The sequence below is a fragment of the Xanthomonas sp. 3075 genome (assembly GCF_014197275.1).
GTDB classification, from domain to species: domain Bacteria; phylum Pseudomonadota; class Gammaproteobacteria; order Xanthomonadales; family Xanthomonadaceae; genus Xanthomonas; species Xanthomonas campestris_B.
On sequence record NZ_JACIFI010000010.1, the window covers coordinates 1 to 113,769 of the forward strand.

106 protein-coding genes, 1 tRNA gene, 1 other RNA gene and 2 pseudogenes (1 of these 110 only partly in view) are annotated in these 113,769 nt (G+C 64.6%); 51 read left to right on the top strand and 59 right to left on the bottom strand.

From position 1 onward, the window contains the following. Positions 1–353: 353 nt before the first annotated feature. From GGR62_RS10855 to GGR62_RS21200, 4 genes are all read right to left on the bottom strand, one after another. Positions 354–1,115 (bottom strand): ABC transporter permease, encoded by a 762-nt coding sequence (locus tag GGR62_RS10855; protein ID WP_184407917.1) that lies wholly within the window; start codon positions 1,113–1,115, stop codon positions 354–356. Continuing rightward, a complete protein-coding gene (locus GGR62_RS10860) occupies positions 1,112–2,056 on the bottom strand; it encodes an ABC transporter ATP-binding protein (protein WP_184407918.1) in 945 nt (314 codons plus the stop codon). Before GGR62_RS10860 ends, GGR62_RS10855 begins: the two co-directional genes overlap by 4 nt. A 412-nt stretch (positions 2,057–2,468) precedes the next feature. Further along, the gene (locus GGR62_RS10865) at positions 2,469–4,106 is read right to left on the bottom strand and encodes a Na+/H+ antiporter (protein ID WP_184407919.1); all 1,638 of its coding nucleotides are present in this window, start codon (positions 4,104–4,106) and stop codon (positions 2,469–2,471) included. Positions 4,107–4,865: 759 nt separating this feature from the next. Further along, positions 4,866–5,507 carry a hypothetical protein gene (locus tag GGR62_RS21200; protein WP_260305829.1) on the bottom strand — a complete coding sequence of 214 codons (642 nt, stop codon included), beginning with the start codon at positions 5,505–5,507 and terminating at the stop codon, positions 4,866–4,868. Positions 5,508–6,084: 577 nt separating this feature from the next. Here GGR62_RS21200 and GGR62_RS10875 point away from each other — a divergent pair. Then, positions 6,085–6,642 (top strand): fasciclin domain-containing protein, encoded by a 558-nt coding sequence (locus GGR62_RS10875; protein ID WP_184407920.1) that lies wholly within the window; start codon positions 6,085–6,087, stop codon positions 6,640–6,642. A gap of 797 nt (positions 6,643–7,439) precedes the next feature. Here GGR62_RS10875 and GGR62_RS10880 read toward each other — a convergent pair. The 4 genes from GGR62_RS10880 to GGR62_RS10895 all read right to left on the bottom strand — a co-directional run bounded on the left by GGR62_RS10880 (position 7,440) and on the right by GGR62_RS10895 (position 11,889). Next, positions 7,440–8,879: a UdgX family uracil-DNA binding protein gene (locus GGR62_RS10880; RefSeq protein WP_184407921.1), complete on the bottom strand. Its 1,440-nt coding sequence runs from the start codon at positions 8,877–8,879 to the stop codon at positions 7,440–7,442. 177 nt (positions 8,880–9,056) lie between these two features. Further along, positions 9,057–10,301 carry a putative DNA modification/repair radical SAM protein gene (locus GGR62_RS10885; protein ID WP_184407922.1) on the bottom strand — a complete coding sequence of 415 codons (1,245 nt, stop codon included), beginning with the start codon at positions 10,299–10,301 and terminating at the stop codon, positions 9,057–9,059. Between the two features lie 326 nt (positions 10,302–10,627). Next, positions 10,628–11,446, bottom strand: a complete 819-nt coding sequence (locus tag GGR62_RS10890) for a class III extradiol ring-cleavage dioxygenase (RefSeq protein WP_184407923.1) — start codon at positions 11,444–11,446, stop codon at positions 10,628–10,630. A 77-nt stretch (positions 11,447–11,523) separates the two neighbouring features. Beyond that, a complete protein-coding gene (locus tag GGR62_RS10895) occupies positions 11,524–11,889 on the bottom strand; it encodes a DoxX family protein (RefSeq protein ID WP_184407924.1) in 366 nt (121 codons plus the stop codon). A gap of 106 nt (positions 11,890–11,995) precedes the next feature. Between GGR62_RS10895 and GGR62_RS10900 the strand changes: the two genes are divergently transcribed. The 13 genes from GGR62_RS10900 to GGR62_RS10960 all read left to right on the top strand — a co-directional run bounded on the left by GGR62_RS10900 (position 11,996) and on the right by GGR62_RS10960 (position 26,414). Next, a complete protein-coding gene (locus tag GGR62_RS10900) occupies positions 11,996–12,892 on the top strand; it encodes a LysR family transcriptional regulator (protein ID WP_184407925.1) in 897 nt (298 codons plus the stop codon). A 249-nt stretch (positions 12,893–13,141) separates the two neighbouring features. Beyond that, positions 13,142–14,137, top strand: a complete 996-nt coding sequence (locus tag GGR62_RS10905; protein WP_184407926.1) for an aldo/keto reductase — start codon at positions 13,142–13,144, stop codon at positions 14,135–14,137. A gap of 103 nt (positions 14,138–14,240) precedes the next feature. Next, positions 14,241–14,936: a glycosyltransferase gene (locus GGR62_RS10910; RefSeq protein WP_184407927.1), complete on the top strand. Its 696-nt coding sequence runs from the start codon at positions 14,241–14,243 to the stop codon at positions 14,934–14,936. A 147-nt stretch (positions 14,937–15,083) separates the two neighbouring features. Then, positions 15,084–17,159 (top strand): M13 family metallopeptidase, encoded by a 2,076-nt coding sequence (locus tag GGR62_RS10915; RefSeq protein WP_184408055.1) that lies wholly within the window; start codon positions 15,084–15,086, stop codon positions 17,157–17,159. A gap of 173 nt (positions 17,160–17,332) precedes the next feature. Next, a complete protein-coding gene (locus tag GGR62_RS10920) occupies positions 17,333–19,186 on the top strand; it encodes a DUF6077 domain-containing protein (protein ID WP_184407928.1) in 1,854 nt (617 codons plus the stop codon). Continuing rightward, on the top strand, positions 19,183–19,878 hold the full coding sequence (locus GGR62_RS10925; RefSeq protein WP_184407929.1) for a WbqC family protein: 696 nt from the start codon (positions 19,183–19,185) through the stop codon (positions 19,876–19,878). Before GGR62_RS10920 ends, GGR62_RS10925 begins: the two co-directional genes overlap by 4 nt. Beyond that, entirely contained in the window at positions 19,875–20,804 is a 930-nt protein-coding gene (locus GGR62_RS10930; protein WP_184407930.1) for a glycosyltransferase family 2 protein, read from the top strand. The genes GGR62_RS10925 and GGR62_RS10930 overlap by 4 nt, the downstream gene beginning before the upstream one ends. Beyond that, entirely contained in the window at positions 20,785–21,417 is a 633-nt protein-coding gene (locus GGR62_RS10935) for a class I SAM-dependent methyltransferase (RefSeq protein ID WP_184407931.1), read from the top strand. Before GGR62_RS10930 ends, GGR62_RS10935 begins: the two co-directional genes overlap by 20 nt. Beyond that, a complete protein-coding gene (locus GGR62_RS10940) occupies positions 21,414–22,082 on the top strand; it encodes an acetyltransferase (RefSeq protein ID WP_184407932.1) in 669 nt (222 codons plus the stop codon). Before GGR62_RS10935 ends, GGR62_RS10940 begins: the two co-directional genes overlap by 4 nt. A 70-nt stretch (positions 22,083–22,152) precedes the next feature. Continuing rightward, on the top strand, positions 22,153–22,527 hold the full coding sequence (locus tag GGR62_RS10945) for an EamA family transporter (RefSeq protein WP_184407933.1): 375 nt from the start codon (positions 22,153–22,155) through the stop codon (positions 22,525–22,527). Positions 22,528–22,531: 4 nt separating this feature from the next. After that, positions 22,532–24,169, top strand: coding sequence for a hypothetical protein (locus GGR62_RS10950; RefSeq protein WP_184407934.1), 1,638 nt, complete (start codon positions 22,532–22,534; stop codon positions 24,167–24,169). A 58-nt stretch (positions 24,170–24,227) separates the two neighbouring features. After that, on the top strand, positions 24,228–25,364 hold the full coding sequence (rffA, locus tag GGR62_RS10955; protein ID WP_184407935.1) for a dTDP-4-amino-4,6-dideoxygalactose transaminase: 1,137 nt from the start codon (positions 24,228–24,230) through the stop codon (positions 25,362–25,364). 102 nt (positions 25,365–25,466) lie between these two features. After that, positions 25,467–26,414, top strand: coding sequence for a hypothetical protein (locus GGR62_RS10960; RefSeq protein WP_184407936.1), 948 nt, complete (start codon positions 25,467–25,469; stop codon positions 26,412–26,414). 27 nt (positions 26,415–26,441) lie between these two features. On the opposite strand, the gene GGR62_RS10965 is transcribed toward GGR62_RS10960, so the two are convergent. After that, positions 26,442–27,395 (bottom strand): oxygenase MpaB family protein, encoded by a 954-nt coding sequence (locus tag GGR62_RS10965; RefSeq protein ID WP_184407937.1) that lies wholly within the window; start codon positions 27,393–27,395, stop codon positions 26,442–26,444. A 279-nt stretch (positions 27,396–27,674) separates the two neighbouring features. On the opposite strand from GGR62_RS10965, the gene GGR62_RS10970 reads away from it, so the two are divergent. Next, complete coding sequence (locus GGR62_RS10970) at positions 27,675–28,385, top strand: hypothetical protein (RefSeq protein WP_184408056.1); 711 nt, start codon at positions 27,675–27,677, stop codon at positions 28,383–28,385. 515 nt (positions 28,386–28,900) lie between these two features. On the opposite strand, the gene GGR62_RS10975 is transcribed toward GGR62_RS10970, so the two are convergent. Both GGR62_RS10975 and GGR62_RS10980 read right to left on the bottom strand, forming a co-directional pair. Further along, entirely contained in the window at positions 28,901–30,496 is a 1,596-nt protein-coding gene (locus GGR62_RS10975) for an APC family permease (RefSeq protein WP_184407938.1), read from the bottom strand. Positions 30,497–30,977: 481 nt separating this feature from the next. Further along, positions 30,978–31,349: a hypothetical protein gene (locus GGR62_RS10980; protein WP_184407939.1), complete on the bottom strand. Its 372-nt coding sequence runs from the start codon at positions 31,347–31,349 to the stop codon at positions 30,978–30,980. A gap of 98 nt (positions 31,350–31,447) precedes the next feature. On the opposite strand from GGR62_RS10980, the gene GGR62_RS10985 reads away from it, so the two are divergent. Beyond that, positions 31,448–31,523, top strand: a non-coding RNA gene (locus GGR62_RS10985) — sX9 sRNA. 4 nt (positions 31,524–31,527) lie between these two features. Here GGR62_RS10985 and GGR62_RS10990 read toward each other — a convergent pair. Both GGR62_RS10990 and GGR62_RS10995 read right to left on the bottom strand, forming a co-directional pair. Then, complete coding sequence (locus GGR62_RS10990) at positions 31,528–32,304, bottom strand: LytTR family DNA-binding domain-containing protein (RefSeq protein ID WP_184407940.1); 777 nt, start codon at positions 32,302–32,304, stop codon at positions 31,528–31,530. Beyond that, entirely contained in the window at positions 32,301–33,596 is a 1,296-nt protein-coding gene (locus tag GGR62_RS10995; protein WP_184407941.1) for a histidine kinase, read from the bottom strand. The genes GGR62_RS10990 and GGR62_RS10995 overlap by 4 nt, the downstream gene beginning before the upstream one ends. A gap of 303 nt (positions 33,597–33,899) precedes the next feature. Between GGR62_RS10995 and GGR62_RS11000 the strand changes: the two genes are divergently transcribed. Beyond that, a complete protein-coding gene (locus GGR62_RS11000) occupies positions 33,900–35,114 on the top strand; it encodes an FAD-dependent oxidoreductase (protein WP_184407942.1) in 1,215 nt (404 codons plus the stop codon). A gap of 24 nt (positions 35,115–35,138) precedes the next feature. Here GGR62_RS11000 and GGR62_RS11005 read toward each other — a convergent pair whose 3' ends face one another. Further along, complete coding sequence (locus GGR62_RS11005) at positions 35,139–35,333, bottom strand: hypothetical protein (RefSeq protein ID WP_184407943.1); 195 nt, start codon at positions 35,331–35,333, stop codon at positions 35,139–35,141. A 499-nt stretch (positions 35,334–35,832) separates the two neighbouring features. Between GGR62_RS11005 and GGR62_RS11010 the strand changes: the two genes are divergently transcribed. The 4 genes and pseudogenes from GGR62_RS11010 (at position 35,833) to GGR62_RS11025 (ending at position 37,656) form a co-directional block, all read left to right on the top strand. Continuing rightward, positions 35,833–36,339: a ferritin-like domain-containing protein gene (locus GGR62_RS11010; RefSeq protein WP_184407944.1), complete on the top strand. Its 507-nt coding sequence runs from the start codon at positions 35,833–35,835 to the stop codon at positions 36,337–36,339. A 159-nt stretch (positions 36,340–36,498) separates the two neighbouring features. Next, positions 36,499–36,888: pseudogene (locus GGR62_RS11015) on the top strand (manganese catalase family protein); the annotation flags it as partial. Positions 36,889–36,984: 96 nt separating this feature from the next. Then, positions 36,985–37,194: a hypothetical protein gene (locus tag GGR62_RS11020; RefSeq protein WP_184407945.1), complete on the top strand. Its 210-nt coding sequence runs from the start codon at positions 36,985–36,987 to the stop codon at positions 37,192–37,194. A gap of 87 nt (positions 37,195–37,281) precedes the next feature. After that, on the top strand, positions 37,282–37,656 hold the full coding sequence (locus GGR62_RS11025) for a response regulator (protein ID WP_184407946.1): 375 nt from the start codon (positions 37,282–37,284) through the stop codon (positions 37,654–37,656). Here the strand turns inward: GGR62_RS11025 and GGR62_RS11030 are convergent. The 3 genes from GGR62_RS11030 to GGR62_RS11040 form a co-directional block, all read right to left on the bottom strand. Continuing rightward, positions 37,653–37,898: a hypothetical protein gene (locus GGR62_RS11030; RefSeq protein ID WP_184407947.1), complete on the bottom strand. Its 246-nt coding sequence runs from the start codon at positions 37,896–37,898 to the stop codon at positions 37,653–37,655. The two genes, GGR62_RS11025 and GGR62_RS11030, sit on opposite strands and share 4 nt — an antisense overlap. Further along, positions 37,895–39,178 carry a sigma-54 dependent transcriptional regulator gene (locus tag GGR62_RS11035; protein ID WP_184407948.1) on the bottom strand — a complete coding sequence of 428 codons (1,284 nt, stop codon included), beginning with the start codon at positions 39,176–39,178 and terminating at the stop codon, positions 37,895–37,897. Before GGR62_RS11035 ends, GGR62_RS11030 begins: the two co-directional genes overlap by 4 nt. 553 nt (positions 39,179–39,731) lie before the next feature. Beyond that, positions 39,732–39,917 carry a hypothetical protein gene (locus tag GGR62_RS11040; protein ID WP_184407949.1) on the bottom strand — a complete coding sequence of 62 codons (186 nt, stop codon included), beginning with the start codon at positions 39,915–39,917 and terminating at the stop codon, positions 39,732–39,734. A gap of 851 nt (positions 39,918–40,768) precedes the next feature. Between GGR62_RS11040 and GGR62_RS11045 the strand changes: the two genes are divergently transcribed. Next, a complete protein-coding gene (locus tag GGR62_RS11045; RefSeq protein ID WP_184407950.1) occupies positions 40,769–41,635 on the top strand; it encodes an SDR family oxidoreductase in 867 nt (288 codons plus the stop codon). Positions 41,636–42,092: 457 nt separating this feature from the next. Here the strand turns inward: GGR62_RS11045 and GGR62_RS11050 are convergent, their stop codons facing one another. Next, positions 42,093–42,737 (bottom strand): DUF4142 domain-containing protein, encoded by a 645-nt coding sequence (locus GGR62_RS11050; protein ID WP_184407951.1) that lies wholly within the window; start codon positions 42,735–42,737, stop codon positions 42,093–42,095. A gap of 259 nt (positions 42,738–42,996) precedes the next feature. Here GGR62_RS11050 and GGR62_RS11055 point away from each other — a divergent pair, with 259 nt between their 5' ends. Next, positions 42,997–44,160, top strand: coding sequence for a zinc-dependent alcohol dehydrogenase (locus GGR62_RS11055; protein ID WP_184407952.1), 1,164 nt, complete (start codon positions 42,997–42,999; stop codon positions 44,158–44,160). Positions 44,161–44,202: 42 nt separating this feature from the next. Here the strand turns inward: GGR62_RS11055 and GGR62_RS11060 are convergent, their stop codons facing one another. After that, a complete protein-coding gene (locus GGR62_RS11060) occupies positions 44,203–44,370 on the bottom strand; it encodes a hypothetical protein (protein ID WP_184407953.1) in 168 nt (55 codons plus the stop codon). A gap of 381 nt (positions 44,371–44,751) precedes the next feature. On the opposite strand from GGR62_RS11060, the gene GGR62_RS11065 reads away from it, so the two are divergent. Together GGR62_RS11065 and GGR62_RS11070 are read left to right on the top strand one after the other, a co-directional pair. Continuing rightward, complete coding sequence (locus GGR62_RS11065) at positions 44,752–45,192, top strand: YkgJ family cysteine cluster protein (protein WP_184408057.1); 441 nt, start codon at positions 44,752–44,754, stop codon at positions 45,190–45,192. Between the two features lie 10 nt (positions 45,193–45,202). Beyond that, positions 45,203–45,418, top strand: coding sequence for a hypothetical protein (locus GGR62_RS11070; RefSeq protein ID WP_184407954.1), 216 nt, complete (start codon positions 45,203–45,205; stop codon positions 45,416–45,418). 283 nt (positions 45,419–45,701) lie between these two features. Here the strand turns inward: GGR62_RS11070 and GGR62_RS11075 are convergent, their stop codons facing one another. After that, positions 45,702–45,914 (bottom strand): hypothetical protein, encoded by a 213-nt coding sequence (locus tag GGR62_RS11075; RefSeq protein WP_184407955.1) that lies wholly within the window; start codon positions 45,912–45,914, stop codon positions 45,702–45,704. Between the two features lie 349 nt (positions 45,915–46,263). On the opposite strand from GGR62_RS11075, the gene GGR62_RS11080 reads away from it, so the two are divergent. The 4 genes from GGR62_RS11080 to GGR62_RS11095 are packed head-to-tail and all read left to right on the top strand — an operon-like array spanning position 46,264 to position 51,005. Further along, on the top strand, positions 46,264–47,001 hold the full coding sequence (locus GGR62_RS11080; protein ID WP_184407956.1) for a DUF3348 domain-containing protein: 738 nt from the start codon (positions 46,264–46,266) through the stop codon (positions 46,999–47,001). 10 nt (positions 47,002–47,011) lie between these two features. Beyond that, positions 47,012–49,684: a DUF802 domain-containing protein gene (locus GGR62_RS11085; protein ID WP_184407957.1), complete on the top strand. Its 2,673-nt coding sequence runs from the start codon at positions 47,012–47,014 to the stop codon at positions 49,682–49,684. Continuing rightward, positions 49,681–50,355, top strand: coding sequence for an OmpA family protein (locus GGR62_RS11090; protein WP_184407958.1), 675 nt, complete (start codon positions 49,681–49,683; stop codon positions 50,353–50,355). The genes GGR62_RS11085 and GGR62_RS11090 overlap by 4 nt, the downstream gene beginning before the upstream one ends. After that, positions 50,352–51,005 (top strand): DUF2894 domain-containing protein, encoded by a 654-nt coding sequence (locus GGR62_RS11095; RefSeq protein ID WP_184407959.1) that lies wholly within the window; start codon positions 50,352–50,354, stop codon positions 51,003–51,005. The genes GGR62_RS11090 and GGR62_RS11095 overlap by 4 nt, the downstream gene beginning before the upstream one ends. A 26-nt stretch (positions 51,006–51,031) precedes the next feature. On the opposite strand, the gene GGR62_RS11100 is transcribed toward GGR62_RS11095, so the two are convergent. From GGR62_RS11100 to GGR62_RS11115, 4 genes are all read right to left on the bottom strand, one after another. Next, positions 51,032–53,179, bottom strand: a complete 2,148-nt coding sequence (locus tag GGR62_RS11100; protein WP_184407960.1) for a TonB-dependent siderophore receptor — start codon at positions 53,177–53,179, stop codon at positions 51,032–51,034. A gap of 81 nt (positions 53,180–53,260) precedes the next feature. Further along, the gene (locus GGR62_RS11105; protein ID WP_184407961.1) at positions 53,261–54,529 is read right to left on the bottom strand and encodes a DUF3526 domain-containing protein; all 1,269 of its coding nucleotides are present in this window, start codon (positions 54,527–54,529) and stop codon (positions 53,261–53,263) included. Continuing rightward, positions 54,529–55,965 (bottom strand): DUF3526 domain-containing protein, encoded by a 1,437-nt coding sequence (locus GGR62_RS11110; RefSeq protein ID WP_184407962.1) that lies wholly within the window; start codon positions 55,963–55,965, stop codon positions 54,529–54,531. Before GGR62_RS11110 ends, GGR62_RS11105 begins: the two co-directional genes overlap by 1 nt. 10 nt (positions 55,966–55,975) lie before the next feature. Further along, a complete protein-coding gene (locus GGR62_RS11115; RefSeq protein ID WP_184407963.1) occupies positions 55,976–56,713 on the bottom strand; it encodes an ATP-binding cassette domain-containing protein in 738 nt (245 codons plus the stop codon). Between the two features lie 681 nt (positions 56,714–57,394). Here GGR62_RS11115 and GGR62_RS11120 point away from each other — a divergent pair. After that, positions 57,395–59,131 (top strand): M14 family metallopeptidase, encoded by a 1,737-nt coding sequence (locus GGR62_RS11120; RefSeq protein ID WP_260305858.1) that lies wholly within the window; start codon positions 57,395–57,397, stop codon positions 59,129–59,131. A 38-nt stretch (positions 59,132–59,169) separates the two neighbouring features. Here GGR62_RS11120 and GGR62_RS11125 read toward each other — a convergent pair whose 3' ends face one another. After that, entirely contained in the window at positions 59,170–60,096 is a 927-nt protein-coding gene (locus tag GGR62_RS11125; protein WP_184407965.1) for a LysR family transcriptional regulator, read from the bottom strand. A 125-nt stretch (positions 60,097–60,221) separates the two neighbouring features. Between GGR62_RS11125 and GGR62_RS11130 the strand changes: the two genes are divergently transcribed. Both GGR62_RS11130 and GGR62_RS11135 read left to right on the top strand, forming a co-directional pair. Continuing rightward, positions 60,222–60,626 (top strand): Rid family hydrolase, encoded by a 405-nt coding sequence (locus GGR62_RS11130; RefSeq protein ID WP_184407966.1) that lies wholly within the window; start codon positions 60,222–60,224, stop codon positions 60,624–60,626. A 711-nt stretch (positions 60,627–61,337) separates the two neighbouring features. After that, positions 61,338–62,075, top strand: a complete 738-nt coding sequence (locus GGR62_RS11135; protein ID WP_184407967.1) for a DNA/RNA non-specific endonuclease — start codon at positions 61,338–61,340, stop codon at positions 62,073–62,075. Between the two features lie 100 nt (positions 62,076–62,175). Here GGR62_RS11135 and GGR62_RS11140 read toward each other — a convergent pair. The 3 genes and pseudogenes from GGR62_RS11140 to GGR62_RS11150 all read right to left on the bottom strand — a co-directional run bounded on the left by GGR62_RS11140 (position 62,176) and on the right by GGR62_RS11150 (position 63,213). After that, positions 62,176–62,506, bottom strand: a pseudogene (locus GGR62_RS11140) (hypothetical protein). A 51-nt stretch (positions 62,507–62,557) separates the two neighbouring features. After that, positions 62,558–62,788, bottom strand: coding sequence for a DUF1653 domain-containing protein (locus GGR62_RS11145; RefSeq protein WP_184407968.1), 231 nt, complete (start codon positions 62,786–62,788; stop codon positions 62,558–62,560). Positions 62,789–63,030: 242 nt separating this feature from the next. Beyond that, positions 63,031–63,213: a hypothetical protein gene (locus tag GGR62_RS11150; protein WP_184407969.1), complete on the bottom strand. Its 183-nt coding sequence runs from the start codon at positions 63,211–63,213 to the stop codon at positions 63,031–63,033. Between the two features lie 189 nt (positions 63,214–63,402). Between GGR62_RS11150 and GGR62_RS11155 the strand changes: the two genes are divergently transcribed. Then, positions 63,403–63,645: a hypothetical protein gene (locus tag GGR62_RS11155; protein WP_184408063.1), complete on the top strand. Its 243-nt coding sequence runs from the start codon at positions 63,403–63,405 to the stop codon at positions 63,643–63,645. Between the two features lie 110 nt (positions 63,646–63,755). Here the strand turns inward: GGR62_RS11155 and GGR62_RS11160 are convergent, their stop codons facing one another. The 11 genes from GGR62_RS11160 to dtd all read right to left on the bottom strand — a co-directional run bounded on the left by GGR62_RS11160 (position 63,756) and on the right by dtd (position 71,629). Beyond that, complete coding sequence (locus GGR62_RS11160; protein ID WP_184407970.1) at positions 63,756–65,555, bottom strand: chloride channel protein; 1,800 nt, start codon at positions 65,553–65,555, stop codon at positions 63,756–63,758. A gap of 187 nt (positions 65,556–65,742) precedes the next feature. Next, positions 65,743–65,898: a hypothetical protein gene (locus GGR62_RS11165; RefSeq protein ID WP_184407971.1), complete on the bottom strand. Its 156-nt coding sequence runs from the start codon at positions 65,896–65,898 to the stop codon at positions 65,743–65,745. A 212-nt stretch (positions 65,899–66,110) separates the two neighbouring features. Further along, entirely contained in the window at positions 66,111–66,710 is a 600-nt protein-coding gene (locus GGR62_RS11170; RefSeq protein WP_184407972.1) for a hypothetical protein, read from the bottom strand. Then, entirely contained in the window at positions 66,711–66,935 is a 225-nt protein-coding gene (locus GGR62_RS11175; RefSeq protein ID WP_184408064.1) for a hypothetical protein, read from the bottom strand. A 59-nt stretch (positions 66,936–66,994) separates the two neighbouring features. After that, positions 66,995–67,363 carry a hypothetical protein gene (locus GGR62_RS11180; protein WP_184407973.1) on the bottom strand — a complete coding sequence of 123 codons (369 nt, stop codon included), beginning with the start codon at positions 67,361–67,363 and terminating at the stop codon, positions 66,995–66,997. 260 nt (positions 67,364–67,623) lie between these two features. Then, positions 67,624–68,106: an Arm DNA-binding domain-containing protein gene (locus tag GGR62_RS11185; RefSeq protein WP_221229154.1), complete on the bottom strand. Its 483-nt coding sequence runs from the start codon at positions 68,104–68,106 to the stop codon at positions 67,624–67,626. Next, positions 68,015–68,251: an Arm DNA-binding domain-containing protein gene (locus GGR62_RS21440; RefSeq protein WP_221229143.1), complete on the bottom strand. Its 237-nt coding sequence runs from the start codon at positions 68,249–68,251 to the stop codon at positions 68,015–68,017. The genes GGR62_RS11185 and GGR62_RS21440 overlap by 92 nt, the downstream gene beginning before the upstream one ends. Before the next feature lie 177 nt (positions 68,252–68,428). Beyond that, positions 68,429–68,504 (bottom strand) — tRNA-Ile (locus GGR62_RS11190). 203 nt (positions 68,505–68,707) lie between these two features. Further along, positions 68,708–69,022, bottom strand: coding sequence for a DUF6566 family protein (locus GGR62_RS11195; protein ID WP_184408058.1), 315 nt, complete (start codon positions 69,020–69,022; stop codon positions 68,708–68,710). 184 nt (positions 69,023–69,206) lie between these two features. Further along, positions 69,207–71,081, bottom strand: coding sequence for an RNA polymerase sigma factor RpoD (gene rpoD / locus GGR62_RS11200; RefSeq protein ID WP_184407974.1), 1,875 nt, complete (start codon positions 71,079–71,081; stop codon positions 69,207–69,209). A 107-nt stretch (positions 71,082–71,188) separates the two neighbouring features. Beyond that, a complete protein-coding gene (gene dtd, locus GGR62_RS11205) occupies positions 71,189–71,629 on the bottom strand; it encodes a D-aminoacyl-tRNA deacylase (protein WP_184407975.1) in 441 nt (146 codons plus the stop codon). On the opposite strand from dtd, the gene GGR62_RS11210 reads away from it, so the two are divergent. Then, the gene (locus tag GGR62_RS11210) at positions 71,628–72,644 is read left to right on the top strand and encodes a lauroyl acyltransferase (protein ID WP_184407976.1); all 1,017 of its coding nucleotides are present in this window, start codon (positions 71,628–71,630) and stop codon (positions 72,642–72,644) included. The two genes, dtd and GGR62_RS11210, sit on opposite strands and share 2 nt — an antisense overlap. A 158-nt stretch (positions 72,645–72,802) precedes the next feature. On the opposite strand, the gene GGR62_RS11215 is transcribed toward GGR62_RS11210, so the two are convergent. Next, entirely contained in the window at positions 72,803–73,324 is a 522-nt protein-coding gene (locus GGR62_RS11215; protein ID WP_184407977.1) for a GNAT family N-acetyltransferase, read from the bottom strand. 245 nt (positions 73,325–73,569) lie between these two features. Here GGR62_RS11215 and ribA point away from each other — a divergent pair, with 245 nt between their 5' ends. From ribA to GGR62_RS11230, 3 genes are all read left to right on the top strand, one after another. Beyond that, positions 73,570–74,703 (top strand): GTP cyclohydrolase II RibA, encoded by a 1,134-nt coding sequence (gene ribA, locus GGR62_RS11220; RefSeq protein ID WP_184407978.1) that lies wholly within the window; start codon positions 73,570–73,572, stop codon positions 74,701–74,703. A gap of 150 nt (positions 74,704–74,853) precedes the next feature. Continuing rightward, positions 74,854–75,453, top strand: a complete 600-nt coding sequence (locus GGR62_RS11225) for a PH domain-containing protein (protein ID WP_184407979.1) — start codon at positions 74,854–74,856, stop codon at positions 75,451–75,453. Continuing rightward, positions 75,450–76,955, top strand: a complete 1,506-nt coding sequence (locus GGR62_RS11230) for a PH domain-containing protein (RefSeq protein ID WP_184407980.1) — start codon at positions 75,450–75,452, stop codon at positions 76,953–76,955. Before GGR62_RS11225 ends, GGR62_RS11230 begins: the two co-directional genes overlap by 4 nt. Before the next feature lie 64 nt (positions 76,956–77,019). Here the strand turns inward: GGR62_RS11230 and GGR62_RS11235 are convergent, their stop codons facing one another. Next, complete coding sequence (locus tag GGR62_RS11235; protein ID WP_184407981.1) at positions 77,020–78,078, bottom strand: CDP-glycerol glycerophosphotransferase family protein; 1,059 nt, start codon at positions 78,076–78,078, stop codon at positions 77,020–77,022. Here GGR62_RS11235 and GGR62_RS11240 point away from each other — a divergent pair, their 5' ends adjacent. After that, complete coding sequence (locus tag GGR62_RS11240; RefSeq protein ID WP_184407982.1) at positions 78,079–78,903, top strand: glycosyltransferase family 2 protein; 825 nt, start codon at positions 78,079–78,081, stop codon at positions 78,901–78,903. On the opposite strand, the gene GGR62_RS11245 is transcribed toward GGR62_RS11240, so the two are convergent. From GGR62_RS11245 to def, 5 genes are all read right to left on the bottom strand, one after another. Next, positions 78,888–80,159, bottom strand: coding sequence for an O-antigen ligase (locus GGR62_RS11245; RefSeq protein ID WP_184407983.1), 1,272 nt, complete (start codon positions 80,157–80,159; stop codon positions 78,888–78,890). The two genes, GGR62_RS11240 and GGR62_RS11245, sit on opposite strands and share 16 nt — an antisense overlap. 166 nt (positions 80,160–80,325) lie before the next feature. Beyond that, on the bottom strand, positions 80,326–82,047 hold the full coding sequence (locus tag GGR62_RS11250; RefSeq protein ID WP_184407984.1) for a glycosyltransferase family 39 protein: 1,722 nt from the start codon (positions 82,045–82,047) through the stop codon (positions 80,326–80,328). A gap of 48 nt (positions 82,048–82,095) precedes the next feature. Further along, a complete protein-coding gene (gene rsmB, locus GGR62_RS11255; protein WP_184407985.1) occupies positions 82,096–83,406 on the bottom strand; it encodes a 16S rRNA (cytosine(967)-C(5))-methyltransferase RsmB in 1,311 nt (436 codons plus the stop codon). Next, positions 83,406–84,329 carry a methionyl-tRNA formyltransferase gene (gene fmt, locus GGR62_RS11260; protein WP_184407986.1) on the bottom strand — a complete coding sequence of 308 codons (924 nt, stop codon included), beginning with the start codon at positions 84,327–84,329 and terminating at the stop codon, positions 83,406–83,408. The genes rsmB and fmt overlap by 1 nt, the downstream gene beginning before the upstream one ends. A 406-nt stretch (positions 84,330–84,735) precedes the next feature. After that, entirely contained in the window at positions 84,736–85,248 is a 513-nt protein-coding gene (gene def, locus GGR62_RS11265) for a peptide deformylase (RefSeq protein WP_184407987.1), read from the bottom strand. 131 nt (positions 85,249–85,379) lie between these two features. Between def and GGR62_RS11270 the strand changes: the two genes are divergently transcribed. From GGR62_RS11270 to GGR62_RS11310, 9 genes are all read left to right on the top strand, one after another. Beyond that, entirely contained in the window at positions 85,380–86,516 is a 1,137-nt protein-coding gene (locus GGR62_RS11270; protein WP_184407988.1) for a LysM peptidoglycan-binding domain-containing protein, read from the top strand. A gap of 74 nt (positions 86,517–86,590) precedes the next feature. Continuing rightward, positions 86,591–87,727, top strand: coding sequence for a DNA-processing protein DprA (gene dprA, locus GGR62_RS11275; protein WP_184407989.1), 1,137 nt, complete (start codon positions 86,591–86,593; stop codon positions 87,725–87,727). Positions 87,728–87,769: 42 nt separating this feature from the next. Then, a complete protein-coding gene (locus tag GGR62_RS11280) occupies positions 87,770–88,243 on the top strand; it encodes a DUF494 family protein (RefSeq protein ID WP_003484452.1) in 474 nt (157 codons plus the stop codon). Positions 88,244–88,284: 41 nt separating this feature from the next. Further along, complete coding sequence (locus GGR62_RS11285) at positions 88,285–89,019, top strand: pilin (RefSeq protein ID WP_184407990.1); 735 nt, start codon at positions 88,285–88,287, stop codon at positions 89,017–89,019. A 41-nt stretch (positions 89,020–89,060) separates the two neighbouring features. Next, positions 89,061–90,260 carry an RDD family protein gene (locus GGR62_RS11290; RefSeq protein ID WP_184407991.1) on the top strand — a complete coding sequence of 400 codons (1,200 nt, stop codon included), beginning with the start codon at positions 89,061–89,063 and terminating at the stop codon, positions 90,258–90,260. Positions 90,261–90,444: 184 nt separating this feature from the next. Further along, the gene (locus tag GGR62_RS11295; protein WP_184407992.1) at positions 90,445–92,925 is read left to right on the top strand and encodes a DNA topoisomerase I; all 2,481 of its coding nucleotides are present in this window, start codon (positions 90,445–90,447) and stop codon (positions 92,923–92,925) included. Between the two features lie 6 nt (positions 92,926–92,931). Next, a complete protein-coding gene (locus GGR62_RS11300) occupies positions 92,932–93,495 on the top strand; it encodes a Sua5/YciO/YrdC/YwlC family protein (RefSeq protein ID WP_184407993.1) in 564 nt (187 codons plus the stop codon). A gap of 89 nt (positions 93,496–93,584) precedes the next feature. After that, entirely contained in the window at positions 93,585–94,316 is a 732-nt protein-coding gene (locus GGR62_RS11305; protein WP_184407994.1) for a DUF4124 domain-containing protein, read from the top strand. Then, a complete protein-coding gene (locus GGR62_RS11310) occupies positions 94,313–94,969 on the top strand; it encodes a DUF4124 domain-containing protein (RefSeq protein ID WP_184407995.1) in 657 nt (218 codons plus the stop codon). The genes GGR62_RS11305 and GGR62_RS11310 overlap by 4 nt, the downstream gene beginning before the upstream one ends. A 401-nt stretch (positions 94,970–95,370) precedes the next feature. Here GGR62_RS11310 and GGR62_RS11315 read toward each other — a convergent pair whose 3' ends face one another. Next, positions 95,371–96,147, bottom strand: a complete 777-nt coding sequence (locus GGR62_RS11315) for an SDR family oxidoreductase (RefSeq protein WP_184407996.1) — start codon at positions 96,145–96,147, stop codon at positions 95,371–95,373. A gap of 105 nt (positions 96,148–96,252) precedes the next feature. Here GGR62_RS11315 and GGR62_RS11320 point away from each other — a divergent pair, with 105 nt between their 5' ends. Continuing rightward, positions 96,253–96,468: a hypothetical protein gene (locus GGR62_RS11320; RefSeq protein ID WP_184407997.1), complete on the top strand. Its 216-nt coding sequence runs from the start codon at positions 96,253–96,255 to the stop codon at positions 96,466–96,468. 756 nt (positions 96,469–97,224) lie between these two features. On the opposite strand, the gene sppA is transcribed toward GGR62_RS11320, so the two are convergent. From sppA to GGR62_RS11340, 4 genes are all read right to left on the bottom strand, one after another. Next, positions 97,225–99,126: a signal peptide peptidase SppA gene (gene sppA, locus GGR62_RS11325; protein ID WP_184407998.1), complete on the bottom strand. Its 1,902-nt coding sequence runs from the start codon at positions 99,124–99,126 to the stop codon at positions 97,225–97,227. Positions 99,127–99,211: 85 nt separating this feature from the next. Beyond that, positions 99,212–100,588: an MATE family efflux transporter gene (locus GGR62_RS11330; protein ID WP_184407999.1), complete on the bottom strand. Its 1,377-nt coding sequence runs from the start codon at positions 100,586–100,588 to the stop codon at positions 99,212–99,214. Positions 100,589–100,982: 394 nt separating this feature from the next. After that, entirely contained in the window at positions 100,983–101,570 is a 588-nt protein-coding gene (locus GGR62_RS11335) for a DUF3106 domain-containing protein (protein ID WP_184408059.1), read from the bottom strand. 4 nt (positions 101,571–101,574) lie between these two features. Further along, positions 101,575–102,612: a hypothetical protein gene (locus GGR62_RS11340; RefSeq protein ID WP_184408000.1), complete on the bottom strand. Its 1,038-nt coding sequence runs from the start codon at positions 102,610–102,612 to the stop codon at positions 101,575–101,577. Positions 102,613–103,081: 469 nt separating this feature from the next. On the opposite strand from GGR62_RS11340, the gene GGR62_RS11345 reads away from it, so the two are divergent. After that, complete coding sequence (locus GGR62_RS11345; protein ID WP_184408001.1) at positions 103,082–105,304, top strand: primosomal protein N'; 2,223 nt, start codon at positions 103,082–103,084, stop codon at positions 105,302–105,304. Positions 105,305–105,615: 311 nt separating this feature from the next. On the opposite strand, the gene GGR62_RS11350 is transcribed toward GGR62_RS11345, so the two are convergent. From GGR62_RS11350 to GGR62_RS11360, 3 genes are read right to left on the bottom strand one after another with little or no spacing between them, the layout of a single operon-like run. Then, positions 105,616–106,278 (bottom strand): glutathione S-transferase, encoded by a 663-nt coding sequence (locus GGR62_RS11350; protein WP_276568292.1) that lies wholly within the window; start codon positions 106,276–106,278, stop codon positions 105,616–105,618. Next, on the bottom strand, positions 106,275–107,105 hold the full coding sequence (locus tag GGR62_RS11355) for an NYN domain-containing protein (RefSeq protein WP_184408003.1): 831 nt from the start codon (positions 107,103–107,105) through the stop codon (positions 106,275–106,277). The genes GGR62_RS11350 and GGR62_RS11355 overlap by 4 nt, the downstream gene beginning before the upstream one ends. After that, positions 107,102–107,608, bottom strand: a complete 507-nt coding sequence (locus GGR62_RS11360; protein ID WP_184408004.1) for a hypothetical protein — start codon at positions 107,606–107,608, stop codon at positions 107,102–107,104. Before GGR62_RS11360 ends, GGR62_RS11355 begins: the two co-directional genes overlap by 4 nt. Positions 107,609–107,726: 118 nt before the next feature. Here GGR62_RS11360 and GGR62_RS11365 point away from each other — a divergent pair, with 118 nt between their 5' ends. Together GGR62_RS11365 and GGR62_RS11370 are read left to right on the top strand one after the other, a co-directional pair. Next, positions 107,727–109,019 (top strand): NAD(P)/FAD-dependent oxidoreductase, encoded by a 1,293-nt coding sequence (locus GGR62_RS11365; protein ID WP_184408005.1) that lies wholly within the window; start codon positions 107,727–107,729, stop codon positions 109,017–109,019. Positions 109,020–109,071: 52 nt separating this feature from the next. Then, positions 109,072–109,686: a trimeric intracellular cation channel family protein gene (locus GGR62_RS11370; RefSeq protein WP_184408006.1), complete on the top strand. Its 615-nt coding sequence runs from the start codon at positions 109,072–109,074 to the stop codon at positions 109,684–109,686. A gap of 146 nt (positions 109,687–109,832) precedes the next feature. On the opposite strand, the gene rpoH is transcribed toward GGR62_RS11370, so the two are convergent. The 5 genes from rpoH to ftsE form a co-directional block, all read right to left on the bottom strand. Beyond that, positions 109,833–110,708, bottom strand: coding sequence for an RNA polymerase sigma factor RpoH (gene rpoH / locus GGR62_RS11375; RefSeq protein WP_010370120.1), 876 nt, complete (start codon positions 110,706–110,708; stop codon positions 109,833–109,835). 198 nt (positions 110,709–110,906) lie between these two features. Then, the gene (gene ung / locus GGR62_RS11380; RefSeq protein WP_184408007.1) at positions 110,907–111,632 is read right to left on the bottom strand and encodes a uracil-DNA glycosylase; all 726 of its coding nucleotides are present in this window, start codon (positions 111,630–111,632) and stop codon (positions 110,907–110,909) included. After that, positions 111,629–112,471 carry a response regulator gene (locus tag GGR62_RS11385; protein WP_184408008.1) on the bottom strand — a complete coding sequence of 281 codons (843 nt, stop codon included), beginning with the start codon at positions 112,469–112,471 and terminating at the stop codon, positions 111,629–111,631. Before GGR62_RS11385 ends, ung begins: the two co-directional genes overlap by 4 nt. Before the next feature lie 8 nt (positions 112,472–112,479). Further along, complete coding sequence (ftsX, locus tag GGR62_RS11390; RefSeq protein ID WP_184408009.1) at positions 112,480–113,430, bottom strand: permease-like cell division protein FtsX; 951 nt, start codon at positions 113,428–113,430, stop codon at positions 112,480–112,482. After that, a protein-coding gene (gene ftsE / locus GGR62_RS11395) for a cell division ATP-binding protein FtsE (protein ID WP_184408010.1) crosses the window boundary here: on the bottom strand, positions 113,427–113,769 show its final stretch. Its footprint extends 344 nt past the window's final position; 343 of the gene's 687 nt are visible here — the last part of the coding sequence; its start codon lies beyond the right edge, outside the window — the gene reads right to left on this strand; its stop codon occupies positions 113,427–113,429. Before ftsE ends, ftsX begins: the two co-directional genes overlap by 4 nt.

Below are 113,769 nucleotides of genomic sequence, written 5' to 3' on the forward strand. Positions count from 1 at the left end.
TCGACACCTAAACTGCCAGAATCCGAACAGATAAGGCTCTTACGCGGCATCCATGCCGCGTAAGGTCCCGCGACGGTGGGCGGGCAAGGACCAGTGAAGATGATCGGTGTGTGTGGTTTTTAACAAAGCAACCGACTCACTTCGGTGCGGTGTCCTCGCCGCTTGCGGGACCGTGTGGCGGCATGGATGCCGCCACCGAGCCCCCAGGGATGGGTTTACGGCGTGTCCCGCGAGCGGCGAGGGCACCGCGCACTCGACCCGCTCAGCGTTTGATTTGGGCTTCCGACGCGTTTGACCTGAACTTCCGACGGCATCCACCAGGATGCGGCGGACAACACCACTGCATTCCCCACTCACGCCTTGAGCCGGTAACCGCTGCGGAAGATCGCCGCCACCACGCCCAGGCACACGATCAGGAATAGGAAGGTCATGCCGGTGCTCACCGCGATGTGCACGTCGGCCTTGCCGTAGAAGCTCCAGCGGAATCCACTGATCAGGTACACCACCGGATTGAACAGGGTGACCTTCTGCCATAGCGGCGGCAGCATGTTGATCGAATAGAAACTGCCGCCCAGGAAGGTCAGCGGCGTCACCACCATCAGCGGGATCACCTGCAGTTTTTCGAAGCCGTCGGCCCAGATGCCGATGATGAAGCCGAACAGGCTGAAGGTCAGCGCGGTGAGCACCAGAAAGCCCAGCATCCACACAGGATGCGCGATCTCGTAAGACACGAACAGCCGCGCGGTGAGCAGGATCAACAGCCCCAGCAGCACCGACTTGGTCGCCGCCGCGCCCACATAGCCGATCACGATCTCCCACCACGCCACCGGCGCGGACAACACTTCGTAGATGGTGCCGGCCCAGCGCGGCATGTAGATGCCGAACGAGGCGTTGGAGATGCTCTCGTTGAGCAAGGACAACATCACCAGGCCCGGAATGATGAAGGCGCCGTAGCTGATGCCGTCGATGTCGCCCATGCGCGAGCCGATCGCCGCGCCGAACACCACGAAATACAGCGATGTCGACAACACCGGCGAGGCGATCGACTGGGTCAGCGTGCGGAAGGCGCGCGCCATTTCGAAGCGGTAGATCGCCGCGATCGCATGCCGGTTCATGCGCGCACCTCAACGTTGCGGGCGCCATGCACCAGGTTGACGAAGATCTCCTCCAGCGAACTCTCGCTGGAATGCAGGTCCTTGAAGTCGATGCCCTGCTCGTTGAGCCGGCGCAGCAGCGCACCGATGCCGGTCTGCTCGGCCTGGGTGTCGAAGGTGTAGATCAGGCTGTTGCCGTCGGCCGACAGTTCCAGCGGCAGATCGGCCAGTGCGCCCGGGACCGACTGCAGCGGCGCCTGCAGGCTGAGCGTGAGCTGCTTCTTGCCGAGCTTGCGCATCAGCGTGTGCTTGTCTTCCACCAGCACCAGCTCGCCGCGATTGATCACCCCGACCCGGTCGGCCATGTCTTCGGCTTCCTCGATGTAGTGGGTGGTCAGGATGATGGTGGTGCCCTGCTCGCGCAGCCGCCGCACCATCTGCCACATGTCGTGGCGCAGCTCCACGTCCACGCCCGCAGTGGGTTCGTCCAGGAACAGGATGCGCGGCTCGTGCGCCAGCGCCTTGGCGATCAGCACGCGCCGCTTCATGCCGCCGGACAGCGTGGAAATCTTGTTGTGGCGTTTGTCCCACAGCGAGAGCTCGCGCAGCACCGTCTCCAGGTACGCCGCATTGGCCGGCTTGCCGAACAGGCCGCGACTGAAGCGCACGGTGGCCCACACGGTTTCGAACGCGTCGGTGGCCAGCTCCTGCGGCACCAGGCCGATGCTGGCGCGCGCGGCGCGGTAGTCGCGCACGATGTCGTGGCCGTCGGCCAGCACCGTGCCGGTGCTCGGATTGATCAGCCCGCAGATGATGCTGATCAGCGTGGTCTTGCCGGCGCCGTTGGGACCGAGCAGCGCGAAGATTTCGCCGCGCCGGATCTCAAGATCCACCTGCTTGAGCGCCTGAAAACCGCCAGCGTAGGTCTTGCTCAATCCCTGGATGGAAACGATTGGAGTCATGTCTTCTGCACTGGAACGATCAGCGGCACAGGGTAGGCCGTACGCCGTCCAGATGGGAGAGCTGCTGATGGGATAGTGTCTCCCGACACGCGACCTTGAGCGGCCAACAGCGCTGCTGCGCAGACCGCAGGCGGTCACGACCGATCCCCGTCCAATGCCAGTCATGGCACGCAGCCGCTACGTTTCGTCAGCCGCCCCGGATGTGGCATCAGCGAGCTGGGCCGTGCAGGCCCACCGCATCGCATGCCCGCCTATTCCTGCATTGACCTACATTGAAGCGCGCTTGGCGCGATGAAGGTTGACCGATAGCGCCTCATCGCGCGCCTCCCCAAACCCGGCAGCCGCTGGCGCTCTTGCGATTCCCGATTCCCGATTCCCGATTTCCGATTTCCGATTCCCCATTGCCACGCGCTCAAGCGCGCTTGCGCGACTCGATCAGATCCAGATTGCGCACCAGCCGGCGCGACAGGTCGTCGGAAATCTCGCGCCGCCGCGCCAGCTTGAACAACTCGTTGCGCTCGGCCACCAATGCCGCATGACGGAACTGGCGCAGCGCCTGCTCGTAGGCGCCGGCCTCTTCCGGGTCGGTCTCGGCCATGTCCACCGCACCGAGCTTGCGCTGATAGCGCTGGCTGACCTGGTTGGCGGCGGCGTTGTAGCGCTCGGCATGCGTGCTGTCGTGCACCAGCCGCTGACGCAGTTTTTCCACCGCCTCCAGCGCCGCCTGGGAGGCGGCTTTCACCGCCAGGTCTTCCTTGAGCTGCTCGTCTTCTTCTTCCGGCAACTCCAGGCCGCGCAGCAGCCGCGGCAGCGCCACACTGGCCACCAGCAACGACACCAGGATCACCGAGGCGGCCAGGAAGATCGCCAGCTGGCGGGCAGGAAATGGCGAGCCGTCTTCCAGCATCAACGGCAGCGTGAGCACGCCGGCCAGCGTGATCGCACCGCGCACACCGGCCAGCGACACCGCCACCACGATCCGCCACGGCGGGCTGACATGCGCCTCGCCGCGCCGCTGCGCCTTGAAGATGTTCCAGCGCAGCGACAGGAACACCCACACGAACCGCAGCGCCATCAGGCTGGCGCTGATGGTGGCCACGTACACCGCCAGCCACCACGGATTGAGGTGCCCGGCTTCCTGCACGCTGCGCACCGCGCCGTCCAGGATGCCCGGCAACTGCTCGCCCAGCAGTACGAAGATGATGCCGTTGAAGGTGAACTGCACCGTGTCCCACACCGCCGAGCGCTGCAGCCGCATATTGCCCGGCGCGTTGCCGGCCATTTCCACGTAGCTCATGGTGACGCCGGCGGCCACCGCGGCCAGGATGCCCGAGGCATGGAAGGCTTCGGCCAGCAGATAGGCCGCGAACGGGGTCAGCAGATTCACCAGGATCGCCGAACCGGGTTCTTCGCCGAAATGGCGCCAGATCCAGGCCTGGATACGACTCAACCCGAACGTGGTCGCCACCCCCAGCGCCAGCCCGGCCAGCGCCACCCACAGGAAGGTCAGCGAGGCGCTGGCGATCGAGAAGGTGCCGGTCAGCACCGCCGCCACCGCGAACTGGAAACACACCAGGCCGGAGGCATCGTTGAGCAGCGATTCGCCTTCCAGGATGTGCATCAGCCGCCTGGGAATCGGCACCTTGGAGGCAATCGAGGACACCGCCACCGGATCGGTCGGCGAGATGATCGCCGCCAGCGCGAAAGCCACCGCCAACGGCATCGCCGGGATCAACCAATGGATCAGCAGGCCTGCACCGACCACGGTGAACACAACCAGGCCCAGCGCCAGTTCCAGGATCGCCGCCTTGTCGCGGAACAGGCCTTGTTTGGGAATGCGCCAGCCATCCAGAAACAGCAGCGGCGGCAGGAATAGCAGGAAGAACAGTTCCGGTTCCAGCTCATGCCCCGCATCGAACACACCGGAAACCACCGCGCCAAGCGCAATCTGGACCAACGGCAACGGCAGCGAAAACGGCAGGATGCGGATCAGATAACCGCTGGCCGCGACCGCCAGCAACATGGCGAGGACGACATCGATCGAATGCATGGAAAACCCGGAAGAAGAAACGGTGCGCGCGGCATCGCATCGTGCGATGCACAACAACGTGCCAACAGGAACATACCGGTTTGCACCGGGCGAGGAAACCTCCGCCCCTTCTTGCCTGCGCGTGACACGCAACGGCAGCGTTACCACCAAAACGTGCGGACGCAATGCCCGGCGCTGGCGTGGATCGCGCCGGTCCCGACGGATACGCCAGCGCATGGGCAGGCCGGCGCGATGGTGCAGTAGCGCTCCAGCGAGGCGGCGGGCCTGCAGGTAGAGCGGGATCGGAATCCCGGCATTGCGACGCTACGAGTGCGCGCGCAGTACGCCCTACGACGACAGGCCGCCGTTCAGCGACGCCCTATTGGCCGACACCGAAACCTGCGCGCTGACTCCGTCCGATCGCGGTCCGATTGCATGGACCAGAAGACGCTGCGCAGCGCGGCGCCGCTGGCTTGTCGACGACAGCTACGGCCAAGCATGTGTCACCGGCGACATGCAGGCGGAGCATCAGCGGATCGGAGCCTGCACGCGCACTGTCATAGCGGCGATGAAAGCGCAGCCGCGTCGTCAGTGAAGCGGTACGCCGCCTGACCGGGCCAGGTTGATGAGCAACCAGGCAATGCCGTCGATCTATCGCAGGATTGCCGGCGCGTCGCGCGGCCGCAGGTGCCGCAGCCCACCCCGCCGGCAAGCACATCGCCCGCCCTGACGACCCCGCATTCCGGCGCACGGCGCCTGCCAATTCGCGCCTCGATGCGCTCACGTGCGATGCACGTGCTGTTTCGCATGCGGGGTGGACGTGCGCGTGGCCTCGACCGGAACGATGAATGTCGCAGCATGCAGTTGCAACCTGGAATCGTAGTGACTTACCGTCACCCTGAGCGTCCTGGGCTTTTTCTTGAATGCGTACGGCCACTGCGCACCCGCCATTGCCTGCCCGACCTTTCGACCATCGGCGTCTTGAACGAGCTGGAGATGCACCGGGTAATTGCCGACACCACCATTGTCCGCATCGTTGGCATCGACCACATCGAGATGGGCTTTCGAGAACGCCAGCGTTGACGGACCACCGCCCTTGACACTGGCGCTGTCATCGAACCCGATGTTCTTGTAGCTGTAACTCAGCAACAGCACCTGCGTGGGAACCCAGGATCCGCCGCCTTGAGGATGGATTCTGACCTTGGCAGGCCGCGCAGCATCGATGCTGAACTCCCACTCGCCCGGCACGATCCACTTCTGCCCGGGGCGATAGAGGCCGCGTGCGGTGGCGCCAGCAGTCGATGACGTTGCGGGCGCTGGTGCGACAGCGGCTGCTTGCCCGGCGCCGAACAAGGCCAGCGCGCCTGCAAGCAGCCATGCGCCTCTCACGATCGTGTTGAACTGCGCGCGCTCCGGCTTCATTTCTTCGCACCCTCTGTCGGTTGATCGGTTGAAGCCAGGCGACTCTCTGATGATCGATCGCTTACCTTGTGAACTGGATCTGTTCGATGCGTCTCGGCAATCGCGATGCCTTCTGTCGACACGAGAGTACACGGCTGAAACCCTGCAACCGCACTGGAAAAATGCGCCTTCTGCGCGTGGTTATTGCGGCTTCACGCAGAAGGGCGCTCATCGGCAGTACATGCACCTGCGGCATGGACAGTCATGCCCAAACGTGACCGCTGATCCGAGGCGTGTCACCCACTTCCGTCGGTGGGGAACAACAGCGCACGGTCATGCGCAGCCGTCAGATCGCCGTAACTCGATAAACCATGGTGGCCGCCTTGGATGTGTCCGCACCCCATCTCCGGCCGCCAACGCAGCAAGCACAACCGCAGCGCATCGCCCCAGCAACGGTCCACAAGCAACCGCTACAGCGACGGCGCGCATCGCACGCAGCGATGTAAAGAACACGTGATGCATCCGCGCGGCATCTCCCCGCGTATCCAGGGTCACGATTGCCATCCAGGCGATCGCTAAACCAAAGGATCGATGCCCCATGAAGACCTCACTCCAGTCGCTTGCCGTTGCTACCGCCATTGCCCTGACCAGCGCAATGACTCCCGTGTACGCCGCATCCAACCCGACCGTGGGCGGTGCGCCGATGCTGGCAACCAAGGACATCGTCGACAACGCGGTCAACTCCAAGGACCACACCACCCTGGTCGCCGCCGTCAAAGCCGCCGGTCTGGTCGACACGTTGAAAGGCCCGGGTCCGTTCACCGTCTTCGCGCCGACCAACGCCGCCTTTGCCGCACTACCGGCCGGCACCGTGGACACGCTGTTGAAGCCGGAATCCAAGCCGATGCTGACCAAGGTGCTGACCTACCACGTAGTGCCGGGCAAGGTGGACGCTGCTTCGCTGATCGCCAAGATCAAGGCAGGCGGCGGCAGCGCCACGCTGACCACCGTGCAGGGCGAACCGTTGACCGCCAAGCTCAACGGCAAGAAGGTCACCATCACCGACGCCAAGGGCAATACGGCCAACGTCACCATTGCCGATGTCATGCAGAGCAATGGCGTGATCCATGTGGTCGACAAGGTGTTGATGCCGTAACGGCCCGCGACTGATCGCACCCGGCTATTGGCGTGCGCATCACGCCCATCGACGAAGCCAAGATTGGTTCCGTCGATGGGTGTCGCGATAGGTAAGAAGCACACGGCCTATGCAGCGGCGCCCGCAGGCGACGCCGTGCGAGCGCTGCAACGCCATCGCCTCTAAGAGCATCTAACAAAACCTAGCGAGCGCCTGTCAGTGAGTGCAGTGGTTTTGTCGGTCGTATCTTGGTGGATGCAGTCAGAAGCCCAGATCAAACGCTGAGTGGGTCGAATGTGCGGTGCCCTCACCGCTCGCGGGCCACGCCGTGAATCCGTCCGTGGAGGCTCGGTGGCGGCATCCATGCCGCCACACGGTCCCGCAAGCGGCGAGGACACCGCACCAGAGACTCCGCTGGTTGCTTTATTTAAACCCATGCATGCCGACCATCTCGACTGGTCCTTGCCCGCCCAGCGTCGCGGGACCTTACGCGGCATGGATGCCGCGTAAGCGCTTACAAGGACGTACTTGCAGCGTGTCCCGCGACGCTGGGCGGGCAAGGGCACTGCAACCAGGCAGCAGATAGCCGGCCTGCAGTAGGCTGACACGAAGTCATTTTGTTAGCCGCTCCAAATGCACATCGAGATGCGCTTCGATGCGCAGTTGGTTTGTTGAAAGCAATTCGCGTATGCCTGGAACCATTCCCGGCATCGCTCCCCAACCGCGAAGCGGCGGTGACGGAGCCATTGGCTCGCCAGTGGCTCCCCTTGGTGTCTTATTCTCCGACACCGTGCGCGTGCAGGTTGTGCGCGCATTTTTTATGCCCTGGGCACCGCACGCATCGCCACTGGCGCATCCAGCAGTTGCCGTAAATCGTTGACGAATCCACGGTAGCCCTCTTCGCGCGCCGCGTCCGATCCTTGCCGCAACACCCAGGACGGATGCACCGTGGTCAGTACCGGTGTTCCATCGTCCAGGCGTTGCCACTGGCCACGTTGCTGCATCAACCGGAAACCACTGCCCAGCAGCGCCTGTGCCGCCGTCGCGCCCAGGCATACGATCTGCGCGGGGCGCAGCTGTGCACGCTCGGCGTGCAACCAACCGCTGCACGCCTGCACATGCGTCCGTTCGGGATTGCGATGCAGCCGCCGCTTGCCACGCTGCTCGAAGCGGAAATGCTTGACCGCATTGGTCACATAGACGGTTTCGCGGTCGATGCCGATCTCGCCCAGCGCCATGTTGAACAGGCGCCCGGCCGGCCCGACAAACGGTCGTCCGCTCAGATCCTCTTCATCGCCGGGCTGCTCGCCGATCACCATCACCGCTGCATCGCTCGGCCCCTCACCGAACACGGTCTGCGTTGCCGGTTGCCACAACGCGCAGCGCCGGCAATCGCGCGCGGCCATGCGCAACTGCGCCAGGCTTTGCGTGGACACTTCCGGAGTCGGCGCCGGTGCTACCGGCACGCGCCGCCGCACCGGCTCGGGCGCACGTTCGGCCATCGCGCGCACGCGCACGCCAGCGTCGCGGATCAGCTCCGGCAACAAGCTCGCTTCGGGCAGGTTCTTCCAGTATTTCTGCGGCATTTCCTGCCGCATCATGGTCGGGTTGAGCCGCGCCGGATTGAAGATATGCGCGTAATACGTCCGCCACAACGTCTCCTGCGCATCGTCGGCCGGCACCTGCGTGCGCACCGCGCCTTCGCCGAACGTCAACGCCTGCCCATCCCAACGTACGCTGCGATACGGCGTGAGAATCGCCCAGCGCATGCCTGCGAAACGGCGCGCGAAAAACGGCGCGACCCGATCCACGATCCAATGTTCGGGCTCGAACCACGCAACGAAGTCTTCCTCTTCGCCGGGCAGGCGCCGAAAGCGCACGAACGCCTTCATCTTGTGCGTATCGCGCTGCACCGCTTTCTGCCACTGCGCCACCCGGTGCACATCGACATCGGTCGCCCGCTCCAGCAACGCCCGCTCACCGGACGCCACCCGCCACAACAACCGATACAGCACCGCGTACCGCTGCGGATCGCGATGACACAGCACTGCGCCCGCCATCTGCAGAAACTCCGCCGACACCCGTGGCGCACCAACCACTGCCGGCAACTCCGACAGCGCCTGCCCCATCAACAACCCGCCCTGCACGCCCCCATTCCATGCAATGGAATCAGGCTCCACCTGCGCGCACCACCCCGCCCGCGCCGACGCGCGCCACGCATCAAGACTCCAACCCGGCGCAACGTCAGCGCTGAACATCGCGATGGGCGGGGTTGGGGATTGGCAAAAGCGTCGTGTTGCTGCGCAAGCACTGGCGTTGGGTGGCACCTTTTCGCGTGATGCCGCCCTCATCCGCCCTTCGGGCACCTTCTCCCGCAACATGGGAGAAGGCAGCGGAAGCGGCGGTGCACCAGATGCTAGCGGGTAGCTGCGGTTTCAATCGAACAGACTCGCCTGCCGTGGCGCTGGCGCCAACTGCGCGCGTAACCGCACCGGATCATCCAGTCGCTGGCGCGGATGATGATCCAGCACACTCACGAACGGCAGCAACTTCTTCATCGGCACCCGCAAGCGTGCCAGGTCTCCCACCCGCAACCGTGCATGCCTGCGCGACAGCAACAAGCGCTCCACATTGCGCGTGCCCAGGCCCGGCACCCGCAGCAACATCTCGCGTGGCGCCACGTTCAAATCCACCGGAAACCGCTCCGGGTTGCGCAACGCCCAGGCCAGCTTCGGGTCTACATCGAGATCGAGCATGCCACTGGAGTGCGCCGGCGCAATGTCTTCCACGCTGAACTCGTAAAAGCGCAGCAACCAGTCGGCCTGATACAGCCGGTGCTCGCGCTGCAACGGCGGGGCCTGCAGCGGCAACTTGGAGGAGGCATCCGGGATCGGACTGAAGGCCGAGTAATACACCCGGCGCATCCGGTAATTGCCGTAGAGATTGTGGCTGGTGTGCAGAATGCTGCGGTCGTTGGCGTCGTCGGCACCGACGATCATCTGCGTGCTCTGACCGGCCGGCGCGAAGCGGGGCGGCTTGGCCCGGCGCACCTTCTCGGCCTTGCGCTCCAGCTGGTTTTCCTCGATGCGCCAACGCAGCTCGCCCATCGCCGCGCGGATGCCGCCAACGCTTTTTTCAGGTGCCAGCAGCGTCAGGCCCTGCTCGGTCGGCAGTTCCACATTGATGCTCAGACGGTCGGCATAACGGCCGGCCGCCGCCAGCAACTCCGGGGTTGCATCGGGAATGGTCTTGAGATGGATGTAGCCGGCGAAGTGATGCACCTCGCGCAGCTGCCGCGCCACTTCCACCAGCTGCTCCATCGTGTAATCGGAGTTGCGGATGATGCCGCTGGAGAGGAACAGGCCCTCGATGTAATTGCGCTTGTAGAAGTCCAGCGTCAGCGTGACCACTTCTTCCGGGGTAAAGCGCGCGCGGCGCACATTGCTGGACACCCGATTGACGCAATACGCGCAGTCGAACACGCAGAAGTTGGTGAGCAGGATCTTCAGCAGCGACACACAGCGGCCGTCCGGCGTGTACGAGTGGCAGATGCCCATGCCCTCGGTGCTGCCGATGCCGCCGGTACCGAGCGAATTGCGCTTGTTCGCGCCGCTGGAAGCGCAGGAGGCATCGTATTTGGCCGCGTCGGCCAGCACTGCGAGCTTGTCGAGGATTTTCACGGCAGTAGCATGAGACGGGCGCGTCTCACGCTGTGAGACTGGGCCGTACCGCATCGTGAATGCTTCAGAGCGCGGCGACGGGGTCGCGCAGAGGTCGCCAGCGGCCGCGTCAGGGGGCAAGCACCGTCCCCGCGCATGCCGCAGCCCCGGGCGGGGTTGCCTCACGCCTCACGCCTTACGCCGCGAGCCGCCCCGTTCTCCCGTTCTCCCGCTCTCCCGCTCTCCCGCTCGATCCGCTCGATCCGCGCGATCCGCGCGATCCGCGCGATCCGCACGGGAGCACGGGAGCACGGGAGCGCGGAGGATGCACCGGACCACATTGGGCGCTACGCCACAGCATGCCCCGCAACCAGGCCGCCGCCATCGAAGCGGTAGATGTCCATCGCCAGCAACCCCATGTCGATACCCGCATCGATGCGCTGCGCGCCGAGCCGGTCGCCGCCGGCCGCACCCATCGCCACATACAGCGGCAACAGGTGTTCGTCGGTGGGATGCGCGCGTTCGGCATACGGTGCCTGGCGGCGATAATCCAGCAGCGCGGGGATGTCGTCTTCGACCAGCTTGCGCTCGGTCCACTCGATGAAGGGCCGCACATACGGCGCCTCGCGTTCGACGCTGTAGCCGTGGCGAAGATCGTGCAGGTTGTGGGTGATGCTGCCCGAGCCGATCACCAGCACACCCTCGTCGCGCAGCGGAGAAAGCGCGCGCCCCACCGCAAACTGGTGGGCGGGGCCGAGTTCGGGCTGGATCGACACCGACACCACCGGGATGTCCGCAGCCGGATACAGCAAGCGTAGTGGCACCCACACGCCGTGGTCGAAGCCGCGCTGCGGGTCCAGCTGCGGATGCAGGCCGGCCTGTTCCAGGCGAGCCGCGATCCGCTGCGCCAGCACCGGCTCGCCCGGCGCGGGGTAGTCAAACGCGTACAGCGGTGCAGGAAAACCGCCAAAGTCGTGAATGGTCGCCGGCCGGGCAGCGCTACTGACCAACGGGCGACGGCCCAGCCAATGCGCGGAGGCGATCACGATCGCCCGCGGGCGCGGCAAGGCCTGGCCCAGTTCTGCCAGGCGCTCGCCAACCTGCCCTGGCTGCAGCGCAGTCATCGGCGATCCGTGCGAGATATAGAGGGAAGGCAGGCGGGGCATCGGCAACTCCTCGAACAGGGCGACAGGCCGCTTCAACGCGCCGGCTTCAATGCCAACGCACCATCGCCGAGCAGCGATTACACGATCAGCAGCACCGCCCACAATGCCGGGTATTCCCAGCCGCCGCCCGGATTGGAGAAGCCGAAGCCGTTGCCGCCATGCACACTGACGATGGTGCCCAGCAGCAACGGCACGCCCAGCAGGGCGACCCAACGCGCGTAGACGCCGAGCACCAAGGACAGGCCGAGCCCGAGTTCCAGCGCGATGGTGAGGTAGGCGAGCGGGCCCGGCAGGCCGAGCGACTGGAAATAGGCCACGGTGCCGGCCGGCGTGAACACCAGCAGCTTGGTCAGGCCATGCGCCAGAAACAACGCACCCAGACTGACGCGCAACAAGGCAGCGCCGTAGGCAACGGTATGCGGAGAGGCCGATACGGTGGACATGCGACGCGCTCCAGTGAGAGTCCACACAGCCTATTGCTTACAAATTCATGATAAATAGTTTTAATTCGGATAATTTATTGCAATCGAAGCAACAATGGGACGGTCCATGGATACCCTGGATGCGATGCGTGTGTTCACCGCCGTGGCCGAACGCAGCGGCTTCAGCGCCGCCGCCGACGCCCTGGACCGCTCCACCGCCAGCGTGACCCGCCAGGTCGCCGCGCTCGAACAACGGTTGGGCACCCGCCTGCTCAACCGCACGACACGACGGGTGAGCCTGACCAGCGCCGGCACCGCCTACTACCAGCGCTGCCTGCAGCTGCTGGCGGATCTGGACGATCTGGAGGCCACAGTGGGCGCGCAGGCGTTGGAGCCGGCCGGCGTATTGCGCGTCAATGCACCGTTGAGCTATGCAATCGAGCGCCTGGCGGCGTTGCTGCCCGGTTTCCGCGCACGTTACCCGCAGGTGGAACTGGATCTGTCGCTGTCCGACCGGCTGGTCGACATGGTCGAAGAAGGCTTCGACGTGGTCATCCGCATCACCCGTCAGCCGGCGCCGACGCTGATTGCGCGGCGCCTGGGAACGGTGCGCGTCGTGCCCTGTGCGGCACCGGCCTATCTGGCCCGCGCGGGTACGCCCATGCACCCCTCGGAGCTGGCCGACCACGAATGCCTGCTCTACCACTACGCACCCAGCGGCAACGAGATGCGCTTTCACGGGCCGGAAGGCGCGGTCGAGGTGCGTATCCGCGGCGGGCTGCACGCCAACAACGGGCATGTCCTCAATGTGGCCGCGCTAGCTGGCCTGGGCATCGTGATACAGGCCGATTTTCTGGCCGACGACCATCTCGCCGCCGGTCGCCTGGTTCGCATTCTTCCCGAGTACGCCTTGGCCGACGTCGGCATCTTTGCGGTCTATACCAGCCGCAGCCATCTCGCGCCGAAGGTGCGCAGCTTCATCGATTACCTGGTCGAATGCATGGCGGACCCGGCAACCGCTTGATGCCCTGGGCACCAAGTGGCTACGCCGTTGGGCGCGATCTTTCCGCGCACGGACTGACCGAGGCGACCCAGACAGCCGGGGACGGGCATCGCCAGCTCGTCGTGCATGACGGCAGCGGCGGCGCGCTGCACACCGATTGCCGCGCGCGCGTCGCACACCAGCCCGCAACGCCTCACCGATCGCGGCACATCGCCCTAACACGCCCAACCGCATCCTTCCCCGGCCCTCTCCCACATGGAGCTTTCCACCATGCAAACCCGCACGCTTGGCCGGTCCGGCCCCACCGTCTCTGCACTCGGCCTCGGCTGCATGGGCATGAGCGCGTTCTATGGCGATCGCAGCGACGAGGCTGCGTCGATCGCGGTGATCCACCGCGCGCTCGACCACGGCATCAGCCTGCTCGACACCGCCGACATGTACGGCCCGCATACCAATGAAGTGCTGGTCGGCAAGGCGATCGCCTCACGTCGGCACGAAGTGTTTCTGGCCACCAAATTCGGCATCAAGCTCGATCCCAACGACCCGTCGGTGCGCGGCATCGATGGCAGCCCGGCCTATGTGCAGTCCGCCTGCGAAGCCAGCCTGCGCCGCCTGGGCGTCGAACACATCGACCTGTACTACCAGCACCGCGTGGACCCCAACGTGCCGATCGAAGACACGGTCGGCGCGATGGCGCGCCTGGTCGAACAGGGCAAGGTGCGTTTCCTCGGCTTGTCGGAAGCTGCCGCAGCCACCATTGCCCGCGCGCATGCGGTGCATCCGATCACCGCCGTGCAGACCGAATACTCGCTGTGGTCGCGCGAGCCGGAAGACAACGGCGTGTTCACCACGGTGCGCGAGCTCGGTATCGGCTTCGTTCCGTATTCGCCGCTGGGGCGTGGGTTTCTCACCGGCGCGTTCTCCTCGCCGGAAGACTTCGATGCCGACGATTACCGTCGCCATTCGCCGCGTTTCCAGGGCGACAACTTCACCCGCAACCTGCACCTGGTGGAGCAGGTGAAGGCGATCGCCGCCGACAAGGGCATCACGCCCGGACAGTTGGCGTTGGCCTGGGTGCTGGCGCAGGGCCAGGACCTGATCCCGATCCCGGGCACCAAGCGTCTGGCCTATCTGGAAGAAAACATCGGTGCGCTCGATGTGGCGCTGATGCCGGACGAGCTGGCGCGTATCGATGCGATCTTCCCGCCGCTGGCCGCCGCCGGCACCCGCTATCCCGAGGCGATGATGGGCGCGGTCAACCGCTGACCCATGCCGTGCGGCCGCCTGCAGTGGGCGCCGCACGCTCACACCAGCGCACCGGCGCGGCTCGCACACTGATCCGTATCACCTACAGACTTCAAACGACCGCATGCTGTCCTTTGTGATTCCCGCCCATGACGAGGCCGCGCTGATCGGCGACACCCTGCGGTGCCTGCATGCCTGCGCGCAGGCCATGCAGCTGGAGTACGAGGTCATCGTGGTGGCCGACGGCTGCGGAGACGACACCGCCGCCCTTGCGCGCGCGGCCGATGCGCAGGTGCTCGAGGTGCAACTGCGGCATATCGCCGCCGCCCGCAATGCCGGTGCGCAACTGGCGCAAGGCGATCGGCTGCTGTTTCTGGATGCCGACACCTTGGTCAACCCGCAGGTGGTCGGCGCAGCGCTTGCCGCGCTGGATGCCGGCGCGGTGGGTGGTGGCGCGCAGGTGCACCTGCAGGGCGACCGCACATGGTCCGAACGCACCGCCCAAGCCATCTTCGGTTGGTTCTTCCGGGTCAGCGGGATCGCGCCCGGGTGCTTTCTGTTCTGCACGCGCGCTGCATTCGTCAGCGCAGGCGGCTTCGACGCACGCTACTACGCCGGTGAGGACGTCGCCTTGAGCCGCGCCCTGGCGCGCTGCGGGCGGTTCGTCATCCTGCGCCAGACCGTGCACACCTCTGACCGCAAGCTGCGCAGTTTTTCCAAGCGCGAACACCTGGGCTTGCTGCTGCGGTTTCTGTGGCACGGCCGGCGCATGCTGCAGACGCGCGACGCACTCGGCTTCTGGTACCAGCGCCGGCGCTGAACCGGGCGTGTCCGCAATGCCGCTGTCGCGTTATCGCCGCTGTTTGGCCCGGGACGCGACGACGGTGGCAACTTACACTGGAACGTCTGTATCAGTTTCGAGTTGCGCCGCATGGCTCCTTTGTCCCGTCCTGTCCTGATCGCTGCCATCTCTGCCGCCCTGCTCACCAGTGCGGCATGTCATCGCGATGACCTCGCGCAGGCGCCGTCGGCCAGCACGCAGGCCAAGCCGGCGCCCAGCACCCCCAAGCTCGGCGATTTCGGCTTCGACCTCGCCGGCATGGACCGCAGCGTGACGCCAGGCGACGACTTCTTCGGCTATGCCAGCGGCAACTGGGTCAAGACCACCCGGATTCCGGACGACCGCTCCAGCTTCACCAGCTTCGTCAGCATCGCCATCGAGACCGAACGGCATAGCCGCGACATCATCGAAGGCGCCGCCGCCAACGACCGCGTCACCGGTGAAGACAAGCAGATCGGCGACTACTACGCCGCCTACATGGACGAAGCCGGCATCGAGGTCAAAGGGGTGCGCCCGGTGCAGCCGGCGCTGGAGGCGATTGCGCAGCTGGACGACAAGCAGGCATTGGCACGCACCCTGGGCGGCCAGTTGCGCACCGACGTGGATCTGCTCAACTCCACCAATTTCTATACCGACCGGCTGTTCGGGGTGTGGATCACGCAGGATCTGCATCACCCCGACCGCTACGTGCCGTATCTGGTGCAAGGCGGTCTTGGCATGCCCGACCGCAGCTTCTATCTGGACGACGGGCGCATGGCACAGCTGCGCGAGGCCTACCGTGCGCACATCGTCAAACTGCTGGAACTGGCCGGCATCGGCGACGCGCCGGCCAAGGCCGAACACATCCTGGCACTGGAAACGGCGATTGCGCGCGCGCACGCCACCGCCGAGCAGACCAACAACGTGCAGGCCGGCGCCAATGCGTGGAAACAGGCCGACTTCGTGCGCAATGCGCCCGGCCTGGATTGGCCGTTGTTCTTCGAAGCGGCCGGATTGAAGGCGCAGCAGGATTTCATCGTCTGGCAACCGCAGGCCGTGGCCGGATTGTCGGCATTGGTGCAGTCCGAATCGCTGCAGACCTGGAAGGATTACCTCAGCTTCCGCGCGCTGGACCGTGCCTCGCCCTATCTGTCCAAGGCCTTCGCCGACGAGCGCTTCGCGTTCTATGGCACCACGCTGGAAGGCACACCACGCCAGCGCCAGCGCTGGAAGCGCGGCATCGATGCCACCAATGCCGCGTTGGGCGAGGCGGTCGGCCAGCGCTATGTGAAAAAGTACGTCAGCCCGCAAACCAAGGCGCGCGCCGAAGAGATGGTCAAGAACATCGTCGCCGCCTTCGGCAAGCGCATCGACGCGCTGGCGTGGATGAGCCCGGAAACCAAGCAGCATGCCAAGGCCAAGATCGCCGGCTTGACGGTCGCGGTCGGCTACCCGGACACCTGGCGCGATTACAGCGGCCTGGACGTGCGCCGCGACGATGCGCTGGGCAACGTCGAACGTGCCGACCTGTTCGACTACCGCCGCAACCTGGCCAAGCTGGGCACGCCGGTGGATCACCGTGAGTGGTACATGCTGCCGCAGGAAGTCAACGCACTGAACATACCGCTGGAAAACCGACTGCTGTTTCCGGCGGCGATTCTGCAACCGCCGTTCTTCGACCCGGCCGCCGACGATGCGGTGAACTATGGCGCGATCGGTGCGGTGATCGGCCACGAAATCAGTCACAGCTTCGACAACATGGGTGCGTTGTTCGACGAGCACGGCGAGCTGCACAACTGGTGGACGCCGCAGGACCTGAAAAAATTCGAGACCGCCGGCAACGCGCTCGCCGCGCAGTTCAGTGCCTACAAACCGTTCGACGATCTGGCGGTCAACGGCAAGCTGACGCTGGGCGAAAACATTGCCGACGTCGCCGGGCTGGCCACCGCCTACGACGCCTATCAGTTGTCGCTGCAAGGCAAGCAGCCGCAGACCATCGATGGCTTCAGCCCGGATCAGCGCTTCTTCCTGGGCTTTGCGCAGGCCTGGCGCAGCAAGTACCGCGACGCAGCGCTACGCAATGCGGTACTCACCGATGTACACGCCCCCGGACGCTTCCGCGCGCAGACCGTGCGCAACATCGACGCCTGGTATCCGGCGTTTGAGGTCAAGCAGGGCGAGCAGTTGTATCTTGCGCCTGAGCAGCGTGTCAGGATCTGGTGATCGACTCCGCACCGCCAGGGACGGATCAATGTCCCCCTGGGCATGGCTTGCACAGTAAACTGAGCATCGGGACGTCTTGATTCGGCCAAGCGTGCCTGCCCGGCGACTTGCTACAGAGAGGCAGCAAGCAGGGAGACCTGGGTCGACTCCTGATATCGGTACTTACCACACACATGCTAGACGCGCACTTCGAGAGAAATGACGTTGCCGGGGAAAATATCGGCCATTCGTTATTCGCCACTTGCCTGGCGGGCTTCGCGTGCTTCCTGGCGTCCTCCACTCTGGTACTGATGCTCTGCCATAAAATGGCCTTTAGCTTCTCAACTGCGTGCTTTGGAATAGGGCTCGCAGCAGCGCTTACAGTGACGGCAATGACTTTCCAGATATGCCGTCAAGCCAGGCGCTTACAGAGCCATGGGCAACGCTGGCACTTTGCTGGCGCCTTGACCTTGGCGATGCTATCGGGCGTGCTGGCCATGTCCATCAATCGCCCCGATATCGACGACTCGATTTATGTTCCAAAATCCTTGTATTACCTGGAACATCCAGACGCACCGATCGATTCGCAAGTCACTTGGTTGGCTGCGGTGGAACGACGCCCAATTTCAGGCGTTTTCCCCTACTACGAATTATCACAGGCCGCCCTCGCACACTTGACGGGCCGTCCGTACCTAGATTTTTACCATGTCATATTCCCCGGCATCGTCGGTTTTTTGATGGGTTCTGCGGCACTCGTGCTGCTTGGCCTTTTCGAAAAACGCTCAGGGACAGTGCTGATATGCGGCCTTTTCTATCTTCTCTTAATGTTACTGCTAGGAGAAACGCACCGTAGTTATGGGAATCTAAGCATCGCACGCGCCTTCCACGGCAAGTATATGTTCCTGTCCGTAGGCGCACCCAGCTGGATCTACTTTTCTCTGCGCTACCTGAGAAAGCCAAGCTGGCCACAGTGGCTGATACTGGCAGCACTCGGTGTCGCCATGGCAGCGGCGACGCCAACGGCGATGATCTTTCTTCCTTTCCTTGCATTGACCATCGCTTTTGCGAATCACATGCAGGCTTCAGGTCGACTACCTGGCGCCGAACATCTGGCGTTGGCGTTGCGCTACGGCGCCACGCTGCTGCCGGTGGTCGCCATGGCAATCAGCTTTCGCTTCTATGCCGTGGACAATATTGCTGCAGGCAGCCAGATCAACGCTGGGTTCCCAAAATCGTTCGCTGATCAGTTCCGCTTTATTATCAATCCCGACTATCCGATCACGCCCTGGCTGTTCGCAGCGTCCTTGATGGCGGTGCTGGCCTTTTCACCCTACCGACGATTTTTTGCCGCCTGGACGCTGGCACTCGGGGTGATGCTGCTCAATCCATTGATTTCCGATAGCGTCATTCACTACCTCACTACGGAAAATATTTATTGGCGTCTATTCTATCTTCTGCCATTTCCGTTACTGCCTGCACTGGCCTTGGGGCTCCTGTTCAATGCTGGCCGCATCGGTGCCGCATTGGCACTATCTATGATATCCATCACGGCATTCTTCGCGTTATGGGGACCCACCTCTGTGCTCAGGGTCGAGAACGGCGCGACGCTATCAACACCCGGCTACAAGATCGGCGAAGCCGATCGCGCGACGTCCGAACAGGCGATCCGCTGCGCATATGCGGGAACGACCCTGGCACCGATCCCGATTGCGAGCAACATGCTGCTGCTATCTGCGAAATTCCCACAATATGTGATGCGCGAAGATTATCTAGTCCTGATGTTGGCTAGCGTTCCGAGTCAGGTCCCGCTGGAACAGCGGAATGCCGCAGGCGCTTACCTGTATCTTGATGATAAATCGACAAAAGCGGCATCTGCCTTTCAGACCTTGATCAGTTCACCTCTTGCACCAGAACATATCCTTACCAAGGAGAGCGCCATCAACTTCCAGACAGCCTCAACACAGTTGATCGACGCAGGATATACGAATCATTGCGGCATCGCTGGCGGCTATCGTTTATTCAGCCGCGCACGGGGCGATGCGCGATGAGCAAGAAAGTTGCAATCCTCCAATCGAACTACATCCCTTGGAAGGGTTATTTCGACCTCATCGGCGCCGTTGACGAGTTCATCCTCTACGACGATATGCAATACACCAAACGCGACTGGCGCAATCGAAACCAGATCAAAACGCCACAAGGCGTGCAGTGGCTGACGGTTCCGGTCTTGTCGAAAGGCAAGTATCACCAGACAATTGCCGAAACCGAACTCGATGGCAACCAGTGGGCCGCTCTACACTGGCGGGCGCTTACTCAGAATTATCGCCGCGCGCCTTACTTCGCCCAGATCGCGACGTGGCTGGAGCCACTGTATTTGGCATCTTATACAAGCCTTTCTCAGATGAATCGATGCTTCATCGAAGCAATTTGCCGTCAGCTGAACATCACCACGCAAATCAGCAGCTCGACTGATCGCGTGCTGCTCGATGGCAAAACCGAACGACTGGCCGACCTGTGCGCACAGGCAGGTGCCACTGAGTACATCTCCGGGCCTGCAGCCAAGAACTACATCGAGGAAGCCGTCTTTCGTGACTTCGGCATCGCACTGACCTGGTTCGATTATGCAGGATATCCGCCATACCCTCAGCTATGGGGGGAGTTCACCCATGGCGTCAGCGTGCTCGATTTACTCTTCAACTGTGGTCCGGAAGCACACAATTACATGAGATACGCACGCCCATGAAGCTGTCGATCGTTGCGACGCTATACCAATCGGCGTCTTATCTGAAAGAATTTCACTCCCGCGCGACTGCGGAAGCGCGACGTTTGGTTGGCGACGATTACGAAATCCTGCTGGTCAACGATGGCTCCCCTGATGAGAGCCTTGAGCTTGCCGTAGCGATTGCGGAAACGGATCCGATGCTGACAGTCATCGACCTATCCCGCAATTTTGGTCACCATAAAGCAATGATGACCGGGCTTGCTCATGCAAATGGCGAACTTGTTTTCCTGATCGACAGCGACCTCGAAGAGGAGCCGGAATGGCTACAGAATTTTTTTGAAAAGATGCAGCTTGATGGTTGCGATGTCGTCTATGGCGCTCAACAACGACGCAAGGGCGGTATATTCGAGCAATGGAGTGGCGAGTGGTTCTACCGGGCATTCAAATTTCTGACAGGCATGATGCTGCCGGAAAATGTGGTGACCGCCAGACTGATGCGAAGGCGTTATGTGACAGCACTTGTGGAACATCGCGAACGCGAGGTTTTTATGGCAGGGCTCTGGCATATTACCGGCTTCGATCAACGCGCCTGCGCTGTCAAGAAGCACAGCACAAGCGAAACCACCTACACGCTGCGCCGGAAGCTGTCGCTGCTAATAAACTCGGTAACTTCGTTCAGTAACGCCCCGCTAGTGAGTATTTTTTACACCGGCGTAGCAATTTGCTCCATTTCTGCAGCCTACATCGGCTACCTGTTTATTCACTGGGCGTTCTTGGCACGCCCGCTAAGTGGCTGGACATCGGTGATGGCCTCAATCTGGCTACTGGGGGGCATGATTATCTCCTTCATAGGCGTTATTGGAATCTATCTCTCCAAGATTTTCTCCGAAACCAAACAGCGCCCCTATACGATCGTGAGGCAGATACATGCAAAGCGAAAAATCTGAACTTCTTGCCGAAGTTGCAGGGTATTACAACGAAAAACTCGCTCAGCATGGAGAGACCGCGAAGGGTGTCGATTGGAACAGTGAAGCAAGCCAATCACTGAGATTCACGCAACTGAGCAAGGTCAGCCACGACAACCAGGAATACTCGTTGAACGACCTCGGCTGCGGCTATGGTGCGCTGTATGAATTCCTGCGTGACCAAGGTCGCGTTGACTATGCCGGCTTCGATGTCTCCACCAATATGGTCGATGCGGCACAGAAGCGCTATCACGGTGATCCCCGAGCACGCTTCACCGTGGCAGGTGAACCGGACCGTGTCGGCGACTATGGTGTCGCAAGCGGCATTTTCAACGTCCGACTTGATCAGACTGAAGAGCACTGGCAGGCACATGTGGAGAACACGCTCGATGTACTGGATCGAACCAGCCGCCTGGGTTTCTCGTTCAATTGCCTCACCAGTTATTCTGACCAAGATCGCATGCGTCCAAATCTTTACTACGCAGATCCATGCCATTACTTTGACCTATGCAAGCGGCGCTATTCGCGCGACGTGGCGCTGCTACATGACTATGGCCTTTACGAATTCACCATCCTCGTAAGGAAACAACGATGAGCAAAAAATCTTTAGTGATATTCGGCTCGGGCGACATTGCGCAACTTGCCCATTACTATTTTAGTCACGACTCCGACTATGAAGTTGTGGCTTTTACTGTAGACAGCGCCTATATAAAAGAGGATTATTTCTGCGATCTTCCGGTCGTTCCCTTCGAACATCTGGCGGAGCACTATCCTCCCAAAAGTCACATGGTGTTTGTGGCGCTGAGCTATTCGAAACTGAACTCCATTCGCAAGGAAAAGTACCTCGCAGCAAAGCAGGCAGGATATGGACTCGCTAGCTATGTGAGCTCCCGCGCCACACTGCTCAACGACGGCATGATAGGTGAGAACTGTTTTATTCTCGAAGACAATACCATCCAGCCGTTCGTGCAGATCGGCAACAACGTCACCCTGTGGAGCGGCAATCACATCGGACATCATTCCATCATCCGTGACCATTGCTTCCTTGCATCACACGTCGTTGTTTCCGGCGGCGTGACGATTAACGAGCAATGCTTCATCGGGGTCAACGCAACGCTACGCGACCATATCCATGTCGGCACCAGGACGGTCGTTGGCGCAGGCGTCCTTCTATTGAGTGATGCCGCAGATGAGGGACTTTATATTGGCAGTGCGACAGAGCGCTCCCCTGTTCCCAGTAGCCGGCTAAAGAAAATATGAGCCAGGGAACCCGCACATTCAGAGATACTTACGAGATAAAAATGACCACACATGGGTGGAGCTACCATTGATGGCCCGGCCACTGGATTATCTCTATATTCTTGCCACAATTGTCTTCACTGTCTATGGACAGCTGATCCTGAAATGGCGGATCGCCAAGTTCGGGGCTCTGCCAACCGAAACATTGGCCAAGCTCAAGTTCTTGGTGACGTTACTGTTTGATCCAGCGATCTTCTCCGGATTTGCAGCGGCATTTCTCGCATCGCTCGCGTGGATGGCGGCAATGACCCGATTTGAACTCAGTCATGCCTACCCCTTCATGAGCCTGAACTTTGTCATAGTGGTCTTACTGAGCGGATGGCTATTATCCGAGCCATTGACCTGGCAGCGACTGATCGGTGTCGGCTTGATTGTGGCGGGCACCATGGTCGCTGCGCGTGGCTGAATCAATGGCCAAGGACGTAATACGCATGCGTCTGGCGCAAACAAGTGCGTTCGCATTCTGTAGCCTGCTGACAGGACTGCTTTGTCTATTCCTCCCGCCACGCTGGGAGACCAACGACGACGTCGGTATGTCGATGCTAGCGCATGGCTACGGTATTGCGGCAAACGGCAGTCCGAATATCGTCTTCTCCAATGTGGTCTGGGGCTATTTGGTGCGCGCGCTCCCTAGCATCGCGGGCGTCAATGGTTATTCGATCGCGACCCTAGGCGTTCTGGTATTGGTCGGTGCAGTCATCCTGCATGGGCTCATGCGCCTTGGCAGTCATTGGCTGACGGCAACGGCTGCGGTATTGCTGTTGCTGGTGCGGCCAACAGTGTTTCCGCAGTTCACCGTCAACGCAGGTCTGCTTGCCGTCGCGGGATTGGTGTGTCTCGCCGTCCATGCGCGTGAGCGCAGTCTTCCTGCCCTGTGGTGTGGTGTAGTGCTGTTCTTTTTCAGCTATCTGGTTCGTAGCCAGGAGTTGATGTTGGTATTGGCGGTTGCGTTTCCGCTATTGGGTTGGTTCATTCCGCAATCTCCACGCCGCCGCCCTGGATCGCTGCGCGAGAGTAGCGCTTTGACACGAATCGATGCCCACTGGGTTGCGTTGTGTGCACTTGTATTATCAATGCTGATTGCCTGGTGGCTGGATTGGCATGCGTATCAAACGGCTGATTGGCAAGCCTTTCGTGAACTCAACTTGAGCCGTGCCCCGTACACCGACTTTGGTGCAGCCCAGTCGTTATTACAGCGGCCTGAGCTGCTTGCACGATATGGCTATTCGACCAATGACCTCACCCTGATTTCGCGATGGTTCTTTGTCGATCCGGAGCTAGCCAATCCCAACGCGCTGACGGCCATGCTCACAGACGCTGGATTTGTGCTGGTACGCGATAGTGGCCTGCAGTCCGGCTGGAAGGGCGTGCGGACATTGCTGCACCCGGTATTGTTGCCGCTCCTCATTCCGGCAGTGGCGTTGGCGTTACTGAGGCCAAACAAGCGTGTCGGACTTGCCTGGCTGGTCTGCATCGGGGCGATGTTCGCGCTAGGGTTTCTTGGTCGTCCCGGTGTCATTCGCGTCTATGTGCCGGTACTTTCCCTGTTGTTGATTGCTCCGATGCTGGCTCAATCTACCTCGCACAGAGCGTCTCGCATTATCGCTGCCTTGCTTGTTGTGGCGGCCGGCTTCGCCTCCGTCAATGCAGTTGCCGCCTCACGGGCGACACACGAGCAAGACATGCTGATGCGTCAGAACCTGCGTGGGCTACCGCATGGATCGGTTGCCAGCTGGGGAAGTACCTTTCCGCTGGAAGCGGCCTACCCGGTGCTGGGCAAGGTGGCCGGAACCCATCAGTACCAGCTCTACTCTCTGGGCGCGTTCACGCTTGTTCCAAATTCTGTCGCGGCCAGTCAGGCACGTGCAGGGCGCGGCCTGGTGACCCAGTTCAAACAGCCTTCCGGACTTACCTTGTTTGGCAACGATCAGCTATTCGATTTATTGGATACCTATTGCCGTGAACGCTTGCAGGGAACACCGATGATCTTGCAGAACTGGCAATCAGCCAATCTCCACGCAACCAGGCGACGCTGCATCCAACAGTGACCCGATCGCATCGCTCATCCCGATCACAGCCCATGTCTTCAACCTATGGATTCGCCGCATGACGACCGACACCATTCCTTTCAACTGGCCGCACATGACGGGGAAGGAGCTGTACTACATCGCAGAATCCCATTTCAATGGTCGGCTCGCCGGAGATGGACCGTTCACCCGCCGCTGCCACGGATGGCTGGAAGCGCGCACCGGATACCGCGCGCTTCTGACGCACTCCTGCACGGCGGCACTGGAGATCGCTGCCTTGCTGCTGGATATCCAGCCGGGCGACGAGATCATCATGCCCTCTTACACCTTTGTCTCAACCGCCAACGCGTTCGCGCTACGCGGCGGCGTCGCTGTATTTGTGGACATTCGCGAAGACACCTTGAATCTGGACGAGACCCTGGTGGAGCAAGCGATTACGTCGCGTACGCGCGCCATCGTGCCAGTCCATTACGCCGGCGTCGCGTGTGCAATGGATCCTATCCTGGACATTGCACAGCGACATGGACTGCACGTCGTCGAGGATGCTGCGCAAGGTGTCATGGCAAGCTACAAGGGGCGCCCGTTAGGCGCGCTTGGCCATATCGGCGCATACAGCTTCCATGAGACCAAGAATGTGATCTGCGGCGAAGGAGGGGCGCTGCTGGTACGCGATCCAGCGCTTGCGCAACGGGCCGAGGTCATTCGTGAGAAGGGCACAGACCGTAGCCGTTTCTTCCGGGGAGAGATCGATAAATATACCTGGCAGGAGGTGGGATCCTCGTTCCTCCCGGGGGAGCTCACTGCTGCATTTCTTTGGGCGCAGTTGGAAGAAGCAGAACGCATTACCCAGGGAAGATTGGCGACCTGGCAGCGCTATCATCACGCATTGCAACCACTCGAGCACGGCGGTGCATTAAGACGCCCCATCGTGCCGGATGACTGTCAGCACAACGCGCATATGTATTACGTGCTGCTGGATGATGGAAGCGAACGCCAGCGGGTTCTGGAAACGCTCAAGGCGCAGGGTATTGGTTGCGTGTTCCATTATGTCCCGCTGCACACGTCTCCGGCCGGGCGACGCCATGGTCATGCAGCAGGCGACCTGCCGGTGACAGAGCGCCAAGCCGAGCGCCTGTTGAGGCTTCCGCTATGGACCGGTCTCAGCGAAACGCAACAGGATCGCGTCATCGAGGCCTTGCAGCGCGCGTTGGCTTGAGCGCATCCGTCGTCATCCTGCTTCCCGCGCCGGTTTTGCGAAGCAGGGGATAGTCGATGCGACATGACAAGCCATTACCCCCGAGAGAGAGAAGCTCGCTTCATGCCACAACGTTGGAAAAAACTAGGCTTGGTCTTCGACGCACAAGGGCAGCGCCCTTGGCTCGTGACGCATGCTGCGGTACCGATTGCAGAGCGAATCGGAGCAGATCTCTATCGCATCTACTTCAGTAGCCGTGATCAACACAATCGTAGCGTGACCAGCTGGATCGTGATCGACATCCGTAATCCGCAGGAGGTGCTCGAAATTGCATCAGAGCCGGTCCTGCTTCCCGGCCACCTGGGAGAATTCGACGACAGCGGCGCAATGGCGACGTGGCTCGCTGAACAGGGAGAGCGTCGCTTCCTGTATTACATAGGCTGGAACCTGGGCGTGACGGTGCCGTTCCGCAATGCGATTGGCCTGGCAATGTCTCAAACTGACAAAGAACAGTTCAGTCGTTATCGCCCAGGTCCAATTGTCGATCGCTCGCCAGAAGAACCGCATTTCTGCGCAAGCTGCTGCGTGATCCCAGACACCGATATTTGGCGCATGTGGTATCTCTCCTGCACTGGCTGGGAGCTACGTGATGGGAAACCGATGCATCGCTATCACATCAAGTACGCCGAATCACTCGATGGCATCCACTGGAACCGCGACGGCACCGTCGCCATCGATTTTATCGATGCGCAGGAATATGCCATCTCTCGTCCATCTGTCATACGCGACGCGGATCGTTGGCGCATGTGGTACTCGTACCGTGGGCAGGCGTACCGCATCGGCTATGCCGAGTCCCTGGATGGAGTGCGCTGGCAACGGCTTGACGAACACGCCGGAATTTCGCCCTCGGAGAGCGGCTGGGACTCAGACATGATCGAGTATCCATTCGTTTTCGACCACGCTGGCCAACGCTATATGCTTTATAACGGTAACGATTACGGCCGCAGCGGATTCGGGCTTGCAGTGCTCGAAGGCGATGAGTTCCATGCACCGTCGGTGTCCAGCCGGTAGTCGCTGGCTGCTGCTTGTGAGCGCCGCCTAATCCTCTAGCGTGTCCTGCATGGAATCAACGCCGGCGGGCCACTCCAGCAGCATCGCGGGCGGCAATTGCATGCGGCGGCATGCGCGCGCCGAGAGGCCATCGCGTAGTGCAGTGCGAAAGAGTGGCGACAGGCTGCGCATCAGGCGTGCCGATGCACGCGCCTGCGCGCGATGCGTCGCGGTGCGACCGAGCATGTCGCTGGCCCAGCCCGGCAACAAGGCCGTGCCGGCGCCGAGGAAGACCCCACGCGACAACCCCGCTGCCGGCACCGGCAACTGGATGCTGGTGAGGATGCCGAGCACTTCGCGCGAGCGTGCGTCCATGCGCAGTTGCCCGCGCAGCTTGGCGAAATACGCGTCAACCTGGGCTTCGCTGGCGGGCACATCGGCGGCGCCCAGTGCTTCGGCCACGCGTCTCGCTTCGTCGTAATAGCGGTCGGCGATGGCAGTCGGCACCTGCCGGCAGTAACGTCGGCAGCCCTGCAAAAAACCATAGGCCTCGGTGACGTGCACCCAGGTCAGCAACGACGGATCGTTGGCGTCGTACGGCACGCCGTCGGCGGTGTGGCCGCGAATATGCGCATGGATGCTGCGCACCCGGGCGATCAACTGCTCGGCTTCGCCGCGTGGGGCGTACGTGGTGCCGGCAACGAAGTTGGTCGTGCGCCGCAGGCGCCCCACCAGGTCGGCGCGAAAGTTGGAATGGTCGTAAACGCCGGCCAGCGCGCGCGGGTGCAACAACTGCAGCATCAGCGCGCACAACCCGCCCGACAGCATGCCGGGGAATTCCGAATGCACGCGCCAGGTGACACTGTCGGGGCCGAAGATGCCGGGGTCGCCCAGTGGCTGGTCGTATTCGATGGTGCTCTGGCCACGCGGGAACGCGCCCAGCACCCAGCGGCGGATCTGTTCGGCGGCGGGGGCAGTGAGGGCACGCATGACGGTAGACATGGGCGCAATGATATCCAGCCACGCGCAAACGTCGTGTGCTGGCGGTGGTCTCCTGGCGGCTCACGCCCATCGCATCATGCTCCGCGTATCGGTCACGCCCCCTGTCGACGCAGTGCCGGGTGTGCAGTGCAGCAAGAACGCTGCGGTGGCGCGCACGCAGTTCGGCGTCCGCAGCGGCAAAGCACCTGAATTCAGCGTTTTGTGCGCGGGTGCGCAGGATTCGCCGCCATCGGCTTGCCATGGGCATTGCCAAGCGCAGCGAAAGTGCTAGAACTAGGGCTGTCCGATCGCCACACCTGCACAGCGTGCCGTGGCAGCGGTCGCTCCAGGGGCACCGGCAGCCGCCAGTGCAGCAAGTCGTTCGTACCAGCCAACCGTCGGGAGCTTGTCATGATCGCTTTGTTCCAAGGTTTAGGCCTGCTATTGCAGGACAACGCACTCCATCGGCGCTCTTTCGACGAGCAGGTCGCCCACTGGCGCGAGACGACCGACGAGCAGCTCGACGAAGAGCTCAACCTGCTCAAGGTGGCGAAGAAACAGTGGGTGATCGCCTCCATCATCGGCTGGCAGGCGATCTCGCTGGTGCTGCTGGGCGTGATTACGCACCAGCTCTGGCAGAACGACTACCACCTCACTTTCAGCCGCGTGGTGATCATCTTCACCTCGTGGGCATCGATCCTGTTCGTCATGTGGTACATCGCCGACCTGTTCGACCACAGCGCCGGTTTCGAGCGCTGGCTGCGTGCCTTCAACAGCCGCGCGCGGGTGACGCCGGATGCCGACTCGGTCGAGTGCGTTGCCGATGCATTGGACATGACGCGCCGCTACCCGGAAGTGCTGCGCTACAAGCAGGAAGTGACCTCCAAGCGCGAGCTGCGCCACGAGGACATCGTCAACATGCGCGAGATGGGCCGCCTGCGCCGCTACACCGAATTGCTGCGCGATCTGGATCGTTTCGATGGCGCGCCACGGCTGGTGGCCAACGCCTGAAGCCCTGGGCACAGATCACAGGCGAGAACCCGACTCGCATGCAAGACGGCCGATGGAGCTCCATCGGCCGTTTTGCATTTCAACACCGACAGTTCACCCTGGAAGCACGCTGGGTGCGTCGAGCCGCTGTGGCATGGCCTTGCTGAGCCTTTGAAGCAGGCGTCGAACGACGCGGTGGCGCCAGCGCATTCGAACGACTAGAACTCAATCACACGAACAGGGCCTGCAAACTCATCGGTCAGTAGCTCCGCCAAGAACACAGCATCCTCCAGCGACTCGTCCGGGCGATGCGCCGCGGTGAGCATGAGACGGTGCCGAGCCATCTCCCACGCACAAGTCATCGATCCGGTTCTCGATGCGGTCGGCATCGACGCCGACCACACCGACGTCGTTGACACCTTCGGCGATCCAGTCGGCGACCAGAGCTGCCAGCCCTGGCCGTTGGCCGTGCAGCGAATGCAGAACGATCTTGCACGGATTCGGCATTGCGTTCTCAGGCAGATGCGCAGCCCCACTCAAGCCCGCGCAACCGCCTGTTCCACCGACGGGGTGCGCCAACCACTGCGTACGCCCCAGATGTAGAACACCACGCCCACAGCTGCGACCACGGCCAGATCGGTGCCGTAGCTGAGATAGCCATGGCCGCCGAAATCGCTGCTGCCGGCCCAGGACAGCAGCGCGATCACCGGCAGGTAGCAGATCATCCAGGCCGCGCCCCTGAGGTTGCGGCGCAGGTCCGGCCAGCCCTGCTTGGCCTGGTAGTAGCAGTACACCGGCAGCGCCACGACCATCAGCAGGATGATCTCGCCGGTCAGCGGCCAGCGCGCCCAGTACAGCAGCTCGGTGGCCATGACGAACGCCACGCCGGCCAGCACCGGCAATGCCGCGATGCGCAGCGGGCGATGCAGTTCCGGTGCGTGGCGACGCAACGCCATCGCGCTGATCGGGCCGGTGAGGTAGGAAATGATGGTCGCCACCGAGATCACCGCCGCCAGCGTGCCCCAGCCACGGAAGAAGAACAGGAACACGAACGACACCGCCAGGTTGAAGAACATCGCCACGCGCGGCACGCCCCACACCGGATGCAACTTGCCGAACGCGGCCGGCATGGTGCCGTTCTTCTCCATGCCGTAGACCATGCGTGCAGTGGTGGCGGTGTAGGTGATGCCGGTGCCGCTGGGGCTGACGAACGCATCGATGTACAGCAGCATCGCCAGCCAATGCAGGTTGACGATGATGGCCAGCTCGGCGAACGGCGAACGGAAATCGATGCCGTGCCAGCCGGCCTTGGCCAGCAACTCCGGCGGCACCGCGCCGATGTAGGCCACCTGCAGGATCACGTAGACCACCGTGGCCAGCGCGATCGACCCTAGCACCGCGAACGGAATGCTGCGACCGGGGTTGCGTGCCTCGCCGGCCAGGTTCACCGGACTCTGGAAGCCGTTGAAGCTGAAGACGATGCCGGCGGTGGCCACGGCGGTGAGCACGGCGGCCAGGTCGATCACGTGCGCATCGCCGTGGATGCCGACGCTGAAGTTCTCGCTGTGGAAGCCGCTGGCGATCAAGGCCACGCCGGTCGCCGCCGGCACCACCAGCTTGAACACGGTGATCAAGGTGTTGGAGCGCGCGAACAGCTTGACGCTCCAGAAATTGAGGAAGAAGTACACCAGCACCAACACCGCCGAGATCAGCAGGCCGGGGACCGACAACTCCCCCGCCCCGCCGGGTGCTTGCACATACAACCCCTGCGCCCAGGCCCATGGCCAGGAGGCCATGTATTGCACCGAGGCCTCGGCCTCGACCGGGATCACCGAGACGATGGCGATCCAGTTGGCCCAGCCGGCGATGAAGCCCACCAGCGAGCCATGCGAGTAATGACTGTAGCGCACCATGCCGCCGGATTCGGGGAACATGGCGCCCAGCTCGGCGTAGGACAACGCGATGGTGGTGATGATCGCCGCACCCAGGATCCAGGCCCAGATGGCGCCCGGCCCAGCCAGGCCGGCGGCGCGCCAGGCGCCGAATAACCAGCCGGAACCAATGATCGAGCCCAGACCGGTGAGCATCAGGGCGAAGGGGCCAACGTCGCGGCGCAGCGAATGTTCGGACATGAGGAGCCTGGCAGTGAGGACGCCGTGAACCGGCAACAAGCCGGTAATGATCGCAGAAGCGGCCGCTGCCCGTCAGTGCGTATTCAGTATCAGGTCGTATTGCACCGGTGCTGTGGTGCACAGATGGCCGGGCTGGTCGGGTTCGCTCACGCGACTGGGTACTGAAAAACGGCAGCGACCCCGCCGGCTGGGCCAGATCACGGGCAGGGTCTCGGTGCCACCGCGACGCGGCCTTTTAGATGCCAGTGCGCCTGTCCGCGCTGCGCGCGGCCGGATTTCAGCAAGGCATGCTCACGCTGCGCGATGAAGCGGAACAACGCTGATCCCTGCCATCAACCAACGATCCGGTTTGAACGCGTTGCCACCACGCGGCAGGGCATGCGGCGGCGCGGCGCGGCTGGGCGGCGGGATCGATCGCAGCGCGATGCCTGCTGGCGCAGTCATCGATGCACGACCACGCCATCACGACCAGGCCAGTGCCTTACCCATGGCAATCGGCGCCGGGTGCGCTGATATCCACACAGGTGCGCGCCTCACGCGGGATGCCGCGCAACGCGCGCACTTGCCCGGGGGTAAGCGCAAAGCTGTCCAGGGTCTTGCGCGCGCACGCCGGGGGTGCTGCCGTGTCGCCGGCCATACCTGCGAGGCAGTGTTCTTCATACACCAGGTAATGGCAGTGGCCGCTGCTGCTGGCCAGGCAATGCACGTTGGTTTCGGTGGCGGTGGCCAGGGTCTTGCTGAAGATCACATCCTCACCATTGGCAGTGGCACGGGTGATCGAGGTGGTGCCGTTGCGGTCGTGGCAGCCGGCCAACGCGAGCAGGCAATACACCAGGGAGGCGATCAGGCGCATAGCAGCAGTCCTTTCAGTCGATGCGATTGGGGGACATTGGAGCGGCTGACACAACGACTGCAGCCATCAGGCGGGCGAGGCCGGTGCTCGGAATCGGCGTGTACCACTCGGACACTCCGGTTCCTGCGCGCCGTCCATACCCACCTGAAGACCGCTTGCCACGTGGTGCCGGCCGTTCTTACATGCCGCGGAACAAGACCATGAAGGGCTGGCTGACGGTGAGCGTTTCGCTGCGGCCGCGCAGCGCCAGCCGGCCCTTGCCGGTGTCTTCGCGCACGACCGAGGCGACTGCCTTCATGTTGACGATGGTGGAGCGGTGGATCTGCTTGAACACCTGCGGGTCCAGCACGTCGAGCAACTCGCGCAGCGGCGTGCGCAACAGCGCTTCGCCGGCAGCGGTCATCACCGTGGTGTATTTCTGATCGGCCTGGAAATAGGCCACGTCTTCCAGCGCAATCAGCCGCGTTTCGCGGCCGCTGCTGGCGGTGATCCAGGCCAGCGGAGGTGGTGCGCTGGCCGCCGCCGGGCGCGCGGACAGGCGCTGCAGCAAGGCATCCAGCAGGCTGCCATCCGGCTGGCCGGCGGCGGCGCGCTGCTGCACGCGCTGCCAGGTCGCCTGCAGCCGCTCGCGGCTGATCGGTTTGAGCAGATAGTCCACCGCGCCGTGTTCGAACGCATCGATGGCGTACTGGTCGTACGCAGTGACGAACACCACCTGCGTGCGCGGGCTGACCTCGCGCAGCGCACGCGCCACCTCGATGCCGGTGAGCCCGGGCATGCGGATATCCAGAAACACCACATCGGGTTGTTGCGCGGCGATGGTTTCCAGCGCGCTGGCGCCGTCTTCGCATTCGCCGACGATCTGCAGTTGCGGGCACACCTGCGCCAACAGCGTCATCAGCGATTGCCGCAGCAGCGCTTCGTCTTCGGCAATCACCGCACGCAGCGCGCTCATGCCTGTACCTGCGCGGCGGGGATCTGCGCGTTAGTCAACGGTGGTGGCGCGTTGGCTGCGGCAAACTGCGCCGGCAGCGGCAAGCTGAGGGTGGCGGCCACACCGCTGGGGAAATTGGACACGATGGCAAAGCTCGCCTTGCCGGCGTAGATCAGCTGCAACCGCTCGCGCAGGTTCTTCAGGCCGATGCCGGTGCCCTGGCTGTAGTTGTTGAAGCCCTGGCCGTCATCGGCCACGGTGAGCGTGGCCTGGTCGTCCAGGCACCGCGCCAGGATCCAGATGGTGCCGCCACCGGGCTTGGGTTCCAGACCGTGCTTGATGGCGTTTTCCACCAAGGTTTGCAACATCATCGACGGCAGCTGCAGGGCGCGCAGCTCGTAAGGCACTTCCACCTGCAGGGCCAGGCGCGTGCCCATGCGAATGCGCAGAATTTCCAGGTAGGCCTGGGTGCGTTCGAGTTCATCGCCCAACGTGGACATCGCATTGTCGGCGCTGGGCAGCGAGCGACGCAGGTACTGGATCAGGTGCCCGATCATCACCTCCGCGCGCGGCGGGTCGGTGCGCGCCAGCACCTGCGCACTGGCCAGCGTGTTGTAGAGAAAATGCGGCTCGACCTGGGCGTGCAGCAGGTTCAGTCGCGCAACCGCCAACTCCTTTTCCATCACCGACTGCTCGGCGGCGGCCTGTTCGTCGCGACGCTGCTCGCCGACCCGGCGCACCACGGCGCGATTGATCGCCTCGGCGTTTTCGTAATTGCTGCCTTCGTCCACCGCGAACAGGTCCACCCAGGCACCGGCATCGGGCTCGCACAGCACGGTGACGCTGCTGGTGCCCTGCCCCGGCGCGATCGTCACCAGCACCTGGTTGCGCTTGATCGCAAAGCGCGCAAACAGATTCCAGCGCGAGGGCTGGCGTCCTTCGTACGGATCGATCCGGCGTACCTTGGCGCGGATCAGCAGACTGCCTGGCGCGCATTCGATGTCCTGCACGCGCGGCAGGGCGCGCACGGCGTCCTCGACCACGGCGAAGCTGGCCTGCACGTCCAGCGGCACTTCGATCTGCCGGCGCTGACGGGTCGACAAGGTGTCGTGATCCAGCCGCCCGGCGATCAGACGGACCCGCCGCACATGCGTGACCGCGCTCATCAAGGCCAGCGTCAGCAGCACGATGCAGATCAGCGCGAAGAACGAGCCGGTGGAGCCGAACAGCTGCGCCCACATGATCCCGGCCACGACCAGCGCCGCGATCCAGGCAAACACGATACGCACGATCAGGAAGATGCTGGCGGACACGGATGGGCAACTCGGTGGATGGGACGCGCCGAGCATAGCCGGCAAGCGATCGGCCGAAAGCCCCGGGCGACGAATGGCCGCCGGGGCGCCTTCAACCGCCTGGATCGCGGAGCGAATCCCCCACTGCCGAGCGGTGGCAGGTGCAGGCGCGCACGGTATGCTTGGCGCACTCGGCCGTGCCGGCATGCCGTCGATGACGGTCGCCGCGCAACACCCTCGCTGCCGCGTGCGCTGCGCTGCTGCCACATACGTCCAGCCGCAGCGCGCCGCTGACATCCTCACCCCCAACGCTCCAGGAGTCGCATGCACCGTCGTCATTTTTTGCAGAGCGCCGGCCTCGCCCTCGCGGCCGCTTCCACCGGCAGTTGGGCCGCAGCGCGCAGCCCCGGCGGGGTGTCGTCCACACCGGTGCCGATTGCGCCAGGCGATGTCCTGCCGGGCCAGTTCGCGGCGCCGCTGCCATTGGCGCCGATCCGTGCATCGGTCGATCGCATCATCGCGATCAGTGGCTGCACCCGGCCATTCCGTGCGCAGGGGCCGCGGATCGAGGCAGAACGCATCGGCCGCAAGACGGTGGTCCACAACTACGGACATGGCGGCAGTGGCTGGTCGTTGTCGTGGGGCGCGGCCGAACATGCACTGCGACTGGTGCGCGCGGCCGACGCCGATGCCCGCGAGCTGGCGGTGATCGGCTGCGGCGCGATCGGGCTGACCACCGCCTTGGTGGCGCAACGCGCCGGCCTGCGCGTGCGCATCTATGCACGCGAGCGCTTGCCGGACGTGCGCTCGTTCTATGCCACCGGGGTGTGGTCGCCGGACTCGCGCATATGCACCAGCGAACACGCCACTGCGGAGTTCAAGACCCGCTGGGAAGAGATGGCGCGCATCTCGTTTCGTCGCTACCAGACCTTGCTCGGCTTGCCGGGCGAGCCGATCGAATGGCGCGACGGCTATGCGTTGTCGGATGTGCCGTTCGATCAGCCGATCGCCTCGGCCGAAGCGCACGAGCCGGACTACCCGTCGCTGGAGCGCGAACTGATCCCCGACCTCGGCCCGCACTCGCAGCCGGTCGCGCCGGGCAGCCATCCGTTTCCGGTGCCGTTCGTACGCCGCTACAGCCAGATGACCTTCAATATCAGCGCCTATGCGCGGCTGTTGATGGACGACTTTCTGCAGGCTGGCGGCGAACTCTACACGCGCAGTTTCGAGCACCCGCGCCAGTTCGGCGACTTGCGCGAGAAGATCGTGGTCAATGCCACCGGCTATGGTGCGCGCGCCTTGCTTGGCGACGACAGCGTCATCCCCGTGCGTGGCCAGACCGCCCGCCTGATCCCGCAACCGGAAGTGACCTACGGGCTGATCTGGCGCGGCCACAATCTCAACGTGGTGCCGCGCCGTGATGGACTGCTGGTGCAGGCGCAAGGCGCCAACGACTTCAACAACGCCGATGGCAGCGCCGATCGCGCGGCTTCGGAAGCGGCCGTGCGTGAGTTGGCGCGATTATTTCCTTCGGTCTGACCCGGCTCGCAAGCGTTGACGACATCAGCCGTCGCTGAGTGAGGCCTGCAATGCGCGGGCCAGAGCCGCATCGCCGCTGACCAGTTCGTCCCACCGCAGCACCACGCCCTTGCGCCTGCCCTTCTCGACCAGCTTCAAGCCTTGCGGATCGAGGATCAACGTATAGGTCTGTTCGCCGATCTGCAGTTCTCGGCGCAGCGGCCTGTCCAACGGCGTCATGGCATCTCCCGGTGCGAAGGTCAGCCTGCGTTGTAACGCATCTGGCGCGAGAGCGTGCAGGCAGCAGCTCGCTGCAATGCACTGCCGATGCGGCGGCCGCATCGTTGCGCACAGGTAGCGCCGTGCGCAGCGGTGCCTGCATCCGCCACCGACATGCTCCTCCTGCACTTGCTTGCGTGCTCGGCAACCTCGGTACGATTGGGTGCGATGTGCAGCGCATGCAGATGGTCTTGGTGGCGTTGTCGCCTGCGTCACGGCACAGGTCGTCATCGCATCGGGATCACTGCATCCACCAATCCTGCTAACACCTCGGCCATTAGCGTAGCGGTCATGCCAGACCGCTTGAATGCAATCACGACACCGCTGCATGCCAGACGTTGCATTACGTCGGTGCTGCACGACCGATCGTCACCAAGATGCAGGCCTGCAAGCAGTTGAAGCATGACGACCACGCAGTGCGCCGCACTGCGTTATTGCCTTATCCCGATAGGAGCCGCCAATGGCGATCACCACGATTGAAGAGCTTTTTGTCCACGAACTGTCCGATATCTACAGCGCAGAAAAGCAGCTGACCAAATCGCTGCCGCGTCTGGCGCGCGCTGCGACCGAGCCCAAACTGGTCGAAGCATTCGAGCTGCATCTGGAGGAAACCCAGGGCCAGATCGAACGTATCGATCAGATCGTCGAATTGCTCGGCATCAAACTCAAGCGCATCAAGTGCGCTGCGATGGAAGGTCTGGTCGAAGAAAGCCGCGAGGTGATCGACGAGATCGAGGCCGGCCCGGTGCGCGATGCTGCGCTGATCGGTGGCGCACAAAAGGTGGAGCATTACGAGATCGCCTCGTACGGCACCATTGCAGCGATCGCCAAGCAACTGGGTTACGCCGATGCGATCACGCTGTTGCTCGCAACGTTGGACGAAGAAAAAGCAACCGATGAAAAGTTGACCTTGCTTGCAGAGCAAGGCGGCAAGCAGAAGGCATCCAAGGCCAGCAAAGCGGCCTGATGCATCGCGCAGACGGCGTCGCCGCCTGCGCGCGTCCGCACCACTGCGGACACCCCTCGATAGCCAGCCTCGGCCTACTGCCTCGCAGCTTGCGTGGCAGTTTTCGCCGGGCGCCAGCCAGAAAATACGATCCATGTTCATGCACAACAAACGTTTGGTGCGCTGCGCTTCTTGATGACGCGCGAAGTGGCGCATCAGAAGTCGTTCGAGAAAGCGCTGTACGCGATCGAGCCGAACGTCCCGCCAGGCAAGCTGCCGGGCGACCCGCGCTCTACCGATACTTACTACACTCTGTCGCAAGGCGAAGGCGACATGGCCGGCCCATGGAATGCCGGCGAACAATGGGACGTGGTCGCAGACCGCGAACTGCAGTCCGCAGTGGACGGCGGCGATGGTTCGGCCGGGGTCGCGCTGGATGCGACGCAAACCTAGGCAGTGGACGCGATGTCGCTACGCTTGCTGTCCAACCCGGAGCTGGATCGGGTCAGCGGCGCCGACCTGGGCGCAGGCCCGGATGCAGGCTCCACGACTGGCGATATCCAGCGTTAAACCCTGGTGTCTGATGCACCACATCTTTGGCCCGGCTCGTGCGCGACCCGGGCTTTTTGTTGACACAAAGCGCCTGGCGAGACGCACCAGTGAAGCATGCGCATCTTCATGGCTGCGCCCGTCTACATGTCGATGGCATCGAGCGACGCACGATACGCATCCACCTTTCCAAGCGCGGCGCAGCACCAGTTCTGCACGACGTCACTGGTTGCGATGCCATCGATGCGCGTCGTTGCGTCGCAATCCATGCCGAGCCGTTCACGGGTCTACGGGATCGCTGTGCACGCTGAACAGATCGCTCCTTGAAGCGCCTGCTTGCGCACCGCATTAACCGGTGCGGCGCGCACGATGCGCCTGCGCGTCGTCTGATGGCATACCGGCCTGGAGTTACCCATGCTCGACACTCTGCTCCGTGGCCGTCGCATTCTTGTCGTGGAGGATGACTATCTGCTTGCCGAATCGCTCAGCGACCTGATGACGGAAGCCGGGGTCCGGGTGATCGGCCCGGTCGGCAACGTACCCGAAGCGCTCTCGCTGGTGGCATCGGGGTACGCCCTCGATGGTGCATTGCTGGATGTCAACGTGCGCGGCCAGCTGGTGTTTCCGGTGGCCGATGCCTTGATAGCGCGCGGCGTGCCGTTTTCCTTCTGCTCGGGCTACGACCGCTGCGCCCTGCCGCCACGCTTTGCGCATCTGTCCTACTGCATGAAGCCATCTAACCCGCGCACCATCACCGCCTTGCTAAGCAATCAGACACAGCCTGCCTAACGTGGCTGGTCGGCAGTATCTGCGTCTGTATCTGCGTGTGAGTCGCCGGCCTGCTGCAGGGCGCGTTCTTCCTCGCCCAGCTGATTGAGCAGGTCGACGGCAGACTGATGCGCGCCGCGCAATGTGTCCATCGGTTTGGACGCCTCGCCGCGCAGCGCGTACAGCGCAAACCCCATCACATTGAGGCGGTTGCGCAGCTGATGCAGCAACTCGCGGCGGCGTCCATGGGGGGCGTCGGTCACGCTGTTCCCTTATCGCCGAGCCGGTTGTGCAACGTACGCACACTGATGCCCAGTTCGCGCGCAGCGGCCTTCTTGTTGAACCGTGTGCGTGCCAGCGCGGCTTCGATCATGGCGTCCTCGGCCTGCCGCATGGTCCAGCCAGCGGGAATCAACAAGCCATCTTGATCGGCCTGCGGCACGGTCTGCTCCACCTCCGGCGCGCTCAACAAATCGCCGTCCGATCGCAGATACAGATAACGGATGAACGAGCGCAGCTCGCGCACATTGCCTGGCCAGGCGTGATAGGCCAGATAGCGCAGCAGCGACTTGGTGGGCAACTTGCGCGCACCGTACTGGACATTGAGCTCGTCGATCACGCGCAGCGCGAGCAGACGCGCATCGCCGCGACGCTCGCGCAGCGGCGGGACCTGGATCGGGTATTCGTTGAGCCGGTAAAACAGATCCTCGCGCAGCACGCCGTGCTCGCGTTGCACATGTTGGTGCGTTGCCGCCACCACGCGCGCATCCAATGCAATTTCCTCGCTTCCACCTACGCGCATGAAGCTGCGCGACTCGATCGCACGCAGCAGATAGACCTGCAGGCGGCTCGGCATTTCGCCGATCTCATCCAGAAACAGCGTGCCATCGGCCGCCTGCTCCAGGAATCCGGCGTGGCGACGCTCCGCGCCGGTGAAGCTGCCGCGCTCGTGGCCGAACAACTGACTGGCCAGCAGCTCTTCCGGGATGGCGCCGCAATTGACCGGCACAAAGCGACCGCGGCGCCCGGACACGCGATGGATGGCACGCGCAACCAGATCCTTGCCGGTACCGGTTTCCCCCGTCACCAGCACATTCAGATCGGTCGGCGCCACGCGCACGATGTCCTTGCGCAACAGCACGATGCTGTCGCTGTTGCCGATGATGCCCAGGTTGCCCTGCTGCGCTTCACGCAAACCACCGAGCACACGTTCCAGGCGTTCAGGCGCAAACGGCTTGGTCAGGAATTCGCTGACGCCGAACTGCTGTGCGCGGCCCTGTGTTTCATAAGCGTAGTCCCCCGACACCACGACGATCTGCGGCGAGTGATCCGGGCCGAGCCGTTCGATGAGATCGAAACCGCTGCCGTCGGGCAGGCCAACGTCCACCACCAACAGGTCAGGGAAGTTGCTATCCAACCAACGGCTGGCTTCACCAAGCGTGTGCATCCCCTTGGCATGGAAGCCACTATCGGTGGCCAACTCCACCACCTGATCGCAAAACTCCACGTCGTCGTCGATGATGGCGCAGGAAAGTCGGTCCATGAGCGCTTTTGTCCGCAATGACTGGTACATGTTCAGTTGGAAATTGTGATGGCATCGCGAAGACACGCTAGCTCACCACAGCGAGATTACCCCTCCCCTGCGACCACAGGTCGGTCCAGCGGCCCCTTTCCCAAGCAGAGCTCGCCGCACTGAGTGTGCACGAAGTACGCACGTCGGTGCTGGATATTGCTAGTGCCAAGCGTCACGGTTGAGGCCGATGGCCGCGTCGAATCCATCGAAAACGCCAGCGGGCGCAAGATTTGGAAGAGGCTGGATGGTTGGCACGCAGTCCGCAACGCGGGCATGCCCTCGCTGAGGGATCAGCTCGCTTGCGCCGCTGTCTCCGGTTCAGCACGCCAGTAGACGCTGACGTGGACCACGCGCGCTGCGGCGCGTGAGCAAACCCGCATTGCATCCGACAGGTTCGCGACATGAGCACCAGCGTACCCGCTTTCCACAGCGACTGTACGCAAAGCGCATGGAACATTGTGATCTGGCGCTAGCCTGTGCGGCACCATCGGTACTGCGCGTCTAACGCGTGCGGCATGTGGTTTCAACGCTTCTCGGAACCATCTGGTCGCTCGTAGTCGCGCTCAGGGTCTGCCTTGTTCACATCACGGTCCTCATCAGGCATGTCATGGACTTTCCGCTCCACATCCTCATTGCGTTGTTCCTGCGGCGTAAACGGCTTTTTCTGGTCATCTCCCGGACCCCACGGCTTCTTCGGCTCGCTACCCATTGCTGGTCTCCTGCATCTGGTGTCGTAGCACCACGCTAGGCGGGCATCCATTGCAACACAGTGAACGGCGCCACGCGATGGTGTGAAGTGGCTGCCCATGGCGCGGGCGACGACGCACGCTGACGTGCCGGCTTCCCAATGCGTTGCACGGTCGCTGCCGCACTGCAGCTAAGAGCGGCTAACACAACGACTTCGCGTCAGCCTACTGCAGGCCGGCCATCTGCGGCCTGGCTGCAGGGCCCTTGCCCGCCCAGCGTCGCGGGACACGCTGCAAGTACGTCCTTGTAAGCGCTTACGCGGCATCCATGCCGCGTAAGGTCGCGCGACGCTGGGCGGGCAAGGACCAGTCGAGATGGTCGGCATGCATGGGTTTAAACCAAGCAACCAGCGGAGTCTCTGGTGCGGTGTCCTCGCCGCTTGCGGGACCGTGTGGCGGCATGGATGCCGCCACCGAGCCTCCAGGGATGGATTCACGGCGTGTCCCGCGAGCGGTGAGGGCACCGCGCCCTCGACCCACTCAGTGTTTGATCTGGACTTCTGACTGCATCCACCAAGATACGGTCGACGAAACCACTGCACTCACTGACAGGCGCTCGCTAGGTTTTGTTAGCTGCTCTAAAGCGAAGGTTGCACTCGCATATGCTGTCGGTTTCCAGCTGCGAGGCATCGTTGAGTGTGCCGTCACGCCTTTCCTTGGCAGGCATGAGACGCCAGCGAAGCAGTGCTGGCAGCGGCCCCACCGCACCACAGCTGCATCAGCACACATGCCGCCTACATTGCCTAGCCCGGATATTTACGTTCGCGTGCACACACTGCAGCTCACGTCGTGCTTCATCCCTCAGGAGACATCCATGCCCGTACCCAACTATCCACGCCCGCCGTTCAAGCCGCAGCAGCAGAGCTTCCCTGGTCGAACCGAGAAGATGGACCCTCGCCCGGATCATGGTGAAGACAGCTATGTCGGCCACGGCCAGCTGATCGGCAAGCGTGCATTGATTACCGGCGGCGACAGCGGCATCGGCGCAGCTGTGGCCATCGCTTATGCGCGCGAAGGCGCCGATGTGGCGATCGCCTATCTTCCCGATGAGCAAGAGGAGGCCGCCAGGATCGGCGCGCTGATCGAGAAGGCCGGTGTCAAGGCATTGCTGGTGGGCTGCGACATCAGCGACCCCGCCCAGGCGGCCGCGCTCATCGACAAGGTCAACAGCGCCTTCGGTGGCCTGGATATTCTGGTCAACAACGCCGGCTACCAGAAATATTTCCAGAGCTTCGAAGACATCACACTGGACGAATGGCGCAAGACCTTCGATACCAACGTGCATGCCGTGTTCCATCTGGTGCAGCTGTCGGTACCGCTGATGCGGGACGGTGGCTCCATCATCAATACTGCCTCTGTACAGTCCAAGAAGCCCACGCCGAACATCCTGCCCTACGCCGCGACGAAGGGCGCATTGGCCAATCTGACCATCGGCCTCGCCGGCGTGCTGGCCGACAAGCACATCCGGGTCAACGCGGTATTGCCCGGCCCGATCTGGACACCATTCATTCCTGCCGGCATGGATGAAGAGTCGGTGCAGAACTTCGGCAGCCAGACGCCGATGGGACGCCCTGGCCAACCGGTCGAGTTGGCATCGGCATACGTGATGCTGGCAGCCGACACCGCCAGTTACACCTCCGGCACCTTGCTCACCATTGCCGGTGGTGCAGTCACGCTGTGACGCCATAACGGACTATCGAGCGCCACGCACGCGTCAAGCCCGCATCGGTCCCACACCGATGCGGGCTTTTCTTCGCGCCAGCGTGCAATTGCTTGGCGAGTGCGGCTCTCGGCGAATCTTTGTTGCCTGCTGCCAAGCGCCCGCTAGCAAAAATCCCGATCTGCAGTGAGGTTTCGGTCAACGCCGCGCTCGCGTGGCACCCACCCGCCGTTCCATCGGCGCTGTGTCGCGCAGACTGCCTGGGTGAGCAGTGAGTTGGTGAATACGGCGCCCAGGGTGGGGAAAATCAGCACATGCGCCGTGCGCGATTGCGGCAGCGCGCGGCCGAATCCATCGGCGATGAGCCCGTCACCCATCGACGCAGCGGAATGCCTTTTCTGAAAAGGACGGATGACCCACGACACTCGCCTGGATCGCACCACACACCCTGCAGTGTTCGGCAATCCGCCTCGGCCAATCAGTTCAGTCGGCCGGACTTGGCACGCAGCGCCTTCGCGTGTTCCAGATGTTGCGCGATGGTTTCGCGTGCGCGCTGCAATTCCTTGCCCAGATCGCTCGACCCCGGTTCACTGCTCAGCTGCGGATCCAGCAAGGTCAATGCCTGCTCGTGACTGGTCACGCTGGCCTGCAGATACTGGGTTTCAAATTCATGGCCGTTCAACCCTTCCAGACGCTTGCGCGTGGCTTGTGCACGCGTCGATGCGGCCTGCGCCAGGGTGCCATCGCGATCAGGCGCGAACCGGCTCAGGTCGGTCAGCGCGGCGCTATGCGCCTCGTCCATCTTGCGGGCGAATTGCAACGATTCGCCGCCTAGACCCTTGACGACCGCCAATTGCGCCAGGCTGCGCTCTTGTTCGTTGAATACAGCCAGTGCACCGAGTGCCTGCTTGCGCTCTACGGTGACAGTGACGCCGCTGCGTAACGGATCGCCGTGCGGCGGCGTGGCGCTATTGGTCGCTGGTCCCTTCCGCGTAGGCGATTGAATATCGCGGTCGTGACGGGTATCGCTGGCCTTGTCGCCACCTTGATCCTGACGACGCTGCCATGCCTTGTAGGCCACGTAACCCACGGCGCCTGCGGTCACCATCTTGAAAATTCCCATGTCGTTCTCCTGAGTGATCGCACCTGGCGATCGTGACGGTTGGGTTCGCATCGTCGATGCACGCGATAGGTGCATGGTGTCGAACAGCTGAGTTCGAGCGTGCGAGGACGTCGGTTATCCAGGCGTGACCTACGCATCAACGCGGCGTCGCCGACCGGCCGCGTCCACACCATGCGCACGCGGCGTGCTGACGGATTTAACGGCGCGCTGAGAACACTGCATCGCATTGCCGCGCACCGACGGCCTTCAGGAGATCCACATGCTTGCCCTCAACTACCATGGCTCCCACGATGTGCGGGTAGAGACCGTCCCCGATCCGGTTCTTGTCGAACGCGACGATCTGCTCCTGCGTGTCACCGCCACGGCCATCTGCGGCTCGGATCTACACCTGTATCGCGGCAAGATTCCCGATCTGCGGCATGGCGATGTGCTTGGCCACGAATTCATGGGCATCGTCGAAGACGTCGGCCCGGACGTCACTGCGGTCAAACGCGGCGATCGCGTGGTGATCCCGTTCGTGGTCGCCTGCGGGCGCTGCTTCCATTGCGTGCTGCAGGAGTTCTCTGCCTGCGAAACCACCAATACCGGCAAGGGCGCAGCGCTCAATCACAAGGACATGCGCCCGCCTGCGGCGTTGTTCGGTTTCAGTCACTTGTATGGCGGCTTGTCCGGCGGCCAGGCCGAGTATGTGCGCGTGCCCAAGGCCAATGTCGGGCCGCTGGTCGTGCCAGATGCATTGCACGACGAGCAGGTCTTGTTCCTGTCCGACATCCTGCCAACCGGCTATCAAGCGGTCATCGACGCTGGCGTCAAGCAAGGCTCGACCGTGGCGATCTTCGGCGCAGGCCCGGTGGGGCTGATGGCGGCGGCATGCTGCCGCATGCTCGGGGCCGAACGCATCTTCATGGTCGACCGCCATGCCTATCGCCTGGACTTTGCCTCCAAGGCCTACGGCATCATCCCGATCAACTTCGACGATGTCGACGATCCGGCCGATGTGATCGTGTCGCAAACCGATGGACGCGGCGTGGATGCCAGCATCGAAGCGGTGGGCTTCGAGGCCGAAGGCAGCACACTCGAAACCGCGTTGACCACCTTGAAACTGGAAGGCAGCAGCGGCGTGGCAATACGTCAATGCATCGCGGCCACGCGGCGCTGCGGCGTGGTCAGCGTGCCGGGCGTGTATGCCGGCTTCATCCACGGTTTCATGTTCGGCGATGCCTTCGACAAGGGGCTGACCTTCAAGATGGGCCAGACCCATGTGCAGAAACACATGCCGCATTTGCTGGAATGCATCGGCAATGGCGAGCTCAAGCCGAACGCGATCATCTCCCATCGCCTGCCACTGGCCGATGCGGTGCGCGGATACGAATTGTTCGACAAGAAGCAGGACGATTGCCGCAAAGTGGTGTTGACGCCGTAACCCCGACAGACACACCAACGCAAACGGCGATATTGGGCGTACTCAATCCAGCGGCTTGGCCGGTACGAACGGCGAGACCGGATCGCTGGCAGGAAAGGTTTCTTCCAGCGCATCGTCCTGCAACGCATCCTGCTTTTCCTTTTCGCTACGCTGAGCATCGTGGTCGGGCGCCTGTTCGGGCGCATCAATGCGCTGATGTGCAATCGTCATGGGAATCTCCTGCCGCGTTGATGCGGACTGCTCAACGTTACGGTGGCGCGCCAGCGGCATCGGTGAAATGCGTCTTCGCACGGGCACGACAAAGGCGAACGGTTGTGGATGAGCGCGCGGCCGGGAATGAGACGCACACCACTTTAGGAGTGGACTCATCCATCGCAGGCCCAGCTGGCCTGCGTGTGTGAGCGCGCAGTGCGTCGCGGGCGGGTCACCACGTTTGCAGCGCATGGCGACCTCTTCCAGATCGACCTGAGGTGCCCGGCTCCCGCACCTGGCACCTCAGGTGCCAGTAGCGACCCGCCACACGCATCGATCTACGCGCGCCATTCCGACGCAATCACCGTGGCGACGATGGAGCGCGCATCCGCGAAGGGCATGCACGCACACCGGCAGGATGGGCAAACGCTGCGCTGTGCACGGCGGGACCGGTTCACACCCCCGCACGCCCAGGGTGTATGGTGCAGGGGCGGGGCCGGAGTCCGGTATCGCCTTCATTCTCTTTCGGCCTTCTCCATCAAGAATCTCTGCGAACGTTGCGACGCCGTCTGTTGCCGGCTCACCGTCATGGTCGACCCATCCGACCGCATCCCCAACCACCTGACCACCGTGACGCCGCAAGGCTGGCACGTGATGGCGCGTGACGAGGAAGGCTGGTGCGTGGCCCTCGATTCGGCGCGCATGTGCTGCTCGATCTATGAAACGCGCCCGGCGATCTGCCGGCGTTTCGTCATGTCCGGGCCGTATTGCCGCGACGTGCGTGCCACCTACGACGACCAACGCCGGCGGGGCATTCCCTTGACGCTTTACAACGCATGAGGATTTCGCCATGAACAACTCCCGTCGCCAGTCGATGACCGTGAGCAATCAGCCGGGCAAGCCGCGCTTGTCCGAGCAGCGTCTGGCCGCCGATCTCGAAGCGTTTCAGCAATCCGGTGGCGCGATCGAGCGCCTGGGCGACACGCCGCTGCGTCGCGACAAGAAGCGTGGCGAGCCCGAGGTCGCACCCGCTGCCGCAACCAAACCGGCCGCCAAAGCCGAATAAACGCGCTGCGACAGCGCACGATGTGTCGCTGTCGCGGCCATGCCGCACCGATGGAGATCAGCTAGCCCCAAGCCTGCCGCATGCAAGCGTGGGCCGGCAGCGCCAGGCGCAAGGCCAGGACGCAGGCAGACATCCGGGGCCTCGGCAGTGCCGCCGCTCACCGCGAACACCCGTCAGCCTGCAACCGCAGCCTGACCCAGCCACCATGCACCGCACGCTCCATGATGGCCCGCAGCGCTCGACGCTTAGGCCGGCCTCGCGCCGGCACCTGGCCCACCCGGCACTACAGCAACTGCGCGCGATCGATCGCTCCGATGCCTTGCGCCAGTGATGCCATTTCGTTGGCCAGGTCGATCATGTCGCCACCGGCCTGCGCCGCAATGGCCATGATGCGTTGATACGCGTCCCAGAAATCCGGTCCACGGCCGTAGGCATCGTGGAATCCTTGCAGCTCCAGGAGCAGCCGATCGGACACTTGCATGTCGGAACGGTCCATTGTGTTACCTCGCTGGGAAACCCGGCCCGCAGCTTATACCTGTTCACGTTGCAAAACCGGCGCTTCCCGGGCACATTTTCGTTCAAACCTGAACTGGTTAGACGGGCGCCATGCCACGACCTGGTTGCGCCCTGGCTCGACTTTCGCCGCCGCTCGGCCTGCAGAGATTGGTCGCCTGCTGCATGGCCGATGCGCCGCAGGCCACCACGATGGAACAACCCGGGATCTCCCGCACCAGCGCGGCTGAATGCCGCCAGCCCTACCCGCTGCAATCCCTTGCAGGACCAGCGCCAGGGCACCGAAGCGTGCGCATTCCCGTGTAAAATGTGCGGTCTTTGCCCGTGAAATCATGGCGAAAGTTCTCCAACGGGCGCCTCTGTCAGGCCCGGCCTTTATTCGCCTGCTCGCGCGCCTCACCGATGCCCATGTCGCCCAGTCCAACCATGCGCTGGCCGACCGGCTCGGCCAGTGGATCGATTGGACGCGCGCAGTCGCCGTCTCCAAGGCGCTGGATGGCAAGCTGCCCGAAAGCGAGCCGTTGCCGGACACGCGTCCGCTCGACGTGGAAACCTGCGCGCGCGTGCGCGCGGCGCTGACGACCAGCAGCGTGGCCGAGCTGGACACTGTGGTGGCACGCGTGCGTGCCGAGGCCCGCGCAGCCGTCCAAGCCGAGGTGCCTGCGCCCATGCCCGACTACGCCCCGTTTCGGCAGCACTACCTGGCGATGCAACGCGCCATGCGCACCGCTACCGGCGATCTGCGTGGGCGGCTGCGCGACATGCTGGCACTGGTATCCAGCGACATGGCGCGGCTGGCCGAAGTGGATGCAGTGATGGAACTGACGCTCAGCCCGCGCGAGCAGACGTTGTTGGGGCACGTACCGAACCTGCTCGGTGCGCACTTCGAACGCCTGCGCACTGCTGCGCAGGCGCCAACTCCGGCAGCCGATGGCGATACCGCGCCACGCGCGGTGTCCGATGGCTGGCTGGATGTGTTTCGCAAAGACATGCAGAGCGTGTTGCTCGCCGAACTGGATGTTCGTTTTCACCCGATCGAAGGCCTGCTTGCAGCGCTTCGTACCCGCTAACTGGGACCTCATGTTCAGAACTCTCGTACACGTGTGTGTGTTTGTCGTCGGCCTGTTGGCGGTTTGCTGGGTCGGTATCGGTTATCTGGGTTCCAACCCGCTGGGTGCCTGCATCGCAGCGGTGATCGGCGCCTGTTACGTGGCCGGCGCCGTAGAGCTGTACCGGTACCGCCAGGCCAGCGCAACGCTGGACGATGCCGTTGCGGCATTGACCACCGCGCCATCAGCATTGGGCGAATGGCTGGAGCGGCTGCATCCGAGCCTGCGCAATGCGGTGCGTCTGCGCATCAAGGGCGAGCGCGTGGCCTTGTCCGCTCCCGTGCTCACGCCGTATCTGGTCGGCCTGCTGGTGTTGCTTGGCATGCTCGGCACCCTGCTCGGCATGATGGCCACGCTCAAGGGCACCGGTTTTGCGTTGCAAAGTGCCACCGATCTGCAGGCCATTCGCGGCTCGCTGGCCGCACCGGTGGAAGGGCTGGCGTTTGCGTTCGGCACCTCGATTGCCGGTGTTGCCACATCGGCAATGCTGGGACTGTTGTCGGCGCTGTGCCGGCGCGAGCGGCTGCAGGCCGTGCAGCGGCTGGACCTGAAGATCGCCACCGACCTGCATCCGCATTCGGACGCGCACCAGCGTGGCGAAGTCTTCAAGCTGCAACAGCAACAAAGCGCCTTGATGCCGGCGTTGATCGATCGGCTGCAGGCGCTGATGAGCACCATCGAACAGCAGAGCATCGCTGCCGACGCGCGTCTGGCCGCGCAGCAGGCCGAGTTCCACGCCAGGAGCGAGGCGGCGTATGTGCGTCTGGCCACGTCGATGGAGCAATCGCTGCAGGCCGGCGTTGCCGACAGCGCACGCGCGGTGAGCGCGGCATTGCAGCCGGCGATGGAAGCCACCATGGCCAGCATTGCGCGCGACACCGCCACGCTGCATGAGCACCTCACCCAGTCGGTGCAGCAACAGCTCGATGGCATCACCCGCGGTTTTCAACACAGCGCCACCACTGCCGCCGCGCAGTGGACCACCGCGCTCACTGCACAGGAACACGCGCAGCAGGCGCTGGATGCGCAACTGCAGAGCACGCTGGAGCAGATCGCCCGGCAGACCACCGCGCTGCACGATGGCGTGAGCACCGCCGTGCAGCAGCAATTGCACGGCCTCAACGACGGCTTCCAGCAAAGCGCACGCACCGCTGCCGACCACTGGCAGGCCGCATTGGCCGCGCAGGAACGTGCGCAGCAAGCGCTCAACGAACGGTTGCAGACCACACTGGAACAGATCGATCAGCGCAGCACGGCCATGCAGGACGGCGTGACTCACGCAGTCCAGCAGCAGTTGGCCGCACTCACCGATGGGTTCGAACGCAGCAACGCCGCCACCGCCGACAACTGGGCGGCAGTGCTGGCCGAGCAGCAACGCGCCACCGCGTCGCTGAGCACGCAATTGCACGCCACGCTCGAACAACTTGCCCAGCAGACCACCGCATTGCAGGACGGCGTGCAGCAGGCCGTGCAACAACAGCTCGATGGCCTGAGCAGCGGCCTGGAAACCAGCACGGCCGCCGCAGCGGCCAGCTGGACTTCGGCCGTGGCCGAGCAGCAACGTGCAAACCATGCGCTCACCCAGGAGTTGCAGAGCACGCTGACGCAGTTCGCCAGCACCTTCGACGCCCGCTCCAGCGCCTTGGTCGATGCGGTGTCCAAGCGCATGGATCAGTCCAGCAGCGCGGCGGCCAACGCCTGGAACGACGCACTGGCGCAGCAACAAGACGCCAGCGCCGCGTTGGCCACCCAGCACCAGAGCGCACTCGCCGCGGCAACCGCCAGCTTCGATGCGCATGCCGCCGCATTGGTCGGCACCCTGCAGCAATCCCACACCGACCTGCAGGCCGCGCTGGAAGCGCGCGACAGCCAGCGCCTGGCGCTGTGGAGCGAGCGCTTCACCGCGATGAGCGCGGCCCTGGCCACGCAGTGGGAACGCACCGGCGAGCGCGTCGCCCAGCAGCAGCAGGCGATCTGCGAGACCCTGGCCAGCACCGCCAGCGAGTTGTCCACGCAGGCGCAGGCACAGGCCAGCGCCACCATCACCGAAGTGGCGCGCCTGATGCAGATCGCCTCCGAAGCGCCCAAGGCCGCCGCCGATGTGGTGGCCGAGCTGCGCCAGAACCTGTCCGAGAGCATGGTGCGCGACACCGCCATGCTGGAAGAGCGCAGCAAGCTGCTCGCCACGCTGGACACCTTGCTCAACGCGGTCAACCACGCCTCCACCGAACAACGCGCAGCGGTGGATGCGCTGGTCACCACCTCGGCCGACCTGCTGCAACGCGTGGGCACGCAGCTCACCGAACAGATCGGCAACGAGACCGGCAAGCTCGGAGAAGTGGCCGCGCATGTCAGCGGCAGCGCGGTGGAAGTGGCCAGCCTCGGCGAAGCCTTCGGCATGGCGGTGCAGTTGTTCAGCGGCTCCACCAGTGAGCTCAACGCGCGCCTGCAACACGTCGCCAGCGCACTGGATGCCTCACTCGCCCGCAGCGACGACCAGCTGGCGTATTACGTGGCGCAGGCGCGCGAAGTGGTCGATCTCAGCATGCTGTCGCAAAAGCAGATCATCGAAGAACTGCGTCAGCTCGATCGCGGCCGTCACGATGCCGGCAATGCCGATGCGGGCGAGGCCACCACGGCATGAGCGATGAGATCGATATCGACGGCGAATCGGGCACACCGATCTGGGCCGCTTTCGGCGACCTGATGTCGGTGTTGCTGGGCGCGTTCGTGCTGATCCTGGTCGGCGTGATCGGTGTGCAGTTGCAGCTGTCCAGTCGCTTGGATGAAGAGGTCAAGCAACGCCAGGCCGAAGCGCAGCGCCGCAAGACGCTGGAACAGGCGCTGGCCGCGCCGCTGGCCGCCGGCCGCGTGACGCTGGTCGATGGGCGCATCGGCATCCGCGGCAACGTGTTGTTCGCCTTCAATTCCGACCAATTGCAGCCGGAGGGCCGCGAAGTGCTGAAGACGCTCGCCGCCCCATTGTCCGAATACCTGGCCTCGCGCGAGGAGATCCTGATGGTCAGCGGCTTTACCGACGACCGCCCGGTGCTGGGCGGCAACCGTCGCTACGCCGACAACTGGGAACTGTCCGCACAGCGCGCACTCACCGTGACGCGTGCGCTGATCGCCGAAGGCGTGCCGGCATCGTCGGTGTTCGCTGCGGCGTTCGGCTCGCAACAGCCGGTGGATTCCAATGCCGACGAAGCGCGCCGCGCAAAGAACCGACGGGTGGAGATCGCACCGATCGCGCGCCCGTCCACGTCGCGTGGGCCCGCGTCCGCACAGCCAGCACCGGCCGCAGCGGCGCGATGAGCACGCAAGCGACATCCGTACACGCGCGGCTGGAACGCTGGCGCGGCCAGGGTGCCGACCAGCTGGACCCGGTGCATTTCCATCTGATGCAGACGTTGGCGACGCGTGCGCAGACGCAGAGCGGTGCAGTGCGCGCGGTGCTGGAAGAGAAGCTGGATGCGTTGGTCGATGCCTATGCGGCGACGGTAAAGAAAGCAGCGCGCCGTCGTGCAATCAGCCATGCTGTTCCAGGTGCTGTGCAACGCAGCGCGCTGGGCGCATTGACCGAGCAGATGGCAGGCCATGCGGCGTTGATGGAGGTGGACAGCAGAAAGACCGCCGCAGCCGACCCAAGCCTGTTCCCGGAGTTGCCAGCACTGGACGATTTCCGCCGCACCTGGACCACGGTGCGTACCGCCAGCCAGGTGCGCCAATCGCTGCAGGACGCACCCAAGGACGCCGGCCCGCTCAATTCCAGCGTACTGGTACACCGCTGCATCAGCCTGATGCGCGAGCGCTCGCCCGGCTACCTGCAGCACTTCCTCGGCTATGTCGACGCGCTGTCGTGGCTGGAACAACTGCACAGCGGTGGTGCGTTGGCCAACGATGACCCGGCACCGGTGGCGCCGGGCAGGAAGCGCAGCAAGCGACCGTCCACGCGTCGCAGTTAGAGCGACCAATCGCATCACGGCGTGTCTCAGAACCGCAAACGCACGCCCACCGTCCAGCTACGCGGCGCACCGGGATACACCCATTGCTCGCTGTAGGAGAACGCAGCGTAGCGGCGATCAGTGAGGTTTTCGACCTTGGCATACAGGCGCAGGCGCTCGCTCAGGTCGTAATGACCGACCAGGCGCCACACCGTGTACGCGGGCAGCACGAAGTCGGTATTGCTATCCACCGAGCCCAGCCGCTCACCGGTATGCAACACGCCCACGCCCAACGCTGCACTGCGCTTGCCGGTCAACGGCTGCTCGTAGTTGACCAGGGCATTGCCGGCGAAGCGCGGCACGTTCGGAAATTGTCGCCCTTCGGCCAACCCGGTGCCGGCGGCGGCGGCGCTGCTGCGCGTCACCTGCGAATCGGTATAGGCCAGGCCCACCGATGCGGCCAGGCGCGGAGTCACACGACCGAGCAGATCCAGCTCCACACCCTGACTGCGCATCTGGCCCACCGGCAGCGAAAAGCTGATGTCGGCCGGGTCCAGGCTCAGCACGTTCTTCTTGTCGATGCGGAACGCGGCCAGCGTCGCTTCCAGTCCATCGCCGGGTTGCACGTATTTCAGCCCGGTCTCCAGCGAACGGCTTTTCTCGGGTGCGAAGCTCTGGCCGCTGGCGCCCACTCCGCTGTTGGGACGAAAGCCCGCCGCCGCACTCGCATACAGCGACAACGCATCGTCGATATGGAAGATCATCCCGGCCCGCGGGCTGACCACGCCATCGGACGCGCGCTGCGTGGTGCCGCGCAGCTGGTTGTCGAGATCTTGCTGGTAGTGGTCGTAGCGCAGGTCGAGCAAGGCCTTCCAGCGCGCGCCGAGATCGAGCTGATCCTGCGCATACACGCCCCACACCTGCTGACGCTCCTCGGTATCGGTGGTCGTGGCCAGCCGCCCCGGCTGCGCCACGCCATACTGCGGCGCGAGCACGTCGATGCCGTACGGCGTGGCAGCCGAGCGTGCACGCTGCTGAAAGCGGCTGTCGTCGAAGCGATTGCCGTCGATGCCGAACAACACATTGTGGGTGACGCTGCCCGCCTGCAGGCTGCCGAGCAGTTCGGCACGTGCGGCGATATCGCGGCCCTGGTAATCGCGGTAGCGGCGTTCGCGCCGCAGCGTGCGGTCGTCGGCCTGCAGCGTCCACGGCTCGGTCGAGAAACCGCGCATGCCGCTGTCGCGATAGGTCGCCCCGCCCTGCAACGACCAGGTCTGATTCAAGCCGTGCACCACAAATACCTGATGCCCGGTGGAATGCAGATCGATATCGCCATCGCGCGGTTCGCCCAGAAAACGCGACGCCGGCAGCCGGTTGGCATCGCCATTGATGGCGGTCACGCCGCGATCGAACGGCGTATGGATACGCACGAATTCCAGCTCATACGACACCGTGGTATCGGGCGTCGGCATCCATAGCAGCGACGGCGCCAGCAACGTATTGTCGCTATCGACGGTGTCGCGGAAGCTGTGCTGGTCCTTGTGCATCACATTCAGGCGATAGGCCAGGTTTTCGCCCAGCGGGCCGGTGCTATCCACCGCGGCGCGATAACTGTCGAACCGGCCTGCCGACAGGTCCACGCTGTGCTGGGGCTGGAACAACGGTTTTTTGGTGACGATATTGACCGCACCGCCCGGCTCGCCGCGCCCGTACAACGCCGACGCCGGGCCCTTGATCACTTCGATGCTCTGCGTATTGGCCGCATCGCGCAGGCCGTTGTAACCACGGCTGGCGTTGAAGCCGTTGACCATGTAATCGGAGCTGAAATTCGGGTCGCCGGTGAAGCCGCGCATCGAATAGCTATCCCACAACCCACCCAGGTTGTTGGCCTTGGTGATGCCGCTGGCCAGTTCAAGCGCACCGGCCAGATCGGTGACGCCGGCATCTTGCAACAAGGTCTGATCCAGCACGCGCGCACTGATCGGCAGGTCGCGCAGCGGCGCATCGGTCTTGGTGGCGCCGGTGACGCTCAACGCGCGATACGGCGTGTACTGGCTGCGCACCTGCATCGCATCCAGGTCGCGCGTCTGCGGCTCGGCGGCCTGGGTAAACGGACTGACGCCTGCAGCACAGGTCAGCATACTGAGGAGGGGCAGCATGTGCGCCGGAAGGCGGCGCGGCATGGACACGGACATCGGGCAGGACTCCTGAAGGGCATGGCGCAGTGGCCGTGTCGCAGATGAAAGATCTGATTGGTTGGTGGAGCGCGGCTTCCGCTACGAGGCGGGATCGGCCGTTGCATCGAACCGAGGCGCACGCTGGAAGTCCTCGCGCGTAAATGGCCGGTCCCGGAACAGATAGCCGTAGTAAAACGTCCGTAGTGCTCGATGGTAGGCGCGGATACGGTCCTGGTAGGCCAACTGCGCGCGCAGATCGGTATGCGCCAGACGCGACAACGCCGCCTGCACCGCAACCGGCGGCAACACGCTGGCCACACGCTGCGCGAGCGCCTCGCGTCGCTCCAGTCCTTTGCGATAGGCGGCAACCTGTGGAGCCACCTGCTGATCGCCGTTCTCGTGGAAGGCGAAATACCACTTGTAGTGGAACGCATCGGTCAGCGGCGCCGAGTCGGCCCACTGCGGATTGTTCGCGTAGAACGCACGCATGGTGTCCTGGCGCGGAATGTCCCAGGCATGATTGACCGCCTCGCGCTGCAACCGCGCGACTTCGGTACCCTGGTTGACCGGCACCGTCTGATTGATCACCACGTGCGCCAATGCCGGGGCCACCAAGGCCAGCACCACCCAGCAGGTAGCCAAGGCGGTGGCATGCGCCGCCGGGCGCCAGTGGATGCGCCCGACCAGCACCGCCAGCAGCACCCAGAACAGCAGATAGGCGAAGGTCAGCGCCAACACCGCCAGCTGTTGCAGCGGCGGCACCGCATTGAGGGTTGCGGCAATCACAAACGGCACGCCCAGACACAGCAATACGGCAGCTGCACGCACCACCACACGCCGCACCAATAACGCCGTGCCCGCGCCCGGCAACGCAGCGAGCATGCGCGCACGCCCTGCTTCGCGTTCGCCCGAACGTAGATCGAACAGCAATGCGATCACGAACAACGGCAGCAGGAACACCAGCACGAAGGCATAGTCGAAGCGCCCGGCCAACGCCAGCTCCGGGTTGTAGCTGTCGCCATCGTGGATCTGCGCTTCCAGGCCCAGTGCGCGGATACGCAGGATGTACGGCGACACATCGCGCATGCCGACTGCCGCAAACGCCAACGGCGAAGGAGCGTCCCAGGTCGGGTGGAAGCTGTAGTAGGCCGCGCTGCCGGCATCGTTGGAGCGCGCCACATAGTCCTCCACCGCCGCGATGTCTTCCTGCTGCAGCGCTGCGATGCGTGCGATGTTGCCGCGTTGTGCGTCGATGACGTGCTGGCCGGAGAGCAGGCTGCACACGGTCAACACCGCGAGCAATACCAACCCGGCAACCGCCGCACGCGCGCGCAGCAGCAACAGCAACTCGTATTTCCACACCACCATCAGCGCGTCACTCCCACACGACGCCCGGCTGCGATCAGCATGCACAGCGCAGCCAGTAACCATGCGCCGACCAGGGCAAGCGCCGTGCCTGCGGCACGCACCACGTCGGTTGTGGACGGTGGCTGGAACGCGAAGACCGGAATGCGATGCCAATGGTCGGAGGAGATGCGCTTGCGCTGATCGGCGCCGGCATCCTGCGCACTGTCGTCGGCCAGGCTGACCGCTTCGGCCTGCAGCCGATTGAGTTGCTGCACCAACGTGTAGCGATAGCGCTCGGCCTGGGCGAGAAAGCGTTCATGCGCCTGCAGATCGGTTTCTGCCAGCGTCATCGATACCTCACGCAGCGCCACTGTCGGGCTCAGCAAGGCGAAGGTGCGCACCAGCAGGTTCTGTTGCTGCTGGATGGCCGAATCGCGCGCGGCGTAGCGCTCGAACAAGCTCGAGGTGAGCCGCTCGCCTTCCAGCGCGAGCAGGCCCTTGTAGTTCACCGGCAGATCTTCCACGCGCTGCACGCCATAGCGCTGCAAGGTCTGCCGCTTGAACTGCGCGAAGTGCGGGTCGTCCGGGTTGTGGCTGTCGCCGAGCACGCGCAGATCGCGCTGGATCGCCACATCGGTTTCCATCCGCGTCGGCAGGCGATAGGCGGCACTTGCAACATCCGGCGCCACGCGCGGCACCAGCAACGCCAGCCACACCCACAGCGCCAGCGACACCAGCAACGCATCGCGGCCGCGCCGGCACTGCATCGACACCGCCAGCACCAGCGCGCACCACACCAGCAGATAGATCGCGTACGCCAGCACCAGCAAGACGACCCGCAGCGCCTGGCCCGGCAGCAAGGCGACGGGCACCAGGCCGACCAGTGCCGGCAGCAGGCATGCGCCGGCTACCACTGAAAGCGCGAGATACTTGCCGCCGAACAATTGCCGACGCGTGGCGCCCTGCAGCAACAAAGCACGCAGGGTGCCGGTCTCCTGCTCGCGCGCCACCGCGCCATACCCCAGGAATACCAGCATCAGCGGGGCCAGGATCTGCAACACGAACGCAGGTGTCAGTTGCCCGAAGCGCACCAGCAACGAGCTTTGACGCACATCGCCGAAGTTGGCGGTGTTCTGGCGATGACCTTCCAGGAACATGCTGTTGCCGGTGAACGCGTCCACGCCCGCATCGAATGCGGCCAGCGCCGGCAGCGGACGATAGATGAACTGTCCGTAATGCACCATCCGGTGCGGGTGACGGTCCGGCTGGGCCTCGAACGCCTGCTGCGCAGCCTGCTGCTGACGTGCGCGGAACTCGGCCACCTCGCGCTGATGATGCGCAGCGGTCAGCGCGGCCACCAGCGTGAGCAGCATCAGCAACACCACACCGATGGCCGCGGAACGATTGCGCGCCATGAACCGCAGTTCTTCGCGCGCGACAAGCAGCACAGGACTCATCGGGCAACGCTCATGCGGCCTGATCGTGCGGACGCGCAAAGCGCGCATGCAGCGTGCTGACGTCGAAACCACTGTCGCCGACGCAGATTTCATCGGCAATACGGCCGTGTTCCAGAAAGCCGATGCGGTCTGCGACATCCACCGCGCCAAGCAGATCGTGAGTGACCATCAGCACCGCACCGCCACGCGCACGCACGCTGCTCAGCAACCGATTGAAGTCGGTAATGGCACGCGGGTCCAGGCCGGAGGTGGGCTCGTCCAGCAGCAGCACCGGCACCTGACGCAAGGTGGCCACGGCAATGGCGACCTTTTGCCGCATGCCTTTGGAAAATCCGCCCAGCCGCTGGCTCCATGCCTCACGTTGCAGGCCGGTAGCGGCCAATGCCTGACCGATCTCTGCCTGGCCACGGCGCTGACCAGCGAGCGCCAGCAGGTAATCTGCGTTTTCCAGTGCGCTCAGATGCTCGTAAAGCGCCACGTTTTCCGGCAGGTAGGCAAGGCGCGCGCGCGCAGCGCCGGGATCGGCAACCGGATCGATGCCGTCCACGCGCAGGCTGCCGGAGGTGGGTTTGACGAAGCCGAGCAGTGTGGAGAGCGTGGAGGATTTGCCGGCACCGTTGCCACCCAGCAAGGCGTAAACGGTGCCTTGCGCGACCTGCAGATTCAGCCCTTGCAGCACGGCGCGTCCGCGATAGGCCACGTGCAGGTCGTTGATCGAGATTGCGGGAGAGGAATGCGTGGACGGCATGACTGGCGAGATTTTGACGAAATGATACGTTATCACATTTCTTGCGCAGCTTGAATTGGCGTGGCATTGGCGGTGCATGCTGATCGGCGTCACCTGCCGTGCCCACCACGACGAACGCCCATGTCGCGTGGACGCAGCCGAGAAAAATGCGGCTTCTTGCCACCGTTTTTTATCGCAGCATCGCACCTGCGCGGACACGTGCCGGGTACCGGTGCAACGCGATGGCAGCGATCCGGCACAGCTCTGCATCGGCAGCCGGCGCAGCGCATCGGTGCCCGATGACGCGCTGGCGCGCCGCGCCCCGTTGAGTGATCGACGCCAGCACCGAACGGCTCGACTGTTACTCTAATTACGCACCTTCTTCACTGCTAGACACTGCTTCAGCGCGCACGCCGCTATCCCGCACTGCATTGCGACATCGGCGGCTTTGCCGGTCGGCTGCAACCGATCGGTGCCGGTGCGCTGCGCTGGACTCCGCCAGCCGTTGCCGGCGCTGTCATCCAGACGCATTGCGCGTTGTCGCCCCCGCTCTTCAAATCGAGACCCCTGACGTCACATATGCCTTTCGATCTCCGCCGTCTCCCACCGCGCCGCTCGCTTTCCCAGACGCTCGGTCTGCACCCCCCTGACAGCGCCGCCGGCAAGCCTGCAACGCGCCGCACCCTGCACGCCGTCAGCGCCCTGCTTGCAACGACATTGTTCACCGCTACACAGCTCAACGCGCAGTCCATCGACACCAGCCCGCCGTTGCCGCCAGTACGTGCATGGCATGGCGCAAGCGAGGCATTGATCGCCGCTGCAGACGATGCGTGGAGCACGCCAGCGGAGCGCAGCGACTTCACCAGCACGCCCAGTTACGAGGAAACGCGCGCATGGTTGGAACGCCTGGTCGCGGCCTCGCCGTTGTTGTCGCTGGAGGTGTTCGGCAAGACCAGCGAGGGGCGCGATCTGCTGCTGGTGCGCGCGCATAAAGGCAAGCCCGGCAAGCCGGTGGTGCTGGCGCAGGCCGGCATCCATGCCGGCGAGATCGACGGCAAGGACGCCGGCCTGATGCTGCTGCGCGACATCGCACAACGCGGCAAGGACGGTTTGCTCGACGAGGTGGATTTCGTGTTCGTGCCGATCCTCAACAGCGATGGTCACGAGCAACGCGGGCCGCTGGTCGGCGCCGCGCTGCGTGGGCCGCAAAATGCCGGCTGGAACACCACCACGCGCGGCATCAACCTCAACCGCGATTACCTCAACCTGGAAGCGCCGGAAACCCGCGCAGTGGTCGCATTGCTGCATACGCTGGATCCGGCGCTGTACATCGACCTGCATGTCAGTGGCGGACTGGATCATCAATACGACATCACCTTTACCTTCGCCGGCTGGGGCACCTATGCGCGCTCGCGCGCCACCGCCGATTGGCTGCAACAGCGCTTCACGCCAGCGATGAATGCCGCACTGCGCAAGCAGGGCCACACACCGGCGATCTACCCCAGCCTGATCGACGAAGACGAGCCGCGCTCGGGCCTGCGGTATGGGCCGGAGGGGCCACGTTATTCCACCGGCTACGGCGACTTCGCCGGCATTCCCACCGTGCTGGTGGAAAACCATCGGCTGAAGTCGTACCGGCAGCGCGTGCTCGGCGACTACGTGCTGCTGGAAAACGCCCTGCGTGTGGTCGGCCGCGACGCTGCACGCATCGATACTGCCAAGCGCGCAGATCGCGCCGCACGGCCGCAGGCATTGATGGTGGCCTGGGAGCGCCTGCCGCAGCCGATCGCCCATGTCCCGTTCAAGGGCGTCACCTACACCCGTGCGTTGTCGCCGGTATCCGGCAGGCAGGAACTGCGCTGGGAGGGTCGCGACGAAACCTGGACGATGCCGGTGATCGGCTACCGGCAGACGCAAGCAGTGCAGTATCCGATCGCGTGGTGGATTCCGCCGGGCAACGACGATGTGGTCGACCTGCTCAAGGCGCACGGCATCCGCTACGAACGCCTGCAGCAGCCGCGCCAGGTGCAGGTCCGACAGATCCGCATCGCGACAGAGGGCGGCACCCAGACAACGCATTCCGACGGCGTGGATGAAACCTTCGCCGTCGGCAGCATCCGCGTGCCCGCCGACCAACCGATGCGCATGTTGGCCGCCGCGCTGCTCGAACCGCAAAGCAGCGACTCGCTGCTGGCCAGTGGACGTTTCCGCAACGCCGGCAGCCCCGACAGCGGCTTGTATGGCCCCGAGCTGGTCGACTTCACCGAGCGCGTGCTGCGCAGCGACGCCGCCCTGCGCGCCGAGTTCGAGCGCAAGCTCGCCAGCGATGCCGCCTTCCGGGCCGACGGCGACGCCCGCCTGCACTGGATCTACGCGCGTTCGCCCTACGCGGCGATCGATGGCTGGCGCTATCCGGTGCGACGTGAGTTGGAACGGTAAATTTCATCGCCAGCACCACTGCGCGGACTGCGCCGCCATCAACCCAACGCATGCGCCCGAGCCGGCGCATGCTCGGCCATCAAGGCAATCATCCAGTCGATGAAGACACGCAGCTTGGCGCTGACATGCCGGTTGGGCGGGAACACGATCGACAGCGGGATCGGCGCCGTCTGCCAGTCGTCGAAGATCGGTATCAGTTCGCCGCTGGCAACATGCGCATTGGCAATGTACACCGGCAAGCCAATCACCCCCATGCCGACCAATCCTGCGGCCAGATACGCATTGCCATCATCGACCGCCACGACATGCCGCCCCTGCACGCTGACAGCCTCGTCGCCACGCTGCATCACATAGGGCAACGTCTTGCTGCTGCCCCAGCGCATGAATCCCACGCAGCGGTGCTGGGTGTTTTCCAACTCGTGCGGATGCACCGGCGTTCCCAACCGCTGCAGATACGCAGGTGACGCATACATACCCGTCTGCAGATCGCCGATATGCCGGGCAATCAGCGACAGGTCCGTGATGGTGCCACCGCGCACCACGCAATCCACATTCTCGCCGATCAGGTCCACACGACGATCGCTGACGCCCATGTCCAGCTGGATATCCGGATAGCGCGCATGGAATGCCGGCACCGCCGGCATCAGGATCAAACGCGCCAACGGGCTGGGCACATCCACACGCAGACGTCCGCGCGGCAGCGCCGATGCGCCGGACAGGCTGGTCTCGGCGTCGTCCATGTCCGCCAACAACCGCACCACGCGCTCGTAGTAGGCCGCGCCATCGGCAGTGACATGCACCCGTCGCGTGGTGCGGTTGAGCAGCGTGACGCGCAACCGCGCTTCCAGTTGCTGCACCAGCTGGGTCACGCTGGCGCGGCTCATGTGCAAGGTTTCGGCCGCCTTGGTGAAGCTGCCGGCCTCAACCACGCGCGCGAATGCCTGCATCGCATCGAACCGATCCATTCCCGCTCCCGAACCAAAGATTGTTTGGATTCTACAAATAGTGCTGGTCGGCGTTGTCGATTTATCCGGCGCGGCCAGGCATCTAATGTGGCTGCCTGTTCCGAGCCCATTCAAAGGAGAGTGTCATGGCAACACGTGACGTCGTTTTTCCGCAGGGACGCCATGCCCTGTACGAGCGCCACCGTTACTCGCCCGCGGTACGCGCCGATGGCTTGATGTTCGTTTCCGGCCAGGTCGGCAGCCGCGAAGACGGCTCGCCCGAGCCGGAGCTGGATGCGGAGATCGCGCGCGCCTTCGACAATCTCGATGCCATCCTTGCCGCAGCCGGCTGCACCTCGCAGGACGTCGTCGACGTCACCCTGTTCATGGTCAACCCAGACGACGTATTCGAGGCCGCGTGGGAGAAATGGGTCAGCTACTGGGGTCCGGCACCGTTTCCTACCGTCACTGCGGTAGGCGCGACCTGGTTGGCCGGCTTTCGGTTCGAGATCAAGGTGGTCGTCAAGTTGCCCGATCGCAGTCGGCCGTAAGTGCGCGGGGGGGGCGCTTGCAACATCCCTTTCCGAATGCGCCACATTGGTGCTGAGGTGGGTGCGGTACCAATACGTCCGAGGTGTTTCGTTCGCGGGCAGACGGCAGGCGGCGCCTCTCATGCGGCGCACCACGATGCGTCGTTTGCCGTCTAGCTTTCCACGTGATCGTGGTGATCCTGCACCCCCATCGACCCAGTGCTGCATCGTCGCAGGAGCGGTCACACGTGTTTTCTCCATCGCTTCGCGGCGGCATGCGGGCCATCACTACGGCCTAGCTGCGCATCACCTGCGCTTACGCATCGTCAGCTCTCTGGCGGCCGCGCTCGGGCTGAAAGTACACGGCGCAACACCGCAAATACGCATCCTGGCGACGCATGAGGTGCGTTGTCACCTGTCACACATGCACACTTCAGACGCGCGCATAGCGCACGGTGCCTTCGATGCGCAAACAACGCGCACCTCGCGTCGCATCGGTTTCTTACGTGCAAACCTGAAGACCGCATCACAGCTTCGCACCTCATCGCGGTGCGTCCGCACACTTCTGCGTGGCACGTCACGAGGAAGACACATTCGCATGCGATAGCTGGCGCGCTGGTCACTGAGCGTGCCAGCCATTCCCCCGACAGCGCGTACTCGCCGCAACGCCGATCCCTGCATGTGCAATCGGCGATGGCGTACGTGCGAGAAATCTCAAGGAGCTTCATCGTCATGCGTTTCAGGATCTTCTTCGCCGTTGCGCTTCTCACCGCGTTCAGTGCCGCTGCCCAGGCGCAGGTCGTCACCCTCAACAAGGGCGGCTACACGCTGCGCTACGACTGCACCAATCACACCGCACTCCGTTACGAATACGTGCTGCAAGCCGACACCGGATCGGCCGCGCGTCCGTCCAGCTTCAACCTCGACACCGAACTGCCCAGTGGCTGCGCCGGCCAGACGTCCACTGCGTCCTATGCCAGCGTGCGCTCAGGCTACGATCGCGGGCATCTGGTGACCTCCAATCACATGGACTACAACGCCACCTACATTCGTCGCGCCAATCTGATGTCCAACATCGTTCCGCAGGTGGCCAGCTTCAATCAAGGCATCTGGGTGAAGGCTGAAAACGTCGCCGAGTGCTACCGCGACATCGCCAGCGTGCAGGTCTACGGCGGCGTGATCTACAGCGATACCAGCAACGATTACTTTCTTGCAAGCCACGGCATCCGCACCCCGGACTTCTTCTGGAAGACGATCATCACCGCCAACCCGGGCGGCGGCACCCGCGCGATCAGCTGGCTGATTCCCAACAGCGCCACGCTTGGCTCGCTCGACAGCTACATCGTCAGCATCGACGAGCTGGAAGACCTCTACGGCGCCAGCGAAATCGGCATCACCGCACCGGCGGCGGTCAAGGCCATGCTGCCCGCCACCACCTGGCCGCAGCCGAGCAATTGCGACCTGAGTTGATCGGTCGCACCAAGCGTGCAGACGACAGGCAAAGCCCGGATGCTGCGGGCTTTGCCATTTTTCAACCAACAAGACAGCGTTGCACGACGGCTCCCACGCGCTAGGAGCCGATCGCAGCAAACCAATCCGGCATACGGCGTGTTCCTGACCAGATGCCGGTTGACGTCCTGGCTGCCATCGGTCCACCACACTGGTCCGCGCTCACCCAATGCAACCTTGGCCATCTGCACCGCATGGCGTGCGCTGGCCAGCCGTTGCGCATCGTCGTTGCCTCTGGCGGCCTTGACCTCGCGGCACGCATCCATCAGATCGCCTACCAACGCGGCACGCGCCCGCTCGCTCAGATGCGGATTGGCGGCCCGCCACAGCCGGCCGCGCACGATCAGATAGCGGCCATCCGGCGTGGTGATGACAGTGGCCGCAGCAGTCACCGCCGCCTCACACCATACCGGCGCATGGCCTTGCATAAAGGCGACACATCGTTACTCCACATGCGCGAATCGGGGACGGACGCGACCATCCACCTCCACCTGCTCCATGAACATCGCATACGGCCGCACCCACATGCCGATGTCACTCTCCAACGGCCGATAGAGCACCAGCGGCGCGAGCGTCTCGCTACAACGCACCACTCCCAGCACCTCGTAACGTCCACCCTTGAAGTGACGGTAGTGACCCAACGCGATGGCGGGCAGCGGAGGCAGAGAATCCATGGCACTCGACACGTTCAAGGGCATTGGAGTTTAGAGCGACGCTCACTAGGTAGCGAGCGATCGTCGACGATGCAGTCGGCAGATCACCGCCACGGGCGCCATGCGGATCGGTTTTCAAGGCTGCTGCATTGGCCACTCTGCCCACCACAGCTGGTCAGCTCGCTGCCGCCGCGCTTCAAGTGCTTGGCAGCCCTGTCCCGGAATGCCGCAACGTGCACGGCATGCCCCGGGCGGGGCGGCGCTCAGGACGATGCCTGAGCGTCGTGCTGTTCATCGATCTGGTCTTCGATGCCATCGTTGTCATCGATCTCGGTGTCCTGCACAGCCCTATCCTGTAGCAGATCCTCGTGCTTGCCAGGCGCCTTGACGCCGTTCGGTGGCGTTGGATCGTCGATGCCGCGATTGCCATTCTCGTTGTTGCTCATGCTTCGCTCCAGCGGCAGAAGTGCGCATCGTCACCGTCCTACCGGCCATGTGATGCACACGTGTGTTCTGCAGGCGTGCGGCTGACCGATTAACATACTGCGCATGAGTCCGCATGATCGGCTCGCACCTGGCTGCATCCGAGCGCGGCATTCCTGCGTAGGTATCCACACACCAAAGGAGCAAACACCATGCCGAGCCTGATCTGCGACCTGGAAGACCTGCTCGCCTCCTGGAAGACCGAGGCAGAGACGTTCGATGCCTGCGACATGCCGGCCTCGGCGCTCGCCTTCCGCGACTGCCACCGCCGCCTGACCGCGCTGCTCCATCGACGTGCGCTGCACGCAGCTCCACCCACGCCCGAACGCGACGTCGGCCCGTCATCCTCCCCGGCGGTCACTGCATCGCATCTGCGGGTGGAGACCACCCTCTAAGCCGCTTCACTCTCCACGCATGCACCTGTGCGCCATGGTCATGGTCATGGGCATGGTGCACGACAGCGGCCGTCGCGCATGCACGGCATTGCCCCTTCGCACCACCACCCTCACTCATCGCCCGCAGCGCGCTCGCCCATCAACTCGCGCTCGCGCCGCTCCAACTCCTCGGCGTAGCGCTTGCGCACGAATCCTTCGGACAGCACACCCAACACCTTGCGTTCGGTGTCGATCACCGCCAACTCATCGGCCTGTGTCGTATCGAACACTTTCATGATGGAGACGATATCGGTTTCTGCCAGCAGCGCCGCATCACGGTGCTTGGCGTAATCGCTCACTGGTGCGTCCAACTGCACGTTGTCGGCATACAGCACCGCCAGCGGCACCACGCCCGCGTAATGCCCCGCGGCGTCTTCAAGCACGACACGCTGCGTCGACCCCAATGGAAACCGCCGGCGAAACTCACTGACGCTGATGTCGTGCGCGGTGTGGTTGGCATCCTTGCGCATCATCTTGCCGGCCGACAACGTACGGACCCAACCCACATCACGGGCACTGCGGATATTTTCGCCACGCAGATGCAGACGCCAGGTGGAAAAGGAATACCCGAATACCTGCCGCACCACGGTATTGGCCACCAACACCGCCACCATCACTGCGCTTGCCAGCACAAAATCATGCGTACCCTCCAGGATCAGCATCGCCATGGTCATCGGTGCACCGACGATGGCCGCCGCCAGCGCCGCCATGCCCACCAGCGAGGCGCTTGTCGTGTCCACGACCGCCGCACCCACCAGCAGGTTCAGAAACACCGCAAACAGGCTGCCGACCAACGAGCCCATGAATAACGAGGCGAAGAACAGACCGCCGCGAAAACCGAAACCAAGCGAAATGCCCGATGCAATGCATTTGAGCACCAGCAGGGTCGCCAACATCTGCAACGTGCTGCTGCTGGTCATATCCAGATGCAACGCGCCATGCCCGGATGACAGCACCTGCGGCGAATACAGCGCCAGCGGAATCAGCAGCAACCCACCCACCACCGGACGACCCCAGATCGGCAGATTGATGCGCCCCGCGCCACGCTCGATGCTGGCCACCAGGCGCATCACCGCGATGCCGATCAAGGCGCAGATCAGACCCAGCACGATATAGATCGCATAGTCGCGCGGCTGCAACTGATAGGCCACCGCCGCCGGCAGCGAATATGGCGCAGCACCGAGCGCGTTGGCCATGAACGCACCGGCCAATGCAGCAGCAGCCACCGGTGCCAGTGCCGATGGCGTATACGCACCGATGACGATTTCAAACGCATAGAAGGCACCGGCAAGCGGTGCGCCGAACGCAGCGGCAATCGCACCTGCCGCGCCCGCACCTACCAGTGTGCGCATGTCAGACCGGCGCACCCGCAACACGCGACCAAACTGCGAGCCGGCGCCCGATCCCATCTGGGTGTAGGTCGCCTCCAGCCCAACCGACGCACCAACCCCATTGGACAACAACGTCTGCACCGCCACGATCAGGTTGTCGCGCATCGACATGCGCCCGCCATGCAGGGCATTGGCCTCCACCGCATCCACCAGCGGCCGTTTGCGTCGACGCGCCATCAACGCCACCAGACCTACCAACAACCCACCCAAGGGCAAGACCAATAGCTGGGTTGCGGTGATCGCGTCGGAGGTGCTGAGTCGCGCTTCCGGCGCAAGCCCGTACAGCCACGCCTGCAACCCGTGGGCAATGCCTGCCTGCACCACCATCAATGCTGCGGCAATCAGGCCCACCACCGCCGCCAGCGCGATGAACCACAGATCGTTCGCACGCAATTGCCTGCGCAACCAGTCCAACGGACGGCGCAGCTGCGCAAGGGCTGGAGACGGCGCACACGCGGTGGTGGCAAGTCGTGGCTGCATGGGAGACCAATGATCCGCAGGATCGGGTATCGGCAAATGGAAGAGTCAGCGGCGATGTGTAGTGTGCAAGAACGTTGCTGACCTTGCGCCGTCTGACAGCAGCCGTGCCATTGCCGATTGCCGCCTGCGGCGGCGATTGGTATGACCTGTCTCCTAAGGACGTTGAAACCAGACGCACTGACCTGAATCAAACTGGGGTTTCATGCAGCAGCCTTTGGAAAGATAGTTCCGGAGCAGACCGGTTCACCGCACGCGGCGGTTCGTTGACGATCGCTTCTACTCTGGAAATCGCTTCATTCGCCAGAGTCAGTCCCAGAGTGCCCTTGATATCTTTGCGCAGCATTTCAACGCCAACGAAAAGGCTTTCCGATCTTGTAAGGCGTGGATCGATAAGGCCGATGCGGTCAGCGGCAACAATCTTACTGTCCTCGTCAGAAAGAGACCCTTCTCAATTTCAGCAATAGACCCTTCTCAATTATTGCGCTTATCGCATCTGGCTTCCAGAACAAGTCAGCGCGATTGCTCACGAAGGCCTCAACTGCGCAAGCGGCCTTCTCACCTTATGACACAGACGTTGTGCAACTGATCTGGCTCAAGCGCGACAACCCGAATCTCTTCCACTTTCTCGACATGTGCGGCACCAGAACCCGATCCGGCGGATTGATACAGATATTGAACCAGCACAGGCACCTTACCGAAGGTGCCGTATAAGCGGACGACATCGCAACCTTCGCCCAGGTCGGGGCCATCGCTCAGCAATTCAAGCTGCGTCCCTTTTCTGACAGCCCACACATCGTTTGCGCACTTCATCGAGCCCTGGACATCGGTAAACTGAAACAGCGCATCACCCGTACTCCTATAAACGGAATAGTCGTTTTCGACACTGTCGGATTGATCGATGAAAACCTGCTTCAGTTCAGGCGAAAGCGCGTAAGGGGCGATGGCCGCCTGGATATCTTCGACCGACCGACCGTCCCCAGCACTCTTTTCCGAAGTCCGAACCGTCTCGACGTTATGGAGAAGCGCAGCGGTCTTGCGATAGTCCTGCAGAGGAAGCGCCTTGATGGCTGCACAAAAATTCGACGACGGCGCAGCCGCAACCACATCGATTGCAGCGAGACAGGCAAGCGCGGCCAGACAGAACCTCCTGAACATTTATCCATCCTTAGGGCTCATCTGAACCAGGTTTTCGTCATCTTCTGTTCTGGCTAGACGCTCAATGATCCAGCCTGTTTCCAACGGCCTTCTTGAATGCCAGAAAGCGTCACTTTCAAGTTGAAAGCCGGATCGGGTTCCTGTGGCCATATCGGCCAGAAAGATCTTACGGCGGGTCTGCTTGCGCTTGCCCAGGATCTCCGCGTCACCGAACGTCAGTTGCATTAATGACTCCGTAACTCTAGCCGATAGCGCCAAGCGTCTTGGGTGACTTTTTCAGCCTCCTAATACTGCCAAGCGCCGCTTGTATGCCCATCGTACTCAACGACGGTTTTATCAAGCCACTCTTTAAGGTCATTCAAGAATATCACTCCTTCAAATTCATGTATTTTTTTATTATTAATTACATCTGAAATTTGAATATTTATCTGATCAGCTACATACAAAATCCGGTCTCTCATGGAAGACTGAACCATTACCTCGTAACTCAGCATTACATCTGAATACAACTCGAGGTTTTTCTTTGAAAACCTCACTCTCTTCTTGAAGTCCAGCTCCGGCAATCTACACATTAAAACTATCACTAGCTTAGATAATCCAGAGCCGTAAAATTTTTCAGAGAAAAAATCTGCTCTATTGACTAGCACTTCCATGACCCGACCAGTCCTAGTCTCCCAGTTTGCATCACTTGTCAATCGTAGCTGCATGCAATCATCTTCTAATTTTGTTTCCAGGTGGGAGGCTACCACTTTGGTGCACAGCATTGTCTATCTTCATGCGCTCTAACATAAGGGCTTCGCTCAGAGTCCCGCTGAATTCCGGGTCTATCCTAACGCCACCAGTACCTATGCTATCTAGATAACTTTATGAATACCTAGTTGGCACATTTTTTGATGTTCCGAATTTCCAAACTTCACCTTGGTTGAGCCATGCCTGACCAGTAGGAATCTTTTGGCCGCGTGTCATTATGGGATACCAGCCATCCTGCACCGCGCGCAAAGCATATTGATCTACCTGTTTTGCTCCGACGCCGTATCCACCACCGGGAAGAAAAATTCCCGCAGCGAACATACTTGCAGTGAGTGCTCAGAGCAGCCAGAAGAATGGGAGCACTGACATCAGTGATCGGCATGTCAGCAATAAAAGCCAAATCCTTTTCGATCAGACGGCGCTCTCGCTTTACCGAACATGGACCTAGCTCCTCCTTCGCTCGCTTAGCCAACAGCTCAAGCGCAATGGTTCCGAATGTAGTGTTCACGCGCTCGGCTTGGACCGCTCGCTCAATCCGAGCGACATGGGCCGGATTAGCTCCACCCTTCAGCAGCATGCGTAGCTTGTCGCGCTCTGCACGAGCCTGCATCAGTGAAAGCGCAGGGTACTCGTCGATGGTCACCATGCTTGGCTTGCCTGCATACCGGTATGCGATACCGCCAAACCTTTGCACCAGTGGTACGCACCTCAATGCACAAACCGTTTGAGTCAGCTACCCGAAAGGCAGCATCCCTAGGTTTAAGCGCGCGAAGCTTTGTATCTGTAAGCATGTGAGTCAGGCACCTGTGAGTCGGGCAGGCAAAATGCGATAGAACGACTCACAGCCCGACTCACTTCACACATGGATGCAATTGGATCCAGCTGGACCTTGCAAGACCAAATACCAAGGTTTTTCAGGGGATTTCTTGAACCTTCCGGACTATATCGGACGTTCTTGAACCGGAATTTGGTGGGCCCACCAGGATTCGAACCTGGAACCAAAGGATTATGAGTCCTCTGCTCTAACCGTTGAGCTATAGGCCCGGCGCGGGTGGGTTGCGAGATGCGAGGCATGTCGGACCTTCCAGCTGAAGCGAAAGTTTACCTGTCCGCGTGCGTCGCTGTCTGCTGTGCGTCGGCACCTTGACGGTCGATGGCCACGCTTACGCTGCGCAAACAAGAAAACCCAGCGGCGGCCGGGCTCTTCACACGCAAATCCCGAATCCCGAATCCACCAATCCCAGCCGCTAGGCCATCTCGAGCTGCCCGTCGATCAACTGACGACCGGTACGGAACCCGTGCGCGATGGCGTCCTGATACGTCGCCCAACCCGGCCCCTGGCCGCCGACGCGTGGCTGGCGCTTGCCGCCGAGCGCGTACACATCGACCCACAACGTCCACTTGGCGTCCGGGGCTGCCTGCTCGGCGCGTACGCGAATCTCGTGGTCGCGGTACGTGGTGGTTTCAAAGCGGCTTTGCCTACTCATAAGACGATCCCGTTTCCGTTCGCCCATCACGTTAGAAGTGCCGGGTAGAACGCGATGTGAGCTTGGGAGAAACATCGCTTTAATGTTGCGGCACGGTGTTGCTTCGTCGCCGATACGTGAAGTCCACAGGATCGCGTCATCTCGCACAATGCGCCTTACGAGGATCTCCGAACACGCCTCGCCACCTGCGTGGCCCATCACGCAACAGCCCCGCGAGTGCGGGGCTGTTGTGATTTACTGCACGGATACGACCGAGATGTCAGTCGATGTCGAGGAACGAACGCAGCTGTTCCGAACGGCTCGGATGACGCAGCTTGCGCAGCGCCTTGGCTTCTATCTGACGAATCCGCTCGCGGGTGACGTCGAACTGCTTGCCGACTTCTTCCAGCGTGTGATCGGTGTTCATGTCGATACCGAAGCGCATCCGCAGCACCTTGGCCTCGCGCGGGGTCAGACCGGCCAACACATCACGCACCGTCTCGGAGAGATTGATGTTGGTGGTGTTGTCGATCGGGGACTCCACATTGGTGTCCTCGATGAAGTCGCCCAGATGCGAATCCTCGTCGTCGCCGATCGGGGTTTCCATCGAGATCGGCTCCTTGGCGATTTTCATCACCTTGCGGATCTTGTCCTCGGGCATGTCCATTTCCTTGGCCAGTTCTTCCGGCGTGGCCTCGCGGCCGAACTGCTGGAGCATCTGACGGGAAATGCGGTTCAACTTGTTGATCGTTTCGATCATGTGCACCGGGATACGAATGGTGCGCGCCTGATCGGCGATCGAACGGGTGATGGCCTGACGGATCCACCACGTCGCATACGTCGAGAACTTGTAGCCGCGACGGTACTCGAACTTGTCCACGGCCTTCATCAGGCCGATGTTGCCTTCCTGGATCAGGTCCAGGAACTGCAGGCCGCGGTTGGTGTACTTCTTGGCGATGGAGATGACCAGACGCAGGTTGGCCTCGACCATTTCCTTCTTGGCCTTGCGCGCCTTGGCTTCGCCATAGGCCATCGCACGGCTGATTTCCTTGATCTCGCCCAGGGTCAGGTAGTTGGCCTTCTCCATCTCGATCGAGCCCTGCTGCTCGGAGACGATCTGATCCTTGACGTCGCGCAGCGCCGACGACCACTTCTGCTTGCGCTTGAGGGCGTCTTCCACCCACTCCAGGTTGGTCTGGTTGCCTTCCCAGGAACGGATGAAGTCCTTGCGCGGCATGCGTGCCACGGTGGTGGCAAGGTGCAGCACCTTGCGCTCGTGATCCTTGATGCCGTTGACCACGCCACGCAGCTGGGTGACCAGCGCATCGGTCAGCGGCAGCGGCAGCTTGAGCGTGGTGAAGATGGCGGCCATGTCCTCGCGCGCCTTCACCACCAGCTTGTGCTCGGCGCCGTTCTTGGCATAGACCTTCTTGAACTTGGCGTATTCGTTGGCCAGGTTCTCCATGCGCGTGGCGACTTCCAGCGGGTCCGGGCCGGTCGGGCCGGCCTCTTCCTCGGCAGCGTCGTCGTCGCCGTCTTCGTCGTCGGCGTCGTCGCTTGCGTCATCGTCGGCTGCGACCGGGCCAGCAGCGGCCAGCGCGGCGGCGGCGGCGTCGGCCTCTTCGATCAGGTCGTTGAAGCCGACCACGATCTCGGCCAGACGCTTCTTGCCTTCCTTGTGCGCTTCGTAATCGGCCAGCAGCATTTCGGTCGACAGCGGGAACACGCCCAGCGCTGCCTGGACCTGGCTCAGGCCTTCTTCGATGCGCTTGGCGATGGCGATTTCGCCTTCGCGGGTCAGCAGCTCGACCGTACCCATCTCGCGCATGTACATGCGCACCGGGTCGGTGGTGCGACCACCTTCGGTATCGAGCGCGGTCAGCGCGGCGGCGGCTTCTTCGGCGGCGGTATCGTCAACTTCGCGGTTGCCGGTGTTGCCATCGTTGAGCAGCAGGGTTTCGGCATCGGGGGCAACTTCATGGACATCGATGCCCATGCCGTTGATCATGCTGATGATGTCTTCGATCTGCTCCGGGTCGACCAGGTCGTCGGGCAGGTGGTCATTGACTTCGGCGTAGGTCAGATAGCCCTGTTCCAGGCCCTTGCTGATCAGTAGCTTGATGTCGGATTGCTGGGCAGGACGTTCGTTGGCCATGAGTGCTCGCGCCACCGGCTTTGAGATTGGAAAGAGAACCTAGCATTATACCAGCGTGAAGCCCGGTCTGCCGGAATCAAGACGGGACCGCTGGTAGAACTGCGTTGCTAGGGTCTGAGGAGGAAGGTCACCGGGCCATCGTTGACCAGGTCGACAACCATATGGGCACCGAAGCGCCCGGTTTCCACCCCGCCGTGGTGTTTTTCGCGGCAGATCGCCACCAATTGATTGAACGCCCGTTCAGCCTCCAGCGGCGGCGCGGCGGTGCTGAAGCCCGGCCGGTTGCCGGAGCTGGTGTCGGCCGCGAGCGTGAACTGGCTGACCAGCAGCAAACCGCCGCCGGTATCGGTGAGTGAGCGATTCATCTTGCCGGCGTCATCGCCGAACACGCGGTAGCCGAGCAGGCGTTCGGCCAGGCGACGGATCTGCGCGTCGCTGTCGCCGGGCTCCACCCCGACCAGCGCCAGCAGCCCGGGACCGATCTGGCCGACGATCTGCGCATCGACCGTGACGGCGGCGCGGGTGACGCGTTGGATCAGCGCAAGCATGGGCACTCTCAGGCGGCAAACTGTGCCGCGCAGCATGCCCAGCGCCGCCGGTACTGTCACGCATGGGCCTTCGTGCGCTGCGCTGTTTAGAATTGCGCGGATGAAACCAGATGTCCGCGCTCGCCTGCTGTACGCCACCGCCGCCACCGTGGGCCGCCTGCCGTGGCCGCTGCTCAAACGCGTGGCCGACGCGCTGGCCTGGACCTGGCGCAAGCTCAATGCGCGCGAGGCGCGCGTGGCACGCCGCAACCTGGAGTTGGCGTACCCGGAACTGAGCGCGCAACAGCGTGCGCAGCTGCAGGCGCAGATCCTTCAATCGACCGCGCGCCAGACGCTGGAAGTGCTGCGCACCTGGACCCGTCCGCCGGCCGACAACCTCGCGCGCCTGCAACGCAATGGCCAGGAGCTCTACGACGCGGCGCTAGCGTCCGGGCGCGGGGTGATCGTGGCAGCGCCGCACTTCGGCAACTGGGAGCTGCTCAACCAGTGGCTGTCCGAGCGTGGGCCGATTGCGATCGTGTATCGCCCGCCGCAATCCGAGGCGGTGGACGGCTTCCTGCAGCTGGCGCGCGGCGGCGACAACGTGCGCCAGGTGCGGGCCGAAGGCCCGGCGGTGCGGCAGTTGTTCAAGGTACTCAAGGATGGCGGGGCGGTCGGCATCCTGCCCGACCAGCAGCCGAAGATGGGCGATGGGGTGTTCGCGCCGTTCTTCGGCATTCCGGCCTTGACCATGACCCTGGTCAACCGACTTGCCGAGCGCACCGGTGCCATCGTGCTGTACGGCTGGTGCGAGCGCGCCGGGGCGGACCTGCAGTTCGCGCTGCATGTGCAGCCGGCCGACCCGGCGGTGGCCGACGCCGACCCGGTGCGTGCCGCCAGCGCGCTCAACGCCGGCATCGAACGCATCGCCCGCCGCGACCCGGCGCAGTACCAATGGACCTACAAGCGCTACACGCTGCGTCCGCCGGGCAGCGGCGAGGCCAATCCGTATGCGACGCAGCGGCATCCGCATTAGCGGGTGCAAAGCAGATGCAACGGTGCAGTCCAGGCGCGGTCTCGCCGCGGGCGGGCAATGGATCGACGCGCGGAACGCGCGTGGGCGACAGGCGATCTGGCGCTGCGTCAGCGCGGCAAGCGACAGGCTCCGGCACGAGCGGTCACTGGCCAGCCCACTCAATCGTCGTGCGGGTCGGCCGGCGTGGCCAGGATGCGCTGATAGAACGCCAGGTCCAGCCAGCGGCCGAACTTGAAACCGGCTTCGCGCACGGTGCCGGCATGGGTGAAGCCGAATTGTTCGTGCAGGGCGATGCTGGCCAGGTTGCTGGCATCGATGCCGCCGACCAGCACATGCACGCCGCGCTGTTGTGCCTCAGCGATCACGCCCTGCAACAGGATGCGCCCGAGACCCTTGCCGCGATGGTCGCGGTGCACATAGACCGAATGTTCGACGCTGTATTTGAAAGCGGGCCAGGCGCGAAAGGGCCCGTAGCTGGCAAACCCCATCAAGGTGCCGTCGGCCGCCTCCACTCCGATCACCGGAAAGCCACCCGCCCGCTTGGTCGCAAACCAGCCGACCATGCTTTCCGGAGGGCGCGGACGGTAGTCGTACAGCGCCGTCGAGTGGGCGATGGCGTCATTGAAGATGTCCAGGATTGCGCTGGCGTGGCGGGCTTCGCTGCAGTCGATAAGAGACATGGGGTCCAATGCGGGCAGGGTGTGGTGGGATTAAAAGGCATCGCCGGGCGATGAACAACGCAGCCTGCATGCAACCATTCCACGCACATGGCGCAACACAATCTGCCAATGCTGGATGCAGCGTTCCACCCGGCCGTGGCGACTGGCGATTGCGAACCACGCAACAATGGCCGTACGCGGCAGGCAACGGCTGCGGCAGCGCCCCGCCTTGAAGCGGCCGTGGCAATCCCCATCTGGAGTCGTGCATGAGCAGCCCCGTCCCCTCCACCAGCGCACAGGCCTTCGGCGATCCGGCCGCGATCCGCTGCGAGCGCGCCGCCTCCGAACTGCGCGCCGGCCGCCCGGTGCTGCTGACAGCGGCCAGCGGGCAGGCGCGTGCGGTGCTGGCGCTGGACAGCAGCACCGCGCAGTCGTACGCGGCGTTCGCACGTGCGGCGCAGGGCCGCCACTGTCTGTTCATCACCCCGACCCGCGCCCAGGTGCTGGGCTTGAGCGCGCCGCAGGGCGCGCGCGTGGCGCTGGCCGGATACAGCTATGACCAACTCGCCGCCCTGGCCTACCTGCGCGACACCTCGGTGCCGGTGCAATGGACGCCTGGCGATGCCCTGGACGCAGGCGCGGTGGAGATCGCGCGGCTGGGATTGCTGCTGCCGGCGATACTGGCGGTGGAGCTGCGCGATGCAGACGACCATGCCGCCTTCGCCGGTTGCCAATCACTCACCCTGGACGATCTGGATACCGGCTGCGCCATCTCCGCCGCAGCCGGCTACGAGCTGGTAACGCGCACGCCGGTGCCGTTGCGTGGGCTGGGCATGAGCGAATTCGTGGTGTTTCGCGGCGGCGTGGCGCAGCGCGACCAGGTGGCGATCGTGGTCGGCCAGCCGGACCTCTCGGCGGCGGTGCCGGTGCGCGTGCACTCGTCCTGCCTGACCGGCGACCTGTTCGGCTCGCTCAAGTGCGATTGCGGCGACCAGTTGCAACACGGCCTGGCCAAGTTGAAAGACCTCGGCGGCGGCGTGCTGCTGTATCTGGACCAGGAAGGCCGCGGCACCGGCATCGCCGCCAAGATGCGCGCCTACGGTTACCAGCATGCCGGCCTGGACACCATCGATGCCGATGCGCAGCTGGGCTTCGGCCCGGACGAGCGCCGCTACGGCAGCGCGGTGGCGATGTTGCGCGGCCTGGGCATCGGCCGGATTCGGTTGTTGACCAACAATCCCGCCAAGGCCGAGCGCCTGCGCGCAGCCGGCATCGTCGTCGAGGAGCGCATCCCGGTCACTGGCGACATCACCCCGGAAAACGAGCAGTACCTGCGCACCAAGGCCGCGCGTGCCGGCCACGCGCTGGATGTGGACGCGCTGATTCTGGCCGCCCAGTAACCGCAGCCTGCGCCCGCGACACGGCGGCAGCGTCTGCCTGTGCCGCGCAGCGACTCACGCATGCGTGGCGGTGCAAGGCTGGCGGCCTTGACGGCTGGCCAGCGTCGACAGGCCACAGGCCCGTCATCGAGCGGGGCACCCTGCCCCTGGATGCGCCCGCCCTCGGCGCCCGGCTATGCTTGCGCACCGCTTCTGCAGGTCAGCCTTGTGCACGACGTTCCACCGCCGCACCCCGAGGTCATCGTCCCTGCTGCTGCGGCAGCGGTTCAGGCCATCGACTACACGCAGTGGCAATCGCTGCCGCGACGCGGTGCGTATGTGGCCGGCGTCAACGGCGCACTGGCCGGCGGCGGCGCCGGGGCGATCGCCGCCAGCGTCACGGCCATGGTGATGCACGCCTGGCACTACTGGCCGCTGGTGCTGGGCCTGACGCTGATCGCCGCGCTGCTGGGTGCGTGGTTCGCTGTCAAACGCCACCGCCTCACCCACTGGAAACTGGACGATCACGGTCTGGCGCTGCAACGCGGGCACCTATGGCAGAGCGACACGCGCATTCCGATCTCGCGCGTGCAACACGTGGACTTGCGGCGCGGCCCGATCGAACGCGCCACGCAGCTGACCACGCTGGTGGTGCACACCGCGGGAAGCCGGCTTAACGCGGTGGGGCTGTCCGGGCTGGATCAGGGCGATGCCGAGCGTCTGCGCGACCGCCTCGCCCACCAGCTCGACCACCACGACGACGCGCTGTGAGCAGCATCGAACACCCCGGCCGCGACGAACAGCGCCTGCATCCGCTGTCGTGGGTGTTCGTGCTGCTGCAACAGATCCGCCAGTTCCTGATTCCGCTGGCGGCACTGGTGTTGTTCGGCAGTCGGGACGGCAGCCGCGACTCGGCCGATCACATCGCCACCGGTGTAGTGATGGCGGTGCTGGTGGCGATCTCGGTGTTGCGCTATTTCACCTATCGCTATCGCATCGGCAACGACGGCGTGGCAATCCGCAGCGGCCTGCTGGAACGGAGCCGGCGCGATATTCCGTTCGCGCGCATCCACAACGTGGTGGTGCATCAATCGCTGCTGCACCGGTTGGCTGGCGTGGCCGAAGTGCGACTGGAATCGGCCGGCGGGCACAAGCCCGAAGCGGAGATGCGCGTGCTGCGGCTGGACCAGGCGCTGGCGCTGGAAGACCTGATCCGTCGCCGCGCGCATCACCCCGATACCGCTGCGGCGCAAGTGGACACCGACAGCAACACCTTGCTGCGCCTGCCGATGGGCGAAGTGATCCGGCTGGGGCTGATTTCCAATCGCGGCATGGTGGTGGTGGCCGCCAGCGTCGGTGTGATCTACCAGATGATTCCGCGCCGCACGGTGTCCACCTTCGTCGAACACAACGGCGAGCTGGCGTATCGCTATGTGAGCCAGATCCATCCGGGCACGGCAGGGACGGTGGCGTTGCTGGTGATCGCCACGTTGGCGGTGCTGATCGCGATGCGCGCATTGTCGGTGGCCCTGGCGGTGGCGCAATACCACGGCTTTCACCTGAGCGAATCGGAGCGCCGCCTCACCGTGGAACGCGGTCTGCTGACGCGGATCCGCAGCAGCGTGGCGCTGCGGCGCATCCAGTCGTGGACGCTGTACGAGAGCCGCCTGCATCGCCTGTTCGGTCGCCGCCAGTTGCGTGTGGAAACCGCAGTGACCGGTGCCGGCGATAACGAAGGCAGCGCATTGAAAGAACTGGCGCCGGTCGCCGACCCGCAGCGCTGCGATGCCTTGCTGCAACGCCTGCTACCCGAGATCGCCTGGCCGCCCGCGCAATGGCACGCCATCGCGACGCGGTGCTGGTGGCGACTGAGCCTGCCTACGCTGTTGTTGCTGTTGCCGCTGGTGGCTGGCCTGGCCTGGCACTTCGGCAGTCAGGCAGCATGGTTGCTGCTGTGGGTGCCGTGGAGTGGGTTCAAGGCGCATCGCCAGGTGCAGCGCATGGGCTACGCGGTGGATGCGCGTTACGTGGCCGTGCGCGGCGGCTGGTGGAAGCGCTGGTGGCGGCTGGCCGAGCTGGACAAGCTGCAGGTGCTGCAACTGCAACGCTCGCCGCTGGATCGCCTGTCTGGCACCGCCACACTCTGGCTGGACACCGCCGGTGCCAGTGCAACCGGACCGGCCTTGCGGCTGCGCTTCGTGCCGCTGGCGCAGGCGCAGGCGCTGCAGGCGCAACTCGGCGCCGCGTTGGCGCGGCGCAAGCTGCGCTGGTGATTGGTGATTGGTGATTGGTGATTGGTGATCGGTGATCGGGATCAGCAGCGCGCACCACCGGCAATCAGCGCTGCGCCGGGCCCCAATATCCAAGCTCGCGCCGAATCTGCAGCCCTCGCCACCACGCGCCCAACGGCTTGCGGCGCAGCGTACCGAGCTTGCCGGCGATGAAATCCTCGGTGGCTGCAATCACCCGCTCCGACGACTGCCCGTCGCGATACGGATGGATCGCGTCGGCATAACCGGCGAGCGCGTTGCATAGCGCCGCATCCGGCGCCAGCGCGCGCGCCAGCTGCTGGGGCAACTGCGCGGGCTGTTGAAAATCCAGCATGTGCGGCTGCGGCACGCGATTGCGGAAGGTCACAACCGGTTTGTGCTGCACCACGAACTCGGACACGATCGATGAGGTATCGGAGACCAGCACGTCGGCCGCACGCTGCGCGGCCATCACCTCTTCGGGTTCGACGAAGCGCGCATTGGCCCCCGCCAGCGCGCGATAACGATCGAACAGCTCCGGCGCGCACTTGGGATGCAGGGTGAGCAGCCAGTAATGCGCGCCGCGTGCGATATCGGCAGCGATGACGTCGTAGAGCGCGGGCGCAGCGCTCAAGCGCTCGGTAAAGGTGGAACCGAACAGGACGACCGGGCGTCCGTTGGCTGGCGCGCGCAGTGCGGCGCTGCGTCCGCCATCGTCGCGGAACACCGGGTCGAGCTTGGGCCAGCCGGTTTCGACCACCGCAAAATGCCCTTCGCGCTCGGCAAGCGCGCGGAACGGCGCCGTGGTGGCCGGGCCTTGCGTGCAATACAGATCGAACAGCCCGCGCACGCGGAAATGCCCGCGATTGTCTTCGCGCTTTTGCACATTGAACCCGTGAAAGAGCTGCACCTTGGCACCCGACACAAACGGCGGCACCCAGTTGGCCGCGCTGAACACTGCATGCGGACGCAACGCCAGCGCCGCGCGCAGGCCGACCGCGTGCACGCCCGGCAACACCAGCCCACGGGCACCGCCCTCGAACCAGGCCGACACGGCGTGCCCGCGGGCCTGTAATGCCTGCGCCAATGGCGCCAGAATAGGCAACGCGTAACGCTCCGTTGCGAACAGCAGGTATTGAGCCATCACATGTCCTCTTCGACCGCACCCGACGAACGGCCGCGCATCAGCGCCTGCATTATCGCGTTCAACGAGGCCGATCGCCTACGCGACTGTCTGCACTCGCTGGCGTTCTGCGACGAGATCGTCGTGGTGGACTCCGGCTCCACCGACGCCACCGTGGCGCTGGCCGCCGCGCAAGGCGCACGCGTGTTGCAGCGCGCCTTCGACGGCTATCGCAGCCAGAAGGCATTTTGCGTCGCGCAGGCCAGTCACGACTGGGTGCTGTGTCTGGATGCCGACGAACGCGTCAGCGACACCTTGCGTGGGTCGATCATCGCTGCGCGCGATGGCGGTTTTGCCGAGGCCGCCGGCTACCGCTTCGCGCGGCTGTCGGAGTATTTCGGGCGATTCCTGCGGCATGGCAATGCGTATCCGGACCGGGTGCTGCGCCTGTTCGATCGTCGGCGCGGCGGCTGGCGTGGCAAGCGCGAGATCCATGAAGCCGCGAGCGTGGAAGGTGCGGTCGTCACGCTACCTGGCGACTTGATCCACTACCCGTACCGCTCCCTGATGCAGCAGTTGGCCAAGACCCAGCGCTACGCGCAGATGATGGCCGAGCACGACCACGCACGCGGCAAGCGTGCGACCTGGAGCAAGCTGGTACTGGCGCCGGCCTGGCGTTTCTGGCGCGGCTATCTGCTGCGCGGCGGGTTTCGCGATGGCTGGCATGGGTTGATCTACGCCTATGTGCGCGCCAACTACGTCCGCCAGAAGACCATCATGCTGTGGCTGCTGCAGCACAAGCAGCCAGTGCAGGACCCCCCACGCGCGGACGATCAGCGCGGCGGCTGAGTCGCGGCCTGCTGCGCCTGGCGCGTCGCCAGGCCCACCAGCAACCCCACCATGGCCGTATAGAAACTGGCCGACACCTGGTGCGCGAACATCGATTGGGTCAACCCGCACAGCGCGTAGCTCACCACGATCATCACCCCGGCAGCGGCCGGCCCACGGAACTGACGCTGGCCGCTGCATCGATGCAGCCGCACGAAGATCCACAACGGCACACCGTAGACCGCCAGCAACAGCAACAGCCCCGGCACCCCCTGGGTGGCGCCCCACTCGGCCAGATCGTTGTGCGCATGGCCCAGATGACAGCGCAGCAGCCAGGTATCGCCGGCGCACACCGGCAGCTCGCGCATCGCAACATCGAAGCGCCCCACCCCCACGCCGACCAGCGGATGCGCGCGCAAGGTGTCCCAGGCCACGTGCAGGCGCTCGATCCGGGCACCGGCAGAGGAATCGCTGTCGCCCACCTCGTAGCGCTGCAGATCGCTGTGCAACTCGCCCAGGCGCATCTGCTCGGTCAACGCCGGCACGCTGACGATCACGCCCACGGCCAGCACCGCGCTGCCGATGAAGCTCAGCAAGCGCATGCGTGCGCTATGCCAGGGCGCGCCCCAGATCAGTACGCCGAGCGTGACCAGCAGCGACAGCCACACACCGCGACTGCCACTGAGCACGATCACCACCACGGTGGCGATCGCCGCACCCACCAACCAGCGCACATTGCCGGCCGGCCGGCAGAACACGGCCACCACCAGCAACATCAGCGCGATGTCGGCAAACACAATCGCATTGGTCCAGCCTTCGGCGCGGTCGGCGCCGTTCATCACCTGCAGCATGGCGATCAGCATCGCCACAAACACACCGGCCAACGCCCCGCGCCACAGCCACACCTGGCGCGGCTGCAACGCATAGGCCCACAACGCCGCCCACGGCAGCACCAGAAAGCGCGAGCGGTTATCGACATCGCGCAGGCCATGTTCGAACAACGCAACCGACAGCAGCGACATCGCGATCACCGCCAGCGTCAGCCAACCCAGCGCGCGCAACGACCAACCGCCGGTGGCGATGCCGGCGCGCAGGCTGCGCCACCCCACCAGCGAGCCAAGCAGCAGGCATAGCCCGAACGGCAGCAGGCCGCTGGGAACGCTGACCACCAGCGCGGTCAGCGCGAAGACGCCCAGCTCGGCAATGCGCACGCCTGCCCGTGACGCGATGGGAACGGATGGGGCGAGTGAAGCGGACTGGGTACGCAAGGAATTCATTCAACGATCGGCGGCAGAGGAGGTAAACCGGGGCGACACGCGTCAGCGACGCCGGCCAAGCTAACGATGCCCCGCATGAATCTTTGTTAGACAACGGTCGGCGACGGCAATGGCGCCGCGCAGATCGCGCCGCGCAGATCGCGCCACGCGGGGGTGGTTGGTGGTTTCATTCGGTGTCCAGGTTGCCCTGCTCCTTTTCTTCGACGGCCTTCTCCCTGGAGCTGGCCACGCAATCGCCATGGACCGCATCGGCCGGCACCAGCCACCAGCGGCGGCGATTGGCCACTCCCACCAACTGGCTGCCGCTGCGGTCCACGCAGGTCAGCAAGGCGGTCTCCTGCACCATCAGCCAGCGTTGTTGCGGCTGCTGTGCCTGCCAGGCCACACCGCGCCGCAGCTGTTCTTCCCACGGCACCTTGAAGCCGAAGGTCTGCGCGGGGCGGTCGGCCATCAGCAGGTTCTGCTCCTTCCAGGCCACCAGGCCGAGCTGGGCATCCGGGCCGATCCGCCGCCCGACCTCGCGCATCACCGCGCCCGACGAGCTGGATTCGTTGAAAATGGGATAGCACACCAGCCCGAACGCCACCCACCACGCGCCCAGCAACGAGACCGCCGCAAGCGCCGAGCGGCGCACCCGCAACAACAGCAGGCTGGCCACGCCCCACAGGCCGACTGCCAGCAGCAGCCAGGCCAGCGGGTCGGTCGCCTCGCTGCCGACCCCGCGGCTGTCCATGATCTTCTGCTCGAAGCCCGGATGCCCGATCAGCATCGTCACGCCGCCGGCAGCGAAGGCCACCGTCAGCAGCAGCACGAATCCGAACAACAGCCGCTGCACCCCGACCCGACGCAGCAGGCCCGCCGCCAGCGGCGCCAGGGCCAGGCAGAACATCGGCAGCGCCGGCAGGATGTACACATCGCGCTTGCCGCTGGGAATGGTGAAGAACACCAGCACCAGCAGCCACCACGCCAACGGCAGCAGATAACGCGGATCGCGGCGCTTGAGCCGGCGCCGCCAGGCCGGAATCGCCCACGGCAGCAGCAGGATGGTGGGCAGCCACATCGTGGCCATGCTCTGCAGGTGGTACCAGATCGGCTGGGCGTGGTCCCAGGAACTGGCGTAACGCTTGGCGGTCTGGCGCAGCAGGATATCGTTGAGATACACGCGGTATTCGGGCTGACCGGCCGTCAGCGCGGTCACCATCATCGGCACGAACCACAGCAGGATCGCCACGAAGAAGAACAGCGGCCCCAGCCAGAAGCGCCGGTCGCGTACATGCACGCGCACGCCCGGCCAGCCACGCGCCGCCGCGATCCCGGCCGGAATCAGCATCAGCAGCGCGATCACGCCCACGCCCTTGGTGATCACCCCCAGACCGGCGGCGAACCAGCCCAGCGTCCACCAGCGCCAGGCCGGCCCCATCAGCAGATGGCGCAGCAATCCGTAATTGGCCAGCGTGATCCAGAACACCACCAGCGGATCGATCTGCGCCTTCTTGGCCTGAAAGGTGAAGTGCAGCGTGAACAGCAGCATCCACGCCGCATAGACGCCCACGCGCCGGGTCCACAGCCGCCGCCCCAGGTCGTACACGCAGGCCAGCGTACCCAGCGACGCAAGCAACGACGGCAGCAAAAACGCCACCCGCCAGTTGCCCAGCAGCGTGTAGAACAGCGCCTGCAGCCACATCAGCATCGGCGGCTTGTCCGAATACAGCTCGTTGCCGCGATGCGGGAACAGCCAATCGCCACTCATCACCATCTGCTTGGCGACCAGTGCAAACCGCGGCTCGTCCGACGGCCAGGGGTCGCGCAATCCCAGCCCGGCACCGATCACCAGGACAGCGGTGATGGCCAGCAGCCAGACATCCTTGGAAGCGCGAGTCTTGAGCATGGAAGGCAGCACTAGAACGTGGACGGGAACGCCGATATCGGCGCGCGATCAGCAGGCTTTAAGCAAAAGTGCGTAGAAGAAACCGTCGCAGTGCTGCTCGCCGGGAAAACGCTGGCGACCCGCACCTGCCGCATGGCCGAACTGCGCACCCAGCGACTGCGCCTGTGCATCGACCGTGCGTTGCAGGAACGCGGCGACCTGCGCCTGGTTCTCGCGCGCAAGCAGGGAGCACGTGGTGTAGAGCAATTGCCCGCCCGGACGCAGCGTGCGCCATGTCGCATCGAGCAGGCGCGCCTGCAGCGCGCACAAGGCGTCGATGTCATCGGCGCGGCGATGCAGCAGCACGTCGGGTTGACGGCGCACCACCCCGGTGGCCGAGCACGGCGCATCCAACAGCACCGCATCGAACGGCTGGCCATCCCACCATGCGGCGGTATCGGCCGCATCGGCGGCATGCAAGGTCACCTGCGCGCCCGGCACGGTGCGCTGCAAGGTCTGCTGCACGCGTTCGAGCCGACGCGCATCCACATCCAGTGCGGTGAGCTGCAGGCCAGGGTGACGCTCCAACAGATGCGCCGCCTTGCCGCCAGGCGCCGCGCAGGCATCGAGCATCCGCGCGGACGGCGCCAGCGTCAGCGCATCGGCCACCTGCTGCGCAGAGCCGTCCTGCACCGAGACATCGCCATCGGCAAAGCCCGGCAACTGACTCACCGGCACCGCGCTGTGCAGACGCACTGCATCCGGCAACACCGCATCGGTTTCCGCAGCGATGCCTTGCTCGGCCAGTCGCGCGACATAGCTGGCCGGATCGAGGCGTGTACGCTGCACCCGCAACCACATCGGCGCCATCAGCGCGCTCGCTTCGAAGATGGTTTCGGCACGTTCGCCCCAGTCGGCACGCAACTGCTTGCGCAACCAGGACGGCCAGCCGGCATCGGCCGACACCGCCGGAAACCCCTCGCGCTGGGCGCGCCGGAGGATCGCGTTGACCATACCGGCCTGACGCGGCCGACCCAGCGCGCGACATGCGTCCACGGTGGCCGACAAGGCCGCATGCGCCGGCAGTTGCAGCACATCGAGCTGGGCGAAGCCGGCCATCAGCAAGGCCTTCAACTCGGCATCGCGCGGCGGCAGCGGGCGCTCCAGCCACTGCCGCAATGCCACGTCGTAGGCGGGGCGGCGGCGCAGCACCGCAAAACAGATCGCCTCGACCAGCGCGCGGTCGCGCGGATCGCCGACCCCGGGCAAGGTCGCGGCTAGCTCCGCCTTGAGCGAGCGGCCCTGGTCGAACACCGCGGTCAGCACCCGCGCCGCCGCCAAGCGCGAGGCAACGCCGGCCGCAGCGGTGTCAGCCGCCATCAGCGCAGCGCCGGCAGATCGCGGCGCGCGTTGAGGTAATCGGCCGCGGTGATCGCCTTGCCTCCCTCACGCTGCAACACGCGTACCCGCAACGCGCCCGCACCGCAGGCGATGTCGATGCCCTGCTTGCTGGCGGTGAGCAAGGTGCCCGGTGGCTGCTGATGGACCAGATCCAACGCGACTGCGCCATGCACACGCACGCGTTCGCCGGCCAGCACCGCCTCGGCCACCGGCCACGGGTTGAACGCGCGCACGCGCCGCGCCAGTTCCTGCGCCGGCTGCGCCCAATCCAGCCGCGCCTGCGCCTTGTCCAGCTTGTGCGCATAGGTCACGCCGTCGGCCGGCTGCGGTTGCGCGACCGGGCGGATCCCGGCGCGCAGCAAACCCAGACCATCGGACAACACCTGCGCCCCCAGGGCGGCCAGACGGTCGTGCAATTGCCCGCCGGTTTCCTGCTCGCCGATGTCCAGGCGCTGCGACAGCAGTACCGGGCCGGTGTCCAACCCGGCTTCCATCTGCATCAGGCACACCCCGGTTTCGGTGTCGCCGGCCTCGATCGCGCGCTGGATCGGCGCGGCGCCCCGCCAGCGCGGCAACAGCGAGGCGTGCACGTTCCAGCAGCCATGGGTCGGCGCGGCCAGGACCGCCTTGGGCAGGATCAGGCCGTAGGCCACCACCACCATCAGATCGGCATCGAGTGCACGCAACGCGGCCAGCGCCTCCGGCGAACGCAGCGTCTGCGGCTGAAACACCGGAATGCCGCGCGCGATCGCTTCGCGCTTGACCGGCGACGGCGTCAACCCGCGACCACGGCCGGCGGGCCGATCCGGCTGGGTATAGACCGCCACCACCTCATTGCGCTGCGCGGCGACGCGCAACGAGGCGACGGCGAAATCCGGCGTACCGGCGAAGACGATTTTCATTGGGCGGGGATTCGGGAGTAGGAAATAGGGACTGGCAACGGCGGATGCGGCAACCGAGGTGCGCACGGCAATGGGGATGGGGCAGTCGCGATTCGCAAGGGCAGCTCCGCGCGATGGACGCCAGAGCCGGCGATTCCAGCATCTGTTTTCAGCGCAATGCGCGGCTGCACTCGCAAGGCCCGGATTCGGTGCAATCCAGGGATGCGGATCGCCGAATGCCGAATCCCGGCTTGCAGGCCCATCCGTGCACGCCGGCCGCGCATCACAGTGGCGGCCTGGGTCATCCGCTCAAGTGCCCGCACGATTGGGTCGGGATTTGCGCACGGGAACTGGCAGCCCGGGAGTCTGGAAGCGGTCAGAAAACCCGCTCCTCCAATCCCACATCCCGACGCCCCGATCCCCGCCGTCAAGCGACGTGCTTACGCTGTTTGGCCAGTTTCTTGCGCACCATTTCGCGCTTGAGCGGCGAGAGATAATCCACGAACAGCTTGCCGTCGAGATGGTCCATTTCGTGCTGGATGCATACCGCCAGCAGACCATCGGCGCTCAGTTCCTGCGCATGCCCTTGACGGTCGAGATAACGCACGGTGATTGCATCGGCACGGGCGACATCGGCATAGATGCCCGGCACCGACAGGCAGCCTTCCTGGCACACCTGTTCGCCCTGCCTGGTCAGGATTTCCGGGTTGATGAACACCTGCGGGACGTTCTTCTCGTCGCTGACGTCGATCACCATGAAACGCTGATGCACGTCCACCTGACTGGCGGCCAGGCCGATGCCGGGCGCCTCGTACATGGTCTGGAACATGTCGTCGAGCAGGGTTTGAAACGCCGGGCTGGTGACCTCGGCAGCATCCACCGGCACGGCCTTGGTGCGCAGCCGCGGATCGGGAAATTCAAGAATAGGGAGCAAAGCCATGGGGTTACCCATCTGGGAACACCGGCGCGGCGCCGGCAAGACGGTGTCATTCTAGCGCAATGCTTGCGTGGCGCCCCGGTTTCTGCACTATAGTGCGCAGACCTGTTGGGGAATCAGGCAAGAAGGCACTCATGTTGATCCGACTTCGTACGGTCGTCGCTGCGGCGATGCTGACCGTCGCGACCTACGCTGCCGCGCAAGCGGTGGGCGAACATCCAGATACGTATGTGGTCCGCAAGGGGGATACCCTTTGGGACATCGCCGGGCGTTTCCTGCAAAAACCCTGGCTGTGGCCGGAAATCTGGCAGGCCAACCCGCAGATCCAGAATCCGCACCTGATCTATCCGGGTGACGTGATCAGCCTGGCCTACCTAGACCGCGTCGCCAAGGGCACCGTCCAGCCCGGCCCGCGCCAGGAAGCACCGATCAACGCGATTCCGTTGTCGGATGTGGAGCCGTTCCTGAAGAACCTGCGCGTGGTCGACGACTTCGACCAGCTGCCCTACGTGGTGGGCCTGGAAGGCGGCCGTTCGCGCGCCACCACCGGCCAGGTCGCCTATGTGGTCGGCCTGGACGATGCACAGCCGGGCCAGCGCTTTGCGGTGGTCCGCCCGACGGTGAAGTTCAGCCTGCCCAAGCCCAACGACGACCTGGATGCGGCCGGCAACATCACCGCCGGTTCCGGCAACATCTGGAAGAACTTCATCGCGCCGAGCACGCGCCGCGAGTTCCTGGGTTACGAACTGGCGCAGGTCAACGTCGGCACCATCACGCGTAGCGCGGCGGGCGGCAACTCCAAGGCCGCCACCTTGCTGCTGCAGGACAGCGGCCGCGAAGTACGTGCCGGCGACCGCATCGTCGCCGTCGAAGCGCAGCCCTACGACCTGCAATTCATCCCGCACCCGCCGTCGCAACAGGCACTGCAGACCGAATTGCGCGTGCTGGCCATTTCCGACGCCTTCATCGTCGGCGGAACCCGCGACGTGATCGCCATCTCCGGCGGCGCACGCGAAGGCATCAACAACGGCACGGTGTTCTCGATCTGGCGCAAGGGCCGCACGGTCAGCGATCGGGTCAAGCATTCGCGCTTTTCGCGCACCGACGACGACTTCAGCGGCCCGGCGGGCTCCACCGTCGGCCTGCCCGACGAATACGCCTCGCACGCGATGGTGTTCCGCACCTTCGACAAGGTCAGCTATGCGCTGGTGATGGAAAGCGTCAAGCCGACCGGCCTGGGCTACTTCGTCAAGCATCCCGACGCGCAATAACCGGGGCAAAACCCGACGATGAAATGCGACGGCGCCCGAGGGCGCCGTCGTTGTCTGCGGCCTAGGCTGGCTCCATGCCCCTGACCGCTCCCGACCTGCGTGCATTGCTGATCTTGCTGCTGGCCGGCGGCCGCAGCCCGCCGCGGCGGGCGCTGCTGACCGCCTTCGCCAGCCCGGCCGAGATGCTGACGGGCGGGCCTGAGGCCTGGCGTGCCGCCGGCTGCGACCAGCAGCAATCGGCGCGCCTGCAGACCCCGGATGCACACCTGCTGGACGCAGCGCTGCGCTGGTGCGAGCAACCCGGACATCATCTGCTCGGTTGGCACGACCCGGACTACCCCGCCCTGCTGCGGCATATCGCCAATCCGCCCCTGGCCCTGTTCGTGGACGGCGACCCGAACGCCTTGTGGCATCCGGCGGTTGCGGTGGTCGGCAGCCGCGCGGCAACTGCGGGGGGCCGCGATCACACCCGCGCCTTCACCTCCGGTCTGGCCGGCGCCGGGTTCAGCATCGTCAGCGGAATGGCCGCTGGCGTGGACGCCATCGCCCACGAGGCAGCGCTGGCCTGCGCTGAAGGCATCACCGTCGCAGTGGTTGGCACCGGCGCCGATGTGGCCTATCCCGCCCATCATCAGGCCTTGCGTAACCGCATCGTCGCGCGCGGGGCGGTGGTCAGCGAGTACCTGCCCGGCACCGGCGCGGTCGCCGCGCATTTCCCGGCACGCAACCGGATCATCGCGGGGCTGGCATTGGGCACCTTGGTGGTGGAAGCGGCGATGCGCTCGGGTGCGCTGATCACCGCGCGCCTGGCAGCCGAGGCCGGTCGCGAGGTGTTCGCCCTGCCCGGCTCGCTGCACAACCCACTCGCCCGCGGCTGCCATCACCTGATCCGGCAAGGCGCCACCCTGGCGCAGGAACCGGCCCAGGTCATCGATGGGCTGCGCCTGCTGTCGGGCGAGCTGGCGGCCGCCTTGCGCGAACGCCTGGCCGCCCCCACTGAAGTGCCCAGGACGCGACCGCACACCGGTCCCGCGCGCCCGGACCCGGACTACCAGCGCTTGTGGCAGGCACTGGGCCACGACCCAACGCCTATGGATTCACTGGTCGAACGCACCGGATTGACGGCCGCCGCGCTGTCCTCCATGCTGCTCATCATGGAACTGGAGGGAAACGTGGTTGCCGAACACGGTCGCTATACCCGCAATCCCTAGTTTCTTCACCTCCACAGCGTCGCGCGACGCAGGCCGAGGGCAATGAAAGAGAGCATTCTCGATGTACTGCTGTACCTGTTCGAACATTACTTCAGCGAAGATGCGGACCTTGTCCGTGACCGTGACTCGCTACAGAATGGCCTGATCCAGGCCGGTTTCAGCCCCGCAGAAATCAGCAAGGCCTTCGACTGGCTGGACGCGCTCTCCGAGCAGCGGCCCAGTGTCGCGCGCCCGCATGTCGATGGACCGGTGCGCATTTACCACGGCCCGGAGCTGGACAAGCTCGATGTCGACTGCCGTGGATTTCTGCTGTTCCTGGAACAACACCGCATCCTCGATGCCGACCAGCGCGAGTTGGTACTGGACCGCGCCATGGCGTTGGACCAGGACGAACTGGATCTGGACGACCTCAAGTGGGTGGTGCTGATGGTGTTGTTCAACCAGCCGGGCGCAGAAGCGGCCTACGCCTGGATGGAAACGCAGATGTTCCTGGACGAGCCTGAACCCGTACACTGAGGCTTGAAGCCGCGCTGGACACGCGTGCGAGGGGAACAGGGATGAGCAGTTGGTATTACGCCGAGGACAACCGTCATCGGCGTGGCCCGGTGAGCGCAGAGATCCTGCGGGGCCTGTATCGCGATCACGCGATCGCACTGGACACGCTGGTCTGGCGCGAAGGATTTGCCCGATGGGTGCCGCTGTCTACCTGCGCCGATGAGCTCGGGCCGCCGATGTCCGACGCCGTGCGCAGCGCAGCGCTACCGCCGCCAATGTCACCGGTTCCGCCTGCAGCTGTTCATACGTCACCCGCCAACTCGCCTTCTTCGTCAGCGCATCGCCCGCTCGGCAACCGCCCGGGATGGCCGCTGGCATTGGTGCTGGGCGCGGTGGTGGGGATGTTCGTCCTGGTGATGGTGATCGGCATTCTGGCCGCGATCGCCCTGCCGGCGTACCAGGACTACAGCGCACGCGCCAAGGTCGCCCAGGCGATCACCGCGCTGGCGCCGTTGAAGCCGCAGATCGCCGAATTCCTCGCCCAGGAAGGCCGTTGCCCAGTCAATGGCGACGCCGGTTTCAGTGCGCCCGAGCAGTATGCGACCGAGGTGCTGACCAGCGTGCGCGTTGGCCGCTTCGACACCAGCGAATGCGGCGTCGAAGCACTGATCCATGCGCCGAAGTCGCCCAGGATCGACGGCAAGGCGCTGTGGCTGGATTTCGACGCAGACGCCGACACGTGGCAATGCAGTTCCGAGATCGACGACACCCAACTTCCACCGGATTGCCGCGGCTGACCGGTCGCTGCACGCTCAATCGCAACACCCAAGGGGACAACATGACGCAGTGGTATTACGCCGACGCACAGCGGCAACGCCAGGGACCGGTGGACACGGACACGCTGCGTGCGCGCCTGTCGCAGGGCATCATCGACCGTTCCAGCCTGGTCTGGCGCGAAGGCCTGAGCCAATGGGTGGCATTGAGCGAGATCGCGGCCGAGCTGGACGTGGACACTCCGGTGCCGGCAACGCCCGAGCCGAGCGGCTATGCGCCGGTGATGGCGCCGACCAGTCATCCGCAGGCGTCGGCGCCGACTGCCGACAGCGAGTCCAACCCCGTGCTCGACCGGTCCGCCGCGACGACCAATCCAAATGCCGATTCCCAACCGGATCGAACCCTGCCACCAGCCACCGGGCACGCGCCTGCGCCTGCCGATCAGGCGCCACTGCCGGGCAGCGTGTCGCAACCTGACCAAGCGGGCCCAGCCGCCACGCCCGCGGCCTTCCAGGCCGCTACGTTGGATGCCACGCCGGCCTCTGCAGACCCGGCACCGGCAGCCATCGCCACTCCCCTGCCCAGTGCCTGGGACACTCCCGCAGCCGCTTCGCCTGCGTCGGCAACCGCCGTGCACGCTGCGCCCGTCGTCTACGCCGGCCTGTGGCGACGCCTGGCCGCCAGCGTGCTGGACAGCCTGATCACCAGCTTCGCGGTCTATCTGATCGTGATCCCGCTGGTGTTCCTGTTGGCCCTGGGCGCCGATATGAGCAATGCCGGCGCAGCGCTGGACGAAGGCGGCGGCGTGACGATCGCCATCATGGTGCTGTCCTACGGCATCGGCCTGGCCATTCCCACGCTGTACTTCGCCTGGATGCAGTCCAGCCGGTATCAGGCCAGCCTGGGCAAGCTCGCCTGCGGCATCAAGCTGGTCCGCGCCGACAGTGACGGCGCCCGGGTCGGGTTCTGGCGCAACCTGTTGCGCTACCTGGCCTACATGCTGATCAGCGTGCTGACGTTGGGCATCGGCATGATCGTGTCGGCATTCATGGCCTGGAGGGGTGAGCGTAGACAGGCCCTGCACGACAAGGTCTGCGACACCCTGGTGGTGGATCGCTGGGCGTTCACCGACCAGCCCGAGCGGCAGACGCAGGGACTGGACACGGTCTCGATCGTGGTCCTGGCCATTTACGGGGTGATGCTGTTGGTGTCGATCGTGGTGCTGGCCTTCGTGCTGGTGGCCATCGGAATGGGCCAGAGTTAGCAATTCGCGGCGTTGCCCGCTTGACACGGCGGCGTCCGCCGTGATCTTTCTAATAAGAGAGAACTGAACGCCCGGGCTACCATCCCGGGCGTTGACGTGTGGGAAACAGTCGATCTGCTTCCCTCCATCGGCCAATTAGGCCACGCTACCCGCCCCCCGGGCCCTGCCCAAAGAATTTGCCACCATGCCCAAGCACCTGCTCATCGTCGAATCGCCCGCCAAGGCCAAGACGATCAATAAATACCTCGGCAAGGACTTCACCGTCCTGGCCTCGTATGGGCACGTGCGCGATCTGGTCCCCAAGGAGGGCGCGGTCGATCCGGACAACGGGTTCGCGATGCGCTACGACCTGATCGAGAAGAACGAGAAGCACGTCGAAGCGATCGCCCGCGCCGCCAAGACCGCCGACGACATCTTTCTGGCGACCGACCCGGACCGCGAGGGCGAGGCGATCAGCTGGCACATCGCCGAGATCCTGAAAGAGCGCGGCCTGCTCAAGGACAAGCCGATGCAGCGGGTGGTGTTCACCGAAATCACCCCGCGCGCGATCAAGGAAGCCATGCTCAAGCCGCGGCCGATCGCCGCCGACCTGGTCGATGCGCAGCAGGCGCGCCGCGCGCTCGACTATCTGGTCGGCTTCAACCTGTCGCCGGTGCTGTGGCGCAAGGTGCAGCGTGGCCTGTCGGCCGGCCGCGTGCAGTCGCCGGCGCTGCGCATGATCGTCGAGCGCGAAGAAGAGATCGAAGCCTTCATCGCGCGCGAGTACTGGTCCATCGATGCGCATTGCCGGCATCCGTCGCAGCCGTTCAACGCACGCCTGATCAAGCTGGACGGGCAGAAGTTCGAGCAATTCACCGTGACCGACGGCGACACCGCCGAGGCGGCGCGCCTGCGCATCCAGCAGGCCGCACAGGGCGTGCTGCACGTCACCGATGTCGCCAGCAAGGAGCGCAAGCGTCGCCCTGCCCCGCCGTTCACTACCTCCACGCTGCAGCAGGAAGCCTCGCGCAAGCTCGGCTTCACCACCCGCAAGACCATGCAGGTGGCGCAGAAGTTGTACGAAGGCGTGGCGCTTGGCGACGAGGGCTCGGTCGGTCTGATCAGCTATATGCGTACCGACTCGGTGAACCTGTCGCAGGACGCGTTGTCGGAAATCCGCGATGTGATCGCGCGCGATTTCGGCACCGCCTCGTTGCCGGATCAACCCAACGCCTACACCACCAAATCCAAGAACGCGCAGGAAGCGCATGAGGCGGTCCGTCCGACCTCGGCGCTGCGCACGCCGGCGCAGGTGGCGCGCTTCCTGTCCGAGGACGAGCGTCGCCTGTACGAGTTGATCTGGCGCCGCGCGGTGGCTTGCCAGATGATCCCGGCCACGCTCAACACCGTCAGCGTCGATCTGTCGGCCGGCAGCGAGCACGTGTTCCGCGCCAGCGGCACCACCGTGGTGGTCTCGGGCTTTCTGGCGGTCTACGAAGAAGGCAAGGACACCAAGAGCAGCGAAGACGAGGACGAAGGCCGCAAGCTGCCGCTGATGAAGGCCGGCGACAACATCCCGCTGGACCGCATCGTCACCGATCAGCATTTCACCCAGCCGCCGCCGCGCTTCACCGAAGCGGCGCTGGTCAAGACGCTGGAGGAATACGGCATCGGCCGGCCGTCCACTTACGCCTCGATCATCCAGACCCTGCAGTTCCGCAAGTACGTGGAGATGGAAGGCCGCAGCTTCCGTCCCACCGACGTGGGCCGCGCGGTGTCCAAGTTCCTGTCCGGGCATTTCGCCCGCTACGTGGACTACGACTTCACCGCCAAGCTCGAAGACGACCTGGATGCAGTCTCGCGTGGCGAGGCGGAATGGATCCCGTTGATGGAGAAGTTCTGGGGCCCGTTCAAGGAACTGGTCGAGGACAAGAAGGATTCGCTGGACAAGACCGACGCCGGCAGCGTGCGCGTGCTCGGCGCCGACCCGGTCAGCGGCAAGGAAGTCAGCGCGCGCATCGGCCGGTTCGGCCCGATGGTGCAGATCGGCACCGTGGAAGACGAGGAAAAGCCCACCTTCGCTTCGCTGCGTCCCGGCCAGAGCATCTATTCGATCTCGATCGAGGACGCGCTGGAACTGTTCAAGATGCCGCGCGCGCTGGGCCAGGACAAGGACCAGGACGTCAGCGTCGGCATCGGCCGCTTCGGCCCGTTTGCACGACGTGGCAGCGTGTACGCCTCGCTGAAGAAGGAAGACGACCCGTACACCATCGATCTGGAACGCGCGGTGTTCCTGATCGAAGAGAAGGAAGAGATCGCGCGCAACCGCGTGATCAAGGGCTTCGAAGGCAGCGACATCCAGGTCCTCAACGGCCGCTTCGGCCCGTACATCAGCGACGGCAAGCTCAACGGCAAGATCCCCAAGGACCGTGAGCCGGCATCGCTGACGCTGGAGGAAGTGCAGCAATTGCTGGCCGATACCGGCAAACCGGTGCGCAAGGGCTTCGGCGCCAAGAAGGCCACGCTCAAGAAGAACACGGTCAAGGATTCGTCGCCGAAGAAAACTGCGGCCAAGAAGACCGCGACCACCAAGACCGCTGCGAAGAAGGCCCCGGCCAAGAAGGCCACTGCCAAGAAGGCCGCCAAGCGCGTGGTCAAGAAGGCCGTCAGCAAGGCGGCAGGCTAAGACCTCATGGACCACACGCTCAGTCTGGACAGTGCTGTCGCCGCCCTGGCCCAGGGTGGCGTGATCGCCTATCCCACCGAAGCGGTGTGGGGACTGGGGTGCGACCCGCGTCAGGAGACGGCCGTGCGACGGCTGCTGGCGATCAAGCGCAGGCCGGTCGCCAAGGGCGTGATCGTGGTGGCTGCCAGCGTGGACGTCTTGCATGACTGGGTGGACTTCGACGCGCTGGAACCGGCACGCAAGCAGGAGGTCTTGGCCAGCTGGCCGGGCCCGCACACCTGGATCCTGCCGGTCAACGCCCAGGCGCCGCGCTGGGTGACCGGCGATCACGATGGACTGGCGGTGCGCATCAGCGCCCATCCGGTGGTCGCCGCGCTCTGCGCGGCCTGGGACGGCCCGTTGGTGTCCACCAGTGCCAACCTGGCAGGCGAGCCACCTGCGCGCAGCCGTCAGGCACTGGACCCGGCCCTGGTGGCCAGCATCGATGGCGTTGTGGAGGGCGAGGTAGGCGCGCTGGCGCAACCGACGCAGATCCGCGATGCACGTAGCGGCCAGATCCTGCGCGAGTGAGTCGTCGGCGCACGCCGCCTGTCGGCCCGCCTGCCTGTCGAACCCGGTTGCCCTTTGCCCATCGCCGGGCAGACGCGCACACTGCGGCCATGCGTACCGTCCTGACTTTTCTGTTACTGGTCGCCGCGCTGCCGGCGTCGGCGGCCAGTGCCGCCAGCAAACCGGATCCGAACGTGCGGATCTATCGCTGCGTGAGCAGCGCCGGCACCGTCGCCCTGCAGGATGCGCCGTGCAGCAGCGGCCGCCAGCAGGTACTGGACCTGCAGCGACCGCAGGATCCGCCGCCGCGACCGGAGCGCGCCAGTTCAGCGCCTGCCGCTGTCGCAGCCCCCCAGCGCGAGGTGCGCATCATCACCGTGCAACCGCCGCAACCGATGTATGAGTGCCTGACTGCCGAAGGCGAGCGCTATACCAGCGACAGTCCCGAGGGCAATCCGCGCTGGGTGCCGACCTGGGGCCCGGCCTATGTGGCTGGCGACCCGTATCGACGGCCCGGACCGCGTCAGCCTGGCATCCGCCCGCCCGGTCCACGCCCTGCCGGCAGCAGCGACTCGCTGCAGGCCGGCGGCGGGGGCGGCGGGTATGGCGGCGGCGGTTACGTCAACGGCGTCGGGCAGACGCTGATCGTGCCCTCCGGCAATGTGCAGATCCGCGACCAGTGCAATGCGCTGCCCGAACAGGAAGTGTGCTCGCGGCTGGCCGATCGTCGCTGGGAGCTGATCCGGCGCTACAACAGTGCCCTGCAGAGCGAGCGCGAAGACCTCAGCCGCGAACAACGCGGCATAGACGCGCGCCTGCAACGCGATTGCGGCGGCGCATGAGGCGCTGGCTGTTGGTGACACTGATGGTGTGCGCCTGCGTCGCCGATGCACAGGAGGTGGCCATTTACCGCTGTACAGATTCCGGCGGCGCGCTCACGGTGCAGAACATGCCGTGCCCAAAAGGCATGCAACAGCAGAAGAAGATGATGACTGCACCGGCGGCGGTGCCGTTTTCGCCAGGCGGGTCCAGTGCGGCATCGCCGCCGCGTGCGGCGCCACGCCCTGCTCCGCAAACCTCCACCCCTGCGGTCGCAGCTTCGACGGCGCCAGCGGCGGCGGCCTCGACGCCGCCGGCCATGACCTCCACGTCCACACTGCCGCCACCGCCGCTGTTCGAGTGCACGGCGCACGACAACGGGCGCTACTTCACCGAAGACCGCGAGCCGGCCACGCGCTGCCTGCCGATGCAGACCACCAATCTGGCTGGTGGTCCGGCGACCGGCGGCGGTAGCGCCTGCGAAGTGGTCACCGACCGCTGTGCGCCGGTGCCGGACCAGAGCCTGTGCGAGGCCTGGCGCAAACGTGCCGAGCAGGCCGAGTCGGCCTGGCGTTTCGCCGACGAGGCGCAATCGACCGAACGCCAACAGCGCTACGCGCAAATGCGGCGGGTGCTGGACGAAAGTCGCTGCGCGAATCCCTCCGCCACGCCTTGAGTGATGCATGCGGGAATGCAGGGGTCGGCGGCAGGGATGAGATCGACGGCGGGGCATCGCCGCTGCGCGTCGACGATGCCCCCATCCACCCTTCGGGCACCTTCCCCCGCGATGCGGGGGAAGCGATGCAGCCCACACCGATGAAAAGTTACTTCCTTCCTGTACCCGACAACCGCCGAGTAACGTCTGCCATCCACATTGCGCGCATGGCGAGCACGACGCAGACGAGCGTCGCGCAAGCACGTCCATGCAACGAGTGCATGGGCATCGTTCGTCCCGCTTGAGCGCGGCCTATACCCCGTCACATGATTCGCGTGGACATGCAGCGGAACATCCGTGCCTGCATGCCGATCGCGGCCACTGAGCGCACCCGCCTGACGGCGCGCGCAGTCGTCTGCTGGCTAAAACCCGTAACGCAAAAAGCCGCCATCTACCGCAATGCATTCGCCGGTGATGTAACTGGCGGCCGGAAGACACAGAAAACCGACGGCGGCAGCGACTTCTTCGGGCTCGCCGATACGGCGCATCGGGGTGCGTTCGATCACCTGCTCGTAGTAATCCGAATCCGATAACGGACCGGAGGTGCGCCGCGTGCGGATGTACCACGGCGCCACCGCGTTGACGCGGATGCCGTCCTCGGCCCACTCCACCGCCAGATTGCGCGTCATTTGCTGCAATGCCGCCTTGGTCATCCCGTAAGGCGCACCGCTGCGCACGTGCGTGATGCCCGAGACACTACCGACATTGACGATCGCCGAGGCGGCGTGTTGCGCCAGCAACGGGTGCGCATAACGCGCCAGTTCGAAAGCGGAAAACACATTGGTTTCGAAGATGCCGCGCCATTCGTCTTCGGTGTAATCGATCGCTGCGCGGGTGATGTTGCCGCCGGCGTTGTTGATCAGCAGATGCAGCCCATCGGCATGGTCTTCCACCCAATCCAGAATCGCGCGACGTTCTTCGTCGTCGGACACATCGGCGGCCAGGCCATGCAGTTCGCGCTCGGGAAATTCCTCGGCCAACTCGTCGCGTGCCTGTGCCAACGCATCGGCATCGCGCGCGACCATCAGCAGATCCGCGCCGAAGCCGAGCAGTTCGCGTGCGATGGCAAAACCAATGCCGGCACTGGCGCCGGTGATGAGCGCGGTCTGTCCATCCAGCCGCCAGCGATGGGTTGTCACGTGGGTGATCCTTTTCAAGACGCAGGAAACGGCCGCTGCAGCGCAGTTGACGCGTGCATGCGGCGCGGGGGTTAGGATACCGCCACCCCGAGCGAGGTCACGACCATGAAACTGCATTGGACTCTAACGGCCAGCCTTGTGCTGCTGCTTGGCGCCTGTCAGCGGCCGCAACCTGCGCCCACCGAGCAAAAGCCCGAACCGCAGGCCACCGCCCTGCGCGACCATATCAACAAGCCGTTGGACCAGGCCCACGCCGTGCAGGCAGCGACCGCTCAGGCGGCTGACGATCAGCGCAAGGCGATCGATGCGGCCACGCAGTAAATCCAGCACCTCACAGGTTGCGCCAGGACAACATGGCAGTAGTCGAAGAACGCGGCAGACGCGTGAGATGGTGCGCGCACTGCTGCGCTACCGCGCTACCGCAGGAGGCAATCGCTACACAGCGTCGGCGTCACGGCGAGCGGCTGTCAGATGCGCGAGCGCAGCGCGCGTAACCGCCGTATTGACGTGGCATAGGCCACGCGAGCAGCGGCCACGCACACCAGCCCGTGAGCGTAGTGATTTAGAGCAGCTAACAACACCTGGCGAGCGAGCACCTGTCAGTGAGTGCAGTGGTTTTGTCGGTCGTATCTTGGTGGATGCCGTCAGAAATCCAGGTCAAACACTGAGTGGGTCGAATGCGCGGTGCCCTCACCAGAGACTCCGCTGGTTGCTTTGTTTAAACCCATGCATGGCGACCATCTCGACTGGTCCTTGCCCGTCCAGCGTCGCGGGACCTTACGCGGCATGGATGCCGCGTAAGCGCTTACAAGGACGTCCTTGCAGCGTGTCCCGCGACGCTGGGCGGGCGGCCCTGCAGCCAGGCCGCAGATCAGCCGGCCTGCCGTAGGCTGACGCGAAGTCGTTTTGTTAGCCGCTCTTAATCGGTCGCTGCATGCACCATCGGAACATCCACCGGATGCAGCCAACACGTGCAACGCCGCTCGGGCTGCACCACGCGATGCACGACGATTACAGAAACAACAACGCCGGCACATGGCCGGCGTTGTCGATGCATCAAGTGCAAACCGTGCTGCGTCAGAAGCCGCAGAAGCAGTACGCCAGCGACTTGACCGGCGTACCGCCGGCCTTGCTGTCGTGCACGGCATCTTCGACGAAGCGTAGCTGGGTATCGACTTCCGGCAGCGAACGCGCCAGCAGCGCACGCGCCATGCCCGAATCGCCCAGCATCCAGGCGCCCATGCGGCTACCGGCAAAGCCGCTCATGAATTGCGAGAACGGTGTGGCCGGCTTTTCCACATAGTGCACGCGGAATTTGCCCTTGCTCAGCTTGGCGCGATTGGCCGCATCGGCCACCGCTTCGGACATGCCGCCGAATGCATCCACCAGCCCATGTTCCTTGGCCTGCGCGCCGCTCCACACACGGCCGCGCGCGACCTTGTCGATGGCATCCACCGACTGGTGACGCGCCTGCGCCACCTTGCCGGTGAAGTCGGCGTAGCCCTTGTTGATCACCGCCTGGATCACCTGGCCGGCGGCCGGGTCCAGCGGCCGGGTGATGTCGAAGGCGCCTGCGAACCGCGTGGTGCCCACGCCATCGGTATGCACGCCGATCTTGTCCAGCGCGCGGGTCAGATTCGGCACCATGCCGAAGATGCCGATCGAGCCGCTGATGGTCGACGGGTCGGCATAGATGCGGTCGGCATTCATGCTGATCCAGTAACCGCCCGAGGCGGCCAGATCGCCCATCGACACCACCACCGGCTTGCCGGCCTGCTTGAGCGCGACCACTTCGCGACGGATCTGCTCGGAGGCGAACACTTCGCCGCCGGGCGAATCCACGCGAAGCACTACCGCCTTGACCTCTTCATCGTTGCGCGCCTGACGCAACAACGCGGCGGTGGACTCGCCACCGATGCGGCCGGCCGGCTGCTCGCCACCGCTGATCTCGCCAGCGGCCACCACCACGGCCACCTGCGGACGGCTGTCCATCGGCGAGCCCTGTTCCTGCAACTGGGCCAGGTAGCCGGCGAAATCGATATTGCGGAAACCGGCATCGGCATCGCTGTCGGCGACGCCGCGCTTGGTCAGCAGCGCATCGACTTCGTTGCGGGTCTTGAGCCCGTCGACCAGCTTCTGCTGCAGCGCGAACTTGGCCAGGTCGCCACCGGCGGCGGTCACGCCTTCGGGCAGCGTGTCGATGCCGGCGGTCAGCTGCGCAGGGCTGAGCTTGCGCGCGGTGCCCACATCGCCCAGGTAGCGCTGCCACACATCGTTCATCCAGAACAGATCCGCTTCCTTGGCATCGGCCGAGGCTGCGTCGAGGATGTACGGCTCGGCGGCGGACTTGTACTCGCCCACGCGGAACAGATGCACGTCCACGCCGAGCTTGTCCTGCAGACCTTCGCGGAAGTACTGCCGGTACCGGCCAAGGCCTTCCAGCAACACGCTGCCCATCGGGTCGAGATAGACCTCGTTGGCCTGCGCGGCGAGCAGGTACTGGCCCTGGCTCATGCTCTCGCTGAAGGCCACGATCTGCTTGCCGGAAGCGCGCAGCTTCTGCAAGGCCGCAGCCACTTCGCGCTGCGAGGCGAAACCGGAGGGCTGAAACTTGTCCAGGTTCAACAGCACCCGCTCGATCTTGCGATCCTTGCCGGCCGCCTCGATCACCCGTACCAGGTCACGCAGCTGCACTTCTTGGGCGCTCTTGTCACCCACTGCCTTGGCCAGCGAACGGCTCACCGGATCGGCGCTGAACTGCTCCACCAGCTTGCCTTCCGGATTAATCACCAGCGTGGTGCGGTCGGCCAGCGGCTTGGAGCCATCGCCGCGCGCGAGCGCCACCACGAACAGCAGCAGAAGCAGGAACAAAAAGCCGAAGAACGCCAGGTTGAAGATCAGGCGCCGGGTGAAATTCATCACATCCCACAGACCGACGAAAAAAGTGGCGATGGGACTGCGATGCACGGGGTGGTTCATGGAAAACTCCGTCGAAAAGGCGCTGCGTATAGATCACTGGTGTCCAGCATACCGGCTGGGCAGCGCGCGCGGCATGCGCTGGAAGTCAGGGGGTCACGATGGCAGTCAGACGCCGGCTGGTCTGCCTGAAACGCAGCCCCATCAGGATCGCCGCGGCGGTCAGGCCCAGAATCAGGCCAATCCACATGCCTTGCGGCCCCCAGCCCAGCCACAGGCCGAGCCCGGCACCGAGCGGCATTCCCAGCCCCCAGTAGGAAAACATCGCCAGGAACATCGGCACACGGGTGTCCTTGAGCCCGCGCAGCGCACCGGCCGAGAGCACCTGGATGCCATCGGGAAACTGGAACGTGGCCGCGTACAGCAGCAACACCGAGGCCAACGCGGCTACCGCCACGTCGTCGGTGTACACGCTCACGATGGCGTCGTGGCCCAGCAACAGCACGCTGGCCGAGAAGGCCTGGGTGCCGAGCACGATGGCGTAGCCGGCCCAGGCCGCGCGCCGCATGCCCAGCGGATCGCCGCGCCCGACCGCATGGCCGACGCGCACCGTGGTGGCCTCGGCCACGCCCATGGGCACCATGAAACACAGCTGGGCGACGTTGATGGCGATCTGATGCGCCGCCGCCTCGGTGGACCCCAGCCGGCCGATCAACAGCGCGGTGACGATGAACAGACCACCTTCCATCAACACGGTGATGCCGATCGGCAGGCCGGTCCGCAGCAGCTCACCGATCGCGCGCCAGCGCGGCCCTTCCAGGTGACTGAACAATTCCAGGTGCGCAAAGCGACGCGAGCGCCACAGATACAGCGCGAACACCAGCGCCTGCGCCCACATGGTGATGGCCGAGGCCATGCCCAGGCCTTGCGCACCGTGCTCGGCAAGCCCGAACTTGCCGTAGGTCAGCGCATAGCCGAGCGGCGCCAGTACCAGCAGGCCGCCGAACCCCACCAGCATCGTCGGCAGCGTCCAATGCATGCCTTCGCTGAGGTAGCGCATGCAGAAGTAGAACGTCAGCGCCGGCCCGCCCCAGCGCACCGCATGCAGGAAGTCGGTCGCGCCCGGCACGATATCCGGCGCAATCCCGAAGGTGGGCAACAGCGGCGGAACCGCGCTCAGGAAAGCGAACATCACCGCACCCAGGCCCAGCGACAGCCACAACGCCTGGCGGAACAGCGGCCCGATCTCGCGTTCGCGCCCGGCACCGACCAGTTGCGACACCGAGGCGGTCAACGAGATCAACGTGCCGATCGGCACCAGCATCGGCAGCCATAACAGCGAGGTGCCGACGGTGACCGCGGCCAGGGTCGCGGTGCCATGGTGGCCGGCGATGACGTTGTCGACAAAACTGATCAGGCCGGTGGAGACGTGACCGAGCACCAGCGGCAATGCGAGCAGACCGGTGGTGCGTACTTCCGAGCCGAAGCCTGGCGTCGCGGACGCGGGGACAGGAGAAACAGACATGAACAGCCGATCGCTGCGCGGACTACGGTCGGGCCGGGAGGCGCTGGCACCGGGTCGCGCGGGGCCGTCATCTTACCCGCACTTGTCGCCCGACCTCATGGCAGAGGGCCGCGACATCGACTGGTCTGTTGGCGTCTACGCCGGTTCGAGGTCCGACGTCGGGATTCAGCTGGCGTCGGCAGGACGCGACGCCAGTGGTTTCGTGCACCGACGCCAACCGGCACTGCGCAAAGCCAGCGAGCGTGCCGTTGCCGGGCGCGGACGCCCCGTGGTCAGCAGCGGCATGGACGTGCGATGCAGGCCGCCGGCCCTGCGCGCCTGATGCAGTGAGCTTGCTACTTACTGCAGATCGCTCAACGCGCGCCAGCAATGAGCGCGTTGTCGCTGCGCATGTCTAACGCGCCAGCTGGCGCTTCAGCCAGGTGCTGCGCGTGGCGGGCGCCTGCGCAAGCAGGGCATCGCGCAAGGCGGCGCGGTCCTGCGGGGGCGTGCGTTGCGCCAGCACCGCCAGTTGCTCCAGTTGCCCGGCATCCAGGCTGCGCAGCATCGCCAGCACGCTGTCGCGCTGCGCCGCCGGCACGTAGCCGATCAATGGCTGCAACTGCGGATAGAACGCCCCCAACTGCGAGCCCAGCCGCCAGCCGTCGCGATGCAGACGATCCATCGCGTTGAACTGCGTACGCAGTGCGCGCTGCTGGTCCTCGGGCAAGCCATGCAGGCGCTCGCGTGCCTGCCGCAGCACCACCCGATCGGTGGCGGTCAGGCCTTTCCAGGCCGCATAGCGAGCGCGCAGCTCGGCCTGCTGCGCAGGCGTCAAGGCATCGAAGCGGGCGCGTTGTTGCGCGGCGCTCGGGGTCGCCGGTGTCGCAGCGCTGGATGGTGCGGCAGCAGCGCCTTCCTGCAGCGGCGTCGGTAGCGTCTGCGCAGCGGCCATGCCGGCGACAACCGACAACAGCAGGCCGTGCCACGCGATGGTGGTCATCGCTTTAATTTTCGTCATCGATGGTCTCCAACGTGGCGGCGGGCTGGTCGGCGGCCGTGGCATGCGCGCCGGACTCGTCGGCCGGCACCGGATGACCGGCCGCATACCAGGCATAGAAATCCGCCGAACGCGCCAGCTCCAGGTCCGGGTCGGCCAGCATGGCCTGGTCGCGCGGATCCATGCCGGGGGCGGCGGCGGCATCGGGCAGGTCGGCGGCGGGAAGTTCTTCCACCAGCACCGGCGCGGCGTCGGTGACGTGCAGCACGCCAGCCGGCGCCTGCGAGACCGGCTCGGGCGGCAACGCAGGCCGGCGGTGGGTCCACCACCAGCCCAGCGCCACGAGCAGCAACGCCAGGGCAAGAACGCCAAGGACGCTGCCGGCATGGCGACGCCCGATGCGTGGCCAGCGCCACTGGCGCACCGCGCGCACGCGTCGGGCCGCTGGGCGCGGCGGCTCGGGGGACGCCGTCACGGCCGCAGCCGCAGCAGGCTGCAACGGCATGCCGGCCAGGGCGGAATCGCGGAGCTGCCCCAATCGGTTCAACTGGGCCGGGGTGAGATCGCGCAGTTCCTGCTGCGCCGCTTCGGCCAGTACCCGCCAGGCCTGCGCATCCGGGTTGCCGGCCGCATCGCGCGGACAGGCGCGCGCCAACGACTGGCGATAGGCCGCCACGTCGGTGTCCTGGACCTCGCTGGCAGGCGCTTCTTCCAGACCGGCCACGATCCGCAGCAGCAGCGCCAGCCGATCGGCGCTGTGCATCCGTCCCAGGGCCGTGAACGGCGGCAGCCAGGTGCCGGGCATCGGTTCACGCCGTAGCGGCGGTGCGGTGGCCAGCAGGCTCCAGAAGCGCATCGGCCACCCTGCCATCGGGCGACCAGCCGCCTGGCTGCTGAAGGCACGCAGCGCTGCTGCCAGGGCGCGCTCGGCGGCCGCCCCGTCACCACATTGCAATTGCGCCAGCACCAGACCCCGGCGTTCGACACCGCGCAAGAAGGCTGACAGCGCGGCGGGGGTCACGGGGGCGTCGGGGACTACGGTCATGGGAACTCCAGCATCGGCCGGCATGATACCGACGCGATTGCCGCTCGCCGATGGCTTGACAGATCGACCCGGCTCCACTCCGCCCTCGCGCCGGATGCGGCTGCTACCTGAGCGGGTTGTGCACAGCGGCAGACATACCGATACGCAGGCGTCTGTCAACTGTTGATTTTTCTTTGTTGCATTCGTGTTTCACGCCTAAGTAATTGATAGATATACACTTATGTCGATTGGCTAAAAAATGTCCAACAGGTTGCAGAGGCTAGTGAATCCGCCTTCACAGCGTGGAGCACGAGACTAATTCACAGGCTTATCCACAGGCGGTGTGGATAAACCCGTTTCCTTAGCCCTCACATAGGTTTACGTCCGATTTATCACTTCTGTCACAGAAACGCCCGGTCTGGCGACGCCCCCATTTAGGGGTATCGGCAGGCCTCTGCCGGGGGCTGGACAGGGTCGGTAGACTGGCCGGATGCCTTCGACCGTTGCCACCCTGCGCGTCGCCTTGCCGGTGCCGCTGCCCCAATTGTTCGACTACCTGCCCCCGGCCGACGCCCCGCTGGCCGACCCGGCGCGGGTCGGTTGCCGTGTGCGGGTGCCGTTCGGGCCGCGCGAGTTGGTCGGGGTGGTGGTGGACATCGGGCAACTGGCGTCGGCCGAGGGGCTGCGCCCGGCGCTGGCATGGTGCGACGACGCGCCGTTGCTGGTGGAGGAGCTGGCCCGTTCGCTGCAGTGGCTGGCGCGTTACACCCACGCCCCGCTGGGGGAAGTCCAGTCCAGTGCGCTGCCCGGCCCGCTGCGTCGCGGCGAGCCGCTGGCCGACACCCACGCCTGGGCCTGGCAGCTGACCGAGGCCGGCCGCACCGGCGCTGCCAGCCTGCGCGCGGGCAGCCGCCCCGCTCTGCTGGCCACCCTGCTGCTCACCGGCGCGGTGGGAGAAGAGCAGCTGGAGCCGCTGCTGCCGCACTGGCGCGAGGCCGCGCGCAGCCTGGCCAAGCGCCACTATGCCGAGCGCGTGGCGGTGCCGGCAGACAGCATTCCGCCGCGCCCTGGCAGCGGGCCACCGCTCAACGACGAACAGCAAGCCGCCGCCGCCGCCATCCGTGCGCAGACCGGCTTTGCCACCTATCTGCTCGACGGCGTCACCGGCAGCGGCAAGACCGAGGTCTACCTGCAGGCGATCGCCGACTGCCTGGCAGGCGGTCGCCAGGCGCTGGTCCTGGTGCCGGAAATCGGCCTGACCCCGCAGACCCTGGGCCGCTTCCGCGCCCGCCTCGGCGTCCCGGTACACGCGCTGCATTCGGGGCTGTCCGATGGCGAGCGGGCGCGGGTGTGGGCGGCCGCCTGGCGCGGCGAGGCCAAGCTGATCGTCGGCACGCGTTCGGCGGTGTTCACCCCGCTGCCGAATGCCGGGCTGATCGTGATCGACGAAGAACACGACGGCAGCTACAAGCAACAGGATGGCATCCGTTACCACGCACGCGACTTCGCGTTGGTGCGCGGCAAGGCACTGGATGTGCCGGTGATCCTGGGCAGCGCCACGCCGTCGCTGGAAAGCCTGCATAACGCCTACGCCGGCCGCTACCAGCACCTGCGCCTGTCGCGCCGCGCCGGCGAAGCGCGTCCGCCGCGCGTGCGCGTGCTCGACGTGCGCAAGCGCCCGCTCAAGGATGGGCTGTCACCAGAGGTGCTGGCCGGCATCGGCGCCACCCTGGCGCGCGGCGAGCAGGTCCTGGTGTTCAAGAACCGCCGTGGCTATGCGCCGGTGCTGCTGTGCCACGACTGCGGTTGGACCGCCGCCTGCCAGCGCTGCAGCACGCCGTTGCACCAGACCCCGATGACCGTGCATGCCGGCGGCCGGCGTCTGCAATGCCACCACTGCGGCGCGCGCCAGCCAGCACCGCTGGCCTGCCCGGCCTGCGCCAGCCTGGCGCTGCAGCCGCAAGGCATCGGCACCGAGCGGCTGGAAGAACGCCTGACCGAAGCGTTCCCGGAGTTTCCTGTCGTGCGCATCGACCGCAGCACCACCCAACGCCGCGATGCGCTGGAGACCCAGCTGGCCCGCCTGGGCAGCGAGGCCGGCATCCTGGTCGGCACACAGATCCTGGCCAAGGGCCACGATCTGCCACGGCTGACCATGGTGGTGGTAGTCGGCATCGACGAAGGGCTGTTCTCGGCCGATTTCCGCGCCGCCGAAAAACTCTCCCAGCAGCTGATCCAGGTGGCCGGACGCGCCGGGCGGGCCGACCGCCCTGGCGAGGTCTGGCTGCAGACCCATCACCCCGAACACCCCTTGCTGCAGACCCTGGTCAACGGCGGCTACCACGCCTTCGCCGATGCCGAACTGCAGCAGCGCGAGGCAGCCGGATTTCCGCCGTTCGCGCATCTGGCGCTGTTCCGCGCCGAAGCCAAGGATGTGGCGGCCGCCAATCAGTTTTTGATGGCCGTGCGTGGCTTGACCACGGCAGATACCACGGCGCAATCGCCTGCGTTTGCCGCAGTGGAATGCTACGGGCCGATGCCGGCACCGATGCCGCGCCGCGCCGGGTTTCAACGCACGCAGTTGTTGTTGTCCGCGCAACAACGCTCGGCGCTGCATCGCTTGCTGGACGCGCAACTGCCTGCGATCTACGCACTGCCGCAGGCGCGACGGGTGCGTTGGTCGCTGGATGTGGACCCGATCGATCTGTATTGAGCCGGGTGTTGTTGCTGCCGACCAAGCCACTTTGGCAGAAGCACGCGCACGTGCGCTGCCACGATAGTCGGATGTCATCGGGGCAGCGCCGGGGACGATTTACCCACATTGCAATCGAGCCGGTGCTGTCGTCGGCGCGTGTGCGGCTATCCGTGAACCAAACACCGAGCCGAGCCACGCCTCGCTCCATCAACCGCACCCGGTTGTGGATGCTTGCTCGGACAAGTGTCTCAACCATCACGCCGAAGCCAGCACCACGCCGTCCGCCACACGTGCGACGTCACGGGAAGGCCCGGACGACGCATCGCAACTCAGGTCAGCGCCGTCATCACGCCACGCTGGTACGCAGGCCGCGCACGCAGACGCTGATACCACGCCTGCAGGTGCGGCAGCTCGGGCCGCTCGATCGGCATTTCGAACCACGCGTAGATAAAGCTACCCAGCGGAATATCGCCCATCGCAAACTGCGCGCCGGACAGATACGGCTGCTGCGCCAACGCCGCATCGGCGCGCGCAAGCAGTTCGCTTGAGCGGGCCAACGCTGCGGCGATGCGTGCGTGGTCGCGCTCGGCCTCCGGTGTGCGCAGCACGCCCCAGAACAGGTCGCGGAACACGCCGGCAAACGTGGAGGTGGTCCAGTCCATCCAGCGATCGCCCAGCGCGCGCTCGGCCGGGGCTTGCGGATACAAGGCCGGCGCGTACTGCGCGGCCAGATAGCGCACGATCGCATTGGATTCCCACAGCACCAATTCGCCATCCTGCAGCGTCGGCACCACGCCATTGGGATTGAGCGCGCGATAGGCGGGCGTGTCGTTACCGCCAAACGCGCCGCCGACTTCGATCGAGGTATACGGCAGCCCGGCTTCTTCGGCGCACCACAGCACCTTGCGCACATTGCTGGAATTGCGCCGCCCCCATAACGTGATCGAGGGATTGCCTGTCGCCGAATGCGTCGCTGCGTTTGCCATGGTCATTTTCCTGCTGTGGATTTTTGCGTCCTGCGTGCCGGACGCTTTGCGGGAGAGGTCTGCGTTGCAGCAGCGGCCGCAGGTTGCTCGGCTTTCGCCTGCCCGCCCTTGGGCGCATCGCGCACCCACAAGGCCTGCTCGTCCTGCTTGATCTCGAACACGCCGATCGCACGCACCAGATCGCTGAGTTTGCGATAGCCGTAATTGCGCGGATCGAACGAGGCCTGGTTGGCTACCTGCTTGCCCACCGCACCCAGATGCGCCCAGCCATCGTCTTCGCAGGCGCTGCCGATCGCGTTGCGCAGCATCTGCACCAGTCGCGTGTCGCCGCGCAGCGCGGTGGCGTCCTTGCGGCCGGCGGCGGTGTCGCTGGCCGCTGCCGCCTGCTCGCCCAGCGCTTCGACATAGGTGAACTTGGAGCAGGCATTGACGAACGGCGCAGGGGTTTTCTTCTCGCCGAAGCCATACACCTTCATGCCATCGGTGAGCAGACGCATCACCAGCGGCGTGAAATCCGCATCGCTGGAGACGATCGCAAAACCGTCCAGATTGCGCGCGTACAGCAGGTCCATCGCATCGATGACCATCGCCATGTCCGAGGCGTTCTTGCCGGAGCTATAGGCAAACTGCTGGATCGGCCGGATCGCATATTCGTGCAGCGCCGCCTCCCAGCCCTTCAGGTGCGGGCTCTTCCAGTTGCCGTAGGCGCGGCGCACGTTGGCCACGCCGTAGCGCGCCACTTCGGCCAGCACCACGTCGATCTTGCCGGCCGGCGCGTTATCGGCATCGACCAGCAAGGCGATGCGTTTGTCGGGATTGTCGATCATGGTCATTCCTTGAAGGAGTTGGCGGATTCGGTATCGATTTCGCTGTCGGTGGCATCGTCGGAGGGCAGCGTGTATTGGCTGCCGTCGTGCATCGTCAACACGCCATCGCGCAGGACCTCACGCTCGGACCCGGCACTGACCCAGGTGGCATGCACGCGGCCGCGGCCGCGATCGCCTTCCACCGTGAACACGAAATCGTCGTCGCCCGGCGCCAGACCGGTGCGCACCAGGTCCACCCGCATCGTGTGGATGTGGCCGATGTGTTCCTGCACCACCGCATCGTCCTGCAGCGCGGTACGCGCCTGATCGGCAAACAGCGACCAGCCGAAGACGATCAGCCAGCCGAGCGCGCCCAGCACCACCAGGCCGAAAAGCGCCGCACAGGCCGCCAACCCGATCAGGCCGATCGTCACGCCACTGCGTTTGTTTCCGGTCGCACGCGCAGCAGCCGGGGCTGTCGTGGGCGAAGAGGATGGCAGCGGGGGCAACGGTGGCGGTAATGACGGCATGCAGTCACCAGATCGATGGGTTGCAACATGATGCCGCAGGCAGGACGCAATCAGGCGTCATGTTCATGGCCGATGCGGCATGCTGATAAGACCAAGTCGCATTCCATCGGACCTTACGATGACCTCCTCCCCCTCCCAAGCTCCGCTGCACCTGGTCGTGGTTGGTGGCGGTTTTGCCGGTTTATGGGCCACCCGCGCACTCGACGATCCCGGCATCCGCATCACCCTGATCGACCGCCAGAACCATCACCTGTTCCAGCCGTTGCTGTATCAGGTCGCCACCGCCGGCCTGTCGGCGCCGGATATCGCCGCACCGCTGCGCCACATCCTGCGCGAACAGCGCAATGTCGAAGTGCTGCTCGGCGATGTCACTGAAATCGCACCGGCCCGCCGCGAAGTGGTGCTCGCCGATGGCAACACGCTCGGCTACGACATGCTGCTGCTGGCCACCGGCGCCACCCATGCCTACTTCGGTAACGATCAATGGGCCGAGCATGCGCCGGGCCTGAAAACGCTGTACGACGCGCTGGTGTTGCGACGCAAATTACTGCTCGCCTTCGAGCGCGCCGAAGCCGAATCCGACCCGGCCGCACGCGCGGCCTGGCTCAGTTTTGCCGTGGTCGGCGGCGGCCCGACCGGCGTCGAGCTGGCCGGCACGCTGGCGGAAATCGCCCGCCACACGCTCAAGGACGAATTCCGCCATATCGATCCACGACAGGCGCGCGTGCGCCTGGTCGAAGCCGGCCCGCGCGTGCTGCCCTCGTTCCCGGACGATCTCACCGACAAGGCGCGCAAGCAGCTGGAGCGGCTGGGCGTGGAAGTGCACACCGGTACCCCGGTGACGCATATCGATGCGCTGGGTTATCAGCTCGGCGACACCTTCGTGCCTGCGCGTACTGTGGTGTGGGCGGCCGGTGTGGCGGCCTCACCGCTGGCGCGCACGCTGGGCGTGCCGCTGGATCGCGCCGGCCGCGTCGTGGTGGCGCCGGACCTGAGCGTGCCCGGCCACCCGGAAATCTTCGTTGGCGGCGATCTGGCGTCGGTGCAGCAGGACGGCCGCCCGGTGCCGGGCGTGGCGCCGGCGGCCAAGCAGATGGGCAAGCACATCGCCAAGGCGATCCGCGCCCGTCAGCGCGGCCAGGCCGCACCGGCGTTCCGTTATCAGGACTACGGCAACCTGGCCACGATCGGTCGCATGGCTGCCATCGTGCATGTGGGCAAGCTCAAGCTGTCCGGCATCGTGGCGTGGTGGTTCTGGCTGGCCGCGCACGTCTACTTCCTGATCGGCTTCCGCAACCGCTTCGTGGTGCTGGTGAACTGGGCGATGGCGTACTGGAGCTACCAGCGCGCCGCCCGCATCATCTTCGGTGGCGCCACCAACGACCCGCCACCCAGCAGCAAGGACGGATGACAGCGCCACCGGCCGTGCGCGATGCTGTGCGGCCTGATTCGATGCGCTGATCGTGACCACTGTGCTGTTCCTGCTGGATCTGCTCGGCACCTTCGTGTTTGCCCTGAGCGGCGCCACCGTGGCGGTGCGCAATCGCCTGGATCTGTTCGGCGTGCTGGTGCTGTCATGCGCGGCGGCGGTGTCCGGCGGGATCGTGCGCGATGTGCTGATCGGTGCCACCCCGCCGGCTGCGTTGGTGCATCCGCAGTATCTGCTCACCGCCTGCCTGGCCGGCATCGCCGGTTTCTATTGGCACTGCGCAGTGGAACGGCTGCGCAACCCGGTGCAGTTGTTCGACGCGGCCGGGTTGGCACTGTTTGCGGTCTATGGCACCAGCAAGGCGCTGGACTACCACCTCAGCCCGCTGAGCGCCACCTTGCTGGGCATGCTCAGCGGCATCGGCGGCGGCATCGCACGCGACCTGCTGGTCGCACGCACGCCGGTGGTGTTGCAGGCAGAGTTATATGCGGTGGCCGCGCTTGCCGGCGGCGGACTGGTGGCCATCGGCCATGTGCTCGGCGTGCCGCAAGCCTGGTCGCTGGCAACCGGCGCCGGCGTGTGTTTTGGCCTGCGTTTCATGGCGATCCGCTATGGCTGGCATCTGCCGGTGGCGCGTCTGCCGGAATAGCTGTCCTCGGCCAACATGACGATGCCGGCCGCATCATCCGGGACGGTCCGTCAGCGTCTTGAAGGCCATGAAAACTGCACCCCTGCAACGCAAACGGCCCGGATGACCGGGCCGTCCTTGCACCTTGTCGCGCGTGATCGAACCGATCAGGCGACGAACAGCGCCTTCATCTTCTTCAGCGCATTCGCCTCGATCTGGCGGATACGCTCGGCCGACACGCCGTACTCGTCGGCCAGCTCCTGCAAGGTCACCTTGGAGTCGGAGTCCAGCCAGCGACGCTTGACGATATCGCGCGAGCGCGTATCCAGTCCGGCCATGCCTTCGCGCAGCAACTGCAGCTGATTGTCTTCGCTGTCGTGGCGCTCGTACGCCTGCGACGGATCTTCCTCGTTGGCCACCAGGTAGCTCACCGGCGACGGCGGGCCGTGATCGTCGTCTTCGTCGGACGAGGCATCGAAGCCGATATCGCGACCGGACAGACGCGACTCCATCTCCATCACTTCGCGCTCGGAGACGTTCAGATCCTTGGCAACCGCAGTCACTTCGGAGGCATTGAGCCAGCCCAGGCGGGTCTTGGACTTGCGCAGGTTGAAGAACAGCTTGCGCTGCGCCTTGGTCGTGGCGACCTTGACGATGCGCCAGTTCTTCAGGATGAACTCGTGCATTTCCGCACGGATCCAATGCACCGCGAAGCTGACCAAACGCACGCCCATGTCCGGGTCGAAACGCTTGACCGCCTTCATCAGGCCGATATTGCCTTCCTGGATCAGATCGCCCAGCGGCAGGCCGTAGCCGTTGTAGCCGCGGGCCACGTGCACCACGAAGCGCAGGTGGGAATGGACCAGTTCGCGCGCGGCGTCCAGATCCAGCTCGTCACGGAAGCGACGGGCCAGATTCTGTTCCTCATCGACCGACAGCACCGGGATCTGGTGCACGGCACCGATGTAGGCGTCCAGCGAACCGAGCGCACTGGGAATCGGGAGATTGTTTGCCACAAGGGCAGTCGAGGTAGTCTGGTTCATAGGCACCATCTTAGCAGTCGAACTATTGGACTGCCGGGTACAGAAAGAGTTCCCAGCGTTCCATTTATAGGACATTCGAGCTTTTGGCCTTGTCGGCGTTCTACCGCGCAGCATCCCGAATTCGAACCTTAAATTACCACCACAGCCCTGCGCAGACCGTGACAACTCCATTGCAGAATCGACCGGCGCCGGGCCCGTTCAGCCGCCGGCCGAGGTGGTGTCCAAGACGTTACGCGGCGGCAGCGACCAGTCGATCGGACTGATCCGGCGGCGCTGCAGATGCTCGTTGGTCTTGGAGAAGTGCTTGCAGCCCAGGAAGCCGCGATGCGCCGACAACGGCGAGGGATGCGGGGCCTTGAACACGCGATGGCGCGCCTGGTCGATGACCTTGCCCTTGGACTGCGCGTAGCTGCCCCAGAGCAGGAACACCAGACCTTCGCGCTCGCGGTTGAGGGTTTCCACGACATGGTCGGTGAAGCCTTCCCAGCCCTTGTTCTGGTGCGCGCCGGCACGTCCCTGCTCCACCGTCAGCACCGCATTGAGCAGCAGCACGCCCTGCTGCGCCCAAGGCATCAGATAGCCGTGATCCGGACGCGCGATGCCCAGATCGTCCTGGATCTCCTTGTAGATGTTGAGCAGCGACGGCGGCACCGGCACGCCGGGCAGTACCGAAAAGCACAGCCCATGCGCCTGGCCTTCGCCGTGATACGGGTCCTGGCCCAGGATCACCACCTTGACCTGCTCGAACGGCGTGGCATCGAAGGCGGCAAAGATCTGCGGACCCGGCGGAAACACCCGCGCCCCGGCCGCCTTGCGCTGGCGCAGGAAGGCGGACAGCTCCTGCATCTCCGGGCGCAGCAACCAATCGCCCACCCGCGCCTTCCACGACGGCTCCAGCTGGATACGCGCCTCCACTTCCGTCACAACGTGACCGCCTGGTCCTCAAGCCGCGCCAGGCGTAACTGGAACAACACCTTGGTCACCAGCAGGCGTTCTTCGATGGGTTTTTGCACCAGATCGTTGGCGCCGGCGCGCAGCAGGTCGGACTGGTTGCGCGGATTGGTGTCGCCGGTCATCACCAGCACCGGCAGGCGCCGCTTGCCGTAGGCGAAATCGATGCGGATGCGCTCGACCACGTCGCGGCCGTTGAGTTCGCCCTTCAGGGTCACATCGGTCAGCACCACGTCGATGCGGCGCTCGGTGCGGCCCAAGGATTCGGCGGTGAGCAGCGCGAAGGCGTCTTCGGCGGTCAGCACGTGCACCACTTTCAGGCTCTGGCGTTCGAGCATGCGCTTGGTCGCCTCGGCCACCACGCGGCTGTCTTCGATGTACAGCACGGTCGCGCCCACCACCGGTTCGGGCTGGACATAACCGCGGATGAAGGTCGCCAGGGCTTCGTGGCCCAGCGCCTTGTCGAAGTAATCGGTGACGTATTCGGTGAAGCGGCGCTCCACCAGGTGCTGCTGCGCATCGCCGGACACCACGATCACCGGCACATACGCCTGCCCGGCCGCTTCGCGCACGCTGCGCGCCAGCGCCAGGCCGTCGCCGTCGGGCAGCGACAGCGAGGTGGTGACCAGGTCCACCGCACCGGCTTCCAGCGCCTGGCGCGCTTCGGCGATGCTGGAACAACCGATCACCTGCACGTTGGGCAGGTCGCGCTTCAACACATCGGCAATCAGCTTGCGCACCAGCTTGGACCCATCGACCACCATCACGCGCGGCGCGTCGCTGATCAGATGCTTGAGGTCTGATGGATGCATGGCAGGTGTCAGGTCTCGGTGGGACGGGTCTGGCGAAGGAAATGGCCGGTCACCAGCCAGGCGCCCAGCCAACCCAGGACCAGGGTGCCGACCAGCACCATCGCAGAATGCAGCAGATCCAGCCCGTGCAGGGTAAAGGAACTGCCGTAGCTGTCGGCCAGGGTCGCCAGCGGCGCGCGCAGCGCCAGCCCGGAGGCGGCGATCAATGCGAGCGCGACAGCGCCGGCGCCGAGCCCGTACCAGGCGCCCAGATACAGGAACGGGCGACGGATGAAGCCGTCGCTGGCGCCCAGCAATTGCAGCACGCCGATTTCCTCGCGCCGCGACTGGATATCCAGCCGCACCGTATTGCCGACCACCAGCACCGCGCCGACACCCAGCAATGCAGACAACACCTGCACCAGCCGCTCGCCGAAGTGCAGCCAGCCATCCAGGCGCTTGCGCCACAGCGCGTCGTGCTGCACCTGATCGGTCTGCGGCAGCGCCTGCAGCGCGCCGGCCAGCTGCGCATCGTCGGCAGTATCGGTCGGCGTGACGATCAACAAGGTCGGCAACGGGTTGTCGCCGAGCGCATCGATCGCTTCGTCGAGCTTGGCGCTCTCACGCAGGTCGGCCAGCCCCTGCGCCGGTGTGCGCAGCGTGACCTGGGCGACATCCGGGCGCGCACGCAGCTCGCCGGCCAGGGCCTGCGCGGCATCGGCGCCGATCTCGACCTTCAGGAACAGATTGATCTCGCGCGACTGCTGCACGCTGCCGGCCAGCAGCTTGACGTTGTCCAGCGCGATCGACAGCCCCAGCGGCAAGGCCAGCGCCAGCGCCATCACCACGATGGTCAGCAAGGTGGCCCACGGCTTGCGCATCGCCCGGCCCAGGCTGAAGGCGATGCTGTGCAGGTGGTGGTCGATCCAGACGCCAAAGCGCGAGGGCGCGACGGCTTCGGTATTGGCGAGCTTGCTCATTCGGCCAGATCCTGCGGCGAGATGTCATCGACCAACCGGCCGTGGTCCAGGATCAGCACGCGCTTGCGCATCTGCTTGAGCAGCGCCAGATCATGGCTGACCACCAGCACGCTGGTGCCGCGCGCCGGCAGTTCGGCGAACAACTGCATGATTTCTGCCGCCAGTGCCGGATCGAGATTACCGGTGGGCTCATCGGCCACCAGCAGGCGCGGTTCACCGACGATGGCGCGGGCGATGCCCACGCGCTGCTGCTCGCCGGCCGACAGCTGCGACGGCAACGCCTTCTCGCGATGCGCCAGACCGATCCGCTCCAGTGCCGAACGCACCCGCTTGCCGATC

Bases quoted from the DNA above. Each gene is read 5' to 3' on its own strand.
- rffA (WP_184407935.1), top strand. From the start codon at position 24,228: ATGACGACCGACACCATTCCTTTCAACTGGCCGCACATGACGGGGAAG.
- GGR62_RS11245 (WP_184407983.1), bottom strand. From the start codon at position 80,159: ATGAATTCCTTGCGTACCCAGTCCGCTTCACTCGCCCCATCCGTTCCC.
- GGR62_RS11065 (WP_184408057.1), top strand. From the start codon at position 44,752: ATGCACGCACACCGGCAGGATGGGCAAACGCTGCGCTGTGCACGGCGG.
- GGR62_RS11280 (WP_003484452.1), top strand. From the start codon at position 87,770: ATGAAAGAGAGCATTCTCGATGTACTGCTGTACCTGTTCGAACATTAC.
- GGR62_RS10965 (WP_184407937.1), bottom strand. From the start codon at position 27,395: ATGTCTACCGTCATGCGTGCCCTCACTGCCCCCGCCGCCGAACAGATC.
- GGR62_RS11175 (WP_184408064.1), bottom strand. From the start codon at position 66,935: ATGCAACTGACGTTCGGTGACGCGGAGATCCTGGGCAAGCGCAAGCAG.
- GGR62_RS11285 (WP_184407990.1), top strand. From the start codon at position 88,285: ATGAGCAGTTGGTATTACGCCGAGGACAACCGTCATCGGCGTGGCCCG.
- GGR62_RS11180 (WP_184407973.1), bottom strand. From the start codon at position 67,363: ATGGAAGTGCTAGTCAATAGAGCAGATTTTTTCTCTGAAAAATTTTAC.
- GGR62_RS10905 (WP_184407926.1), top strand. From the start codon at position 13,142: ATGCAAACCCGCACGCTTGGCCGGTCCGGCCCCACCGTCTCTGCACTC.
- GGR62_RS11130 (WP_184407966.1), top strand. From the start codon at position 60,222: ATGGCAACACGTGACGTCGTTTTTCCGCAGGGACGCCATGCCCTGTAC.
- GGR62_RS11070 (WP_184407954.1), top strand. From the start codon at position 45,203: ATGAACAACTCCCGTCGCCAGTCGATGACCGTGAGCAATCAGCCGGGC.
- GGR62_RS11250 (WP_184407984.1), bottom strand. From the start codon at position 82,047: ATGCTCAAGACTCGCGCTTCCAAGGATGTCTGGCTGCTGGCCATCACC.
- GGR62_RS11145 (WP_184407968.1), bottom strand. From the start codon at position 62,788: ATGGATTCTCTGCCTCCGCTGCCCGCCATCGCGTTGGGTCACTACCGT.
- GGR62_RS11115 (WP_184407963.1), bottom strand. From the start codon at position 56,713: ATGCCGTCCACGCATTCCTCTCCCGCAATCTCGATCAACGACCTGCAC.
- GGR62_RS10940 (WP_184407932.1), top strand. From the start codon at position 21,414: ATGAGCAAAAAATCTTTAGTGATATTCGGCTCGGGCGACATTGCGCAA.
- GGR62_RS10860 (WP_184407918.1), bottom strand. From the start codon at position 2,056: ATGACTCCAATCGTTTCCATCCAGGGATTGAGCAAGACCTACGCTGGC.
- GGR62_RS11050 (WP_184407951.1), bottom strand. From the start codon at position 42,737: ATGGGAATTTTCAAGATGGTGACCGCAGGCGCCGTGGGTTACGTGGCC.
- GGR62_RS11135 (WP_184407967.1), top strand. From the start codon at position 61,338: ATGCGTTTCAGGATCTTCTTCGCCGTTGCGCTTCTCACCGCGTTCAGT.
- GGR62_RS11100 (WP_184407960.1), bottom strand. From the start codon at position 53,179: ATGTCCGTGTCCATGCCGCGCCGCCTTCCGGCGCACATGCTGCCCCTC.
- GGR62_RS11305 (WP_184407994.1), top strand. From the start codon at position 93,585: ATGCGTACCGTCCTGACTTTTCTGTTACTGGTCGCCGCGCTGCCGGCG.
- GGR62_RS11215 (WP_184407977.1), bottom strand. From the start codon at position 73,324: ATGTCTCTTATCGACTGCAGCGAAGCCCGCCACGCCAGCGCAATCCTG.
- GGR62_RS11080 (WP_184407956.1), top strand. From the start codon at position 46,264: ATGGCGAAAGTTCTCCAACGGGCGCCTCTGTCAGGCCCGGCCTTTATT.
- GGR62_RS11085 (WP_184407957.1), top strand. From the start codon at position 47,012: ATGTTCAGAACTCTCGTACACGTGTGTGTGTTTGTCGTCGGCCTGTTG.
- sppA (WP_184407998.1), bottom strand. From the start codon at position 99,126: ATGAACCACCCCGTGCATCGCAGTCCCATCGCCACTTTTTTCGTCGGT.
- GGR62_RS11105 (WP_184407961.1), bottom strand. From the start codon at position 54,529: ATGGTGGTGTGGAAATACGAGTTGCTGTTGCTGCTGCGCGCGCGTGCG.
- GGR62_RS10980 (WP_184407939.1), bottom strand. From the start codon at position 31,349: ATGCGCCTGATCGCCTCCCTGGTGTATTGCCTGCTCGCGTTGGCCGGC.
- rpoH (WP_010370120.1), bottom strand. From the start codon at position 110,708: ATGAACCAGACTACCTCGACTGCCCTTGTGGCAAACAATCTCCCGATT.
- GGR62_RS11025 (WP_184407946.1), top strand. From the start codon at position 37,282: ATGCTCGACACTCTGCTCCGTGGCCGTCGCATTCTTGTCGTGGAGGAT.
- GGR62_RS11330 (WP_184407999.1), bottom strand. From the start codon at position 100,588: ATGTCTGTTTCTCCTGTCCCCGCGTCCGCGACGCCAGGCTTCGGCTCG.
- GGR62_RS10945 (WP_184407933.1), top strand. From the start codon at position 22,153: ATGGCCCGGCCACTGGATTATCTCTATATTCTTGCCACAATTGTCTTC.
- GGR62_RS11270 (WP_184407988.1), top strand. From the start codon at position 85,380: ATGTTGATCCGACTTCGTACGGTCGTCGCTGCGGCGATGCTGACCGTC.
- GGR62_RS10975 (WP_184407938.1), bottom strand. From the start codon at position 30,496: ATGTCCGAACATTCGCTGCGCCGCGACGTTGGCCCCTTCGCCCTGATG.
- GGR62_RS10900 (WP_184407925.1), top strand. From the start codon at position 11,996: ATGGATACCCTGGATGCGATGCGTGTGTTCACCGCCGTGGCCGAACGC.
- GGR62_RS11185 (WP_221229154.1), bottom strand. From the start codon at position 68,106: ATGGTGACCATCGACGAGTACCCTGCGCTTTCACTGATGCAGGCTCGT.
- GGR62_RS11110 (WP_184407962.1), bottom strand. From the start codon at position 55,965: ATGAGTCCTGTGCTGCTTGTCGCGCGCGAAGAACTGCGGTTCATGGCG.
- GGR62_RS10895 (WP_184407924.1), bottom strand. From the start codon at position 11,889: ATGTCCACCGTATCGGCCTCTCCGCATACCGTTGCCTACGGCGCTGCC.
- dprA (WP_184407989.1), top strand. From the start codon at position 86,591: ATGCCCCTGACCGCTCCCGACCTGCGTGCATTGCTGATCTTGCTGCTG.
- GGR62_RS10855 (WP_184407917.1), bottom strand. From the start codon at position 1,115: ATGAACCGGCATGCGATCGCGGCGATCTACCGCTTCGAAATGGCGCGC.
- GGR62_RS11320 (WP_184407997.1), top strand. From the start codon at position 96,253: ATGAAACTGCATTGGACTCTAACGGCCAGCCTTGTGCTGCTGCTTGGC.
- GGR62_RS10925 (WP_184407929.1), top strand. From the start codon at position 19,183: ATGAGCAAGAAAGTTGCAATCCTCCAATCGAACTACATCCCTTGGAAG.
- GGR62_RS10920 (WP_184407928.1), top strand. From the start codon at position 17,333: ATGCTAGACGCGCACTTCGAGAGAAATGACGTTGCCGGGGAAAATATC.
- ftsX (WP_184408009.1), bottom strand. From the start codon at position 113,430: ATGAGCAAGCTCGCCAATACCGAAGCCGTCGCGCCCTCGCGCTTTGGC.
- GGR62_RS11095 (WP_184407959.1), top strand. From the start codon at position 50,352: ATGAGCACGCAAGCGACATCCGTACACGCGCGGCTGGAACGCTGGCGC.
- GGR62_RS11165 (WP_184407971.1), bottom strand. From the start codon at position 65,898: ATGCTGCGCAAAGATATCAAGGGCACTCTGGGACTGACTCTGGCGAAT.
- GGR62_RS10930 (WP_184407930.1), top strand. From the start codon at position 19,875: ATGAAGCTGTCGATCGTTGCGACGCTATACCAATCGGCGTCTTATCTG.
- GGR62_RS11005 (WP_184407943.1), bottom strand. From the start codon at position 35,333: ATGACGCCGTTGGACAGGCCGCTGCGCCGAGAACTGCAGATCGGCGAA.
- GGR62_RS11385 (WP_184408008.1), bottom strand. From the start codon at position 112,471: ATGCATCCATCAGACCTCAAGCATCTGATCAGCGACGCGCCGCGCGTG.
- GGR62_RS11075 (WP_184407955.1), bottom strand. From the start codon at position 45,914: ATGGACCGTTCCGACATGCAAGTGTCCGATCGGCTGCTCCTGGAGCTG.
- GGR62_RS11340 (WP_184408000.1), bottom strand. From the start codon at position 102,612: ATGACCGTAGTCCCCGACGCCCCCGTGACCCCCGCCGCGCTGTCAGCC.
- GGR62_RS11155 (WP_184408063.1), top strand. From the start codon at position 63,403: ATGCCGAGCCTGATCTGCGACCTGGAAGACCTGCTCGCCTCCTGGAAG.
- GGR62_RS10875 (WP_184407920.1), top strand. From the start codon at position 6,085: ATGAAGACCTCACTCCAGTCGCTTGCCGTTGCTACCGCCATTGCCCTG.
- GGR62_RS10950 (WP_184407934.1), top strand. From the start codon at position 22,532: ATGGCCAAGGACGTAATACGCATGCGTCTGGCGCAAACAAGTGCGTTC.
- GGR62_RS11055 (WP_184407952.1), top strand. From the start codon at position 42,997: ATGCTTGCCCTCAACTACCATGGCTCCCACGATGTGCGGGTAGAGACC.
- GGR62_RS11045 (WP_184407950.1), top strand. From the start codon at position 40,769: ATGCCCGTACCCAACTATCCACGCCCGCCGTTCAAGCCGCAGCAGCAG.
- GGR62_RS11125 (WP_184407965.1), bottom strand. From the start codon at position 60,096: ATGGATCGGTTCGATGCGATGCAGGCATTCGCGCGCGTGGTTGAGGCC.
- GGR62_RS11160 (WP_184407970.1), bottom strand. From the start codon at position 65,555: ATGCAGCCACGACTTGCCACCACCGCGTGTGCGCCGTCTCCAGCCCTT.
- GGR62_RS11360 (WP_184408004.1), bottom strand. From the start codon at position 107,608: ATGCCGTCATTACCGCCACCGTTGCCCCCGCTGCCATCCTCTTCGCCC.
- GGR62_RS11060 (WP_184407953.1), bottom strand. From the start codon at position 44,370: ATGACGATTGCACATCAGCGCATTGATGCGCCCGAACAGGCGCCCGAC.
- GGR62_RS11000 (WP_184407942.1), top strand. From the start codon at position 33,900: ATGCACCGTCGTCATTTTTTGCAGAGCGCCGGCCTCGCCCTCGCGGCC.
- GGR62_RS11020 (WP_184407945.1), top strand. From the start codon at position 36,985: ATGCGCATCTTCATGGCTGCGCCCGTCTACATGTCGATGGCATCGAGC.
- GGR62_RS11225 (WP_184407979.1), top strand. From the start codon at position 74,854: ATGCGCCCGCCCTCGGCGCCCGGCTATGCTTGCGCACCGCTTCTGCAG.
- GGR62_RS11310 (WP_184407995.1), top strand. From the start codon at position 94,313: ATGAGGCGCTGGCTGTTGGTGACACTGATGGTGTGCGCCTGCGTCGCC.
- GGR62_RS11035 (WP_184407948.1), bottom strand. From the start codon at position 39,178: ATGGACCGACTTTCCTGCGCCATCATCGACGACGACGTGGAGTTTTGC.
- GGR62_RS11345 (WP_184408001.1), top strand. From the start codon at position 103,082: ATGCCTTCGACCGTTGCCACCCTGCGCGTCGCCTTGCCGGTGCCGCTG.
- GGR62_RS11010 (WP_184407944.1), top strand. From the start codon at position 35,833: ATGGCGATCACCACGATTGAAGAGCTTTTTGTCCACGAACTGTCCGAT.
- ribA (WP_184407978.1), top strand. From the start codon at position 73,570: ATGAGCAGCCCCGTCCCCTCCACCAGCGCACAGGCCTTCGGCGATCCG.
- GGR62_RS10960 (WP_184407936.1), top strand. From the start codon at position 25,467: ATGCCACAACGTTGGAAAAAACTAGGCTTGGTCTTCGACGCACAAGGG.
- GGR62_RS10990 (WP_184407940.1), bottom strand. From the start codon at position 32,304: ATGAGCGCGCTGCGTGCGGTGATTGCCGAAGACGAAGCGCTGCTGCGG.
- GGR62_RS11295 (WP_184407992.1), top strand. From the start codon at position 90,445: ATGCCCAAGCACCTGCTCATCGTCGAATCGCCCGCCAAGGCCAAGACG.
- GGR62_RS11350 (WP_276568292.1), bottom strand. From the start codon at position 106,278: ATGACCATGGCAAACGCAGCGACGCATTCGGCGACAGGCAATCCCTCG.
- GGR62_RS11365 (WP_184408005.1), top strand. From the start codon at position 107,727: ATGACCTCCTCCCCCTCCCAAGCTCCGCTGCACCTGGTCGTGGTTGGT.
- GGR62_RS11150 (WP_184407969.1), bottom strand. From the start codon at position 63,213: ATGAGCAACAACGAGAATGGCAATCGCGGCATCGACGATCCAACGCCA.
- GGR62_RS10890 (WP_184407923.1), bottom strand. From the start codon at position 11,446: ATGCCCCGCCTGCCTTCCCTCTATATCTCGCACGGATCGCCGATGACT.
- GGR62_RS11335 (WP_184408059.1), bottom strand. From the start codon at position 101,570: ATGACCACCATCGCGTGGCACGGCCTGCTGTTGTCGGTTGTCGCCGGC.
- def (WP_184407987.1), bottom strand. From the start codon at position 85,248: ATGGCTTTGCTCCCTATTCTTGAATTTCCCGATCCGCGGCTGCGCACC.
- GGR62_RS11040 (WP_184407949.1), bottom strand. From the start codon at position 39,917: ATGGGTAGCGAGCCGAAGAAGCCGTGGGGTCCGGGAGATGACCAGAAA.
- GGR62_RS11090 (WP_184407958.1), top strand. From the start codon at position 49,681: ATGAGCGATGAGATCGATATCGACGGCGAATCGGGCACACCGATCTGG.
- GGR62_RS21200 (WP_260305829.1), bottom strand. From the start codon at position 5,507: ATGAAGCCGGAGCGCGCGCAGTTCAACACGATCGTGAGAGGCGCATGG.
- GGR62_RS11210 (WP_184407976.1), top strand. From the start codon at position 71,628: ATGGGCACTCTCAGGCGGCAAACTGTGCCGCGCAGCATGCCCAGCGCC.
- GGR62_RS11170 (WP_184407972.1), bottom strand. From the start codon at position 66,710: ATGTTCAGGAGGTTCTGTCTGGCCGCGCTTGCCTGTCTCGCTGCAATC.
- GGR62_RS10910 (WP_184407927.1), top strand. From the start codon at position 14,241: ATGCTGTCCTTTGTGATTCCCGCCCATGACGAGGCCGCGCTGATCGGC.
- GGR62_RS11290 (WP_184407991.1), top strand. From the start codon at position 89,061: ATGACGCAGTGGTATTACGCCGACGCACAGCGGCAACGCCAGGGACCG.
- fmt (WP_184407986.1), bottom strand. From the start codon at position 84,329: ATGAAAATCGTCTTCGCCGGTACGCCGGATTTCGCCGTCGCCTCGTTG.
- dtd (WP_184407975.1), bottom strand. From the start codon at position 71,629: ATGCTTGCGCTGATCCAACGCGTCACCCGCGCCGCCGTCACGGTCGAT.
- GGR62_RS11300 (WP_184407993.1), top strand. From the start codon at position 92,932: ATGGACCACACGCTCAGTCTGGACAGTGCTGTCGCCGCCCTGGCCCAG.
- GGR62_RS10880 (WP_184407921.1), bottom strand. From the start codon at position 8,879: ATGTTCAGCGCTGACGTTGCGCCGGGTTGGAGTCTTGATGCGTGGCGC.
- GGR62_RS11355 (WP_184408003.1), bottom strand. From the start codon at position 107,105: ATGACCATGATCGACAATCCCGACAAACGCATCGCCTTGCTGGTCGAT.
- GGR62_RS10865 (WP_184407919.1), bottom strand. From the start codon at position 4,106: ATGCATTCGATCGATGTCGTCCTCGCCATGTTGCTGGCGGTCGCGGCC.
- rsmB (WP_184407985.1), bottom strand. From the start codon at position 83,406: ATGGCGGCTGACACCGCTGCGGCCGGCGTTGCCTCGCGCTTGGCGGCG.
- GGR62_RS10935 (WP_184407931.1), top strand. From the start codon at position 20,785: ATGCAAAGCGAAAAATCTGAACTTCTTGCCGAAGTTGCAGGGTATTAC.
- rpoD (WP_184407974.1), bottom strand. From the start codon at position 71,081: ATGGCCAACGAACGTCCTGCCCAGCAATCCGACATCAAGCTACTGATC.
- GGR62_RS11240 (WP_184407982.1), top strand. From the start codon at position 78,079: ATGTCCTCTTCGACCGCACCCGACGAACGGCCGCGCATCAGCGCCTGC.
- GGR62_RS11195 (WP_184408058.1), bottom strand. From the start codon at position 69,022: ATGTTTCTCCCAAGCTCACATCGCGTTCTACCCGGCACTTCTAACGTG.
- GGR62_RS21440 (WP_221229143.1), bottom strand. From the start codon at position 68,251: ATGCTTACAGATACAAAGCTTCGCGCGCTTAAACCTAGGGATGCTGCC.